103 protein-coding genes and 1 pseudogene (1 of these 104 only partly in view) are annotated in these 115,343 nt (G+C 35.9%); 35 read left to right on the top strand and 69 right to left on the bottom strand.

Annotated features, from left to right (window positions below):
* Positions 1 to 58: 58 nt before the first annotated feature.
* On the bottom strand, positions 59 to 1,456 hold the full coding sequence (tilS, locus tag ACYQ0E_RS06755) for a tRNA lysidine(34) synthetase TilS (protein WP_460187480.1): 1,398 nt from the start codon (positions 1,454 to 1,456) through the stop codon (positions 59 to 61).
* A gap of 59 nt (positions 1,457 to 1,515) precedes the next feature.
* A complete protein-coding gene (locus ACYQ0E_RS06750; RefSeq protein WP_460187479.1) occupies positions 1,516 to 2,472 on the bottom strand; it encodes an acetyl-CoA carboxylase carboxyltransferase subunit alpha in 957 nt (318 codons plus the stop codon).
* Positions 2,473 to 2,889: 417 nt separating this feature from the next.
* Between ACYQ0E_RS06750 and ACYQ0E_RS06745 the strand changes: the two genes are divergently transcribed.
* Positions 2,890 to 3,624: a DUF481 domain-containing protein gene (locus ACYQ0E_RS06745; protein ID WP_460187478.1), complete on the top strand. Its 735-nt coding sequence runs from the start codon at positions 2,890 to 2,892 to the stop codon at positions 3,622 to 3,624.
* Between the two features lie 131 nt (positions 3,625 to 3,755).
* Here ACYQ0E_RS06745 and ycaO read toward each other — a convergent pair whose 3' ends face one another.
* The gene (gene ycaO, locus ACYQ0E_RS06740) at positions 3,756 to 5,474 is read right to left on the bottom strand and encodes a 30S ribosomal protein S12 methylthiotransferase accessory factor YcaO (RefSeq protein WP_460187477.1); all 1,719 of its coding nucleotides are present in this window, start codon (positions 5,472 to 5,474) and stop codon (positions 3,756 to 3,758) included.
* A 206-nt stretch (positions 5,475 to 5,680) separates the two neighbouring features.
* Between ycaO and ACYQ0E_RS06735 the strand changes: the two genes are divergently transcribed.
* Entirely contained in the window at positions 5,681 to 5,989 is a 309-nt protein-coding gene (locus tag ACYQ0E_RS06735; RefSeq protein WP_460187476.1) for a hypothetical protein, read from the top strand.
* A 35-nt stretch (positions 5,990 to 6,024) separates the two neighbouring features.
* On the opposite strand, the gene ACYQ0E_RS06730 is transcribed toward ACYQ0E_RS06735, so the two are convergent.
* From ACYQ0E_RS06730 to yoaA, 4 genes are all read right to left on the bottom strand, one after another.
* Positions 6,025 to 6,879, bottom strand: coding sequence for a hypothetical protein (locus ACYQ0E_RS06730; protein WP_460187475.1), 855 nt, complete (start codon positions 6,877 to 6,879; stop codon positions 6,025 to 6,027).
* A gap of 74 nt (positions 6,880 to 6,953) precedes the next feature.
* Positions 6,954 to 7,406, bottom strand: a complete 453-nt coding sequence (locus tag ACYQ0E_RS06725; protein WP_460187474.1) for a universal stress protein — start codon at positions 7,404 to 7,406, stop codon at positions 6,954 to 6,956.
* Positions 7,407 to 7,588: 182 nt separating this feature from the next.
* The gene (gene tsaB, locus ACYQ0E_RS06720; protein WP_460187473.1) at positions 7,589 to 8,317 is read right to left on the bottom strand and encodes a tRNA (adenosine(37)-N6)-threonylcarbamoyltransferase complex dimerization subunit type 1 TsaB; all 729 of its coding nucleotides are present in this window, start codon (positions 8,315 to 8,317) and stop codon (positions 7,589 to 7,591) included.
* 53 nt (positions 8,318 to 8,370) lie between these two features.
* Positions 8,371 to 10,311 (bottom strand): DNA repair helicase YoaA, encoded by a 1,941-nt coding sequence (gene yoaA, locus ACYQ0E_RS06715; protein WP_460187472.1) that lies wholly within the window; start codon positions 10,309 to 10,311, stop codon positions 8,371 to 8,373.
* A gap of 287 nt (positions 10,312 to 10,598) precedes the next feature.
* On the opposite strand from yoaA, the gene ykgO reads away from it, so the two are divergent.
* Positions 10,599 to 10,724 (top strand): type B 50S ribosomal protein L36, encoded by a 126-nt coding sequence (gene ykgO, locus ACYQ0E_RS06710; protein WP_029407609.1) that lies wholly within the window; start codon positions 10,599 to 10,601, stop codon positions 10,722 to 10,724.
* Positions 10,725 to 10,843: 119 nt separating this feature from the next.
* Here the strand turns inward: ykgO and ACYQ0E_RS06705 are convergent, their stop codons facing one another.
* From ACYQ0E_RS06705 to rpsB, 15 genes are all read right to left on the bottom strand, one after another.
* Positions 10,844 to 11,827 (bottom strand): chemotaxis protein CheV, encoded by a 984-nt coding sequence (locus tag ACYQ0E_RS06705; protein ID WP_460187471.1) that lies wholly within the window; start codon positions 11,825 to 11,827, stop codon positions 10,844 to 10,846.
* 142 nt (positions 11,828 to 11,969) lie between these two features.
* Complete coding sequence (rnhB, locus tag ACYQ0E_RS06700; RefSeq protein ID WP_460187470.1) at positions 11,970 to 12,599, bottom strand: ribonuclease HII; 630 nt, start codon at positions 12,597 to 12,599, stop codon at positions 11,970 to 11,972.
* An 88-nt stretch (positions 12,600 to 12,687) separates the two neighbouring features.
* Positions 12,688 to 13,857 carry a lipid-A-disaccharide synthase gene (gene lpxB / locus ACYQ0E_RS06695; RefSeq protein ID WP_460187469.1) on the bottom strand — a complete coding sequence of 390 codons (1,170 nt, stop codon included), beginning with the start codon at positions 13,855 to 13,857 and terminating at the stop codon, positions 12,688 to 12,690.
* Positions 13,841 to 14,608, bottom strand: coding sequence for an acyl-ACP--UDP-N-acetylglucosamine O-acyltransferase (lpxA, locus tag ACYQ0E_RS06690; RefSeq protein ID WP_460187468.1), 768 nt, complete (start codon positions 14,606 to 14,608; stop codon positions 13,841 to 13,843). Before lpxA ends, lpxB begins: the two co-directional genes overlap by 17 nt.
* 2 nt (positions 14,609 to 14,610) lie before the next feature.
* A complete protein-coding gene (fabZ, locus tag ACYQ0E_RS06685; RefSeq protein ID WP_460187467.1) occupies positions 14,611 to 15,054 on the bottom strand; it encodes a 3-hydroxyacyl-ACP dehydratase FabZ in 444 nt (147 codons plus the stop codon).
* A 23-nt stretch (positions 15,055 to 15,077) separates the two neighbouring features.
* Positions 15,078 to 16,109, bottom strand: a complete 1,032-nt coding sequence (gene lpxD, locus ACYQ0E_RS06680; RefSeq protein ID WP_460187466.1) for a UDP-3-O-(3-hydroxymyristoyl)glucosamine N-acyltransferase — start codon at positions 16,107 to 16,109, stop codon at positions 15,078 to 15,080.
* Positions 16,110 to 16,123: 14 nt separating this feature from the next.
* Complete coding sequence (locus ACYQ0E_RS06675; RefSeq protein ID WP_460187465.1) at positions 16,124 to 16,660, bottom strand: OmpH/Skp family outer membrane protein; 537 nt, start codon at positions 16,658 to 16,660, stop codon at positions 16,124 to 16,126.
* 114 nt (positions 16,661 to 16,774) lie between these two features.
* Positions 16,775 to 19,078: an outer membrane protein assembly factor BamA gene (gene bamA / locus ACYQ0E_RS06670; protein WP_460187464.1), complete on the bottom strand. Its 2,304-nt coding sequence runs from the start codon at positions 19,076 to 19,078 to the stop codon at positions 16,775 to 16,777.
* A complete protein-coding gene (gene rseP / locus ACYQ0E_RS06665; RefSeq protein ID WP_460187463.1) occupies positions 19,071 to 20,465 on the bottom strand; it encodes an RIP metalloprotease RseP in 1,395 nt (464 codons plus the stop codon). Before rseP ends, bamA begins: the two co-directional genes overlap by 8 nt.
* A gap of 41 nt (positions 20,466 to 20,506) precedes the next feature.
* Positions 20,507 to 21,319: a phosphatidate cytidylyltransferase gene (locus tag ACYQ0E_RS06660; protein ID WP_460187462.1), complete on the bottom strand. Its 813-nt coding sequence runs from the start codon at positions 21,317 to 21,319 to the stop codon at positions 20,507 to 20,509.
* Positions 21,313 to 22,050: an undecaprenyl pyrophosphate synthase gene (uppS, locus tag ACYQ0E_RS06655; RefSeq protein ID WP_460187461.1), complete on the bottom strand. Its 738-nt coding sequence runs from the start codon at positions 22,048 to 22,050 to the stop codon at positions 21,313 to 21,315. The genes ACYQ0E_RS06660 and uppS overlap by 7 nt, the downstream gene beginning before the upstream one ends.
* A 148-nt stretch (positions 22,051 to 22,198) precedes the next feature.
* Positions 22,199 to 22,756: a ribosome recycling factor gene (frr, locus tag ACYQ0E_RS06650; protein ID WP_460187460.1), complete on the bottom strand. Its 558-nt coding sequence runs from the start codon at positions 22,754 to 22,756 to the stop codon at positions 22,199 to 22,201.
* A 2-nt stretch (positions 22,757 to 22,758) separates the two neighbouring features.
* On the bottom strand, positions 22,759 to 23,478 hold the full coding sequence (pyrH, locus tag ACYQ0E_RS06645) for a UMP kinase (protein ID WP_460187459.1): 720 nt from the start codon (positions 23,476 to 23,478) through the stop codon (positions 22,759 to 22,761).
* 200 nt (positions 23,479 to 23,678) lie between these two features.
* Complete coding sequence (gene tsf, locus ACYQ0E_RS06640; RefSeq protein WP_460187458.1) at positions 23,679 to 24,563, bottom strand: translation elongation factor Ts; 885 nt, start codon at positions 24,561 to 24,563, stop codon at positions 23,679 to 23,681.
* A 76-nt stretch (positions 24,564 to 24,639) separates the two neighbouring features.
* Positions 24,640 to 25,383, bottom strand: coding sequence for a 30S ribosomal protein S2 (rpsB, locus tag ACYQ0E_RS06635; protein ID WP_460187457.1), 744 nt, complete (start codon positions 25,381 to 25,383; stop codon positions 24,640 to 24,642).
* A 270-nt stretch (positions 25,384 to 25,653) separates the two neighbouring features.
* Here rpsB and map point away from each other — a divergent pair, with 270 nt between their 5' ends.
* Together map and glnD are read left to right on the top strand one after the other, a co-directional pair.
* Positions 25,654 to 26,436, top strand: coding sequence for a type I methionyl aminopeptidase (gene map / locus ACYQ0E_RS06630; RefSeq protein ID WP_460187456.1), 783 nt, complete (start codon positions 25,654 to 25,656; stop codon positions 26,434 to 26,436).
* A gap of 153 nt (positions 26,437 to 26,589) precedes the next feature.
* Positions 26,590 to 29,229, top strand: coding sequence for a [protein-PII] uridylyltransferase (gene glnD / locus ACYQ0E_RS06625; RefSeq protein ID WP_460187455.1), 2,640 nt, complete (start codon positions 26,590 to 26,592; stop codon positions 29,227 to 29,229).
* A gap of 124 nt (positions 29,230 to 29,353) precedes the next feature.
* Here glnD and ACYQ0E_RS06620 read toward each other — a convergent pair whose 3' ends face one another.
* Positions 29,354 to 29,722, bottom strand: a complete 369-nt coding sequence (locus tag ACYQ0E_RS06620) for a VOC family protein (protein WP_460187454.1) — start codon at positions 29,720 to 29,722, stop codon at positions 29,354 to 29,356.
* Between the two features lie 230 nt (positions 29,723 to 29,952).
* Entirely contained in the window at positions 29,953 to 30,852 is a 900-nt protein-coding gene (locus ACYQ0E_RS06615) for a DapH/DapD/GlmU-related protein (protein WP_460187453.1), read from the bottom strand.
* Between the two features lie 270 nt (positions 30,853 to 31,122).
* Here ACYQ0E_RS06615 and ACYQ0E_RS06610 point away from each other — a divergent pair, with 270 nt between their 5' ends.
* The 4 genes from ACYQ0E_RS06610 to ACYQ0E_RS06595 all read left to right on the top strand — a co-directional run bounded on the left by ACYQ0E_RS06610 (position 31,123) and on the right by ACYQ0E_RS06595 (position 33,779).
* Positions 31,123 to 31,461 (top strand): arsenate reductase, encoded by a 339-nt coding sequence (locus ACYQ0E_RS06610; RefSeq protein WP_460187452.1) that lies wholly within the window; start codon positions 31,123 to 31,125, stop codon positions 31,459 to 31,461.
* Between the two features lie 116 nt (positions 31,462 to 31,577).
* On the top strand, positions 31,578 to 32,708 hold the full coding sequence (gene dapE, locus ACYQ0E_RS06605) for a succinyl-diaminopimelate desuccinylase (RefSeq protein ID WP_460187451.1): 1,131 nt from the start codon (positions 31,578 to 31,580) through the stop codon (positions 32,706 to 32,708).
* A gap of 95 nt (positions 32,709 to 32,803) precedes the next feature.
* The gene (locus ACYQ0E_RS06600; RefSeq protein ID WP_460187450.1) at positions 32,804 to 33,043 is read left to right on the top strand and encodes a hypothetical protein; all 240 of its coding nucleotides are present in this window, start codon (positions 32,804 to 32,806) and stop codon (positions 33,041 to 33,043) included.
* 256 nt (positions 33,044 to 33,299) lie between these two features.
* The gene (locus tag ACYQ0E_RS06595; RefSeq protein ID WP_460187449.1) at positions 33,300 to 33,779 is read left to right on the top strand and encodes a Crp/Fnr family transcriptional regulator; all 480 of its coding nucleotides are present in this window, start codon (positions 33,300 to 33,302) and stop codon (positions 33,777 to 33,779) included.
* A 123-nt stretch (positions 33,780 to 33,902) separates the two neighbouring features.
* Here the strand turns inward: ACYQ0E_RS06595 and ACYQ0E_RS06590 are convergent, their stop codons facing one another.
* Positions 33,903 to 35,351, bottom strand: a complete 1,449-nt coding sequence (locus ACYQ0E_RS06590) for a sodium-dependent transporter (protein WP_460187448.1) — start codon at positions 35,349 to 35,351, stop codon at positions 33,903 to 33,905.
* Positions 35,352 to 35,404: 53 nt separating this feature from the next.
* Between ACYQ0E_RS06590 and murB the strand changes: the two genes are divergently transcribed.
* Positions 35,405 to 36,427, top strand: coding sequence for a UDP-N-acetylmuramate dehydrogenase (gene murB, locus ACYQ0E_RS06585; protein WP_460187447.1), 1,023 nt, complete (start codon positions 35,405 to 35,407; stop codon positions 36,425 to 36,427).
* 144 nt (positions 36,428 to 36,571) lie between these two features.
* On the top strand, positions 36,572 to 37,204 hold the full coding sequence (locus tag ACYQ0E_RS06580) for an START domain-containing protein (protein ID WP_460187446.1): 633 nt from the start codon (positions 36,572 to 36,574) through the stop codon (positions 37,202 to 37,204).
* 16 nt (positions 37,205 to 37,220) lie between these two features.
* Here the strand turns inward: ACYQ0E_RS06580 and ACYQ0E_RS06575 are convergent, their stop codons facing one another.
* On the bottom strand, positions 37,221 to 38,351 hold the full coding sequence (locus tag ACYQ0E_RS06575) for a mechanosensitive ion channel family protein (RefSeq protein WP_460187445.1): 1,131 nt from the start codon (positions 38,349 to 38,351) through the stop codon (positions 37,221 to 37,223).
* Positions 38,352 to 39,422 carry a beta-N-acetylhexosaminidase gene (gene nagZ, locus ACYQ0E_RS06570; protein ID WP_460187444.1) on the bottom strand — a complete coding sequence of 357 codons (1,071 nt, stop codon included), beginning with the start codon at positions 39,420 to 39,422 and terminating at the stop codon, positions 38,352 to 38,354.
* A gap of 148 nt (positions 39,423 to 39,570) precedes the next feature.
* Between nagZ and ACYQ0E_RS06565 the strand changes: the two genes are divergently transcribed.
* Entirely contained in the window at positions 39,571 to 40,020 is a 450-nt protein-coding gene (locus ACYQ0E_RS06565; RefSeq protein ID WP_460187443.1) for an MOSC domain-containing protein, read from the top strand.
* A 97-nt stretch (positions 40,021 to 40,117) separates the two neighbouring features.
* On the opposite strand, the gene ACYQ0E_RS06560 is transcribed toward ACYQ0E_RS06565, so the two are convergent.
* From ACYQ0E_RS06560 to ACYQ0E_RS06550, 3 genes are all read right to left on the bottom strand, one after another.
* On the bottom strand, positions 40,118 to 40,846 hold the full coding sequence (locus ACYQ0E_RS06560; RefSeq protein WP_460187442.1) for a DUF4395 domain-containing protein: 729 nt from the start codon (positions 40,844 to 40,846) through the stop codon (positions 40,118 to 40,120).
* A 70-nt stretch (positions 40,847 to 40,916) separates the two neighbouring features.
* Entirely contained in the window at positions 40,917 to 41,180 is a 264-nt protein-coding gene (locus ACYQ0E_RS06555) for a hypothetical protein (protein ID WP_460187441.1), read from the bottom strand.
* A 135-nt stretch (positions 41,181 to 41,315) separates the two neighbouring features.
* Complete coding sequence (locus tag ACYQ0E_RS06550) at positions 41,316 to 43,214, bottom strand: 5'-nucleotidase C-terminal domain-containing protein (RefSeq protein WP_460187440.1); 1,899 nt, start codon at positions 43,212 to 43,214, stop codon at positions 41,316 to 41,318.
* A gap of 228 nt (positions 43,215 to 43,442) precedes the next feature.
* Here ACYQ0E_RS06550 and ACYQ0E_RS06545 point away from each other — a divergent pair, with 228 nt between their 5' ends.
* The gene (locus ACYQ0E_RS06545) at positions 43,443 to 45,770 is read left to right on the top strand and encodes a sensor histidine kinase (protein WP_460187439.1); all 2,328 of its coding nucleotides are present in this window, start codon (positions 43,443 to 43,445) and stop codon (positions 45,768 to 45,770) included.
* Complete coding sequence (locus tag ACYQ0E_RS06540) at positions 45,767 to 46,378, top strand: response regulator transcription factor (protein WP_460187438.1); 612 nt, start codon at positions 45,767 to 45,769, stop codon at positions 46,376 to 46,378. Before ACYQ0E_RS06545 ends, ACYQ0E_RS06540 begins: the two co-directional genes overlap by 4 nt.
* Positions 46,379 to 46,579: 201 nt before the next feature.
* Here the strand turns inward: ACYQ0E_RS06540 and ACYQ0E_RS06535 are convergent, their stop codons facing one another.
* The 8 genes from ACYQ0E_RS06535 to ACYQ0E_RS06500 form a co-directional block, all read right to left on the bottom strand.
* Positions 46,580 to 47,380 carry an ABC transporter permease gene (locus tag ACYQ0E_RS06535; RefSeq protein WP_460187437.1) on the bottom strand — a complete coding sequence of 267 codons (801 nt, stop codon included), beginning with the start codon at positions 47,378 to 47,380 and terminating at the stop codon, positions 46,580 to 46,582.
* Positions 47,381 to 47,416: 36 nt separating this feature from the next.
* Entirely contained in the window at positions 47,417 to 48,340 is a 924-nt protein-coding gene (gene nikB, locus ACYQ0E_RS06530) for a nickel ABC transporter permease (protein ID WP_460187436.1), read from the bottom strand.
* A complete protein-coding gene (locus tag ACYQ0E_RS06525; protein ID WP_460187435.1) occupies positions 48,337 to 48,825 on the bottom strand; it encodes a L,D-transpeptidase family protein in 489 nt (162 codons plus the stop codon). Before ACYQ0E_RS06525 ends, nikB begins: the two co-directional genes overlap by 4 nt.
* Positions 48,826 to 48,996: 171 nt before the next feature.
* Positions 48,997 to 50,538, bottom strand: a complete 1,542-nt coding sequence (locus ACYQ0E_RS06520; RefSeq protein WP_460188704.1) for an ABC transporter substrate-binding protein — start codon at positions 50,536 to 50,538, stop codon at positions 48,997 to 48,999.
* A gap of 68 nt (positions 50,539 to 50,606) precedes the next feature.
* The gene (locus ACYQ0E_RS06515; protein ID WP_460187434.1) at positions 50,607 to 52,022 is read right to left on the bottom strand and encodes a TolC family outer membrane protein; all 1,416 of its coding nucleotides are present in this window, start codon (positions 52,020 to 52,022) and stop codon (positions 50,607 to 50,609) included.
* Entirely contained in the window at positions 52,009 to 52,506 is a 498-nt protein-coding gene (locus tag ACYQ0E_RS06510) for a CYTH domain-containing protein (RefSeq protein ID WP_460187433.1), read from the bottom strand. The genes ACYQ0E_RS06515 and ACYQ0E_RS06510 overlap by 14 nt, the downstream gene beginning before the upstream one ends.
* A 137-nt stretch (positions 52,507 to 52,643) precedes the next feature.
* Positions 52,644 to 53,537, bottom strand: a complete 894-nt coding sequence (gene cysM, locus ACYQ0E_RS06505; protein ID WP_460187432.1) for a cysteine synthase CysM — start codon at positions 53,535 to 53,537, stop codon at positions 52,644 to 52,646.
* Positions 53,538 to 53,615: 78 nt separating this feature from the next.
* On the bottom strand, positions 53,616 to 54,515 hold the full coding sequence (locus tag ACYQ0E_RS06500; protein WP_460187431.1) for a prenyltransferase: 900 nt from the start codon (positions 54,513 to 54,515) through the stop codon (positions 53,616 to 53,618).
* 146 nt (positions 54,516 to 54,661) lie between these two features.
* Between ACYQ0E_RS06500 and ACYQ0E_RS06495 the strand changes: the two genes are divergently transcribed.
* Complete coding sequence (locus ACYQ0E_RS06495) at positions 54,662 to 57,295, top strand: methyl-accepting chemotaxis protein (RefSeq protein ID WP_460187430.1); 2,634 nt, start codon at positions 54,662 to 54,664, stop codon at positions 57,293 to 57,295.
* A gap of 98 nt (positions 57,296 to 57,393) precedes the next feature.
* On the opposite strand, the gene ACYQ0E_RS06490 is transcribed toward ACYQ0E_RS06495, so the two are convergent.
* Positions 57,394 to 58,284, bottom strand: a complete 891-nt coding sequence (locus tag ACYQ0E_RS06490) for a LysR family transcriptional regulator (RefSeq protein ID WP_460187429.1) — start codon at positions 58,282 to 58,284, stop codon at positions 57,394 to 57,396.
* 171 nt (positions 58,285 to 58,455) lie between these two features.
* On the opposite strand from ACYQ0E_RS06490, the gene metE reads away from it, so the two are divergent.
* Positions 58,456 to 60,810 carry a 5-methyltetrahydropteroyltriglutamate--homocysteine S-methyltransferase gene (gene metE / locus ACYQ0E_RS06485; RefSeq protein ID WP_460187428.1) on the top strand — a complete coding sequence of 785 codons (2,355 nt, stop codon included), beginning with the start codon at positions 58,456 to 58,458 and terminating at the stop codon, positions 60,808 to 60,810.
* 228 nt (positions 60,811 to 61,038) lie between these two features.
* Here metE and ACYQ0E_RS06480 read toward each other — a convergent pair whose 3' ends face one another.
* From ACYQ0E_RS06480 to rimO, 6 genes are all read right to left on the bottom strand, one after another.
* Positions 61,039 to 61,920 carry a hypothetical protein gene (locus ACYQ0E_RS06480; protein WP_460187427.1) on the bottom strand — a complete coding sequence of 294 codons (882 nt, stop codon included), beginning with the start codon at positions 61,918 to 61,920 and terminating at the stop codon, positions 61,039 to 61,041.
* Positions 61,921 to 62,008: 88 nt separating this feature from the next.
* Positions 62,009 to 62,668: a glutathione S-transferase family protein gene (locus ACYQ0E_RS06475; RefSeq protein ID WP_460187426.1), complete on the bottom strand. Its 660-nt coding sequence runs from the start codon at positions 62,666 to 62,668 to the stop codon at positions 62,009 to 62,011.
* Positions 62,669 to 62,840: 172 nt separating this feature from the next.
* Positions 62,841 to 63,098 (bottom strand): YfhL family 4Fe-4S dicluster ferredoxin, encoded by a 258-nt coding sequence (locus ACYQ0E_RS06470; protein WP_460187425.1) that lies wholly within the window; start codon positions 63,096 to 63,098, stop codon positions 62,841 to 62,843.
* A 4-nt stretch (positions 63,099 to 63,102) separates the two neighbouring features.
* Entirely contained in the window at positions 63,103 to 64,629 is a 1,527-nt protein-coding gene (gene trhP / locus ACYQ0E_RS06465; protein ID WP_460187424.1) for a prephenate-dependent tRNA uridine(34) hydroxylase TrhP, read from the bottom strand.
* Between the two features lie 56 nt (positions 64,630 to 64,685).
* Positions 64,686 to 65,192 (bottom strand): DNA-deoxyinosine glycosylase, encoded by a 507-nt coding sequence (locus ACYQ0E_RS06460; protein ID WP_460187423.1) that lies wholly within the window; start codon positions 65,190 to 65,192, stop codon positions 64,686 to 64,688.
* Between the two features lie 602 nt (positions 65,193 to 65,794).
* On the bottom strand, positions 65,795 to 67,168 hold the full coding sequence (gene rimO / locus ACYQ0E_RS06455; RefSeq protein WP_460187422.1) for a 30S ribosomal protein S12 methylthiotransferase RimO: 1,374 nt from the start codon (positions 67,166 to 67,168) through the stop codon (positions 65,795 to 65,797).
* A 357-nt stretch (positions 67,169 to 67,525) separates the two neighbouring features.
* Here rimO and ACYQ0E_RS06450 point away from each other — a divergent pair, with 357 nt between their 5' ends.
* Positions 67,526 to 68,494, top strand: coding sequence for an IS30 family transposase (locus ACYQ0E_RS06450; RefSeq protein WP_460186618.1), 969 nt, complete (start codon positions 67,526 to 67,528; stop codon positions 68,492 to 68,494).
* Between the two features lies 1 nt (position 68,495).
* Here the strand turns inward: ACYQ0E_RS06450 and ACYQ0E_RS06445 are convergent, their stop codons facing one another.
* Positions 68,496 to 68,627 carry a hypothetical protein gene (locus ACYQ0E_RS06445; protein WP_460187421.1) on the bottom strand — a complete coding sequence of 44 codons (132 nt, stop codon included), beginning with the start codon at positions 68,625 to 68,627 and terminating at the stop codon, positions 68,496 to 68,498.
* 173 nt (positions 68,628 to 68,800) lie between these two features.
* Here ACYQ0E_RS06445 and ACYQ0E_RS06440 point away from each other — a divergent pair, with 173 nt between their 5' ends.
* From ACYQ0E_RS06440 to ACYQ0E_RS06425, 4 genes are all read left to right on the top strand, one after another.
* A complete protein-coding gene (locus ACYQ0E_RS06440; RefSeq protein WP_460187420.1) occupies positions 68,801 to 69,841 on the top strand; it encodes a Fe(3+) ABC transporter substrate-binding protein in 1,041 nt (346 codons plus the stop codon).
* Between the two features lie 61 nt (positions 69,842 to 69,902).
* Entirely contained in the window at positions 69,903 to 71,531 is a 1,629-nt protein-coding gene (locus tag ACYQ0E_RS06435; RefSeq protein ID WP_460187419.1) for an ABC transporter permease, read from the top strand.
* Complete coding sequence (locus tag ACYQ0E_RS06430; protein ID WP_460187418.1) at positions 71,524 to 72,594, top strand: ABC transporter ATP-binding protein; 1,071 nt, start codon at positions 71,524 to 71,526, stop codon at positions 72,592 to 72,594. Before ACYQ0E_RS06435 ends, ACYQ0E_RS06430 begins: the two co-directional genes overlap by 8 nt.
* Before the next feature lie 463 nt (positions 72,595 to 73,057).
* Positions 73,058 to 74,188: a carbohydrate porin gene (locus ACYQ0E_RS06425; RefSeq protein ID WP_460187417.1), complete on the top strand. Its 1,131-nt coding sequence runs from the start codon at positions 73,058 to 73,060 to the stop codon at positions 74,186 to 74,188.
* Between the two features lie 81 nt (positions 74,189 to 74,269).
* Here the strand turns inward: ACYQ0E_RS06425 and ACYQ0E_RS06420 are convergent, their stop codons facing one another.
* The gene (locus tag ACYQ0E_RS06420) at positions 74,270 to 74,710 is read right to left on the bottom strand and encodes a CopD family protein (RefSeq protein WP_460187416.1); all 441 of its coding nucleotides are present in this window, start codon (positions 74,708 to 74,710) and stop codon (positions 74,270 to 74,272) included.
* Positions 74,711 to 75,012: 302 nt separating this feature from the next.
* Here ACYQ0E_RS06420 and ACYQ0E_RS06415 point away from each other — a divergent pair, with 302 nt between their 5' ends.
* Positions 75,013 to 75,495 (top strand): FKBP-type peptidyl-prolyl cis-trans isomerase, encoded by a 483-nt coding sequence (locus ACYQ0E_RS06415; protein ID WP_460187415.1) that lies wholly within the window; start codon positions 75,013 to 75,015, stop codon positions 75,493 to 75,495.
* A 244-nt stretch (positions 75,496 to 75,739) separates the two neighbouring features.
* A pseudogene (locus tag ACYQ0E_RS06410) lies at positions 75,740 to 76,657 on the top strand (IS256 family transposase, variant Zn-binding type); the annotation flags it as partial.
* A 40-nt stretch (positions 76,658 to 76,697) separates the two neighbouring features.
* Here the strand turns inward: ACYQ0E_RS06410 and ACYQ0E_RS06405 are convergent.
* From ACYQ0E_RS06405 to ACYQ0E_RS06385, 5 genes are all read right to left on the bottom strand, one after another.
* On the bottom strand, positions 76,698 to 76,889 hold the full coding sequence (locus tag ACYQ0E_RS06405; RefSeq protein ID WP_460187414.1) for a hypothetical protein: 192 nt from the start codon (positions 76,887 to 76,889) through the stop codon (positions 76,698 to 76,700).
* Positions 76,890 to 77,397: 508 nt separating this feature from the next.
* A complete protein-coding gene (locus tag ACYQ0E_RS06400; RefSeq protein ID WP_460187413.1) occupies positions 77,398 to 79,530 on the bottom strand; it encodes a sensor domain-containing protein in 2,133 nt (710 codons plus the stop codon).
* A gap of 154 nt (positions 79,531 to 79,684) precedes the next feature.
* Positions 79,685 to 80,128 (bottom strand): YcgN family cysteine cluster protein, encoded by a 444-nt coding sequence (locus ACYQ0E_RS06395; RefSeq protein ID WP_460187412.1) that lies wholly within the window; start codon positions 80,126 to 80,128, stop codon positions 79,685 to 79,687.
* Positions 80,129 to 80,237: 109 nt separating this feature from the next.
* Positions 80,238 to 80,915 (bottom strand): TIGR01621 family pseudouridine synthase, encoded by a 678-nt coding sequence (locus ACYQ0E_RS06390; RefSeq protein ID WP_460187411.1) that lies wholly within the window; start codon positions 80,913 to 80,915, stop codon positions 80,238 to 80,240.
* Between the two features lie 58 nt (positions 80,916 to 80,973).
* Positions 80,974 to 82,053 (bottom strand): DNA alkylation repair protein, encoded by a 1,080-nt coding sequence (locus tag ACYQ0E_RS06385; RefSeq protein ID WP_460187410.1) that lies wholly within the window; start codon positions 82,051 to 82,053, stop codon positions 80,974 to 80,976.
* 166 nt (positions 82,054 to 82,219) lie between these two features.
* Between ACYQ0E_RS06385 and ACYQ0E_RS06380 the strand changes: the two genes are divergently transcribed.
* Positions 82,220 to 82,666: a hypothetical protein gene (locus ACYQ0E_RS06380; RefSeq protein WP_460187409.1), complete on the top strand. Its 447-nt coding sequence runs from the start codon at positions 82,220 to 82,222 to the stop codon at positions 82,664 to 82,666.
* 131 nt (positions 82,667 to 82,797) lie between these two features.
* Here the strand turns inward: ACYQ0E_RS06380 and ACYQ0E_RS06375 are convergent, their stop codons facing one another.
* On the bottom strand, positions 82,798 to 83,703 hold the full coding sequence (locus ACYQ0E_RS06375) for a LysR family transcriptional regulator (RefSeq protein WP_460187408.1): 906 nt from the start codon (positions 83,701 to 83,703) through the stop codon (positions 82,798 to 82,800).
* A gap of 263 nt (positions 83,704 to 83,966) precedes the next feature.
* Between ACYQ0E_RS06375 and ACYQ0E_RS06370 the strand changes: the two genes are divergently transcribed.
* The 3 genes from ACYQ0E_RS06370 (at position 83,967) to ACYQ0E_RS06360 (ending at position 88,116) form a co-directional block, all read left to right on the top strand.
* The gene (locus ACYQ0E_RS06370; protein ID WP_460187407.1) at positions 83,967 to 84,827 is read left to right on the top strand and encodes a pirin family protein; all 861 of its coding nucleotides are present in this window, start codon (positions 83,967 to 83,969) and stop codon (positions 84,825 to 84,827) included.
* A gap of 197 nt (positions 84,828 to 85,024) precedes the next feature.
* The gene (locus tag ACYQ0E_RS06365) at positions 85,025 to 86,866 is read left to right on the top strand and encodes a cyclic nucleotide-binding domain-containing protein (protein ID WP_460187406.1); all 1,842 of its coding nucleotides are present in this window, start codon (positions 85,025 to 85,027) and stop codon (positions 86,864 to 86,866) included.
* Positions 86,867 to 86,904: 38 nt separating this feature from the next.
* A complete protein-coding gene (locus tag ACYQ0E_RS06360; protein WP_460187405.1) occupies positions 86,905 to 88,116 on the top strand; it encodes a GNAT family N-acetyltransferase in 1,212 nt (403 codons plus the stop codon).
* Between the two features lie 140 nt (positions 88,117 to 88,256).
* Here the strand turns inward: ACYQ0E_RS06360 and ACYQ0E_RS06355 are convergent, their stop codons facing one another.
* The 4 genes from ACYQ0E_RS06355 to ACYQ0E_RS06340 form a co-directional block, all read right to left on the bottom strand.
* Positions 88,257 to 88,757: a GlcG/HbpS family heme-binding protein gene (locus tag ACYQ0E_RS06355; RefSeq protein ID WP_460187404.1), complete on the bottom strand. Its 501-nt coding sequence runs from the start codon at positions 88,755 to 88,757 to the stop codon at positions 88,257 to 88,259.
* A 335-nt stretch (positions 88,758 to 89,092) separates the two neighbouring features.
* Positions 89,093 to 89,992 (bottom strand): lipid A-modifier LpxR family protein, encoded by a 900-nt coding sequence (locus ACYQ0E_RS06350; RefSeq protein ID WP_460187403.1) that lies wholly within the window; start codon positions 89,990 to 89,992, stop codon positions 89,093 to 89,095.
* Between the two features lie 444 nt (positions 89,993 to 90,436).
* Positions 90,437 to 90,763 carry a DUF4156 domain-containing protein gene (locus tag ACYQ0E_RS06345; protein WP_460187402.1) on the bottom strand — a complete coding sequence of 109 codons (327 nt, stop codon included), beginning with the start codon at positions 90,761 to 90,763 and terminating at the stop codon, positions 90,437 to 90,439.
* Positions 90,764 to 90,897: 134 nt separating this feature from the next.
* A complete protein-coding gene (locus tag ACYQ0E_RS06340; RefSeq protein ID WP_460187401.1) occupies positions 90,898 to 91,764 on the bottom strand; it encodes a hypothetical protein in 867 nt (288 codons plus the stop codon).
* A 413-nt stretch (positions 91,765 to 92,177) separates the two neighbouring features.
* Between ACYQ0E_RS06340 and ACYQ0E_RS06335 the strand changes: the two genes are divergently transcribed.
* Complete coding sequence (locus ACYQ0E_RS06335) at positions 92,178 to 93,254, top strand: alkene reductase (protein ID WP_460187400.1); 1,077 nt, start codon at positions 92,178 to 92,180, stop codon at positions 93,252 to 93,254.
* 183 nt (positions 93,255 to 93,437) lie between these two features.
* On the opposite strand, the gene ACYQ0E_RS06330 is transcribed toward ACYQ0E_RS06335, so the two are convergent.
* The gene (locus ACYQ0E_RS06330; RefSeq protein ID WP_460187399.1) at positions 93,438 to 94,076 is read right to left on the bottom strand and encodes a hypothetical protein; all 639 of its coding nucleotides are present in this window, start codon (positions 94,074 to 94,076) and stop codon (positions 93,438 to 93,440) included.
* Between the two features lie 69 nt (positions 94,077 to 94,145).
* Positions 94,146 to 94,904, bottom strand: a complete 759-nt coding sequence (locus ACYQ0E_RS06325; protein WP_460187398.1) for an MBL fold metallo-hydrolase — start codon at positions 94,902 to 94,904, stop codon at positions 94,146 to 94,148.
* Positions 94,905 to 95,102: 198 nt separating this feature from the next.
* Between ACYQ0E_RS06325 and ACYQ0E_RS06320 the strand changes: the two genes are divergently transcribed.
* The 3 genes from ACYQ0E_RS06320 (at position 95,103) to ACYQ0E_RS06310 (ending at position 98,302) form a co-directional block, all read left to right on the top strand.
* Positions 95,103 to 95,729, top strand: a complete 627-nt coding sequence (locus ACYQ0E_RS06320) for a DUF938 domain-containing protein (RefSeq protein WP_460187397.1) — start codon at positions 95,103 to 95,105, stop codon at positions 95,727 to 95,729.
* A gap of 401 nt (positions 95,730 to 96,130) precedes the next feature.
* Positions 96,131 to 96,781, top strand: a complete 651-nt coding sequence (locus tag ACYQ0E_RS06315; protein ID WP_460187396.1) for a peroxiredoxin — start codon at positions 96,131 to 96,133, stop codon at positions 96,779 to 96,781.
* Positions 96,782 to 97,117: 336 nt separating this feature from the next.
* Positions 97,118 to 98,302 carry a DEAD/DEAH box helicase gene (locus ACYQ0E_RS06310; RefSeq protein WP_460187395.1) on the top strand — a complete coding sequence of 395 codons (1,185 nt, stop codon included), beginning with the start codon at positions 97,118 to 97,120 and terminating at the stop codon, positions 98,300 to 98,302.
* A 4-nt stretch (positions 98,303 to 98,306) separates the two neighbouring features.
* Here the strand turns inward: ACYQ0E_RS06310 and ACYQ0E_RS06305 are convergent, their stop codons facing one another.
* From ACYQ0E_RS06305 to ACYQ0E_RS06265, 9 genes are all read right to left on the bottom strand, one after another.
* On the bottom strand, positions 98,307 to 99,221 hold the full coding sequence (locus ACYQ0E_RS06305) for a DMT family transporter (protein ID WP_460187394.1): 915 nt from the start codon (positions 99,219 to 99,221) through the stop codon (positions 98,307 to 98,309).
* Positions 99,222 to 99,432: 211 nt separating this feature from the next.
* A complete protein-coding gene (locus ACYQ0E_RS06300; RefSeq protein WP_460187393.1) occupies positions 99,433 to 101,265 on the bottom strand; it encodes an ammonium transporter in 1,833 nt (610 codons plus the stop codon).
* A 327-nt stretch (positions 101,266 to 101,592) separates the two neighbouring features.
* Entirely contained in the window at positions 101,593 to 102,249 is a 657-nt protein-coding gene (nfsB, locus tag ACYQ0E_RS06295) for an oxygen-insensitive NAD(P)H nitroreductase (RefSeq protein WP_460187392.1), read from the bottom strand.
* Positions 102,250 to 102,709: 460 nt separating this feature from the next.
* Complete coding sequence (locus ACYQ0E_RS06290; protein ID WP_460187391.1) at positions 102,710 to 103,225, bottom strand: DsrE family protein; 516 nt, start codon at positions 103,223 to 103,225, stop codon at positions 102,710 to 102,712.
* Positions 103,226 to 103,555: 330 nt separating this feature from the next.
* Positions 103,556 to 104,389: a mechanosensitive ion channel family protein gene (locus ACYQ0E_RS06285; protein WP_460187390.1), complete on the bottom strand. Its 834-nt coding sequence runs from the start codon at positions 104,387 to 104,389 to the stop codon at positions 103,556 to 103,558.
* Between the two features lie 193 nt (positions 104,390 to 104,582).
* The gene (locus ACYQ0E_RS06280) at positions 104,583 to 108,848 is read right to left on the bottom strand and encodes an EAL domain-containing protein (RefSeq protein ID WP_460187389.1); all 4,266 of its coding nucleotides are present in this window, start codon (positions 108,846 to 108,848) and stop codon (positions 104,583 to 104,585) included.
* Positions 108,849 to 109,346: 498 nt separating this feature from the next.
* Positions 109,347 to 109,820 carry an HAD family hydrolase gene (locus tag ACYQ0E_RS06275; protein WP_460187388.1) on the bottom strand — a complete coding sequence of 158 codons (474 nt, stop codon included), beginning with the start codon at positions 109,818 to 109,820 and terminating at the stop codon, positions 109,347 to 109,349.
* Between the two features lie 55 nt (positions 109,821 to 109,875).
* Positions 109,876 to 110,325 (bottom strand): DUF302 domain-containing protein, encoded by a 450-nt coding sequence (locus tag ACYQ0E_RS06270; RefSeq protein ID WP_460187387.1) that lies wholly within the window; start codon positions 110,323 to 110,325, stop codon positions 109,876 to 109,878.
* Between the two features lie 152 nt (positions 110,326 to 110,477).
* Positions 110,478 to 110,804 carry a carboxymuconolactone decarboxylase family protein gene (locus ACYQ0E_RS06265; RefSeq protein ID WP_460187386.1) on the bottom strand — a complete coding sequence of 109 codons (327 nt, stop codon included), beginning with the start codon at positions 110,802 to 110,804 and terminating at the stop codon, positions 110,478 to 110,480.
* Between the two features lie 281 nt (positions 110,805 to 111,085).
* Between ACYQ0E_RS06265 and ACYQ0E_RS06260 the strand changes: the two genes are divergently transcribed.
* Positions 111,086 to 111,349 (top strand): hypothetical protein, encoded by a 264-nt coding sequence (locus tag ACYQ0E_RS06260; protein ID WP_460187385.1) that lies wholly within the window; start codon positions 111,086 to 111,088, stop codon positions 111,347 to 111,349.
* Between the two features lie 233 nt (positions 111,350 to 111,582).
* Here ACYQ0E_RS06260 and ACYQ0E_RS06255 read toward each other — a convergent pair whose 3' ends face one another.
* Positions 111,583 to 111,888, bottom strand: coding sequence for a DUF1840 family protein (locus ACYQ0E_RS06255; RefSeq protein ID WP_460187384.1), 306 nt, complete (start codon positions 111,886 to 111,888; stop codon positions 111,583 to 111,585).
* A gap of 714 nt (positions 111,889 to 112,602) precedes the next feature.
* On the opposite strand from ACYQ0E_RS06255, the gene ACYQ0E_RS06250 reads away from it, so the two are divergent.
* From ACYQ0E_RS06250 to ACYQ0E_RS06240, 3 genes are all read left to right on the top strand, one after another.
* Positions 112,603 to 114,057 carry an ATP-binding protein gene (locus ACYQ0E_RS06250; protein WP_460187383.1) on the top strand — a complete coding sequence of 485 codons (1,455 nt, stop codon included), beginning with the start codon at positions 112,603 to 112,605 and terminating at the stop codon, positions 114,055 to 114,057.
* Positions 114,058 to 114,071: 14 nt separating this feature from the next.
* Entirely contained in the window at positions 114,072 to 114,749 is a 678-nt protein-coding gene (locus ACYQ0E_RS06245; RefSeq protein ID WP_460187382.1) for a response regulator, read from the top strand.
* 214 nt (positions 114,750 to 114,963) lie between these two features.
* Positions 114,964 to 115,343: the 5' portion of an EF-hand domain-containing protein gene (locus ACYQ0E_RS06240; RefSeq protein ID WP_460187381.1), read on the top strand. 265 nt of this gene lie beyond the right edge of the window; 380 of the gene's 645 nt are visible here — the first part of the coding sequence; its start codon is at positions 114,964 to 114,966; its stop codon lies off the right edge, out of view.

The following is a 115,343-nucleotide window of genomic DNA, read 5'->3' as shown; positions in this document are numbered from 1 at the left end:
CAAACGATGAATAGGAATCAAGCGTGTAAATCCTTAAAAGCAAACATCTCATTTAATATTAAACAATCCCCATCCAAGAAATACGCTGTGCATGAGAAACACATAAAATGGATTCTGGCGAGTTTGTTGAGTTTTCTAAAGAAGATGTCTTTAGTGCATTATTACAACCAAGTACAGACACAATCTTTTCATTTACGAGCAATACAGGCCAAAATTTTCTTTCCCAAACAGGGATTTTATTGTCTTGAAAAAAACGTTTTAAAGCTTTTCTATGGACTAAGTCATCTTGTGAAATTGATCTAATTTTTACATTAGATAACTCATTCAACAAGTTGAAATTAAAACAAAAGTTACCATTTTCCTTATTACCTTCAACCTTTTTATAATCATCAAATTCATTTACACTAAAACAATAACTATTAGGGTTATTTTTAAGATAATAAAGTCTATTTTGATAAACCCTTAAAACGCCCTGTGGTAGCTCATAACAAAAATTATGATTTTGACTTTGAGCAAACTCCATTAAGGATTCTTTTATCCAATCATAGTGGCTTTGGCTAAGAATAATCTCTGGCCAATAGATTTTAAACCAATAACGCAAGGTATTTTTCTGTCTTACCCAAGAAAACTCTATAAAATCTTTAAAGCTAAAAAAATAGTTTGAAGATTCGGATTCACTCAACTCAATTTTTGCATATATATCCAATAATTCACTCGCCTCTTGTAAATGAAGAGCCGTTTTGTCTAAGGCTGATTGCGCATGTGGCCACACTTCATTAAGTTTTGGTAAAACCGTATGGCGAACGACATTACGTTTATAATTTAACTCAAAATTCGTTTTATCCGTAACGTAAGAAAGCGAATGAACTTTTGCATATTGCTCTATAGCAGAATAAGGCACATGTAATATTGGTCTAGAATGAAACACGGAGTGATTATTGGTTGTTGTCACTTTTTTATTCTGCAGCATTGCAGAAAGGCCATTCACCCCGGCACCCCTAAAGAGGTTTAGTAAAACCGTTTCTGCTTGGTCACGTTGATGATGACCCGTTAATAAAAAAGCATTCTCTTTGGAATCACCCAAATAATTGTCAATAAAAGCAAATATAGCCTGATAACGTAAAGCTCTAGCAACGGCCTCTACGCCCTTTCTTTGAGTATGTTTTACAGTAACCTTTAAACCATGAAACTCAACAGAGAGTTTTTGACAAAAAGCTTGGCAGAACTTAAACCATTCCTTGGATTCGGCCTGCAAACCATGATCAACATAAAGAGCAACTAATACTAATTGCTTATTCTGTTTAGAGGATTGTTGATTAATAGAGTGCAGTAAAACGGTTGAGTCTAAACCACCACTAAAGGCAATAAAAACAATTGATTTATTAGGCACTTGAGGTAAAAATTCATTTACTGACTTAGTAACTGAAGAATTAGATAGCGAATTTGAAAGGGTCATAATTACCTCAAAATAAAACGTTGAGATAATTATTTATTAAATGGAATTGATTACAAGCTTTATGCCGTTTCAAAGTTTCCAAAACCCATATAACGTTGGTATCGTGTTTCAACCAATTCATCAATTGGTTTATTTTTTAACGTATTCAATTGATTCACCAATGCTTGTTTTACATTATTGGCAGACAATTGATAATCACGATGAGCACCACCAAGAGGTTCAGGAATAATCTCTTCTACAAGTCCTAGAGATTTTAAACGGGTGGCTGTAATACCTAATGCTTCAGCGGCGTCTGCAGCATTCGCCGCATTTTTCCATAAAATAGAAGCACAACCTTCTGGCGAAATTACTGAATACGTACTGTATTGAAGCATCATAGTAACATCACCCACACCAATTGCTAAGGCTCCACCAGAACCACCCTCACCAATCACGGTACAAATAATAGGAACTTTAAGTTCAGACATTTCAATCAAGTTACGCGCAATAGCTTCACTTTGACCACGCTCTTCAGCATTAATACCAGGATAAGCACCAGGAGTATCAATAAAAGTCAAAACAGGCAGCCCAAAACGTTCGGCCATTTTCATTAAACGCAATGCTTTTCTATAACCTTCAGGACGAGGCATGCCAAAATTACGACGAATTTTCTCTTTAGTATCACGCCCTTTTTCTTGGGCTATAACCATGACTGATTCACCATCTAAACGAGCAATTCCCGCAACAATGGCTTCATCATCTGCAAACGCTCTATCACCATGAAGTTCTTTAAAATCTGTAAAGATACTATCAATATAGTCAAGTGCATAAGGCCTTTGAGGGTGGCGAGAAACTTTTGCGATTTCTACATCTGTTAATTTTTTGAAAATAGACTCTGTTAGATTTTTACTTTTCTTTTCAAGTGCCGATATCTCTTGCAAAAGGTTCATATCGTCGCCATCTAGATGACGTAGCTCATCAATTTTAGCTTCTAGTTCTGCTATAGGTTGTTCAAAATCTAAAAAATCAAGTTTCATATTTTTTTATTCCAACTAAATCAATACATTTAAAGCGTTAAACAAAACAAATTTGGATATCAATAAAACCTTTTGCATCTTTATAAAAAACAGTATGAAACTAGCCGTTAGTTGCTATCTCTTACACTGCGATTAAAAAAACGTTTTGATCTTATATCAAACCTCTGTCATGTAAAGCCTACATTCTAGTATTAGAGGGTGATTAAATTAATGGTATTTTACCAAAATTGCTTGTTTAAGTGGACGAATTGCCTATAAATTTTATAGAAAAGTACCCATTATTACGAATTAATTATAAAAACTTATGCCTTAAAAAGTTGCGTTTATTAATTTTCCCTTTAAAATCCTCTACTTCTTTTAAATAGACTATAAAAACTTGAAACATATACAGGCTATAATTCTTAGGAGTTTTAATTTATGAAAAACACTACAATTCAATCTTTATTTGCACTGGCCTTTATGGCTCTTTCAGTAAATGCGCACGCTAATTCTAATACTTCTAACGGCCTTTCTGGTTCTGGTGAACTTGGTTTTAGTAACAGCACGGGTAACACTGAAAACACCGCTTTTTACGGAGCTTTAAAACTTAACTATACTCAGGAAAACTACACGTTAAAATCTTTGATTGAAGGTAACTATAAATCAGAAGATGGCACACAGACAGAAGAACGCTATATTGTCGATTTACAAGGTAACCGTTACTACAATGCTGACAAAAGTTATTACAGCTTTATTGGCGCTCGTTTTGAGAAAGATAAATTTGCTGATATTGATTTAGACAGCACTTTCTCTATTGGTCTAGGTAAGTCTTTATATAAAACAAAAGACACCTCTTTAAATGGCGAAATTGGTTTAGGTTATCAAAACACCGATTACAGTACACAAGGTACTAAAAGCGACTCACAAACGGTTGGTATAGCAAAATTAGACTTTAACCATGCAATCAATGAGCAGGTTAAATTTACTCAAGATTTATCTGTCACCTCAGGTGAAAACAGCACTAAGCTAGAAAGTAATACAGGTTTTAAAATAAAAGTAGCAGAAAAGATGAACTTAAAAGCAACTTATAAGTATCGTCATAACACTAACCCAGCTGCTGGAACAAAAGAGACTGACACACAAACGATGTTAACTTTAATCTATGATTTTTAGTTATAAACGAATAGATGAGATACGTTTAAATTAAAACTATTTTGCTCTATAGAGTTACTCAAAAAGCACATAATTTTATGTGATTTTTTTATGTATAAAATATGGGGTTAATTATTTTATTGCTTAATAAACTAACTTAACCCATTCACTTTGACGTTATTTGCAAGCTTATATATTTTTATTAATGCCTGATGCCTTTGTGAACATTCAAATATACTCATACCCAAAACTTCATTTGCAAAAACATCATTGCCTTCAATAAATTTCCAGGCCTGGTCACTCACTGATTTACCAAACAAATAACAGGTCGCACTTTTATCAACTTGATTCTCTAACACCATTTCAAGAGAGTATTTTAAAGCTTGGTATACAACAATCCATTTACTGTTAGGATTCACATAATAAACAGTATCTTGAACGACATCAAAAGCCGACTCTAAATTCTTGGCTGCTAATAATGCCCAAAATTTTAATTCTATGACCTTTACTTCTGCCCAAAAAGAACCTGGGTCTGGCATCAACCCAATTAACGAGGCTACCCCCTGATGATCGCTTAACCCTAAGTTGTCGATTAATTCAGCAAGTTCTATATACGATTGATTATTTGGAAGCTCAAACAAAGCTTCACGTAGTAATCTGCCAATATTCTGATTACTATCAAGTAATTCATCTGTTGGGTAAACTTCAGACATACCTGGCACAATAATTCGGCAAGCTGCAAAACCGCAATGATGATAGTTTGCTACATAAACTTCTGCGCCCTGCTCTTGAACAAGCTTACATAAAACTTCCCATTGTTCTGAAGTATCACCCGAGAAATCCCAATGTACAAAATCGTAATTGTAGTTTTGAGATATAAAATTAGCATGTATTAAACCACTTGAATCAATAAAATGATTTTCTATATTTTCTGGTTCAGCCACGGCAAATGCATCAAAAACGGGAAGTTGAAAGCCATCTAAATCATCAAGATGACGACCTTGAAGAGACTCTGTTAAAGTTCTTTCTAAAGCCACTTCAAAAATAGGATGTGCGCCAAATGAAGCAAAACAACGACCTGTTTTTTGCTCAAAAAGTGTTACATTAATAACAGGAAACACACCGCCTAATGAAGCATCTCGCATTGAGACTTCAATACCTTCTTTTTTAAGCGCGGCAACGGCTTCCACAACAGCAGGAAAATCTTTAACAACCTCATTGGGTATTTCTGGCAAGCAAAGGTTTTCTTTTAAAATCTTATTTTTTACCCAACGTTCAAAAATTTCTGAAAGACCTTGTACCTGGGCTTCTAAAGCCGTATTACCTGCCGACAATCCATTACTTGCATATAAATTACTGAGTAAATTCATTGGAAAATACACCGTTTCATTATTGTGTGCATTAACTAATGGAATCCCTCTAACCAATTCTTCTGAATCATTAAAACTCAATAACTCATTAAAACCTAATTCACCCGTGGGATCATAAAATGACCATAAATTAGGTGTTAAGCATTGGTTGATTGTCTCTTCTGTAAATACTTTTTCATCTGGATAATATAACCAGGCCTGGTCATTTTGAATTTTAGCTTGCTCTAACCAATAATCCGAAAAGAAATAATTGGTAGATAGACGCTCTAAATACTCACCCAAAGCACTTGCTAAAGTAGATTTTCGACTCGTACCTTTTCCGTTAGTAAATAGGCCAGGACAACGCTTATCATGAATATGTAATGAAAATACATTATCAACAGGATTTAACCAAGAAGCTTCTTTAATCTCAAAATTCATTTCATTCAATACTGAATGCATTTTACTGATCGAATTTTCTAAACAGGCATCTTTACCTTTAATGTAGGTTACTTCACTCATAAGGTCTCTTTTATATCTATTCTGGCCATAAAGGCTTTCATTCATAAGGGGGGATTATTCTATGCTTAAACTTCATAATCCATTGTTTTTTTTAGTATTAAATTAATTTTAATAGGCATCTGTATTATTGATACCTAATAACTTAAATATCATTAGAATGTAATATTAGAAGTTTAATAAACAACACTCAAAATAAGGGCTAGCATATGAAAAATATCCATAAAACATTATCTTTCAATATAAGTAAGTTTTTTCCCATTACGACTTTGGGTTTTACTTTATTTTCTGTAAGCGCTATGGCAGAAGACATGCCTGGTAAAGAGCTTCACGCTTCTGCAAACTGCATGAAATGTCATGCCGCTAAACCTTATGATCCTGCTAAAACGACAACCTACGATAAACTAGTAAAAAAAGTAGCCTCATGTAATACAAACTTACATATTGGTTTATTTGATGATGAGGTCGTTGAGGTTGCAGATTACTTAAATGCGACTTACTATCACCATCCTAAATAACAACAAACATTAATCTAATAAAAGAATTGTTTCTCTTATTTTCTTGATAATCTTTTAATATACAAATCAAGCTGTTTCAGATCTTCTGGGGCAGCATTCTCTACTCCATCCGCATAAACCAAATCTTTTGCATCACTCAGCACTTTATCCGCAGCTTGCATTAAAAAATACGTTTTGGTATTTTGAGAAATCGCTTTCCAATCCCTATCTTTAGCAAACCAATATTTTTTAAAACTCACATTTTTATTTAAATCTTGTTCTAAGGCTTTTAACGTTTTAACCATGGGTGCCACAGATTCAAAAGGCATTAAAGGACGCCCGTAATCACCATAAAAACTTTTACGCTCTAATTTTGCGAGTTCAAAAGCCGGAATCATGCCTGCCAAACCATTTTCTTTAGCCTGCCCTTCAGCTTCACTCATTCGTTCGGCACTTAACATTGGAGCATCAGACTTCCATCGTCCAAAAACGATATATAGATTATTTCTTTCAATAAAATAGGTTTTTCCTCTACCTAGCTTTAAGACATCTTTTTTAGAGACAACATAGTCTAATTTCTGTTTATCTAATTTTGTAGTATCAGTCCAAAGATCCCATATATTATCGGTATTTGACGGTATTGATTCACCTACATCATTTTTGCTCATCGGCACGCACGACACGCCATAGTCATGACCTTCAACATAATCTAATACAGCGACCTTTAAATCACCATTAGACATAATTTTATTTACCTTACCGACTATAAAAGCATCATCCTTTATATTTGCCGCTGGATAAGCAACAAAGACTGTTTCACCAACTTGAAACGTATTGGCATAACTGTAGTTTGATACCAATAACAACAGTGAAATCAGAAAAATTCTAAAAGTATATGGCGCTTTATTCATTTTGCATTTACCCTTAATATCGCTTAAATAGATAGTGTGTAAGTTAATGTGTAAGTTAATGTGTGATTCAAGATTTATTCCGATACTCTTACCGCTAAGACATCACACTTTGCATGATTTATAACTGAATTTGTAGTTGAACCAATTAAATGTTGTATACCTGATAAACCATGAGCGCCAATTACAATTAAGTCGCATTGAATATTGTTGGCATATTCAACAATATCAACACTTGCAATTCCACTTAAGGCTTCATATTTTTTAATATTAAATTTCGCACTTAATTCACTCAGTTTTTTGTTTGAAGCCTCTATTAAACTTTTGCTTGCTGTTTCATCCCATAAACCAGGCATTCCCATTACCGCTACGTCCTCTAAAACAGGGTAGATTGGAATTTCAACAAAGTGCACCATTCGTAGTTCAGCATGAAAAGCTTGTGCAATTTCATAAGCTTTAGCTACAGCATTTTGACTGTATTCAGAGAAATCAACGGCTACCAAAATAGATTTATAACCTGTACTTGTCATACGACTACCTCTTTACTGTAAACTTAATCTTAAAGGTTATACACATTAACTGTGGATAAACATGTGTGTAATAAAATATTAACTATAAAAACACTAATAAAGTCTTATACTTTAGCATTACTGCTCAATTTTTAAGCAGAATATATTATCCTGCTTTAGTTGTGTAGATAAAATTAAAAACCTCACATTGATTTCAATTTGGCTTTAATTTTTCGCTCTTCAATGGTATCGGCGACATGGTTTCTTAAATACAGTGGTTTTGGTATTTCTTCTTCAAGCGATTTTGCCATTTCTATATTTAATTGTGCAATTTTAGCTATTGATATGGCTTCTGGAAGCCCTGTTTGCCACAAAGAAAATTTACTTATCACATTTGGATAGATTTCTTCTATATCGCCAAAACCAATACAAGTAGTCTCTGTCGGTAAAAATTCATCTATATTATCGGGTGAAATCATTAAAGGAGTTTCCAAAATAATTTCTTTAGACTCTGCAAGATATTGCCCTCGCAAAATATAAACCTCTTTCATTCGGGCATCCATTACCGCACACCATTCACAATCATCTGTAGGCTTGTTTTTAGAAAAGTAATTTTCAGCCAAAGCTTGTAATGATGAAACAGCTAAAACTGGCTTATCCCATCCCAATGCCAATCCTTGTATCACTCCAGAAGCAATTCTAATTCCTGTAAAAGCACCAGGCCCTTCACCAAAAGCAAGCACCGCAATTTCATTTGCATCAATAGCAGAAGCGTTAATAACTTGCTCAACCATCTCTAATACTTTATGAGCGTGCTTTTGAGGAAGAATTTCATGCTGAGTATATTCTTTACCCTCATGAATCAATGCAACAGAACAAGCTGAAGTTGATGTTTCAACGGCTAATACAGTGGGATATATTGTTTTTGACATATTGTTTAAAACCTTAAATTTTATAGACGCTCGTTTTATCATTAACCGTTAGTTTAAGAAAGTTTTTTAATCGCTGAATCAGCATCATAAACCCATGGGAAATCTGGCAGGCTATTCTTAATAGTATTGCCATAGTTTTTAGAGGATAGCCGAGGGTCACACAACATAAGAACACCTTTATCTTCCGTATCTCTAATTAAACGTCCCGACCCTTGTTTCATAGCAATGACCGCTTCTGGCAACTGAAAGTTCATAAACACATTTAGACCTTTTTCTTTTAAAAAGGCTTCTCTCGCTTGAACAATAGGATCATCAGGAGGGGCAAAAGGTATTCGATCAATAATCACTAACTTAAGAGCCTCGCCTTTTACGTCGACCCCTTCCCAAAAACTGCTTGTACCTAATAATATTGCTTTTTCTGTTTCTTTAAAACGCTGTAATAAACTTAACTTTGGCAAATCACCTTGTACAAGTAGCTTGCCATCCCAGTGGCTTTCTAAAATAGCTTTTGCTTCTTGCATCGCCCTATGACTGGTAAAAAGCATAAACGCACAACCATTACTGGCTTTTAATAGCGGCCATGCAGCTCTCAGCATAACTTTAGTATAATTTTCATCTCTGGGTTCAGGTAATCCTACTGGATGATATACCAGACCTTGTTTTTGATAATCAAACGGACTAGGCCAGTTACTTGTTTTTGCCTCACCCAAACCAAGCCTTTTAGCAAAGTAATCAAAATTACTTGCAACACTTAATGTGGCTGAGGTAAACAACCACGCACCACCAATATTTTCTCTTTGGCGTAAAAATGGAGCCGCCACACTTAATGGCGTCATATTAAATTTAAAGCGAGCTTGTGATGATTCTATCCAACGAATTTTATTTTCAGATTGACTGGTTATCCAGTCTTTAGTTAACCCTAACAAATCTTGGCTTCTTTTATGAACAGCACTTAATTGTTTGCCTCGTTCAACCACTTGCTTTAATTCATCAATAACGATGGTTAACGTATCCATAAAACGCTTAATCGCAACTTGAAAGACTTTTTCATCATTAAGTTGCTTCCAAGTCCAACGCTTATCCCATTTACCTAAAGCATCATTAATAAGCTTAATTTGTTCATCTAATAAAGAAGCATAATCTGATATTTTTATATTTTCAGGCGCTTCAACTTTTTGCGCTTGTTTAATATCACGAGTTAATTCTTCTAATTGACCTCGTGAAATAGAAAAACCAAGAAACTGTGCAGCAATATCTGGAAGCTGGTGAGCTTCATCAAAAATATAAACATCGGCATCGGGTAAAAGTTCGCCAAAACCTTGCTCTCTTAAGGCTAAATCGGCACAAAAAAGATGATGATTCACAACCAATACTTGAGCTTCTGCCGCCTTTTGTTTTGCTACGGGATAAAAGCACCCTGATTCCTGATTACATTCTGCAGATTGACAAAACTCCATGCGTGCACAAACTTTACGCCAAATGGGGTCATTTTCAGGTACGGATTCAAGTTCGGATTTATCTCCGGTACGAGTTTTGTCATCAACCCAACTTCTAATTTCTGAGAGCTTTTTCCAATCATGTTTACTATGTTGTTCAACCGTCTCAGTTAACTCTAATCTTTGCGGGCAGACGTAATTGTCACGCCCTTTGAGTAAACGTGCTTTACCAGCGACATTACAAGCTTTAAACAAAATGGGTAAATCTTTATGAACCAGCTGTTCTTGAAGTGTTTTTGTGGCCGTTGATACAATAATTTTTTTACCCGATAATAGAGCTGGCACAAGGTATGCAAACGTTTTACCCGTTCCTGTTCCCGCTTCAGCTAACAAGGTACCATCATCGTTAATAAGCTCTTTAATTTGAAGAGCCATATCTATTTGGGCCTGACGAGCGGAATAGCCATCAACCAATTTAGATAAATGTCCTTCGTCCCCTAAAACATCCTCAATACTGAGTTTTGATTGTTTTTTTGAATTGCTCTTTTCTTGACTCATAAACTTAATTAAAACCGTCTTATTACCTTCTTAAGCCTAGTATTTTTACTTTACGACATAAAGATTTAGATTGAAGTTAAACTGAGGCAAATTATACGCTAATGAGCACTACATACTGTAGTAAGCAAGCTAATTTGAGTAAAATAGTACTAAATGTACCATTTATGATGTTTTTTGAATGGATTTACTAGACATTTATAAGTTAAGGCCTTATAATCCGCGACTTCAAATTTGAACTTAAGTCGAATTGGTTATTAATATTCGGCCACTAAAAATGGATATATCTGATGAAAATTTTATCTTCTTTGAAATCAGCAAAGACTCGTCATAAAGACTGTCAAGTTGTTAAACGTCGTGGAAAAGTTTACGTTATTTGTAAAACAAACCCAAAATTTAAAGCGCGTCAGCGTTAATTTTTAGGTTACCACAACGAAAAAGGTGCACTGATCATGCACCTTTTTTTACATCTAAATTTTACATCTTCACTCAATTTATCTTATTTAGATTCAATCCCAAAATAAATAACACTTTCTTAATTCGTCAACCAATCTTTAAAATCACTTTCCACTTTTGAAATGGTATCTACAATCAAATCGGTATCGACCTTACCAATAAAATAGTTTGCCCCCATATCAAGAACTTCGCGGCTATTATTATCACTGGTCATTGAGGTATGAACAATTAAAGGCATATTTCTAGTTCGTGCATTTTGGCGTAATTCTCTTATAACAGTATGTCCAGAAGCCACAGGCATTTCTAAATCTGTAAATACCATTGAAATATCTGTTAATGACTCTTTGCTTGAAATGTAATCCAGCAATAATCGACCATTATCAAAGCCTTTATATTTAAGCCCAAGCTGGTCAAATACCATTCCCATATATTTTTGAATAGACTTACTATCTTCTGCAAATAGAATTGTTTTTTCATAAACCTCATCACTAAAATGATGATCATCCGTTTTTACATTTTTAGCTGAAGCGAAGATTTTTTCAGCCATAGAAGGCATGGCTTCAATGAGTAATTTTTCAATATCCAAAATAAAGCAAAGCGTTTTACTATCATGAAGGTAAGTGTGATTAATAATTTGATTGGTATTCACATTTACATTGTAATTACCTGCTGGATGAATATCTGACCAGTTTTTTTCTTCAACACCATGAATATAAGAAACGCGTAAACCAACAAAATTATGGCTGAAATCGGATACGATAATAATCGATTTTTCGCGTTCTTCTTCTGTCATTTCAAACCCCATCCATTTTGGTAGGTTAATAACAGGTAAATAAACACCACGTAGCTCAATCATTCCTTCAATTAAGTCGTTAGTTTCAGGCATTGCCGAAACTTCATACGCCCTAGCCTCTAGCACTTCTCGTACTTTAAAGACATTCATACCATAATAAGGTGGTTGATAATTTTCCTTAGGAAATTGAACCTGAAAAATCATCAAACTCATTTGGTTGTTTTTACTTAATTGTGCGGTCTTTTCAACCTGCGCTAAAGTTGTTGACATACAATTACGCCTTTTTAGGTCTTAAATGCATGCCCTACGCCGTTAGGATATGCATTATGTATTTTCTTAAAGGTATTAAAATTGATTTTACCAGGCCTGGTAAATTCAATTTTAGGATTGAAGATATTTGATTACTCTTCTTTTAACATTGTTCTAATAACTGTTTAACAGGTTTAAACGTCTTTCTATAACCAGGAATCATGCCAAACTGCTTTAAAGCGGCCAAATGTTTTACTGTTGGGTAACCTTTATGCTCATTAAAACCATAATTTGGGTATTTTTTGTGTAATTCATGCATTTGTTGATCTCTAAAAACCTTTGCAAGAATAGACGCGGCGCTTATTTCCATGACTTTATCATCACCTTTTATAACCGATTGGCAAGTGTAAGAAAGTTTGGGGCAACGATTGCCATCTACATAAATTAGTTGAATTTCATGGCCTGCATCAGCAATCATTTTAACAGCGCGCTGCATCGCCAACATGGTTGCTTGTAAAATATTGATTTCATCTATCTCTTCTGGCGTTGCAACAGCCACTGCATAAGCGATTGCTTGTTCTTTTATTTGTACCGCTAAAGTATTGCGTGTAGCTTCTGTTAATTTTTTGGAATCCTTGAGCGGTAAAGTACAGTTTTTTGGCAAAATAACCGCACTCGCTACAACATCACCAATTAAAGGCCCTCTGCCAACTTCGTCAACGCCAACAGTCGTGCCGGTTAATGAAAAAAACTCTGGTAGTGAAGAATCTGAAAAAAGACTTTTTTGGCTCATAGGTAATCCAAGTAGATATTGATTATGGCAAACGGCCCACTGCTACTGAAACATTTGAATAGGTTTACAGCATATTAAATGAATGAAACTAGGACATCCAATCATCGAGTGCATCTGCCGCAAGCTCTGAAGCATTTTGTTTTAATTGATGATATTGAATATCAAAGGCAGAAATTTGGTTATCTCGTAATTTTTGATCCATAATTAACCGCCCCATATTGAGTGCTATTTTTTCTGGCGTGGCATTTTCTTGTATTAATTCAGTTACAAGGGTTTTATTAGCAAGTACATTTGGCAACCCAATCCATTTAGTCGTAGCTAATCGTTTCATGATCCAATATGAAATTGGGTGTAGCGCTATGGCTAAAACCAATGGTTTACGCATCAAAGCACACTCTAGCGTTGCTGTACCCGAAGTAACTAAAGCTTGATCACAGGCTTCTAATACTTCTCGTGACTGCCCATCAAGTAACTTAATTTTTATATTTTTACCAAACAGAACAACGGATTGCTGAATTCGCTCTTTGGCTTTTTGATGAACGCAAGGAATAACAAAATGCATATCAGGATAAATCTCAGCTAATTTACTTGCGGCCTGAATGTAGACATCAACCATTTTATTGATTTCACTCATCCGTGAACCAGGAAGGATGGCTGTAATTTTGTCCGTAGTTAAATAGCCTAAATTTAACTTGGCTTGGGGCGTATTTGGTTTTTCTGGAAATTGATTTGCTAAGGGATGACCCACAAACTTTACGGGAATGTTATATCGATGATAGTAATCAGGTTCAAAGGGAAATAGGACCAGAACACCGTCTACAGAATCTTTAATTTTAACCAATCTTTTTTCACGCCATGCCCAAACAGAAGGCCCAACATAATGAACTGTTTTTATTGAGTTTTGTTTTAAAATTAATTCAACTTTAAAATTAAAATCAGGCGCATCAATACCTATAAAAACATCAGGTTTTAAAGTTAACAAACGAGTAATAAGGTGTTTTCTAATCTTAAGAAGTTTAGGTAAGTGTTTGATTACTTCAAATAAACCCATAACCGAAAGTTCTTCCATTGGAAACCAACTTTCAAAACCTTGAGCAAGCATTTTTGGCCCACCAATACCAACAAATTGAGCATTAGGGTAACGTTTTTTTAAACTAGAGACTAAATCAGCACCTAATGTATCGCCAGATGCCTCTCCAGCGACCATAGCAAATACCTTAGGCTCTTGATGTATAGAAGGACTATCTAACGATGCCACGATCAGATTTTTTTAAGAAAAGAATGAGTGAATCTAAGGTTTTTTTGTCATCATTTAATAACTCAAGCTCATGTAAAGCTTGCTCTAAACGATTACCAGTTCGGTATAAAATTCGGTAGGCTTTTTTGACTAAAGTAAGTTGGTTTTTATCAAAACCACGACGTTTTAAGCCTTCAAGATTAATACCTCTAGGTCCAGCTAAATTTCCAGATACCACAACAAAATTTGGAACATCTTGATTAATGACACTTCCCATACCACAAAAGCTGTGCTCACCTATTTGGCAAAACTGATGGACTAATGTGTAACCACCTAAAATAGCCCAATCATGAACAATGACGTGCCCTGCTAATGCTGCCGCATTTGCAAATATACAATGACTTCCAATAATACAGTCGTGTGCAATATGAACACCAGCCATTATCCAATTGTCATCACCGATAACCGTTTTACCAATGTCTTGAGTCGTACCACGATTAATAGTGACATTTTCTCTAAACGTATTATTGTTTCCAATAATAACAGTGGTTGGTTCGCCTGCGTATTTTTTATCTTGTGGCGAGGCAATTGAAACGAAAGGAAAAAACCGATTATTTTCACCTATTGTGACACTTCCTTCGATAACAACATGCGAATCTAAAACAGAACCTTGACCAATAGTGACATTACCTTCAATAACACAAAAGGGTCCTATTTTTACCCCTGGTGCAATGGTTGCATTAGGGTCAATTATGGCGGTAGAGTGAATCAAAATTAAACCTTTCTTTCAGCACACATCAAATCGGCAGAAGCAATCAGCTTGCCGTTGACCATCGTTGTACATTCAAACTTCCATATCCCTCGTTTATTACCTAATGCTTTAACTTCAAAGTCTAAACGGTCTCCAGGAATAGCGGGTTGTCTAAAACGACAGTTATCAACGGCTGCAAGGTAATACATAGATGAACCATCTGGTTTTTCTTCTTGTGATCTAAACGCCAAAATCCCTGTACACTGTGCCATTGCTTCAATGATCATTACACCAGGCATTACTGGGTTATTAGGAAAGTGACCTGTAAACTGTGGCTCATTAAAGGTAATATTTTTAAACGCTGTCAGTCTTTTGCCTGATTCAAAATCAGTCACTCTATCCACAAGTAAAAAAGGGTATCTATGTGGTAGGTATTCAAATATTTCTTTAACTTCCATTGTTTTCATAATCCAATAACATTTAATTAATTTTATTCAGTTAGTGATTCAAGCTTTTTTTCAAGTTGCTTAATCTGTTTAACCATTTTATCTAACTGACGAGAACGAACATTGTTTTTTTGCCATTCAATGGCTTTTATTGCAGGAAATCCAGCATAAGTACCAGACTCTTTAATATCTTGCGTTACCCCTGTTCTAGCTAAAAGGTGACAATTATCCACTATTGAAATATGACCAGAAAAACCTACCTGACCTGCAACTGTACAATTTTTACCTAATATTGTACTTCCTGCAAAACCTGCCTGTGCAACAATTGCTGAGCCAGAACCAATAACAACGTTATGCGCTAAGTGAACTTGGTTATCAATAATGCAATTATCTTCAACAACCGTATTTTCAATTGCACCACGGTCAATAGTGACATTACTCCCAATAGAGACATTGTTTCCAATAATAACACGCCCTATTTGGGGTATTTTAACCCATTGTCCCTTATTGTTAGCCCAACCAAAACCATCACCACCAATGACTGCTCCAGCTTTAATAATGACATTATCACCAATGATACAGTTATTATAAATCGTTACATTTGGTTCAATTCTACAATTATTTCCAATAGTAACGGCTCTTTCAACGACTGAACCAGCAGAGATAATTGAGTCGCAACCAATAGTCACATCATCTTCAATAACCACATTGGCTTCTACAGAAGCGTTCATTCCAATATGAGCAGAATTTGAAACCACTGCTGATGCATGTATCTGGCCATCACTCACCTTAAATGGATTAAGTAATTGGGCAACTAGAGCATAAACATAATAAGGGTTTTCAACAATAACTTGGGTAAAAGGATAATCTCCCGAGTTTACTTTAGAAATAAGTACTGCAGATGCGGATGATGTTTCTAAATTAGAGAGGTATTTTTTGTCTGTTAAAAATGAAATCTCACCTTTTTTTGCAATATCAAGGCCTGATACTTGTGAGATTTCAATTGCATCATCACCTAACAAGTCAACAGAAATGCCTTGTTTATTCAGGTGTTGAATAATTTTTTTTAGTTGCACAGTTTTCTCCTGAATTATTTATTAAATTCAGAACGCTGCTTTTTACTAACTGCTTTCAAATGTGTTAATACATCATTCGTAATATCAATACGCTTATTTGTATAAGCAATACCTTCGTAAAGGATAAGATCAAAACCTTGTTTTTGGCCAATCTCTTTGATTGAATCATTTACAATTTTTTGTAATTTAGCAAGTTCTTCGTTTCTTCTCAAGTTTAGTAGCTCTTGAACATCGTTACGACGTCGTTGAATCTCACGAGTTAACATAGAGATTTCACGCTCTTTACTGACTTTTTGAGCATCACTCATAACGGCTTTATTTTTTTGATAGTCAGCTTGTTTTTTTTCAAGATTGCCAGCTAAACTTTTTAGCTCAGACTGTTGTGGCGAAAACTCTTTTTCTAATGAAGCCGTTGCTAGCTTAGCCTGAGGCGCTTGTTCAAGCAATAAGGCGACATTAACTACACCAAGCTTGACTCCTGTGTCTGAAAAAGACGCTGTAGAAGCCAAAGTAATACAAATTGCAAAGGCAAGTTTTAAAATATTATGCATTGAATATCCGTCCGTTTTATCTATTTTATCTGGGTTAAGCAATTCTACCTTAAAAATTTTATTGATGTAATAAACACCACAAAATTTTCCTTTTATACCGCTACTGCTATATTTTTAGAAACCTGTTCCTAAAGTAAACTGGAATGTTTGCAAGCTATCGTCTTTAGTATAAGAAATAGGTTGAGCAATACTGAATGTTAAAGGCCCTACAGGCGTAATCCAAGAAACACCAATACCGGCTGAAGTTCTCAGTTCATTTGCTTCAACAGTATCAAATGTGTCAAACACATTACCAAAGTCAAAGAATAAACTCACGCGAGCATTACTAGAATCTTCAATAAACGGTACTGGAAATACAATTCCAGCTGTACCCGTAATTTTAACACTACCACCGGTTGGGCTATCACTGCCATCTATAGTTGAATCGTATTCAGGCCCTAAAGAGTTTGACTCAAACCCTCTTACTGAACCTATACCACCAGCATAAAAGTTCTCATAAAATGGTAGATGATCAATATCACCATAACCATCACCAAATGAAAGCCCGGTTTTTAACTGCATTGTAAAGTTATCTGTTAGTGGTTGATACCAGTTTTCATTAGCATAAACTTTGTAATACGGTGCCTTAGAGGTCCCCGGTAATACGGCTTCTAAAGAAAGACTTGTTTTTTGACCTTTGGTAGGAAAGTAAAAACCATTAGTTGAATTATGTGTCCAGCCCATTGAGGCGATAACTGAATTTGTATTTTTGCCGTACTCACTTATATAGTCAGTACAATAAGTAAAGTCATCCGCACAAACTAAACTTTGAGAATCAAACTTTAAGCCATAGCTTAATGAATTATTTTCACTTAAAGGATAGCCTAGCGACAAACTCAAGCCTAAATTATTGGTTGTATAATCTGCAATATCCAATTCGTCAGCATCAATTTCGCTGTAATAGATATTTGCTCCAAGACTTACTCCGTCTTGAGTAAAATATGGATTAGTTACCCCAATACTGGCTGACTTTGTAGAAGAACTCGTGGCAACATTAAAATTAAGTTGGTTACCACTACCAATAAAGTTACGCTCAGAAACACCAATATTAAAACTTACACCATCAAGTTGAGAAAACCCTACCCCAGCGGAAAATGACCCTGTAGGTTGCTCTTCTACTTTTACAACCAAATCAACTTGATCAGCTGAAACACGTTTTGTTTCAATATCAGAACTTTTAAAATAACCTAATCGTTGTAATCTTTGCTTAGATTGACGTACTAATTTTAATGAGTATGGCGCACTTTCAAGTTGACGCATTTCACGGCGTACAACATGATCACGAGTGCGTGTATTACCTTCTACTTCTACACGTCGTATATAAACGCGTTTTTTAGGCTCTATTTTAAAACTTAGCGCAATGGTACGATTTTTCTTATCAAACTTGGTTTCAGGAGCAACCTCAGCAAAAGCATATCCATCTTCACTTAAACGATCACGTATAGCATTTACCGCCTCAATAACAGCTGAACGAGAAAAAGTATCTCCCTTTTTAAACGGAGTTAAAGCTTCAAGCTCTTTTTTGCCTACAATTAATTCGCCTAAATAATCAACTTTAGAAATCGTATATAACGAACCTTCAGTCATATTAATAGTCGTAAACACTTTAGTTTTATCTGGAGAAATGCTGACTTGTGAGGAATCTATCTTAAACTCTGCATACCCTCTATCCATATAATAGGACTTAATCGTTTCTATATCCGCCTGCATTTTTGGTTTAGAGTATTTATCACCACTACCAAATGAAACATGCTCAGCCATTTGCATTTGCGATTTTAAGCGTTCATCCGAATAAACATTATTACCAACTAAACTAATGCGTCCAATTTTAGCTGGCTCACCCTCTGTAATATCGATTTTAAGTTCAACACGATTTCTAGGTAATTCTTTAGATGTGATATTAATTATCGCCGCATAGTAACCCTGGTTTTGATAACGACGTTTCAAATCAACAACCACATGGTCCATTTGTACTTGGTTATAAATACGGCCTTTTTTAATTCCTAAACCATCAAGGGCTTTGTTTAAAACATCTGTTTCAATTAAAGAGTTACCTTTAATTTTAATATCGGCAATCGAAGGGCGTTCAATCACTTTAACAACCAAAGTTCCATCATCTTTTTTATAGAGAGAAACATCTTGAAAAAAACCAGTTTTATAAAGTCGCTGAATACTCTCCTGAATAGATTGACTATCTAGTTCGCTACCAGGTTTAACCGATAAATAACTATTGATTGTTTCAAAACCAATTTTATTTGAGCCTTCAACCTTTATATCTTTAACGGTAAAAGCAAAGGCAATGCTCGGGGTGAATAACAAGGAAGCAATTGCCGCCGATAAAATGCTAGTTGAGGATTTTTTTTGAAACATATTAACCATGGGATATTCTTATTACATCATTAAATAAAGCCAAAAACGTTAAACCAACAAGCAAAAATAAGCCTATTGTTTGTCCGACTGCCATAACCTGTTCGCTCACAGGAGAACCTTTAATCATTTCGATGAGGTAATACATTAAATGCCCCCCATCTAAAATAGGTATTGGTAATAAATTTAAAATACCAATACTTAAACTTAATAAACCTAAAAGACTTAAAAAAGCCACCAAGCCAGATTGAACAGCTTGTCCAGAAAATTGAGCAATACTCAAAGGACCAGAGAGATTACTGGTACTTACCTCTCCAATCACCATACGTTTAAGCATAACAACACTCATCACAAATAAATCAACACTGCGTTGATAAGCATGAGAAAACGCATCGATAAAACCGTACTGTATTTTTGCAGTGTAAGGGGCAAGTGTTTGTTCATCAACTTGTACACCAACCCCCATTTTACCAACCATCTCGCCATTTTCTAATGTCGACGAAGATAAATTTGCTCGCTGAGTATAAACAATGCCATTACGTTCATACTGCACTTCTACCTGTTGATTTGGCAAAGACTGGACTACTTTAACAAAATCTTGCCAGTTATGAATGGGGTTTTTACCAATTGCGATAACTTTATCGCCACTTTTTAAGCCCGCAACATCTGCCGGACCACCTTCAAGCACCTGACCAATGACTGCTGGCAGAATAGGTTTTGTTGGTATAAACCCTATGAGTTTTAACCAATTTTGTTTAGGCTCATTAATATTAACAGCCGATAAGTCAACATTTGAAGCATTTAATACGCTCGAACCATCAACCGATGAAAACTGAACGTTAATGTTTTTATCACCTTTAGCTAAAGCTTGTAATATTTGCTGATTTACCATCTGCCAACTGTAAACAGCTTGGTGATTAACTTCTGAAACAGACCAGGCCTGGTGATTTTGTAGAGTGTTTATATTTGAAGTAATTGAAGCTTGTAATGCTGTTCCTTTAGCAAATTCAGAAACGATAGGTTTCATACCTGTAGTGCCAATCATATACATTACAGCAAACACAACCCATGCAAAAAATAGATTAATTAATGGTCCAGCGGCAACAACTGCAAAACGTTTATAAACAGACTGTCTATTAAACGCGCGGGGTAAATCTTCAGGAGCCACATCCCCTTCACGTTCATCAACAAACTTTACATAACCGCCTAATGGAATTTGAGCAATAACAAACTCTGTTTCTTTGCCTTTACGAGAATAAATTGGCTTACCAAATCCAATAGAAAATTTAAGCACTTTAATATTAAAAAAACGTCCAACTTGGTAATGGCCCCATTCATGAATCGTTACAATAACGCCCATGACAAGAACAAACCCTATAAGCGACCAAACAAATGTCATTAACACATATCCATATTAATTATTAGCATCATATTCATCTCTTATAGCCCAATACTATAATGCCAAGCAATATAAAGCATAGGAATAGCAATTAAAATACTGTCTATTCTATCCAGTACACCACCATGACCTGGCAAAATTTTTCCACTATCTTTTAAACCTACTTGACGCTTTAGTACACTTTCAAAAAGATCACCAAAAACAGAAAACAAAGCTATTGCTGTTAACACCAAAGCTAGGGCAAAAAAGGATGCATTAAAAGGTTGTTTAAGAGCATACAAAACAACCAAGGCAATTATTAGCGTTAAAACACCGCCACCAATAACCCCTTCCCATGTTTTGCCTGGACTAACATATACCGCTAATTTATTTTTTCCAAAACGGCGCCCACTAAAATAGGCACCTGTATCGATAGACCAAACAAGCAACATACTTAGTAATAACGTTAAAGCCCCAAACTCAGCCCTAAACAGATACATAGAAACAACAAACAATATAACGGAAAGGATTCCAGTAAATAAGATAAAAGCCTTTGATTTAGTCCCTATTTGGCCTTGTGTTTTTTGATAACGCAACACAATCAACATAACAACAATAGCTTCAAGTATGGTTAAAAAAACGATATTCTGTGTATTAAGCATATCCATTGCGTAATTCGCAACAATCACAATACCAAAGGCATAACAAACTTTAAGAACTGGAGCTTTTATTTTGGCAAATGCAGTCCATTCCCAGGCCGCAATAAAAGCAATAATAAGTAAAATCCCTTTCCAAACCATATCTGAAGAGAAAAAAAGAGCCCAAATAGATAAGACGACTAGAATCAGCGCGGTAATTACTCTCTGTTTTAACATTTATTTTTTACCTGCTCACTAGTTTGACCAAAACGACGTTCACGTTTTGAAAAAGATAAAATGGCATCATCAATCTCTTTTTCACCAAAATCAGGCCAAAGCGAATCGGTAAAATACAATTCTGCATAAGCCATTTGCCAAATTAAAAAATTACTTATACGCTGTTCACCACCCGTTCTAATTAATAAATCAGGTTCAGCAATATCTGACAACGCAATATACTGACTTATTGCCTCTTCAGTTAATTCAGCAACATTTTTATCAGGGTGATTTAACTGCCAGAGTTTAACGGCATCTACAATATCTGCCCTACCACCGTAATTGGCAGCAATAGTTAATACCAGGCCTGTATTATTTTTAGTTGCTTGTTCAGCTTGAACGATATGTTTTTGAATTTGTTCGCTAAATGCAGAACGATTACCAATAATACGTAACTGCACATTGTTTTCAGAAAGCTTTTGTACTTCCTTTTGTAGTGCTTTTAAAAACAAACCCATAAGTTTGTTTACTTCTTCTTTGGGGCGTTTCCAGTTCTCGGTACTAAAAGCAAATAAGGTTAAAGCTTCAATACCCCTTTCAGAACAGTGAGAAACCACTCTTTTTACAGCATTTAAACCTTTTTGGTGCCCCATAAATCTAGGCAAAAGACGGTTTTTAGCCCAACGACCATTACCATCCATAATAATACCAATATGCTTAGGCTTGTGTAGCCCACTACCTACTTCTGACAAAACAACTCCAAAAACAAACAAAAACGGCCTTAGAGCAACAATTTTCTCTAAGGCCGTTTTATGTATGCCATTAACTACAAATCGACTGATACGATAAAACCTGTCAATTATGCCGTAAACAACAATAAATATCGACTTAAATTTGCGATTAAACTTCCATCAAAACGGCTTCTTTTTCTGCTAAAAGCGCATCAATTTTTTTAACGGCCTCATCTGTCAGCTTTTGAATTTGATCTTCTGAACGACGTGCATCATCTTCAGTTACATCTTTTTCTTTTAATAAGTCTTTAACATCACCATTTGCATCGCGACGAACGTTACGAACAGCAACACGTGCGTTCTCAGCTTCTTGACGCGCCACCTTGGTTAAATCACGACGACGTTCTTCAGTTAAAGGTGGCATAGGAATACGCATAACACTACCATTTGTAACCGGGTTAACACCAAGATCAGACATCATAATCGCTTTTTCAACCACGGCAACCATCGGTTGCTCCCAAGGCTGAACCGTTAATGTACGCGCATCTTCAACGTTAATATTGGCCACTTGGCTAATAGGCACTTGCGATCCGTAATATTCTACCGTTACTGCATCTAAGATACTTGGGTGTGCACGACCCGTTCTAATTTTTGCAAAGTTCGCTTCTAGGTTTTCAATTGACTTAGACATACGCGACTTAGCATCGTTTTGAATTTCATTTAACATTCTTATTCTCCTACGCTTACCAAGGTGCCTTCATCCTCACCTTGAACAATTCTGATTACCGCGTTGTCTTTAAACATATCAAAAACACGGATTGGCATTTGGTGATCACGACATAAAACAAATGCCGTCATATCCATGACCTGTAAATTCTTTTGGATTACATCATCATAACTTAGCGATTGATAACGAGTTGCCGTTGAATCTTTCATGGGATCAGCTGTATAAATACCATCCACTTTAGTGGCTTTTAATACAATATCAGCATCAATTTCTATACCACGTAAAGCGGCAGCGGTATCTGTGGTAAAAAATGGACTTCCAGTACCTGCGGCAAAGACTAATACCTGACCCTCAGCAAGTTGCTTTTTAACGACATTAGCGTTAAATCCAGTTGATACACCCTCAATCGCCATCGCTGATAAAACTTGTGACTTCATACCTTGGCTTTCAATAACATCACGCAGTGCCAAAGCATTAATAACCGTTGCCATCATACCCATGTGGTCACCGGTAGTACGTTGAATACCAGAACCTTGGATTTGTGCGCCGCGAAAGATATTACCGCCACCGACAACAATACCCACTTCCACACCTAAATCACGTAAAGCTCTTACTTGAGCTACTACATTTTGAAGCGTTTTAGAATCTAATCCAAAATCACCATCACCCATTAAGGCTTCACCACTAAACTTTAATAATATACGTTTGTATTTAAGTGTCATATTCATTCCTTAGTCGCCGTAATCCAAAGTGTTTTATAAGTATTTAAATATAATATTCTAATTAAATACAAAGACTTATAAAAAACTTTATTAAAATAATTTAAAATCAAATTAATTAATAACTAATTTTTACATACAAAAAAGCCATAGCGGATTTACTAAAAGCAAACCCTAGCTACGGCTCATTCAGTCAATTAAAATTAACCTGTTACTGCTTTTGCCGCCAACGCAACTTCATCTGCAAAGTTGGTTTCTTCAATCACAATACCTTCACCCACTTCTAAACGAATAAATGAAGAAACTGAAGCACTATTAGATTTTAATAGTTTTTCTACAGTTTGATCTGGATCTTTAACAAAAGATTGACCAAGTAACGTAATTTCACCAACAAACTTACGCATACGCCCTTCAATCATTTTCTCAATGATTTCCATTGGCTTACCAGAAGTTTTTGCTTGCTCAATTTGGAAAGCACGTTCTTTTTCAACGACTTCTGCATCAAGATCATCAGGAGAAACAGCTGATGGTTTAGCCGCTGCAATGTGCATAGCAACATCACGAGCTAAAGCGTCATCACCACCTTCTAATGAAACAACAACACCGATTTTTTCACCGTGTTGATATTGACCAATTTGACCTGTTGTTTCGATAAGTTCAAGACGACGTACCGCCATATTCTCACCGATTTTAGCAATCATTTCACGACGTGTTTGGTCAACCGTTTTACCAGATGCCATCTCAGCATTCATTACTGCTTCAATATCTGTTGTTTTATTTGCTAATGCAATCGCTGCAATCTCATTTGCAAAACCTTTAAATTCGTCACCTTTGGCAACAAAGTCAGTTTCACAGTTAACTTCTGCAATCACACCTGTTTTCTTATCATCAGAAACCGCAATCGCAATAACACCTTCTGCTGCTACACGACCTGCCTTTTTATCTGCACCAGCCATTCCTTTCTTACGAAGAAACTCAATTGCTGCATCCATATCGCCATCTGTTTCAGATAACGCTTTTTTACAATCCATCATCCCTGCGCCAGTTGTTTGACGTAGTTCTTTAACCATTGCTGCTGTAATAGCCATTTTGAAATCCTTAATTTATCTATGAATAATCAAATTCGGCCTGATTTAATTTACCAGGCCTGGATATTGAATAACTTTATTTTTCTGCTGTTTTTTCTTCAGCTTCAACAAAGTCGTCACCCTCAACCGCAGTTGTGATGGTAGCTTTACCTTCATTAATTGCGTCTGCAGCAGCAGATAAATATAGAGAGATTGCGCGGATAGCATCATCGTTACCAGGGATAACGTAGTCAACACCACGTGGATCGTTGTTTGTATCAACAACACCAATAACTGGAATACCTAGATTTTGTGCTTCTTGGATAGCAATTTTTTCGTTACCAGTATCAATAATGAAAATTGCATCAGGCATAGCACGCATATCTTTAATACCACCTAAAGAAAGCTCTAACTTAGTCTTTTGACGAGTCATCATTAATGCTTCTTTTTTAGTGATTTTTTCAAAAGTACCGTCTTTTTCCATTGCTTCTAGTTCTTTTAGACGCTTGATAGACTGTTTGATAGTTTTGAAGTTAGTTAACATACCACCTAACCAACGGTAATCAACATAAGGCATTCCACAACGTTGAGCTTCTTGAGAAACTAACTCACGTGCTGCCTTTTTAGTACCAACAAATAATACTTTACCTTTGTTAGCAGCGATTCCGCCCATCATGTTTAACGCATCGTTAAACATTGGTAATGTTTTTTCTAAGTTAACAATATGAATCTTGTTACGTGCACCAAAAATGTACTCAGACATCTTAGGGTTCCAATAACGGGTTTGGTGACCAAAATGAACACCGGCTTCTAGCATTTGACGCATGGTTACTTTTGCCATGATTTTTTCTCCAATAGTGGGGTTAAGCCTCCGTTTACCCCATAAAACGAACTATATATTTTGTTGTAAACCATTGGTTTAATACAAAATTTTTAGCACCCCGTTTTATGTGTCGGTAAACGTGCGGATTTTCTGTTAAAATTCCTCTCATCTGAAAGGCGCGGCATTTATACCATATCCAAGCCAATTTAACAATTTAAATTCATAAAATCATGGTTTTTCTTAATAAAACTTCTTTGATAAATGAATTCAATCAAAAGAACTCTTTCTATGACCATAAAAATCAAAACTGCTGAAGAAATTCAAAAACTGCGTGTTGCAGGTCAACTAGCCTCTGACGTACTAGAAATGATTACCCCTTATATTGTGCCAGGAGCATCAACGGGTGAATTAAACGCCATCATGCATAAATATATGACAGAAGTACAACAAACCATTCCTGCTACACTCAATTACCATGGTTTTCCGGCTTCTAGCTGTATATCAATCAACCAGGTTGTTTGTCACGGAATTCCAGAGCAAACTAAAAAGCTAAAAAAAGGTGATATCGTTAATATAGACGTAACAGTCATCAAAGATGGTTATCATGGCGATACAAGCATGATGTTTGAAGTCGGTGAAGTAAAACCTTTTGCAAGTCGACTTTGTCAGGTGGCTCGCGAATGCTTATGGTTAGGTATTGAACAAGTAAAACCTAATGCGACTTTATATGACGTGGCTTATGCTATTCAAAAACATGCTGAAGCAAACAATTATTCAGTAGTAAGAGAATACTGTGGGCATGGAATTGGTGCGGATTTTCATGAAGAACCGCAAGTACTTCATTATGCCGCGCCAGAACTTAAAGATATTGTGTTAAAAGAAGGCATGGTTTTTACTATTGAACCCATGATTAACCAAGGTAAAGCTCCGGTTAAATTATTGCCTGACAACTGGACCGTTGTCACTAAAGACAGAAAATTGTCTGCGCAATGGGAACACACCCTTGTTGTCACCAGTACGGGTTATGAAATATTTACATTAAGAACGGGTGAAAAACCTGTATTACCTTAAGTGTAAAATTATTGTATTGGTCTTTTATTATCTTATTTTTAAAGGCATTACATTAAGACTAAATGACCAATACAAAACAACCTTTAATCTTTATAGAATTTTACGCCTAACGATGGCTAACAATTCTTTCACAAACCTAAACTGAGCCCACACATGAATGAGCGCGTTTCTTTACCCAATTTTATTCATTCACTTGAAAATTCATCCACTCCTCTTTTAGAGCAGATCACGATTGGCCGCACAGTTCTTAGTAATTTTATTGATTATCAATTTAGTCAATTTGAATCTGGAACAGCGGTTGCGGAATTAATCAAAGAACGTGCTATATTTATTGATCAATTTTTAAAACGTATTTGGAAAGCATATATCCCTAAACAAATCGCTACACTTGTTGCGGTTGGCGGTTATGGACGCGGTGAACTGCATCCCTATTCAGATATTGATCTTTTGATTTTATGTGATGATATTGAATCAAATCAAGACCAGCTCTCAACCTTTATTACTTTTTTATGGGATTTAGGTTTTGATGTTGGGCACTCTGTTAGAACCGTTAGCGACTGCAAAACAGCGGGGTTAGAAGATGTTGCAACCGCAACAAATCTTCTTGAGGCTCGCTGGCTAACAGGTGGATATTCTCGCTTTGAAGAACTGCAACACCTATGGGGAAATCACGCTGAATTTTGGGATCGAAAAGACTTTTTTATTGCCAAATATGAAGAGCAAGTTACTCGCCATAAACGCTTTAATGACACGATCTATCAATTAGAACCTAATATCAAAGAAAGCCCTGGTGGCTTAAGAGATATTCAAACTATCTATTGGGTAGCTAAAAGGCATTTTAATGCGAATTCAATTAATGAATTAGTACAGCGTAACTTCATAACCACTGAAGAGTTTTTAGAAATTGAAGCGGCATATAAATATTTAAACCGCATTCGTTTTGCTCTACAACATCAAAAAAGGCGTCGCGAAGACCGTTTGCAATTTGATTTACAACAATCAATTGCCGAAAGCTTTGGTTATAGCGACAACGACGACAAAATTGCCGTTGAGCAGTTTATGAGCAGTTATTACCGCAATGTTCAAAACGTAGTAAAACTTAATGAAATTTTACTACAGCATTTTCGTGAAATTTTATTTGATGACGAGAACACTGAAGAAAAACCAATCAACAATCATTTTAAAATTGTAGGCGAATATTTAGACATTGCCCACCCTCGTGTTTTTTTTAAAAACCCTACAGCATTGTTAGAGTCTTTTATCATTTTAGAAACCTTACCAGAAGTGAAAGGATTACGCTCCAACGCTATCCGTTCAATTCGTGACCATCTTTATTTAATCAATGATAGCTTTCGTAACGACCCTATCAATAAAGCACTCTTTATGGAAATATTTAGACAGCCTAAAGGGGTTAATGCTGCGGTTAAGCGCATGCACAGTTACGGCGTATTAAGTGAATACTTACCGGTATTTAAAAAAATTACTGGGTTAATGCAGTTTAATATTTTTCATGCTTATACCGTAGATGATCACACTATTTTAGTAATTCGTAATCTACGCCGTTTTTTTGTGGATGATTTTACTTATGAATTTCCAACCGCACATCAAGTTGCCAAAAAACTGTGTAAACCTGAAGTTCTGTTTTTAGCTGGTTTATTTCATGATATTGCCAAAGGTCGTAATGGTGCTCATGAGGTTTTAGGTGCGGTGGATGCCATGGAGTTTGCTACACAGCATAATCTTTCGCAAAAAGACGGTAATATGATTAGTTGGTTAGTGCGTTACCATTTAGAGTTCTCAAGCGTTGCACAAAAGAAAGATTTAAGTGACCCACAAGTTATTCAAAAATTTTCTAAAATTATGGGTGACCAAGAACATTTAGATTATCTATATTTATTAACGGTTGCCGATGTTTGCTCTACTTCTGCCGATGTTTGGAATGACTGGAAAAACTCGCTATTCTTAACGCTATACAATGAAACATCAAAAGTGCTTCATTTAGGCATTAACACGCCTAGAGACCGTGAAATTAAAGCCTTGCAGACCCAAGAAAAAGCGCGTGAACTTTTATCTAAACGTGGCATAGCTTCTTCTCAATTTAATAGTTTTTGGAAAAGCCTTAGTGACAGTGATTTCTTTAGTAAACAAACACCCAATGATGTTGCAAGAATCACCAAATTACTCTATCAGCGTGACAAATCACACAGCCATGTATTTTTAAAAGAACAATCGCAACGTGGGGCTTCAGAACTCATTATATATATGCCTGATAGAGATTATCTCTTTGCCCATATCGCTCACACTTTAGACACCCTTTCAACCAATATCATGGAAGCACAAATCTTTAGCTGTACAGACCACATGACTTTAGTCATGATGTATTTTTTAAATAGAGATACACACGACTACTTAGATGAAAGCCGACATGATGAAGTGATTAATAAAATTAAATTTCAACTTACTCAAACAGATGTAAAACCTCTAGAAATTAGAAACAACATTAGAAACCGTAGGACACGATATTTTGATACACCGACTATTGTTGATTTTAAACAAACTAACGATGCATTAACCGAGTTATCTATTAGTACTAAAGATGCGCCTGGGTTATTGGCTCGTATAGGTTGTGCGTTAAAAAACAATAATATTCGTTTGCATGACGCAAAAATTCGTACTGAAGGCGAAAAAGCAGAAGATATCTTTCTCATTAGCGACACCAATAATGAAGCCATTAAAAGTAAAGAGAAGCTTAATAATATTTCAAAAGCCATTAAAGGTTTAATAGAGAATTAACCCTTTTAGAGAAGAGTTCTTGTGATTTTTAACGCTTTTAATATAAATTTAATATAGGTTTTCATTTGACTTTTCCATTTTACCAGGCCTGGTAAAATGGAAATTTATCGGTTTAAAACACTCATTAACATTCAAACAACTCTAGAGCATTACCGTCTGGATCTCGCGTAAACAATGCTTTTCTACCAGATTTACTTAAACTATATTCTAAATTTATCTGTTTAAGCTTTTCAATAAACTCGTCAATAGAATCTACTCGTAAAGCAAAATGATAGTCTCTACCACCATGTTCAGGCTTACTACCTGAATACGGATTATTAAGCTGCATAATATGCAAACTTTGGCCATTTTGTAAATCAAGCCAATAACCTGGAAAACCCAAGTCTGGTCTATTTAAAAGTGGCAAGCCCAGTATCTCATGATAAAAATTCAAAGCAATATCTGCATTTTCAACAAGAATACTTACATGATCAAAACCTGTAATCTTTGCCATAAAAACCCTTTAAAAGATAATAAAAAGAACTGTCATCTCTAAATTAACGCATTTAAGAGTATTCAGTAAATGGGTTCTTTAGTGATTTAATAATATAGATAGAGATAATCATAGCCAGAATAACTAAATGATTTAATGTGCAATGAAGAATCGTTTAATTTTCATTGCACATTGATTAACAATTGAGATGTTATTAATGCATTAATCGTTATTGTTAATTACGGGACGTTTTAATCATTAGTATGTAAGGCAGAATTTAAACCACCCCACAAAGAACCGTCCGTCACAATCGCTTCAACTGCACCAGTTTGACTATGGCGTCTAAATAACAATTTAGATTGTCCAGATAACTCACGAGCCGATATAATTGATCCATCAGGCATTTTAACTTTTGTACCCGCCGTTAAATAAAGGCCTGACTCAACAATACAATCATCACCTAAAGAAATACCTAAACCTGCATTGGCACCTAATAGGTTTCTTTTACCCATAGAGATAACTTGTTTACCACCACCAGATAGCGTACCCATAATAGAAGCACCACCACCAATATCGGTATTTTCATCAATTACCACACCAGCACTAATACGCCCTTCTACCATTGAGTTACCAAGAGTTCCAGCATTAAAGTTTACAAAACCTTCATGCATAATGGTTGTACCTGGTGCTAAATGTGCACCTAAACGTACACGGTCAGCATTACCAATACGCACACCTTCAGGTATTACATAATCCGTCATACGTGGAAACTTATCAATAGAAGTCACCTTAAATTGATGTGCTTCACCTGCAATGGCTTCACGCAGATTTTCAACTTCTGTAGGTAATACAGGGCCAGCACTGGTCCAAGCCACATTACTTAAAAGTCCAAAAACACCGTCTAAATTAATGGAATGTGGTTTATAAGCACATTCAGATAATAAGTGTAAACGAAGGTACGCTTCTTCTGCAGTTTTAGGAGCATCTTCAATAGAAGCAATCTCAACGGTAACAAAGTCACCTTTAATCAGACCTACTTTTGAGGCTAAACAATTACGTGCTATCTCTTTATTAGAACGTGGAAACCACACATCTATTGTTGCTCCAGTTTTCGTATCGCTATAACGGTGACCGATTCGTTTAATTGTCATAATGCTATTCTCTTGAGTAAATTTGAAAAAAATTGAATAACCGATGATTATACATTTTCAAATTCAAAACAAATAAAAAATCATACTTAAAATTTATATTATTCAATTTATTTACACTAAACAACGCCTATCATTACAGCTTATTTCTAAAACAGGCTAATTAACCTATTTATTGCAAGGTTTTAAAACCATAAAAAGCCGTCTTATACGGTTGATTCACAGTCATCTCTCTCTATAATAAAAGCACTTAAATCTTACAGGTAAACAAACATGATTTTATACGGTATTCCCAACTGCGATATAGTACGAAAGGCGCGTAAATATTTAGATGACAATCAAATTAGTTATGAGTTTCACGATTTTAAAAAACAAGGTTTAACCTTAGATACCATTCAAACCTGGTTACAAACTCAGCCGATTGATGTTTTAGTAAACAAACGCAGTACCAGTTGGAAACAGCTTACCGATGTGCAAAAACAAAACCTTATTACGGGTGATGATTTAACTGTTTTAACAGAAATGCCTACCTTAATTAAACGACCTGTATTAGAAATAAACAATGCATTATTAGTGGGTTTTAATGCCAAAGAATACCAAGCGCTACATTAAATTCATTCTAAAAGTCGTTTAAAACTAAGATAATTTCGTCTAATTCGGCAATAAGACTTCTCAAAAAATACACTAAGCCCTAAAATAGCTTATTCATTTACGCAAAAGAAAACACCATGACTGAAACCATTGAACTTGCACAAAAACTTATACAAATTGACTCTGTGACTCCTAATGACAAAGGTTGCCAGCAAATCATTGCCGACTATTTACAACCATTAGGATTTACCACCGAAAAAATGCCTTTTGCGGAGGTAGATAATATTTGGTCTCGTAAAGGGTCAACCTCACCTTGTTTTGTTTTTGCAGGTCACACCGATGTTGTGCCTACTGGCCCTGAAGAGTCTTGGACTTACCCACCATTTTCAGCGCACATTGATGGCGATATTATGTTTGGTCGTGGTACAGCCGATATGAAGAGTTCTATTGCGTGTTTTATGGCGGCAACCAAACGTTTTGTAAACGATTACCCTGATCACAAAGGTTCTATTGCTTACCTTATCACCAGTGATGAAGAAGGCCCTGCGGTAAATGGTACGGTTAAAGTTGTAGAAACCTTAGAAAAGCGTAATGAAAAATTTGAATATTGCCTAGTGGGTGAACCATCAAGTAGCCATAAATTGGCCGATTCAATTAAAAATGGTCGCCGAGGCTCATTAAGTGGTCACTTAACCATTAAAGGTGTGCAAGGACATATTGCTTACCCAGAACTAGCCAACAATCCTATTCACAATATGGCACCCGCTTTAGAGCAATTGGTCAACGTGCATTGGGATCATGGTAATGAATATTTTCCACCAACGTCATTTCAGATATCAAATATAAAAGGCGGTACTGGGGCAACCAATGTTATTCCTGGTGACGTTGTTATTCAGTTTAATTTTCGTTTTTCAACCGAGCATTCGCCCGAATCTTTAAAAGAAAGCGTACATTCTATTTTAGACCACCATAATTTAGATTATGATTTAGAGTGGACATTATCTGGCCTACCATTCATTACTCCAGCTGATGGCAAGCTTATCCAAGCAGTGCAAAAAGCGTCTGAAACAGTTGTAGGAAACAAACCTAAACTATCTACCGCTGGCGGAACATCTGATGGTCGCTTTATTGCTCCCACTGGCGCACAAGTTATTGAACTTGGCCCTATAAACGCCACAATCCATAAAATTGATGAACAAGTTAGCGTTACTGATTTAAATCAGTTAACTGAGATTTATTACCACACACTTGTCAATATATTAAGTTAACCGCCAGTAAATTATTTTTTGATATCAATCAGTTGTATTAACTTATTCAAAATAAACTACCCGCATCTAATAAAACATAAAACCATGAGAAAAATATGACTGAATCAGAACTACCAGCCTCACTTGAATATTTATTTATTGCGTTACAAATTATTGCTCTTATCGTTTTTATTTACCTTATTTGGCCTCTCATTAAAAACGAAAACTGGAAAGCAAAGTTTTTTGACAATAAAACTGCTCGCTCTATTATTATTGTATTCTTATTAATTCTTGTCTTTGTTTGGGGAATAAATGCCTTTTTTGGTTATTTTTTCCAGGTTCAACAACTCAAATAATTTTTACCAGGCCTGGTAAATCTGTTTTCATATTTACTTTACAAACTTAGGCTACATACAGTAGCCAGTCTTACATTATCAGCATAGAGTAAAATCGCGCTAACCCTTTCATACAAAGTGGTTTTTTATTACAAAATTTTAAATCATTAATACTCCCCAGCGTCTAATTAAAAACTATTACGTATTTAACCGATTATGCTTTAAAGCATAGGTTAGAATAAAATCAGTTGTTTTAAAAAGAAATGAGGAAGATTTTATGAGTTTAGCAAAAACGTTATCTGCCACCATTATTGGTCAAGACGTATCATTAGAAGAGTGTGAAGTTTTATCTGCTGCATTTACACAAAAAAAGCTCACCATTGGTGATGTTTTATTTGAAGAAGGTACAAGAGATGAAACGTTATATTTACTGGTGACGGGTAAATTAGAAGTGTTAAAGGTACTCAGCAATAACATGACAATTCACATTGATACTCTCAAAGAAGGCAGTATGACAGGTGAACTCAGTTTTATTGATGGTAATACACACACCATGCGTGTGGTCGCCAAAAAGGATTCTGAAGTATTGTTATTGCATAAAGATGCGTTTGAAAATCTTGTAGAACAACACCCAATGCTTACCTACCATGTTATGCGCTCTATTTTGCGTTACTCTCACGTTATGCAACGTAAAATCAATGCTAAATATTTAGAAATGCACCGTATGGTACAAAATCAATACACAGCACAATATTAAAAATGGCTTTAAATTCATGGTTTAAATCATGATTAACATCATCATTGAATAAACGTATCATTAAAAAAGGAGGCCAAGCCTCCTTTTTATTAACCGTTATTTTTTATTGAAACATTTTTTTATTTATTCAGATTTAATCGCTTCAATTCTTTTGATATTCCAAACATAAACTAAATAAATAGCTAATGTTGCAATAATCAAAGGTATTGTTGCAGTGCCTGAAACTAGGTTAGATGCAAATACAATCATTATCGCCACCGGAGAGATCCACTTAAGATCTAATAGCAACTTGTCCATTACCCAAGGTTTCATAGATAACTGCTTATCTCGTTCCTCCTCTTTAAATTCCCAAGCAACAAATATCGTGATAAACAACCCACCAAGAGGCAACATAATATTTGCGGTAAGAAAATCAATAGACTCAAAAAAGTTTCGGTCACCAATAAACTTGATATCAGCCCAATCATTAAAAGAGAAGACAGTACCGATACCGATAAACCAGATTATAGCGCCCAATATCCAAGCCGCCTTTACCCTTTTTATGCCCCAGTTTTGGTCAAACCAACTAACAGCAGGCTCAATTAAAGAAATAGACGAACTTAAAGCCGCCATTACCACCAAAGCAAAAAATAAGGTACCAAAGAATTGCCCACCAGGCATATCACCAAAGGCAACGGGTAAAGTTTGAAACAACAAACCTGGTCCTGAACTTGGTTGTAAACCATTTGCAAACACAATTGAGAAAATTACCAGGCCTGCTAATAACGCCACTAAGGTATCCACAAAGGCTATCCATAAGCCCGCTTTAACAATGGAATATTCTTTAGAGATATAAGAACCATAAACCATCATCGTACCAAGGCCAATGCTTAGGGTAAAAAATGCATGCCCCATTGCTGTTAACACTGATTGCCAAGTGAGTTTAGAAAAATCAGGATCAAACAAAAAATGAAAACTTTGACCAAATGCCCCTGTTGTCATCGCGTAACCAAGCAAAATCAATAAAATAAATAAAAGTCCTGGCATCATAAAGGAAATAGCTCTTTCAATACCGCTTTTAATCCCTTTTGCTACGACTAATACGGTAAAGATACTTGCGACTGTATGCCAAAAAAGCAGTTCAGCGGGATTGGCCAATAATTGACTAAAATTTTGCCCAACTTCTTTTGAGGTAATCCCCACAAACTCGCCCTGCACACTTTGTACTAGATAAGCCAAACTCCAACCGGCAATCACCGTGTAAAACGATAAAATCAACGCACCCGCTAGCAAACCATTTAACCCCAGTAAAACCCACCAACGGCTACTATCATTTTTACGTGCAACATTAGCCATGGCTTGAGCAGGATTGGCCCGCCCAGAACGTCCTAACGCAAGTTCAGATAAGAGCACAGGAATACCTATTAATAAAATACACGCCAGGTAAACCAATACAAATGCACCGCCACCGTTTTCACCTGTAATATAGGGAAACTTCCATAAATTCCCCAAGCCAACCGCAGAACCAATGGCTGCCATAATAAAAACTGTTTGCGATGACCAAGAATCTTTAGAAAGTGTTAACTGACTCATTCATCTTCCTTTATAATAAATCCAATTCGAACCTCATTATACACAAGAGTAAAATGCACATTCAGGCCAACCAATCACTTAAGCCCTATAACACCTTCAACATTGATGTTAAGACCGAGTATCTGATTGAAATTAACAGACAGAGCGATATCTTGACGTTAAGGTCTGATCTTAAACTCGCATCGCTTCCTTGGCGCATCATAGGGGATGGAAGTAATATTTTATTTACCCATGATATTGCCGGGGTAATTGTTCGTTGCACTTACGATACTTTAAAAATCGTAAAAGAGGATGAAGAAAATATTTGGTTATCAGTAGGCGCCGGAATGAAATGGCATGACCTCGTAAAATATACCGTTGACAATGGCTGGTGGGGGTTAGAAAACCTTGCACTAATTCCAGGCACCGTTGGCGCAGCTCCTGTACAAAATATTGGTGCTTACGGTGCAGAAGCTAGAGATACCATTACTCGTGTGCAAACTTTAAATATTTATGATGGCCAGCGTATTGAATACCGTAATGCCGAATGCCAATTTGGCTATAGAACTAGTTTATTTAAACAAGAGTTTATTAATAAACTCTTAGTGCACAGAGTTACCTTTAGATTAATAAAGCTTAAATATGGCAAACCAAATTTAGCTTACGATCCATTAAAAGATGCTTTATCAGATATCCACAAAGATAAACTCACCCCGGCCATTATTTTTGATGCCATTGTTGATATTCGTAAAAACCGACTCCCAAATCCAGAACGACAAGGTAATGCGGGCAGTTTTTTCAAAAACCCAGTTATTGAACAAGAATATTTTGATACGTTACAAGAACAGTATCCAGAAATTCCACATCACAAAATGTTAGATGGCTCTTATAAAATTCCAGCGGCTTGGCTTATTGAACAGGCTGGCTGGAAAGGACGATCGCATGGTAAATCTGGAGTATCCATTAAACATGCATTGGTGTTAATTAACTTAGGCGGTGCTAAGGGAACTGACATAGAAGAGCTATATCACCTTGTTCAAGATGATGTTAACCATAAATTTGGTATTCATTTAGAACCAGAAGTTATTATTTTATAAGATTAATGGCTATCACGTTTTAGCCATTACACCTTAAAAGCCATACTATCTCACCCAAAAAGCATAAGATTTTAAATTAATAGAACTGTTACACTAACCTTTACTGGTACCGTAATATTCTCTTGATTTTATAGGATAATCTCAATGCATATTTCTCGTTTTTTCTCTCACTTGTCTTTTTCAACCGCTATCACTCTATTGTGTTTAAGTTACAGCCATGCAAGTTATGCTTGGGATTTAGAAGACACGGCTAAAGACAACCCCATTCAGGTTTGGACTCAAACCGTTAAAGGTTCAAACTTTAAAGCGTTTAAAGGTTTGGTAAAAATCAATGCACCAGCCTCTAAAATCGTATCAATTATTCGTGATACCGAGAATTTACCCAAATGGTATTACAATACAGAAGAGGCAAAAGTTCTAAAGAAAGTGAGTGATACTGAGACAATAAGCTACACAGTAACATCGACTCCCTGGCCTGTTACCAATAGAGATGCCGTTACCCAGGCCTCCCAAAAGTCTTTAGCCAACGGTGGTTACCTTATTGAGTTAACAGCCAAACCAAATGCCTACCCTTTACAAAAAGATAGAATTAGAGTGCCTAAAATGAAAGGATTTTGGAAACTTGAGCCTATTGGAAAAGACAGTACTAAAGTCACATTTCAAATTGCCGCCGAACCCGGTGGTGAAATACCTAGCTGGCTAGCAAATTCAATGGTGGTTGAGATGCCTTTTTATACTTTAAAAAACCTTAAAGCGCTTGCTGAACGCACACAATAACACTTATTTTAAGGTGTTATTCTTTCTCTGTAGAGGGTTGGTTTTCATTAGGAACTAGCCCTTCTAAGCCATCAATATGCAATGTACGAGTAGGAAATGCCATCTCTGCACCGTGTGCTTCAACAATATCACTGACTTTAAGTAACACGTCTTGTTTTACTTCATGAAACTTAATCCAGTTCGTCGTTTTGGTAAAGGTATAAATAAAGAAATCTAAAGAAGACGCGCCAAAACTATCAAAATTCACAATAAGCGTTTGCTTGCTATCTATCTCGTCATGTTCACGCAACATGGTTCTTACATCAACAATAATCTCACGCATTTTATTAACATCAGCGTAGCGAATTCCCATTCGCTCCTTAATACGGCGATTACTCATTCTTGAAGGGTTTTCAATCGCAATGTTTGCAAAAATACCGTTGGGAATATACAAAGGACGTTTATCAAAGGTACGCACAACCGTCATACGCCAACCAATTTTTTCTACCGTGCCTTCTATCTCTTTATCTGACGATCGAATCCATTCACCCACGGTAAACGGCTTATCTAAATAAAGCATTAAGCCACCAAAAACATTGCCTAATAAATCTTTAGCCGCAAAACCAATCGCAATACCACCAACACCACCAAACGCAAGCAAGCCCGTTAAGCTAACGCCAAATGCATTTAAGAAGAAAAGAATGGTGACAATAAAAGCCAATAATTTAATAATTTTGGCAAAAGCTTCAACCGTTACTTCATCCAAACGATCATCTTGACGAGCCACCACTTTTAAATTTAACTCTAAACGTTGTACTAGGCGAATAACAAACCAACCAAAAGAGAGCGTTAATATGGTGGATTTAAACGATAAAATAAACGGCACAATATCTGTGTAAACATTGAGTTGAGTGATTGTTGTGGTTAAGGCCAGTATTAACCCCGTAACCCAAATAAAGAAAGAGGCAGGAGCTCGTGCGGCATCAACAATGCTATCAATCCAAACAAAACCACTTCTTAAGAGTTTAATGTGTACAATTTTTAAGACATAACGCTGAATAATGTCTATTGTGATTGTTACAGTCAAAATGGTTAGCACCAATAATAACCATACTTGACCGCCAAAAAGTTCCACTAAATTCGTCCAAAGCTCTGTTAACCATTCCATTTAAATCAGCTCCTGCTGGTCTTCTGTTTGATTGATTTTGTTAACGACAGCAACTGCGGCTTGCCATAAAGGGTCATATTGTAATTTGGCATATTCAAACTTGCAATGTGCATGCAAACGAATTAAACGAGCATGAGATAAGGTATCAGAATGCCAGTGAACTTTTGACAAAACCTCATCTGCCGCTGCCGGGTCATTACACACTAAAACTAAATCGCATCCAGCATGCAAAGCTTTATTTACGCGTTCAGCGGCTGTGCCATATTCGGTTGCGGCTTTCATGCTCATGTCATCACTAATAATGGCACCTTCAAAATGACATTGTTTACGCAAGACTTCTTTTAACCAATATTCTGAAAACCCAGCAGGCGTTTTATCCACTTGCGAATACATGACATGGGCTGGCATAACTGCATCAACGCTGTTTTCAATCATGCGTAAAAAAGGTTGTATGTCGTGACGTTGAATCTCTGCAAAAGGTCTTTTATCTATGGCCACTTCTAAGTGCGTATCGGCTTCAATATAACCGTGTCCAGGAAAGTGTTTAGCCACAGAGGCCATGCCAGCTTTATGCATACCGTTCATAACATGCATTGCTAAAGTTCCAACCACAATAGGGTTTGCGTGAAACGCCCTATCGCCAATGACTTTGCTGCCACCATAATCTAAATCAAGTACGGGGGCAAAACTAAAATCAACACCAACAGATAACAGTTCTGCCGCTAATAACCACCCTATTTTTTCAGCCACTTCAAAACTGTGTTTTTGGTCTTTTTCATACAATTCGCCTAAGGCGCGCATTGGAGGAATATGGGTAAAACCGTGTCTAAAACGTTGTACTCTTCCACCTTCATGATCAACACCAATTAAAAGTTTAGGGTGTCTTAAATTATGAATCTCATGAGTCAGTTGCGTTAATTGCTCAGCAGATTCAAAATTACGGCTAAACAAAATCACTCCTGCCACTAATGGATCCATTAAACGATCAATTTCATGAGATTGAAGTACGGTGCCTTCAATATCGACCATTACACACCCTAAAGACATGGATTTACCAGCAATTTGCTTCATGTTTGCCCTTTATTAAAACGAAAATCGAATTTGAGTAAAATATTTGCACATATCATACCCAAAAATGAAAATAGAAACACAAGCTTAACCTTAATGTCACATTCAATAGATAAAATTCTACGCGAAACATAAATAGAAGGATAAATAGATGGCTAAACTGATTGGTATAGCAACGCATAAAGAATCGGGAGGTTGCATCGCCTCTCATGAAGAAATTTTTATTTCACTAGAAAACGGACTTAAAAACGATTACCAAGGTAAAAAAAGTATAAATACTCAGGTTACCTTACTCTCTTTAACCAGTTGGCAAAAAGCGTGTAAAGAATGTTTAACAGAAATTAACTGGACTGAACGCAGAGCTAACTTATTAATTGATGATATCGAACTTTCAGATTCCATGATTGGTAAACAAGTACAGATTGGTCAGGTGTTACTAGAAGTTACCCAGGAAACTGATCCGTGTAACCGAATGGAAGAGATACAACCAGGGTTAAAAAAAGCCTTAACGCCAGAATGGCGAGGTGGTGCCAGATGTAAAGTCTTGCGTGAAGGCTATATAAAATATGGAGATAATGTCACCGTTTTAAAACGATTTTAGTATTATTTGTTCTAAAATGCCTAGCTGCAAATAAATTCAAACCCGATAATAATTTACCAGGCCTGGTAAATTTATTTACAACCTAATGTAAATACACCTAATCATTAGAAGCATTTTCTTGTTTTTTTCTATTTGCGATTTCTTCCCAGTTAATATTATTGCAAGCAATGCACTCCTCTTTAAGTATTCCCATCCAAACAAATAGTGAATGGAGTTTACATCCCGCACAAAACCCTAATGTTGCTTCCAACCACATAAAAGCAATACATAACCAAACCAAACTTGGTATCCAATGCGTAAGGTAGTTTTCAGTTTCTGGCAATAGCTGGCTTCCCCATAGGCTATTCAAAGCAGAAGCAAAACTATCGGGATTAAAAAAGGCAATACACAAAAATATAATAGTGGCTCCAATCGTCCAAGCAAAACGCTTTGGTACTAATGGTTTCCAAACTGGCGCAACATTTCTTGCTAAAAAGCTACTTAATAAAATAGTAGGAGAAAACCGCGATGTAAAAACAAACATGCCTGCAATCATATCCAGTAAAGCAAAAAACAATACCCAAGTTTGTACAGTGTAATCGTAGGTACGTTTTATCCCTTCAATGCTGTAAATAATATGCCCATCAAAATCTGTATTGTAGGTATCAACCGCACTATTTGAGTCAACAATCCATTTAGATGTATGAAGCACATCAAACAGCGTTAAGCCCATATATAATGGAACGGCCAACATAATGCCGGCTCTAATTCGCACCGCAACTTCATTAATAAAAATAGCAGATTCGTTAGTATCCCTAAACCAGGCCTGTTTAAATAGTTGTAACATGGCTTATCCTTTTAAAAAGTTAGACCGTATTTCAGCTTTCAAAATACTGTCAATTTTAGTGATTTAACACCTAGTTTTTTAAGGTGTTAATTTCGCAATCTTTTAATTTTTGTTGTTGATTAGCCGCTTGAATACAAACTTGATATCGTTGAATATCGATTGCTCTTTCAATATGTCTATTAATTTCCTGATCTATATATTTTTGAGAATCAGCCAGTAACTGCATTTTTTTCATTACTAACTGTTGATACTCTTTACTGGTTGTTGTGTTCGCTTGAGCAGATCCTATTGCGAGTAAAGCGATGCTTAAAATCATGATTAAAAATTTATACATTTCTCTGTTCCTTACTTTTACATTACTATTTAAAGGCCTTCGTACCTTTTTTAAGTGGAGCTAGACACTAACTCCATTTAATAACGCTTAAAAAATATGGGTAATAAGCCTTATGGTTAAGCTTTTCGCTTAATATTAATAACTCTCAATGCCTGGGTTACCATCAACACCATTCAATTTTGGAGTATTAAATTTCTTCAGTTTCATATCGGCTTTATTGGCTCGTAAATAATCGGCCACTACATCCCAAACAGGTCTGCCGTTTCCGACTTGATCGACTTGTCCCCAACCTGCAACACTATAGGTTTTATTGGCTTCTACTTTACTACCATCATCCAAACGTAAATCGGTAATTCTTTGTCCAAAAGGGGCTTGTGGAGTACAGGTGTAATCCATTCCTCCTACTCGCACCATATCGCCGCCTGATTGCAAATAAGGGTCTTTTTGAAAAATATTTTCACTGACACCTTCTAAAATATCTTTGATTTGCGCACCTGTCATATTCGCTTTATACGTTTCACCGTAGGTCATAGATGTTTCATCCATAACGCGTTCCATGGTAATGGTTTCACCCGCTAATACCGATGTACCCCAACGAACCCCAGCGGACAATGCAATTTGGGTTTTATGTTCATGACGCAGTGCGTTCACAATAATTTGATCCCAAGTCCCCATAAAATTACCTCGGCGATACAAGGTATCTTCAGCTACGGCTAATTTTTCACTTAAAATTTCATCATAAGTTTTCCCTAAACGTGATGCATTAAAGGCGTATTTAGGATTACGTGATTCAACAATAGATTTGTCATATACGGTGCTTCTAAGCTTTTGTAAAAACTGATTTACCTTTTTATCTGCCGGTAATAAGTTAGAGAACACCGGTAACAATTGATAATGAACCCCTAATAATTTTCCACCTTGAATATCTAAATCCATACAACCAACAAATTTACCGTTAGACCCAGCATTGGTCACGTGACAAACTTTGCCTTCTGGGCTTTTAACAGGCACGGTTTGCGGTACACCATCATGAGTGTGTCCACCAAAAATAACATCGATACCACTCACCCGAGAAGCCATTTTGATATCCACATCCATTCCGTTATGCGAGATCATAACAATGGCAGCGACTTTTTCTTTTTCGCGAATTTGATTAACGGTTTCTTGCAATGAATCTTCACGTAATCCAAATGACCAATCAGGAAAGTTAGCTTGTGGATTCGCATTTGCGGTTCTTGGAAAAGCTTGCCCAACAATCGCAATACGTTCACCATTAATGACTTTAACGGTATAAGGTTTAAAAGGTAACGCTTCATCTTCACTGTAAAGACCAGTACCATCATAACGAGCGGCCATATCAGAATAATCACCACCAAATAAAGCGTCTTCTTTAATTCTTATATTTTGAGCTAAAAACTCACCATTAAACTTATGAATATTGCTTAAAACTTGCTCTTCTGGGTAAGTAAATTCCCAGTGTCCAGTCATAATATCAATCCCTAAAAGGTTTGATGCTTCAACCATGTCTTGGCCTTTTGTCCATAAAGCCGTGGCCGAACCATGCCATAAATCGCCACCATCCATTGTTAAAGTATTTTGCTGACCACCTGCTTGTTTTCTTAGTCGGTCCAATAAGGTTTTAATATGGGCAAACCCACCTACTTTTCCGTATTGGCGAGCGGCTTCTTCAAAATTTAAAAAGGTAAACGCATGTGCTAAAGGGCTATTTTCTTCAATACCCAATTTTTTTAAGGCTTTATGACCAACAATATGCGGTAATTTTCCATAAGCAGGCCCCACCCCTAAATTAACATTTGGTTCACGAAAATAAATGGGCTTTAACTGCGCATGAGTGTCTGTTATATGTAATAACCTCACCTTACCTTTCATAGGCACTTTATATAAATCAGGTGATAGATTTGAGCCTTTATGTGCACTTGGTTGTGTACTTTGAGCAGATGAAGACGTTGGTAACAAACCAGCGGCGGCGGCCATTGACATAATGTGTAAAAACTCACGGCGATTTAAAGACATATAAAAACTCCATTAGGGTAAATAGTATTTGAGACCACGAGTCACAAGGGTCTCTATTTAAACTTCATGGAGTAGTCTATTATTTTAGATAAGGGTTGTTAATTCGGGTGGTTACTACAATAACTAGGGATAACCCTAGGTGTTTTGGGGTTAGATATGTATTAGACTACTCACATGCTAAATTATTCTTATAAATCAAAAATAAAAAGCCTGTTTCTATGGCAAGTAATGTGTATTTTTACATTTTTTTTGTCTGTATTTAATACAACGGCTTATGCAGATACCATATCAATAGGTGTATTTAATCAACACACAACAGATGAAGATATTCTTTTTTGGAACAAAACAGCAGACTACCTTACTGATCATATTGAAGGGCATAAATTTGTCATTAAACCCATGGGACGTGAATGTTTAGATAATGCAGTCGATAAAAATCAATTACATTTTATTATTACTAGCCCAAACCACTTAGTACAATTAGTTGCCAATGGCGCTAAACTTATTGCTACCTTGCAAACTGAATACCTTAAAAATCCGCATGATTATTTTGCCGCAACCGTTATTACAAAAGCCAATAATTCTGCCATCAACACTTTATCTAACCTAAAAAATCAAAGTATTGCTGCCACCTCTCCTTTTGAGTTTGGTGGATTTCAAATGATGCAAAGAGAATTTATGTTGTCAGGAATCACGCCGGATAGAGATTTTTTTGAACTTCGCTTTACTAATGGTTCTCAAAAAAACATTGTACATGCCGTTTTAACAGGTGGTGCTGATGCCGGAATTGTGCGCGCGGGTTTACTAGAAAATATGATTCAAAATGGTGAACTGCAAAAAAATAAAATTAAAGTTGTGAGTGCCAAAACAACCCCTGGATATCTACTAAAACACAGTAGTTCACTTTATGCCGAGTGGGGAATGGCAACGCTTTTTAATACAGATGTTGCTCTCTCTTTAAAAGTCGCCACCACGCTTTACTCCATGCCTAAATCAACCTCTACTAAAAGTTATATTAGCCACAATGGTTGGGGGCAACCAGCCGATTTATCGACAGTAAAAGGGTTGTTAAGAGCATTAAAATTACCCCCCTATTCGCCATCAAATAAAATTAATTTAAAAACCTTACTCCATGAATATGCCGTCGAAATTAGTCTTATCATGGCTTTAATTATTGTGTTAATTTTATCGGTAACTCGAGTAAGTCACATCAATCGAAAACTGGCTCAATCTCAATTAGAACTTGATCAACATAAAAACAATTTAGAACAAGAAGTTATAGAACGTACACAAGAATTATCTCGGGTAAATAGAGAACTCGAAGAAGATATAAAAGCCCGTGAAAGTGTAGAAGCAACGCTTAGACGTAGCCGACAAGCCTTACAAAGTTTTTATGAAATTTCAGTTAATTACAATTCGAGTTATGCCAAAAAAGTTGACCAACTCATGGTATTGGCCCGTATTCATTTTCAAATGGATGCTACCTTTCTTTATAAAGTAGAAACTCCGAGCAAAAGTAACCCTATTGGTTTGATATTACAGTCTTTTGATGGTGATCGTTCTTATGAAAAAGAAGCTTTAAACTGTCTAAAGAAAATAAATTATCAATCCAATAATTACCAAATACAGACCTACGAAAATACGCAATGTAATAAACGTTTACAGAGCATTATGATTAATATTGATGGGCGTTCTAACCGACTTTTATTGCTTATTGGTGATTTGATAAATCATTCAGAAATCAGTAGTGTAGACCAAGAGTTACTTCGTCTTTTAACTCAATGGATTGCTTCAGGTATTGAGCGCCACGCCATTGAAGAAGAACGAGAAATTTATCGTTCTCAATTGGGTAAAATCACTCGTTTATTTACCGTAGGTGAAATGGCTGCCGGATTAGCACATGAAATTAACCAACCACTTACGGCTGCGGTAAATTATATTAGTGGCAGTTTACGCCGCTTAAATGAAAACGATTCAGAACAAATAAAACTGGGATTAACTCGTTCATTAGAAAGTTTAAATTTAGCCTCCAATATCATTAAACGTTTAAGAGAGTTTGTGCAAACTGGCACGCCTCAAAAACAAGAGTTTGACCTTATTAGCTCAATCAATAAAGTGTTAGATATTTTGGGCGCAGAAGCGTATCAAAATACCATTAAATTGCTGGCTCCTTCTTCAGAGTCTCAAATTATGGTTAAAGGTGATAAAACGCAAATTGAACAAGTCATATTGAATCTTGTACGTAATGGTATGGAAGCGATTAATAGCAAAAATGGATTTGTTAATATTGATTTAAAGATTTTAGATCACAATGTAGAAGTGAGCGTTATAGATAATGGTTCAGGTGTAGATGAACAAGAAATACAAAATATATTTAATGCATTTCATTCATCAAAAACAGAAGGTATGGGGCTTGGTTTAGCGATCTGCCGCAGTATTATTGAAGCCCATAATAGCCAACTAAAAATACAAAACAATCACCCAGGTTGCCAATTTATGTTTACCCTTCCGCTTGCCTCTAATAGCCAAGCTTTAATAGAGGAAGATAACGTATGACAAAAACATCAGTTTATATTGTGGATGATGATCAACAAGTACGTGAATCACTTGCTTGGTTATTAGAATCCGTTCAGTTAACCACTCAGCTATTTGCCAATGGTCATGAATTTTTAGAACAATTTACGCCAGGTTTATCTGGCTGCGTTGTTTTAGATGTTCGAATGCCGGGTATAAATGGTATGGATTTGCATAAATCTATTAAAGAAATTGATGAGCATTTTCCAGTCATTATTGTCACCGGGCATGCCGATGTCCCCATGGCTTTGCGTGCAATGAAAGAAGGCACTTTTGATTTTATTGAAAAGCCCTACAACGACCAACACTTACTTGAGCGCATTCAAGCCGCGATTCATCATTATGATGATATTCAAAAACAACATGAGAAAGACCAAGAATTAAGTACATTATTTGATCAGTTATCAAAACGAGAAAAACAAGTATTAACTGAAATATTGCAAAGCGTGCCTAATAAACGCATTGCAGAAAATTTATGTATTAGTATTAAAACGGTTGAAGTGCATCGGGCAAACTTAATGTCTAAACTGCAAGTAAAAACCATTACCGAACTGGTTCGTTTGGCTATCAAAGCGGGCAAAGCTCAATAAAAGAACGTTACGAATAAAGACTATTTTATTCACTCTTATTTAGAGACCTTTGCACGAGACAGGGGCACAAGAAAAACAAGATAGAATTCTTTAGATTTAGGTTAAAAAATACGCATAATAACGAGTTATTGGGCAGATTTTTTAGCTTGAAGATAGAGAATTATAGCTGTTTTTATGTGTTCATGGTCTCGTACAAAGGTCTCATTTAGTATTTCGGCTTCTTACATCTAAATAATCACGCCACTGATCTCCCATTAGGTTTACCGCTAACACCACGAGCATTAAGGCAATACCAGGAGCTAAAACCAAATGTGGTGCAACCAATAAATAGCGTGTACCCTCTTTAATCATACTTCCCCAAGAGGCATCGGGTGGTTGCACACCTAATCCTAAGAAAGACAAACCTGCTTCTGAAATAACGGCACCCGCAATACCAAACGTAGCCTCTACACCCAATGGGGCTAGAATTAAAGGCAATACATGTCTATAAAGCATAATCGGCATAGGTACCGCCAAAGAACGCGCAGCCAATATATGTTCTCTATGACGAAGACTTAACGTTTGTGCTCTTGATAAACGTGCATACCCTACCCAGCCAACGACCACCAAAGCAAAGACTACATTTTCAATACCAGGCCCTAATACAGCGGCAAGGGCAATGGCCAACAATAAACCTGGAAAGGCTAAAAACACATCTATAATTTTGGTTACCACTCGGTCAAACCAGCCACCTAAATAACCACTTAACACACCAATAGAAGTACCAATAATCGCAGAGAAAAACACCACACCAACGGCCACAAATAGAGACGTTTGCGCGCCTAAAATCACACGTTCTAATACTGGGCGACCAAGTTCATCAGCCCCTAACCAGGCCTGGTAATTTGGTGAAGCTAAAAACAGGTTAAGATCTACATTATCGGCATTATCACCAATAAAAAAGCCCGCAATAGCCATTAACAGCCAAGCACCAATAATAAGATAACTTAATATTCTCAACATAGGTTTATAACTCTATTTTTAAAGATTAAACGCATGTTAATTCGCTACTCTAATTCTGGGGTCTAACCAAGCGTAAACCAGCTCGGTTAAACCATTAATGGTAATGTAAGCCACACTAATAATTAAGATACAACCTTGCACTACGGGGTAGTCACGTCGTTGAATCGATTCAACCAAAAGTTGCCCTAATCCAGGCCAGTCAAAAACCACTTCGGTAATGACCGCACCGCCCAATAGGGTTCCGAGTTGTAATCCTAAAATAGTCACAACGGGCAATAAGGCATTTAACAAAGCGTGTTTTCCATAAACAATAGATGCTGGTAAACCTTTTGCCTGTGCGGTACGAATGTAATCCTCATGCATGACTTCAAGCAATGACGCACGTAACATACGGGCCAATATAGCAGCTAATGCCGTACCTAATGTAATAGACGGTAATACCCATGAAAAAGGCTGTTCTGCGCCACTAACGGGTAACAAACCTAAACTGAGTGAAAACAGTAAAATTAGCATAGGACCTAACCAAAAATTAGGAATTGATACACCAATTAAAGAGACCGTCATTGATAAATGGTCAGGCCATTTACCCGAGCGTAAAGCCGCCCATAAACCAAGTGGAAAAGAGATAAGTACCGCAACTAATAACGCCATTAAAGCCAATTTAAACGTCATGGGAAAACGTTCGGCTATTAACTCAGAAACAGGTTGTTGAAAAAACAGAGATTGCCCTAAATCTAAATGTACCAGGCCTGTTAAATAGTGAATGTACTGTGTCCAAATAGGCAAATGTAAACCTAATTGTTCTCTTAAAGCAGTTTCGTCCGCTGGGCTTGCCCAATCACCTAACATGACGGCAACAGGGTCGCCAGGCACAAGGTGAATTAAAAAGAAAACCAGTGTACCGACTATCCAAGAGACAAATATCACGGAACCGATTAGCCTTGCTAAATAAGCAATCAACAGACAATCTCCACAGGGGTAGCAATATCAATCAAATCAAATAATTCCATTAAATCGTGATTACGCATACGAATACAGCCATGCGATAAGGCAATGCCCATAGGCTCTGTATCTGGCGTGCCGTGAATATAAATGTAACGTTGCATAGTATCAACCTGCCCTAAACGATTAACCCCGACTTCAGAGCCAGACAACCATAAAATTCGTGACAAAATCCAGTCCCGTTCTGGTTGAGATTGAGCCAGCTCTTTAGAATAGATTTCACCCGTAGGTCGTCGACCGACAAAAACAGTGTTTAAAGGTTCATCTTGACCAATTTTGGCACGAACAATATGATTACCTAATGGTGTTTTACCAGAATTCTTTTCACAACCAACGCCATTTAAACCAGAACTAATCGCATAACTTTTTATTGGCTGTGAGTGAGCCGAATCAAAGACATCAAGCGTTTGTTTAGAAATAGAGATAACAATAAAATAGCTCAAAAGAAACCACGCGATAATTTAAAAAAGTTGTCTATTCTACCTGTCATTTATATGCCTTTAAATGGTTGCATTCTTTTTTTATGTGTAAGCTTATTCAACATTAACAAACTCAATAAATTAATAATTTTTCTATCTATAACAATAATTTAAGAAAATCTCTGTTAAAAATATTTAAGATTTAATCACATCCAAAAGTCCATCAAATCGACCATCGGCATACAATGGATAATTTTTTATATTCTTGCGCATAACAGAGTATTGGTCTTCATACCAAAGAGGCATAGTGGCTAAGTTTTTTTGTAAATAACGCTGTAATTCTTTATAAAAATCTGCCTGTTCTTTAAGGCCATGCGCTCTACCCGCTTGCCTTATTAATGAATCTGCATGAGAATCTCTGTAACGTCCCCTATTTGCGCCCTTAGGCGGAATGGCATCTGAATCAAACACGTACTGAAATATATCAGGGCTTTTAATTCCTACCCACGCCAAACTGTACATTTGAAAACGGCCTTTTTTGATATCGCTGTAAAAAGTACCCCAATCGTAACTTTGAATATTTAAGTGAATCCCTATTTTTTTAAGTTGCGATTGGTAGATCGTCGCCAAACGAATACGGGTTGGATCATTAGAGGTTTTATAACTCAGTTCAATGATTAAATCATTATTTTTATCTCGTTTTACCAGGCCTGGTAAATTATCTAAATCTAACGTATTTAGTAACTCTTTGGCTTTTTTGGGATTGTATTCATATTGCGGCATATCTTGCACACCACACCAATGCTCTGGTACCAGTAAACCACCGGCTAAACGTGCATGCCCAGAAAACATAGCATTAATAATCGCTTGGCGATCAATACCATGAGCAATGGCTTGACGTAATGCCAATTGTGAAAGTAATGGGTCTTCAAAATTAAAACCAATATAGCCAAAATTTGTACCGTTATGCCATTCAACTTTTAATTCTGGCTGTTTTTGACAGTACTGAACCAGCTCAGGTGATAGATCATTTTGTACCAGGTCTAACTCACCCTTTTTAAGCTTTAGCACACGTACTGTAGCGTCTTTTACGGGAATAAATTCTAAATTAATCAAATCTTTACGGCGTTTAATAACCAATTTTTGTTCGGTTAAAGAAACAAATTCACACGCCCCCGAACCAATTGGTTGTTTTTGAAATTCATGCTGCTTATCAATTAAAGATTTGGGCAAAATACCAATGACTAAACGGCCTACAAAAAGCGCATCTTCTTGCTCTAAAATAAATTCAATTTGATTTTTATTTAAGGCTTTAACACTTTTTATACCTTTTAATGAGCCACGGTGTGCTGAACCAAAATCAGGATCTAATATGCTTTGATAGGTTGCCACCACGTCATCGGCCGTTAAAGGTTGCCCATGGTGAAAGAAAGATTGTTCTTGAATACTAAAAACATAGCGAGTGTTAGAGGTCTGTTGCCAGTTGGCTAAATCGGGAATAGTTTCAAAATGTTCGTTAAAGTCAATGAGTTGACGATACAGTAAACGGTTAATGCGGCTAGACAAGGCGTCAGTCGCCTTACGGGGGTCTAGCATTCTTGGACGAGATGTGACACCAATTAAAATATCTTTGTTTGATGCGTGAGCTTGACAGGCCGTTAAACCCGCTACACTTAATAACGCGGAGGCTTTTATACTGTTTTTAAAAAATTGACGGCGACCTACCGTAAACTGCACACTCAAACTAACCAACCTTACACATTAAAGAACTTTCCGATATTGATATTCACACAAGTTAACTAAAATTAATTAACCGATTGTAAAAGTGGCTCGTACTTCATAATATCATCAACCGTTAAATCACCCAGACTCGCTTCTAAGTTTAGTTTATTTATCACTTGATTATGAATGGCTTCTATTAGGTTTTTATGTGCACTGGTTTGATTTGTTCTTGCCGTTAACACTTCTAACATACTTTTTAAACCAACCTTATAACCTTCTTCTGCAGACTCTAAAAAGGCATCATTCGATTTAACCGCTTCACGTAATGCGGCAATTAATTTATGGCCTTGTTCTAAATTACGCTTTAGAGTTCTAACGTTAAGCTTGGCACTTTCTTTTGCGTCTCTTAATGCTTCTTGTGATGCCATAGTTTGATACTTAGCCGCAGCAACTTGAGAGTTGGTTCCGCCCCCTGAATACAATGGCATAGAGACAACCACACCAACCGAAGTGGTGTTTTTGTCATTATAGCTACTCGTATAATTAGTATCGAAATCAGAATAAGCCGTATCAGAATAAGATGCCTTTAAAGAAACCGTTGGGTAATAACCACCACGTTGTACTTCAATCTCTTCAGTAGCACTTGATAATTGAGCTTCAGATTGTTTTACCTGTAAATTGTTTGTTTCAGCCTGTTTTACAAGTTGGTATACTGGACGTTTTTCTGGCGGTAAAACAACATTAGGCATAAGCTGTTTTAAATTGTTTTTTTCAAAGCGAATAACAGGTTGCCCAGTAAGTTTTGATAACGCTTCTAGCGCCACATTTAAACTATTTTCAACACTAATTGTTTCGGACTTTGATAAGTCATAACTTGATTTGGCTTGTAATACATCTACCTTGCTAGAAAGTCCTAATTCAGCAGAAGCTTGTGCCGTTTCATAATTAGTGTAATCGGCTTTTTCTTTGGTTTGAGACAAACGTAAATTTTGCTGTGCGAGTAACACATCAAAATAGGCTTGAGTGACACGCAAAATTAAATCTTGTTGAGCATTTCTTAACGTAGCATCAGCCAAATCAACAGTATATTTAGCTTGTTCATAACGCGCCCAAGAGTCATGCTGATATAAGGGTTGATTTAAATTTAACGATAAGTCACGTGCATGATTATCTGAAGGGTCATAACTACTATCCGTTACATAATAACTACCATCAGCAGTAATGTGTGGCAATAAAGCAGACTTTGCCGTAGCAACCGATTCTGAATCGGCATTAAATTGCGATTCCGCCTGAGCTAAAGTCGCATCGTGCTGTAATGCCATTTGATATACGTCTTGCAAACCTAAGCCTTCTGCATAACTTAAACTTGAGTTAAGAGCTAAAACAACACCTGCAATGGCCGTATAACTAAATTTAGCCACTCGCTTTGTTCTGTTTTTTTGTATCAAATCTGCTTTTACACCAATCATCTGCACGCTATTTACCTTATTGCTTTTCATCTTCACTCCAATCATTAAAAGGTCGTTTACTTAAACTAATGTTGTAAAAACGTACCTCTTCTGTCACTTCTCTGCCCGCCCATTCTGGAATAGTAACGTGATCTGTTTCAGATTCCATTTCAACTTCACCAATAACCAGGCCTGCATTATCACCTAAAAACTCATCAATTTCCCAAGTATGTTTATCTACTTTGACTAAATATCGAACCTTTTCAATAACAGGACCTACAGCAAGAGTATGCAGCATTTTTTCACCATCCGCATAAGGAATTTCATACTCATACTCATCACGACTTAGCCCAATTTCTAAACTCTTAATGTTCATATTAGCTTTATCGCCTTCAAGACGTACTCTTACTGAGCTTTTTCCTGCTTTATCCGCTATATCATTTAAATAGCCTTGTGCAAAATGTGTTTGTTTATATGCTAATGCTTTCCAATCTTGATTATTGATTAAAAACTTACGTTCTATTTCTCTTGCCATGTAGCAACTTTCCTAGCTATTTGTGGTCTAAACGGTCAATAAACCATTTAATTTCTGTTTATATAGTTTGGTGTTCGTATTTTATGATTGATTTTAAAATTTATGGGTAAACACAAACCACGAAGTCATTTTAAAAACTAAGAATTATACACGCCTGTAGAAAGATAACGGTCACCTCGGTCACATACAATGGTCACAATAACGGCATTTTCTACCTCATTGGCAATTTGTAAAGCCGCTGCCAAAGCACCACCGGATGATACGCCCCCAAAGATACCCTCTTTAGAGGCTAAATCACGCATGGTGTTTTCGGCTAAAGTTTGTGACATATCAATAATACGATCTATTCGGGTTGATTCATAAATCTTTGGCATATATTCCACAGGCCAACGTCTTATACCAGGAATTGACGCACCATCTTCTGGCTGTACACCCACAATTTGTACTTGAGGATTTTGTTCTTTTAAATACATTGAAGTACCCATAATCGTACCCGTTGTACCCATAGCACTGACAAAGTGTGTGACTTTGCCTTGTGTATCTTGCCAAATCTCTGGGCCAGTCGTGTGATAATGCGCCAAAGGGTTATCAGGGTTTGCAAACTGATCTAAAACAACACCTTCACCATCAGCCGCCATTTTAGCCGCTAGATCACGCGCACCTTCCATTCCTTGCTCTTTGGTTACTTCAATTAATTCTGCACCGTAAGCGCCCATTGAAGCTTTACGTTCCATACTCATATTATCAGGCATGATTAACTTCATTTTATATCCCATTAATGCCGCCGCCATTGCTAAGGCAATACCAGTATTACCACTGGTCGCTTCAATTAATGTATCTCCAGGCGCAATATCTCCACGCAATTCAGCTTGCTTTACCATATTAATAGCAGGCCGATCTTTTACTGAACCAGCAGGATTATTACCTTCAAGTTTTACCAAAACAACACTCTTAGTTTTGGGGTTTACCATTCTTTGCAGTTTTACCAAAGGAGTATTGCCAACAAAATCCACTAATGTTTTATGTTCCATCTATTGTCCTAATATTGTTTTGCTATATTGTAGAAGATATTTTGAATGTTTCTTTTATAAAAGCTTACTCGATAGTTACTACACGATGGCAAGCCATAACCCCAAACCAATAAGCATGGGCGTTAAAAGGTTTATTATGACATTCATTGTTAATGCAGGCATGAGTTTATCCATTTGTTGACTCTGGGTTAAAACAATTCTAACCATTGGTATAACTAATACAAAAGTTAAGCCACCCAGCCATACGCTTTTAGGAAGTTGAAAATACTCAATTGAAAACACTAAAATTCCAAATGCCATTAGTTCAAACCCTGTAAAAATATTCATTGAGGGTGTTATACCTATTTTCATTAATATATTAAAACGTCCTATTTTTTTATCCGCCTCTAAATCTGGCACTTGATTTAAAAGCAGTAAGTTATTCACTAAAAAGAAAGGTATAAACGATAAAACAAAAGCCAGTATAGAGAACTGCCCAGTAAAAACAAAATAACAACTTAACAGCATAACTGGCCCAAACGCCAACCCTGGTGAAATTAAACATAACAAAGGGTACCTGGTAATATTGCTAGTATAAAAAACAATCAAGGCAATCCCTAAGATGCCAAGCGGTAATAGTTGCCAACCAATGGTATAAACAAAATAAACACCTATTAAAACAAGCACTCCTAAAATTATTTTAACCGTATTTAATACATTTTTTGCCGCCTGTGGATTTTGCTGTAATGAACCACTTCCTCCACTAAAGGGCGTTTTTTGTGTTATAAAATCAAGCCCTGAAAGGTGGTCTTGGTATTCATTCAGCAAGTTAACCGCCGCATGGGATAATACGGCGCCTAATAAGGTTACAATAAATAAAGATACCGATACTTCCGCGCCATCGTGCTCTGCAATAGATGCCGCTAAAATAACAATGGATAGGCTTAAAATCAAAAAGCTTGGTCTTGATGCAAAAAATACAGTTTTAAAGTGGTTCACTGGTTATCCTTTTAGTATTTGGCATCAACCATGCTTATAAAAAGTTTAAAATGCCGTCTGTCTCAGCTTATATTATTTTATAGCTAAGTATAGTAAACACAATCTGCATTGCGCCATAAAATTTAAGATTCTAAAGGTCTAAAATCATGCTTAATAATTACTCATTAAAAACCAAAGTGCTCATATCTGCGTCACTAATCGGAGTTGTCGCTTCTATTATTTTAGGGGTAGTCATTTACATCACCTCCATTGTACCTATTGAACATAAAGAGAAACAACGAATACTCGATCAAATGACCCGTTACATTGATGGTCAAATTGATTTAAAGGTGCAGGCAGGTATTTTAGGTTCAACCGCCTTATCTATTCAAAAGAGTTTTGTAGATGCGCTTGAGGTTGAAGAACGTGGCGATATTATTCCCGTTATTCAAAATATTGGTGAGAAGTTTAAAAACCAAACTATTTATAAAAACATTCAAACTCTATTAATCACTGCAGATGGACGCGCCTTAGTAAAATCTTGGGATATTAGCAGCTATGGTCAAAACCTAACAAACAACCCTCTTATTAAAAAAGTAATTAAAGAAAAACAGGCTTTTGGTTCACTCGCTATTGGTGCTAGAGGCGTATCTGTCATTGCTCTATCCCCTGTCATTAATGATGGTGAAATGTATGGAATGATTTCAATGATTCAAGGGCTTGCCTCTGTTCGTAAAGCATTTGAAAAAAGCCATGATGGCAATTGGATCATGTTAGTTGATAAGGATTATGTTTCAAAATACTACGGCAAAATGCCCGTTATTGATGACAACATCCCCTTTGGTAAAAAATATCTACTTGCAAATAACAAATGGTTCTCTAAAGACGTAGTCGATTTTGCCAAAAAACATTTTAAGCCTGTCAATGGTAAAAAAGAATCCGTCTATACCGCAGGTAATGAAGTAATTATTGACATACCAGCCTTAGATGCGAGTGGTGAAGTACTTGGTCGTCACCTATTTATTGTTGATAAAGACAAATATGAAGCGCCAATAAATGCCGCAATAAATGCCGCTCAGATTTCACTAGCCGGTATTATTCTTGCCATATTATTACTAACATTCAGTATTATTTGGATTGTAAGTCGTTTAGTTATTACGCCTTTAAAAGCCGTACAAGAAACCACCGATCAAGTATTGCAGACTGGTGACTTCACTATTCGCAGTACGGTTAAATCAAACGATGAAGTTGGTCAAACCTCCGATGCCATTAACCAATTACTAGAACAAATTAGTAATGCATTAAAAGATGCTAATCATACCGTTCATGCAATTTCTCAAGGTGATTTTACACAGCGCATTACGGGCAACTATAACGGCTACCTACAAACCTTAAAAGATGGCATTAATTCAAGTACCGATGCCATTTCATCTGCGATGGATAATCTATCTGTAGCAATGGTTGCTATGAAAGACGGAAATTACAACACCAATATTGATGTAGCTAATTCAAATGGTAGCTTTAAATTAATGCTTGAAAATGCACAACAAGCCTTTAGCGAAACAAACCTTGTTATCTCTGAAATCAATAATGTGATGATGGATATGCAGCAAGGTAAATTTGATGCCCAAGTACAGATTGAAGCAAATGGTGATTTAAATACGCTTAAAATCCATATTAATGAATCATTGCAAAGTCTAAACTCAGCAATTAAAGATATTTCACACGTTGTTACTGCCTTAAGCGCTGGAGATTTAACGCAAACCATTGATAACCAATACCAAGGTGATTTACTTAAACTGAAAGATGCGACTAACCAATCTATTAATAGACTGTCTAGCATTGTTTCTGAAGCCGTACAATCAGGTATTGTTGTAAACAACGAGGCTAACAGCTTATCGCAAGATGCAACCGTTCTGAGTGAAAAAGTACAACAACAAGCGGCGGCCATTGAAGAAACTTCTGCCACAATGGAAGAGATGAATGCCGCAGTACAAAACAACACTGAAAACGCACTACAAGCCTCAGATGTTGTTGAAAAGGTACAAGTTGAATCAGAACAAGCGAGTCAAGTTATGACGCGTACGATTGAAGCCATGAACAGCATTCAAGATTCTAGTAATGAGATTGCCGAAATTGTTACCTTAATTGACAGTATTGCTTTCCAAACCAACTTATTAGCATTAAATGCAGCGGTTGAAGCAGCTCGTGCTGGTGAACATGGTAGAGGCTTTGCCGTAGTTGCTGGTGAAGTTCGTGCCTTAGCTCAAAAATCAGCCGATGCGGCTAAAGACATTAAAACGTTAATTGATTCAAGCGTACAACGCATTGGACAAGGAACGAAATTAGCCAGTGAATCTGGTGATGTAATTCGTGAGATTACTCAGTCAATCAATGATGTAGCAGAAATGATTCATCAAATTAATAGTGCATCACAAGAGCAAGCGGAAGGTGTTTCGCAAGTGCATCAAGCTATTAGTGATATTGACTCTGCAACTCAAGCGAATGCAAGTTTGGTTGATAAAACCACCATGTCTGCCAACAATATGCGTCAACAAGCGAGTGACTTAAATAAAAATATGTCATTCTTTAAAACAAATATCAAACCAAATCATTCAATAAAACCTTCTCATCAAGAGAATAAACCAATACCAAAAGAAGCCATACAACAATCTGCTGCGCCTAAATCAGAAAAAGCCCCAGTAGAGAGCAACAAACCAAAAATCGAAACATATAAACCAAGCGAGCCGAAAACAAGTACGGCAAGTACGGAAAGTTCTGATGAATGGTCTGAATTTTAAAGGATAAAGTTACCGCTTAATCCCTTATATTTTTTTCAAAATCAACACCAAGCCCTTGGATTTATTCAAGGGCTTTTTTTATACATTTTTATCAAGATTTATAGTGTCATTTGATCTGCTATCAACGTAATCATTTCTTGTACATAAGGTTTTACAGTTTGTTCTTTTGGTGTGGCACTATATAACTTAGTCCATAGTCCTTCTTGACCTAAAGAACGCCAAGGCAAATGCTGAAAGTCAGCCTGATTTTCAAGCAACCATTTTGGTAAAACGCAAATTCCTCTACCCAATTCCACCCTTTGCAACATCATTAAAGTCAATTCTGAATAGGTAACTTTATTTGGCTTTATGCCCGCAGGTTCTAAAAAATGACTAAAAATATCTAACTTTTTTTCCGGAACCGGGTAAACAATTAATGTTTGGGTTTCAAAATCAGCTGGCACAAAATACTCTTTACTGAGTAATTCATGATTTGGCGATAAAACTGCGACCAATTCGTAACTAAATAAAGCGGTATATTCAATACCCTCTATTGGCTCTGGGTCTGAGGTCACCACAAAATCAACCTGTTGTAACTGCAACTTTTGTAAAGGTGGTGTATTAAAACTGGGCACTATATCTAAATCAATGCTTGGCCACTTTTCTTGATAAGGGCGCAACAAAGGTAAAAGCCATTCAAAACAAGTATGACAATCAACCCCTATCCATAATCGTCCAAATTCACCCTGCTTTAAAGCCATTAATTGTCTTTCAGCATAATGTACTTTCAATAAAACCTCTTGTGCCGTTTGCAACAATAATTCACCCGCAGGCGTCCATTCAATGGGATGCGTTTTACGTCTAAACAGCTCTAAACCTAACTGCTCTTCAAACAACTTTAATTGATGTGATAAAGCCGACTGTGTCATACAAAGCTTTTCTGCTGCACGGTTAATTGAATTTGTTTCCACTAGAGCTTTTAGGGTTTTTAAATGCTTTATTTCTATCATCTTGCCAATTCCATTGCCTTAAATCTAGTTATCAATTTTATTCATATAAAAGTGAATTTTAATCGATTGTTTTCATATATGTAAAAAATTACACTTTAAACACGGTAAAAATAGACAGCAACTCTTATAAAAGTTGGTTAAACGCAATTTATTTATAAACAAGGATACAACATGACAACGCATAATTTAGGTTACCCACGCATTGGAGATTTTAGAGAACTAAAATTCACTTTAGAGGCATATTGGAAAGGTGAAAAAACATTACAAGAGTTAGAGACTCTTGGTCGAGAAATTCGCTATCAAAACTTTCAAACGCAAATTCAGGCAGGTATTAATTTAATCCCCGTAAATGACTTTGCCTATTACGATCAAATGTTAAATATGAGTACCTTGCTAGGAGTCATTCCAAAACGCTTTCGTCAAGATTCATTTGATATTGAAGTGGCTTTTAGAATGGCGCGAGGTCGCGCACCTTCTGATGATGGTCATGTTTGTTGTCACGGCACCCATGCTGAACAACCTACCACAACCTCAAAAGCAGATTACGCAGGCGCCATGAAAAAATGGTTTGATACCAATTACCATTACATTGTGCCAGAACTGGAAGACGACACTCATTTTGAAATAACCGATACTCGTTTATTTACCGAAGTAGCAGAAGCCTTGTCTTTAAAACATGACAACAGTAATATTGACTTTAAACCCGTATTAATTGGCCCAATTACCTATCTGTATTTAGCTGAAAATAAAGGCAATTTAATTCCTAAATTACAACATTTACCAGGCCTGGTAAAAAGCTATATTCAAATACTAGACAAACTGGCGAGCCAAGGCATTAACTGGGTACAAATTGACGAACCTATTTTAGGTTTAGAGCTTGAATCAGAATGGCAAAATGCCTTTATTGAAACCTATGAATCATTAAGGCATTCTCCCGTTAAAATCTTACTGGCCACCTACTTTGAAACTCTGGGTGACAACCTTAATTTAGCCTGCAATTTACCAGTGGCAGGCTTGCACTATGATGGTATACGTGGTGCCAAACAACTAAATGAATTAGTTGAATTGTATTCACAAGATAAAGTACTGTCTCTTGGTTTAATTGATGGTCGAAATATTTGGAAATCAAATATAAATCAAATCACTATATTGCTTGAAAGAGCAAAAGCTAAATTTGCAGACAACCTTTGGATAGCGCCAAGTTGTTCACTGCTCCATGTACCAGTAAATTTAGAAGCAGAAACCAAAATCAATCCAGAACTTAAAGATTACCTGGCTTTTGCCAAACAAAAATTATCTGAAGTGACTCTTCTCAATAACAACTTAGAAGGTAAAGCCTCTCAACAAGAGCTTGATGACAACACTCGTTCAATTAAGGCTAAGACTCAATCGACTCTAATTCATAACCCTGATGTTCAACAACGTATTGCAAATATTAATCAAATTACCTTAACTCGTGCCAAAACTTTTGTAGAACGTACTCCACTGCAAAAAGCCAAATTTAAATTGCCTTTATTACCCACAACAACTATTGGCTCGTTTCCACAAACACAAGAAATACGCCAAGCGCGTCGTCAATTTAAAAATGGCGAGCTAACGGAAAAACAATACCAACTAGCCATGCAGGCCGAAATAAAAGCCGTATGTGAACGCCAAGAACGTATGGGTATAGATGTATTTGTGCATGGCGAACCTGAGCGCAATGATATGGTGGAATATTTTGGCGAACAATTAGAAGGCTTTGCCTTTACTCAATTTGGTTGGGTGCAATCTTACGGTTCACGTTGTGTTAAACCGCCTATTATTTTTGGCGATGTTTCTCGTCCAAAAGCCATGACTGTTAGCTGGTCACAATACGCACAAAATCAAACCGACAAAATAATGAAAGGTATGTTAACCGGTGCGGTAACAATGTTGCAGTGGTCTTTTGTACGTAATGACCAAAGCCGAGAAACCACCTGTAACCAAATTGCCTTGGCTTTACGTGACGAAGTCTTGGATTTAGAACAAGCGGGTATTCACATGATTCAAATTGATGAAGCCGCTTTGCGTGAAGGTTTACCGCTTAAAAAATCAGACTGGCAAGAATATTTACGTTGGGCCGTTAACAGCTTTAGAATGACCACCTCTGGTGTACAAGATGATACTCAAATACATACTCATATGTGTTATTCAGAGTTTAACGACATTATTGAAGCCGTTGCAAAAATGGATGCGGATGTTATTACAATTGAAACCTCTAAATCGCAAATGAAATTGTTAGATGCTTTTGTTGATTTTAACTACCCAAATGAAATCGGGCCTGGTGTTTACGATATTCATTCACCTAATATCCCAACGGTAGAACAAATGGTTAATTTAATTCAAAAAGCAGCGCAAAATATTGATATAGAAAGACTTTGGGTAAACCCAGATTGCGGGCTAAAAACTCGAGGCTGGAAAGAAACAGAACCGGCCTTAACCAATATGGTTGAAGCGGCTAAAAAACTAAGAAATCAATTTGAAAAATCAACAAAATCTGCATAAGAGGAGTTTGTATTTTTTAATTTAGAATCCCCCTTTGCACAAAAGAGTTGCATGAAAATACGAACAACCTTGCTAGGTTATGACTAAGTAATGCCAATAATAGCCAGCTATTAGTACGTTACTTAACAAAAATCAGGTGAATTTTAGCCATTTTTATCTGTAAGCCTGGCTCGTGCAAAGGTCTCAGTATGATTTAAAGCACAAAAGCCTAAAACAAAGCTTTTGTGTTTACTGTCTATAACCATCCAAACGTTGTAACCAACCTGCTAACCATCTTTGTTCATTTCGCTGCTTGGGAGCAAGCTTTACTCTCAACTGCAAACGAGCCTTTGCCGATTGTATAAAGGCATCTAAAACCACATGATGACTCATTTCGTTTAGATTTTTTTTAGGTAGCGGCATATTTTGCAACACTGAAAACAATCCCCACTGCTCTCCTTGGTATTGTTCGGAATTAGCGCCTACACCTTTAAAATTAATATAATCAATTACCGCAAAACGCCCCTCTTTAAAGCTTAATAACTTATTTATTCGTTGTTTATATAGCATGGCTTTTTTAGGCTGTTTAAGACTTAAAGCATTAAGTGAATCCGTTAATCTGCTTTTGGCTTGTTGGGCAATAAATTCCGCCTGATAACCTTGAGTATTTAACAACCAAAGTCGTAAATCGTGTAACTTTTTATTTGACCAGGCCTGGTAAAAATCATTTTTATTTTGCCACGGCGCAATAAAAGGATCTAATTCATTTAACCACTTTGGTGGGGTTTTATAGTGTGATACAAACTTAACCATAGCTGGAAACGTTTCATGAAACTTGCCTTTTACCAGGCCTGGGTACCAAATAAAATGCCCTATTCCAAATGATGGAAATGCTTCACCTTTACCCCAATAAGTAAGGTATTTTGGGTTAGAAGCACATTCATTTTGATAAATGCGCTGACCAATCCAATCTAATTCATTATTGGTTAATTTTGGTACTTTAAGAAAAGCAGAGCCGTTTTGATTTTGCTCAGCAACGCTTGATTGATTTGTCTTGTTTGCTTGATTTATTGGTTTGACCAAAATGGTAGTATCACTGGCAAAACTTGTTTGAACGGCTAAAGCAAACATAACAAAACTTATTAGAACCCGTGGCAATCTATTGATTTTATTAAGCATTTATTGCATTTAACCTTACTTTATAAGCACTGGTAAAAATTTATAACAATGAAGCTAAATAGCCATCCATTGTTTTAATCATACCTTTGTACATGTCGGGCAGTTCTGCAACAACCGAGTGTTTAACACTTTGCATAGCTAATAAATTGTGAGACCAGTTGGCCATTTTAGGTGTGTCAGCTAATAGGTTAATATTAGTTAAGTTTTTAATAAAATCTATTCGCATAAACATCGGAGCATAAGCCGCGTCAATCATATTAAAATCGTCACCATTAAAATAAGCACCGCCTGAATGTACCGCTTCGAGTTGTTTAAGTTTTTGCAAAACAACAGCGCGTTTTTCATTAGAAACGGCTTCATCTTTACTGGTTGTCATTCCGTGCATCGCCATTAAAATATCGCCACCAAAACTAATCCACGCACGATTTTTAGCCTTAATAAATGCATCAACGGGTTGCAATGAAGGTGGGGTAATTTCGTCTACATATTCTTGAATAACGGATGATTCAAATAACACATCATCCCCAACTTTTAAAACCGGCACCTGCCCTAATGGAGAAACCTCTTTAAACCATTCTGGTGGATTATTTAAATCAATATAAGTAATATCAAAATCAATATTTTTTTGCTTTAAAACAATCACGGCTCTTTGAACAAACGGGCAAAGTTTAAAACTAATAAGCTCTAATTTTGGTGTCATGGCAATTCCTTATACTTACATTGTGCTTATATTATGCTTACAGAAATAAAACGTTAAAAACATCTTAACCTTTAAGCTCAGCTAGGTAAACCGTTCAGCTACACTAAAATACGCCTGTAAATTTAAGGCAAAAAAAATGCCACATATAATGTGGCATTTGATTTAGACATTTTTAAATTTTATCGCTCTTAACAAGTTCGGTAAATTTCTCGTAAAGCGTATCGTGATCTTCAACTCTATCTGGATCTTTTATTATCACGTCCAAAGGACAGACGCTAATACAGGTTGGAGTGTCATAAAACCCAACGCATTCAGTGCATAAGTCAGGATTAATCTCATAGATTTTCTCACCCATATAAATCGCTTTATTTGGGCATTCAGGCTCACACATATCGCAATTAATACAGCCTTTAAGAATCTTTAAAGCCATGAAATTATCCGTTTGCCTTTGCCGCTGAACGATTAATTAAGTCTTTAGCTTCTTGCTCTTGTTTGACTTTTTTAGCGGCCGAATCACGTTTAACATCCCCACCCCAAGACTCATTACGCATCACTAAACAGAACTTAAGTACCGATTCATCTAAGTCTTTAAATGGGTTAGGAATACGCACCAACCAACCAGAACCTTTAGCACAATCCACCACTTCATCATGGTGTGTTTGCATATGGTCTAACACCAAAGAAACGTTTCCTGCTGGGCTCATAATTTCAATTGAGTCACCTACGCAGAATTTGTTTTTAACATCCACTTCGAGGAAAGATTTACCATCGCGTTCAACCACACCGGTTACTTCACCCACAAAACGTTGGCGTTCTGATTTAGACACACCGTATTCATAGTTTTGATATTCAGAATGTACATGGCGACGTAAAAAGCCTTCGGTATAACCACGGCTGGCTAGGCTTTCTAAATCGGTTAATAAGGTTTCATCAAACGCTTTACCTTCTAAAGCATCATCAATTGCTTTACGATACACCTGTGCAGTACGAGCCACATAATAATGTGACTTGGTACGGCCTTCAATTTTAAGTGAATGTACACCCATATCAACTAATTCAGGAATTAGTTCAACCGCACGTAAGTCTTTTGAGTTCATGATATAAGTACCATGTTCATCTTCAAATGCCGGCATTAATTCACCAGGGCGACCTTCTTCTTCAAGCAACATAGCCACTTCTGTCGTGTCGCCAATACCCAATGTTGGTTCTGGTGAATAAGTTGTTACTTCAGGAGCCTCACGTTCAGTACTGCCCGTTAAGTCAGTGATATTGGCCACTTCAATGCGTGGTGTACCAACAATGTCGCCCGTTACATCCTCTTTGGCTTCATAGGTGTTGTAGTTCCAACGACACGCATTGGTACAAGTTCCTTGGTTAGCATCACGTTTATTAATGTAACCAGACAATAAACAACGACCAGAATAGGCAATACATAAAGCACCGTGAACAAACACTTCGAGTTCCATCTCGGGCACTTTTTCACGAATTTCACGAATTTCTGCAATAGACAGTTCACGAGATAGCACCACACGGCGTACGCCATTTTGGTACCAAAACTTTACTGTAGCCCAGTTTACCGCATTGGATTGAACCGATAAATGAATCTCTTGTTCTGGAAATTTTTCATGCACCATGGCAATTAAACCAGGGTCAGACATAATCAAGGCGTCTGGCTTCATCGCAATAACGGGTTCAATGTCTTTCATGTAGGTATTAACTTTAGAGTTATGTGCGGCAATGTTACTCACCACATAAAACTTCTTACCTAACTCATGAGCACGGGCAATACCTTTTGCTAAATTCTCTTCATCAAACTCATTATTTCTTACACGTAAGCTATAGCGTGGTTGACCTGCATAAACCGCATCGGCTCCATAAGCAAATGCGTATTCCATGTTTTTTGTTGTACCTGCTGGTGATAACAGCTCAGATACAACTTGTTTTTGATTTTCTGCTTCCAAGGCAAATCTCCAAAATAATAAGTTGATAAATGAATAAATAAATTAAGGGCGGTATTTTAAACTAAATGCGATAATTTTTCTTGCCAAAACAACTGTTTATCTTTAAATTTCATTGCCGCATTCGCTGGGCTGGTTGAGGGCAAGACAATATATTGAATATCTGCAGGCAAATTTTGTTTTTTTAAAACGTGTTGTTTAAATAGTTGTTGGGCTTTTTGGCCATTAAACACCACGGTTTTAATATTGGGGAAACGATTGAAAAGCTGTTCAAAATCATTCGCTACGGGTTGTTTAATCGCACTATCTAAACTACCAGGCCTATCACAACTGGCTAAAACATCCCAAAGTACCAGGCCTGCTAATTTCACTAATTGTGTTTTATCTTCTTGAGTTTGAATAGTGTGATTAACCAAACTGCACATAATTGGCCAAAAGGCGTTTCTAGGGTGTGCGTAATAAAACGCTTGGTTTAATGATTCAACACTCGGCATGGTGCCTAAAATCATCCAATGAGGATCTTCAGATGCAATATAAGAAAAGCTTTTACAGTGATTTTGATTCATAAGTTAGTTCTATAAATGTAGTCTTATAAAATGCTGAATTTACTATTTAATTCTAAGCTGTGCCCTCTCCACTCAGCATGGCCACAGAACATACCAGGCCTGGTAAATCGCATAACCAACAACAATAAATAGTATGTAATTACACTTGTTTTAGCAGTACAAAAGAAATAAATAATTTTTATTAGGAACGTTTTTCAGTTAAAAGCCATCATTAAGCTTTGTTTTTAAGTAAATGCTTGGGCAAATACCCCAAATCCCCTTGTAATAAATGGTGCAAAGTTCTTAGCGTAGAGAACGGTTAAACAATCTCGACTGTCCGAAGCTGAGCTTGCTCAGCAAGTTGCGAGATTGTCTCGGCTCTTCAGCCGAGTTCTTCGTTTCAGTGAACAGCTTAGAACTTGCCCATTTATGGAGCGGGGTGCCCTTTTTCTGGTTACTCTTTTTAGGCAAGTAAAAAGAGTAACGGGAAGCCTTATAGAAAATATCAAGGCAAAGTCATTAGGTTAAAAAGGCTTCTCAACTTTTGTGTAATGTCAGATTAAGTTAAATTTTTTACAAATAAAGACAATCAATAATCAAACATCAACCATTAATGATAAAACTCACCCTAATTCAATATAAGAGCTGACTTGGTCTACAAATTCTTCTACGGGTTTTGCCCATAGGTCGTATTCGTCTGCGCCAATAATTTCTACGGTGACAAACTGGCCTGGTACAAGATGAAAGGCATCATCAATAAACACCATGCCATCAATTTCTGGCGCGTCGGCCATTGAGCGTGCTACGGCGCCTTTATCGTCAATTTCATCCACTAGCACTTTCATGATTTTACCGACTTTAGCTTGCATTTTTTCAGCACTAATACGTTGCTGTAATTGCATAAAGCGGTCATAACGTTCTTGCTTAATTTCATCCGGTACAGGTTCAGCAATGTCATTAGCCACGGCTCCTGTAACTGGTGAATACTGAAAACACCCTACGCGATCAAGCTGCGCTTCTTCTAAAAAGTCTAAAAGATCCTGAAACTCTTCTTCTGTTTCACCCGGAAAGCCTACAATAAAAGTTGAACGAATCGTTAAATCGGGTACCGCTTCACGCCATCTTTTAATACGTTCTAGTGTTTTCTCAACTGTTCCTGGTCGCTTCATGGCTTTTAATACACGTGAATTAGCGTGTTGCAATGGCATATCTAAATAAGGCAAAACTTTACCTTCTGCCATTAATGGAATCACATCTTCAACATTGGGATAAGGATAAACATAATGTAAACGTACCCAAAAATTATCTACGCCACCTAATTCACCCAAAGCTTCTGATAAACCGACCATTGAGGTTTTGGTTGGACGTCCTTCTGCAAATTCTGTTTTGTATTTTACGTCTACACCATAAGCGGCGGTGTCTTGAGAAACCACTAATAACTCTTTAACACCTGCTTCTTTTAAACGTTTGGCTTCATTAATCACATCAGCCACAGGGCGACTGACTAAATCACCACGCATTGAAGGAATAATGCAAAAAGTACAACGGTGATTACAGCCTTCGGATATTTTTAAATACGCAAAATGCTTTGGGGTTAATTTAATACCTTGAGCAGGAACCAAATCCACAAACGGATTATGAGCAGGCGGTGCAATAACATCATGTACGGCAGATAACACTTCTTCATAAGCCGCTGGGCCAGAAACGGCTAATACTTTAGGGTGAACCTCGGTAATTTCATCGGCTCTTGCACCTAAACACCCTGTCACAATCACTTTGCCGTTTTCTTGCAAGGCTTCACCAATTGTGTCTAAAGATTCTTGCACCGCGCTGTCTATAAAACCGCAGGTATTTACAATCACCGTATCGGCATCTTGGTAGCTATTGGTAAGCTGATAACCTTCTGTGCGTAACTGGGTTAATATGCGTTCGCTATCAACAGTTGCTTTTGGGCAACCTAAACTAATAACACCAACGGTGGGTTGTGACTGTGACATGTATATAACTCCAAAAATGAATGCGCTTATTTTAACGTAAACAATCACATTAATCTTGGTGTTATTGCAAAGAGAGCGCTTTACTTTTTTAGTAATTAAACGCCGTGTAAAAACCTAATTAACTTGAAACGCAATATTATTGGTTGTTAAGCAATTCATATCACCAACCTCAGTGTGTGATTGGCAGCTTTTTAAGCAATACTCTCTTGCATCGCATTGCGCGCAATTTTCTGGCTTGCATAATTTAAGACAAAGCTTTTTTAAGTCTCGCGGATTCGGATAATAACTGCAATTTGGAAATAGGAAGAGCCAGTTGAGCTAAACTCACAGGCTTTTCCCGACCAAGAGAATTGCAAAATGAGTTATAGCCAACTGACTGAGTGTCAAAGATACCAGATTTACGCATTATTGAAAGAGAGATTGTCACAAAAAGCGATTGCCGAAAATATTGGATGTCATCCTTCTACCATCAGTCGAGAATTAAAGAATAATCGTGGTAAGCGTGGTTATCGCCCTAAACAAGCTCATTCCTTGAGTGTGAAGCGACGTAAAACCGCAAAAAAACGAATCAAATTGATTCCAAAGGTACAAGAAGCGATACGAAGTCTCATTAAACAAGACTTAAGTCCAGAACAGGCGGCAGACTACATTAAAAAACAGCTCAACATTTCGCTTCATCATGAAACTATCTACCAGTTCATTTATGAGGATAAGGCGGAAGGTGGACAGCTCTACAAGCACCTGCGTATAGCCAATAAACCCTATCGTAAGCGTTATGGAGGTTATGATTGTCGAGGTCAAATTGTTAACCGAGTCTCGATTGATGAACGACCTAAAGTCGTCGATGAAAAGATTCGAATTGGAGACTGGGAAGGCGATACGATCATTGGCAAAGGTCATAAAGGTGCACTATTAACCCTCGTGGAGCGAAAGACGCTTTACACCATTATTGTGCCATTACAGGGTAAGTTCGCAGACAAACTCAAAGAAGCCGTTATTGCTGTATTAGAACCACTCAAAGAGCGTGTGCATACGATAACGTATGATAATGGCAAAGAGTTTGCAGAACATAAGGCCATGGCAGAGGCATTGGACGCACAAGTGTTTTTTGCCCACCCTTATGCCTCATGGGAAAGAGGCATAAACGAAAATACGAATGGATTGATACGGCAGTATTTTCCTAAAGGCACTGACCTAAGGAGCATCACTCAAGAGCAAGTTCAATTTGTGATGGACAGATTAAATAATCGTCCTCGAAAAACACGAGGTGGTAAAACACCCAATGAATTATTTATGGGGCTGCAGGTAGATTTACTTGCAGCATAATTTAGAAATTGCGGTTATTACTTGAATCCGCGTCTTTTTTGCTCTGTTCATCTAAACAATTTACTTCGCTAGGTGTTAATAACCCTTGATTAAATAGCTTAGCCATAACTGACAAACTTAACTCTACTTTCATTGTGTCTCCCGCCATCTTTATAACTTAATGATTTCACTTTATACTAAATATTAACCATTATCATTTACATTTAGATTATAACCAATTAAACTACGTTGTAAATAGTAATTAAACAATGGTTAATACTTTTGACTAAAAGCTATCGCTTTATATTAAATTTAGGAAATAACTCTATGAAATTATTCAACACAAAACTATTATCAAGCTTAATATTAAGTAGCGCTATGGTTTTTCCTATTGGGTATTCTTCCGCAGCTAATGCAGAAGAAGTTAACGTATACTCTGCCCGTAAAACTCAACTAATTAAACCTTTATTAGATAAATTTGCTAATGAAACAGGTATAACAGTTAACCTAATAACCAGTAAAGCGGATGCCTTGGTAAAAAAACTTGAATCTGAAGGTCGTCGCTCTCCAGCAGATATTTTTATTACTACTGATGCTGGTCGTCTACACAGAGCTAAAGAGCTTGGTTTATTACAAGCGGCAATATCTAAAGACTCTTTAAATAAAGTACCTACCAATTTAAAAGATATTGATAACCAGTGGTTAGCTTTAACTACCAGAGCGCGCGTAATTGTTTATAAAAAAGACAAAGTAAATCCTTCGGAACTGTCTACCTATGAAGAACTAGCGGACCCTAAATGGAAAAATCGTATTTGTATCCGTTCTTCTTCCAATATATACAACCAGTCACTGGTTGCCTCTATGATTGCTGCTGATGGTGAAGAAAAAACTCAACAATGGGCTAATAAATTTGTAGAAAACTTTGCTCGTAAACCTAAAGGCGGAGATAGAGATCAAGTTAAAGCCGTTGCGGCAGGTAAATGTGATATTGCCATCGTTAATACTTATTACCTAGGCCAAATGCTTAACGGCAAAGATCAAGATCAAGTTAAAGCAGCACAACAAGTTGGCATTTTTTGGCCAAATCAAAATGACAGAGGCACACATATCAATGTAAGCGGTATTGCCATTACCAAATCGGCTAAACACATTAAAAATGCCAATAAACTGATTACGTTTTTACTGACTGAACAAGCACAAGATTGGTATGCACAAAGCAATAATGAATACCCTGTTGTAGCGAATGTTGAAGCCAGCGACACATTAAAATCTTGGGGTAATTTTAAAAGTGATAGTTTAAATATGTCACAACTCGGTATTAACAACCCAAAAGCAGTGCGTCTAATGGATAAAGCAAACTGGCGATAATGGTAATTTTTAATTATTTATAACTAGAAAACCTCGATTTAGGAACCAACAGAATCTATACATGAAAAACACCCCGCGTATTTGGTTACTATCTTCATTTGTTATTGCTTTATTAATGACCACACCTATTTGGGTGTTGGTCACTTTTCTTTTTGAGCCTGGCAATGAAAACTGGCAGCACCTTATTGATACGCTGTTACCAGAATATATCCTAAACTCAATTCTTTTAATGTTAGGCGTAAGTATTGGCACCTTATTATTAGGTGTGCCCACCGCTTGGCTAATCAGTCATTACCAGTTTTGGGGGCGTAAATGGTTTCAGTGGGCACTGTTACTGCCTTTAGCGATGCCTGCCTACATAACGGCTTATACTTACACTGGCGTTTTAGAGTTCGAAGGACCCGTTCAAACTTTATTGCGTGAAATATTTAGCCCATCTATTTCAAACTGGTTTCCAGAAATCCGCACACTGGGCGGTGCCATTATTCTATTTTCTTTTGTGCTTTACCCCTATGTGTATCTATTAAGTCGTAGTGCTTTTGGATCTCAAAGCCAACAAGCTTTAGACGTTAGTAAAACCTTGGGCGTATCGCCTCTTAAAAGCTTTTGGATGATTGCTATCCCTATGGCCAGGCCTGCCATTATTGCAGGGGTTACTTTAGCCTTAATGGAAACCTTAGCTGATTTTGGTGCTGTGCAACACTTTGGCGTAGATACTTTTACCACCGGTATCTACCGAACTTGGTCAGGATTGGGCGATACCACAACAGCGGCTCAACTATCTTTAATATTGTTAGTTTTTGTTGCCAGCCTTATTGCTATTGAACGCTGGTCACGTAAACAGCAACGCTACTTTACCAATAGTAATACATCGCAAAAACACAACCTTATAAAACTTCAAGGTCATAAAGCTAAAATAGCGTTTGTTATTTGTCTTTTTCCTATTCTTATAGGTTTTTTAATTCCGTCATTACAACTTTTATATTGGTCTATTACCACGGCCGAAACCAACTTTAACAGCGACTTTGTAAACCTAATCTTTAACAGCTTATCGCTAGCTTTAATTACGGCAATAGTCACCTTAGTTATTGCATTATTACTTGCTTATTCAAAGCGTTTATCGCCCTCAAAATGGATTAAACAAAGTGTGCAACTTTCGCATTTTGGATACGCCATTCCAGGTACAGTATTGGCTATTGCCATTTTAATTCCGCTTGCTGGGCTAGATAAATGGATTGATGATTTCTTTTATGATCATTATCAAATATCAACAGGCCTTATTTTTTCAGGCACCCTCTTTGCCTTAGTTATGGCCTACAGCATTCGTTTTTTATCGGTCGCTTTACAGTCTGTTGAATCGGGTTTGCAGCAAATTAAACCCAGCATGGATGATTCTGCTAAAACTCTGGGGGCATCTAACTGGCAACTACTTCAGCGAATTCATATTCCACTACTACAAAGCAGTTTACTTACGGCATTGATTTTAGTGTTTGTAGAGGTGTTAAAAGAACTGCCCACCACGTTAATATTGCGACCTTTTAATTTTGATACTCTAGCCATTAGAGCTTACGAAATGGCTGCCGATGAACGTTTGGCAGACGCAGGTTTGCCTGCACTATTAATTGTATTAACCAGCTTAATACCTGTTATATTTTTAAGTAAACTGATGGAAAAAAACCAACATGCCTGAACTTACTCTCTTTCAAGTTAAAGCAAACCATGCTAATCAAGCTGTTATTCAAGGGGTTGATTTACATTTAAAAGACAAAGAAATTGGCTGTCTATTAGGCCCAAGTGGCTGCGGAAAAACCACCTTGCTTAGAGCAATAGCAGGCTTACATGATATTGAAGATGGTGAAATTCATTTAGGTAAAAACTGCCTATCGACATCTACACACAATATAACCACTGAAAAACGTCAAATAGGCATGGTTTTTCAAGATTACGCCTTATTTCCACACATGACCATCTATGAAAACATAGCATTTGGGTTAAATAACAGTACCAACAAAGACAAACAGAAACGCGTTCAACAGTTATTAGAACTGGTTGATTTACCAGATGTAGCCAATCGTTACCCTCACCAATTATCGGGTGGTCAACAGCAACGCATTGCTTTAGCAAGAGCCTTAGCACCCAAACCTAGCTTATTATTAATGGATGAACCATTTTCTGGGCTAGATATCGACCTTAGAGAATCACTTGCTCGTGAAGTAAGAGGTATTCTGAAAGCAGAAGGTATAAGTGCCTTAATGGTTACCCATAATCAAAACGAAGCCTTTGCTATTGCCGATTCGGTAGGCGTCATGAACGGTGGCAAACTTTTGCAGTGGGATACCGCTTACCGTCTGTACCATGAACCTAAACACCCTTTTATTGCTGATTTTATTGGTCAAGGCTCACTAATCAGTGGTTCAGTATGCGATTGTCAAGCCGTACATACAGAACTTGGCATACTCAAAGCACGTTTACCTTTTGGTGTACAGGCTGGCGAGCAAGTCTCTGTTTTGGTTCGTCCAGACGATATTTTGCATGACGATAGTAGTGACTGGAAACTTGAAGTCATTAGCCGAGCCTTTAGAGGCTCACACTTTTTGTTCACATTAAAACTACCAAGTGGTGAAAAAGTACTGTGTATGAGTCAATCTCATCACGACCACCCCGTCGGTTCAAAAATTGGTATAAAACTCGAGATGGATCATGCCATTGTTTTTCAAATTCAAAGAACAGAGAAACAAATTATTAATATTTGACACAATATATTTGTTTCAAATTAAGGTCATTTACCTTATTTAATAAAAGTAAAAATGTTTTAAGTAGAGGCTTTTTCACAAGTGAAGCACCTAGAAAAAATGCGATAAAATTTTTATTTTATGGCGAATAATGCAGAAAATAGCACGTTATTAGCAAATTATTAGCTAGTTATTCAATAAAAATCTGGTGAAATTTAGCTATTTTAAACTTCACCCAAAGTCTCAAATAAACACACCCCATACTTTATAACCCATCTGTCATTAGTTCCTAATTGTATAAAACTTTAAAATGTATAAACAATTACTAATACAAATAAAAACAATTCCTATTATCATTGACTTTACTCTGTTTAATTTACTACAATAGAAAACAAAAATAACCTACATGCAAATACCCTAAGTCATGAAAACGGGTTAATGATCGATAAATAAAAAATTAAACTTTGAAACCAGTAATTAGCCCATGAAGAAATCTAATAAAAACCTCAAAATTAAACCCTCTATTTTGCATACCGCTCTATTTATAAGTAGTAGCGCACTACTCTTACCGCCTGTGGTTCATGCTGAAAACGACATAAGTTATGAGGCAAGCGTTAATCTTATTCATCAACAGCCCAACACAGCAAAACTAGAATCAAACACCTCTTTATCAGCGGATTTAGTGATAATAAAACCAACTCAAAATGGTGAATGGAATCTTCATCTTGAAGCCTCAAACACCCCAATAACAGATGGTATAGCTAACGTAATACAAGATAGTAATTCAGATTCTGGATCTTCTTTAGATAATCGTGATGAAGGCCGCATACAGATTTCTGAATTCAATTACCGACATAACTTTACTGATCGGTTAAATGCGACGTTAGGATTGGTTGATGCCACCTCTTTTTTAGATAGTAGCGAAATTATGAACGACGAAAATCATAATTTTATTAGTCCATCATTAGTGAATAACCCAGTAATAGATTTTCCAGATTATGTTTTAGGGGGCGCGGTTGAATATGCCACCAGTCAAAACACATCGGCTCGTTTATTTGTTTCATCTACTCACGGTATTGCAGACAATAATTCCAGAAATTATGCGAGCTTATTTGAAGTTAATGATGATGAGAAAGGCCTATTTAGTGCCATAGAATTTCAATATAAAAAAGACAACTTCTTCTTTAACACTGGCGCTTGGCTACACAATGGAAAACACGAAGCGTTAAATGATCCGCAAGAAAATGATCTATCAAACTATGGTGGTTATTTAACCAGTGGCTATCAGTTTAAACAACATCAATTTGAAACACGCTTTGGAGTCGCCAACCCTAAGGTTTCTTCAGCAAAACAGTTTTTTTCAGCCGCGTACCAGTTTAATACCGATGCTTGGAACTTAGGTATAGGCTATAGTTCTACACAGTTTTCCCACTCTTTAATCACCCCACAAAAAGCAGCGGAAACGGTTGAAACCTACCTACACATTCCTATAAATTCGCATTGGCATATTACGCCTTCACTACAGTTATTTAAACACCCTAACTATGATTCACAAACAATTCAGTTAGACTCTACCGCAATGAGTGCTAATGTTCGATTAAACTATACCTTTTAAGTTTGTACATTCTTAAAATAGAAACAAAAAAGCCGTTTTACCAGGCCTGGTAAAACGGCTTTTTTATTGATAAGTAATAGGTTAGAAAGGCTTAAGTACAACCAATACTAAAATAATAAAGGTTAATAATAAAGGTATTTCATTTGCCCAACGGTAATAAACACCGCTGTGGTTTAAATGCCCTTCTTGCATTTCTTTCATGCGTTTTTTGGTCCACATGTGATAAGCCAGCATTAATAATACAAAAACAATCTTAGCGTGTAACCAACCCATGCCTTGAGCAAGTGGCCAGTAAGCAAGCCATAACCAAATACCGGTACCAATGGCCAGCATCATCATAATAGTCATAAAACCATATAATTTCTTAGCCATAATCGCCAAACGAGCCACATCTTGCCCTGCTTCTTTGCCCTCAACAAAATGCACAAAAATACGCGGTAAATAAAAAATACCCGCCATCCATGACATCATAAATAATATGTGAAAAGTTTTTAACCACAACATATCGTTCAACCACACCATACTGTTTGCTCCAATATTAAGTAAAAATTTACTGACTTATAATACCTTTTTTAAGCATTAAATGGCTAAGTCTTCAATAAAAACAGAAAATTTCAATATCCTCGTCATAATTCCTTTACCAAAACTCAAGACATATTCGCAAATTCATTAATTATTCCATCTAAAACGTGTACAAATAAAAATGAGACGTTATGATAAACAACAAATATATATTCAAACGAATATCTTTTCTTTTAAGCTTAATAAACTCGCCAAAATAATGAGTTTACTTAACATCAGATTAAATAATTAGGACAATTGCAATGAGCATTCAACAAGATAAAGTAGCATTAATTGAATACACACTAACCAACCAACACGGTGAGCAAATTGATGCTTCAAATGGTAACCCTTTAGCTTATCTGCATGGTCACCAAAATTTAATACCTGGCTTAGAAGCTGAACTTGAAGGTAAAGCCGTTGGTGATAAATTTACAGCCAACATTCCTGCTGAACAAGCTTATGGTGAACGCGTAGATGCTTTGGTACAAACAGTACCAAGCTCAATGTTTCAAGGCGTTGAAGAGTTAGAAGTTGGTATGCGATTTGAAGCTCAGTCTGAACAAGGTATGCACTCAGTTGAAATCACTGCGATTGAAGATGATCAAGTGACTGTAGATGGTAACCACCCTCTTGCTGGAGAAGCTTTAACGTTTGAAATTGAGGTGGTTGGTTTACGTGATTCAACACCTGAAGAAGTAGAGCATGGCCACGCACACGGCGAAGGTGGACATGAACACCAATAAAATCTGTTAACTAAATTTTTAATGGTTTAACACTTTATTAAACCGTTAGATTTTTTGTTTACATTATAAAAAATGAGCAAAAAAGCACCAGCCTTTTTGCTCATTTTTTTTATCTTTAAACACATTAAATCTGAGTTAATGAAAAAAATAGGGGTCTGTTTTTAGATGTAACCTGTTTAAAATAAAGGGTTTTTAGGTAAACTTTTAAAATGAGTTTTAAAAGTTTGCGAAAAAATGCCCTAAATGCACCTCAAATAGAACCAAAAAGGCAGGCAAGCGTAACGGTATCCAGCGTTACTTTTGTCACGTCTGCCAATCAAAATTCCAGCTCAAACGAAAGCCTAAAAAACACATCGATAAAGTCTTTAAGGAATACTTCTATCAAAGACAGACACTTCAATGTTTGGCCGATAAATACAAAGTAAGCATCCCCACTATTCGGTCATGGATTTCACAATATACCCCAACAAAAACTACCCCAATTCCAAGAGATATTATCCTCATTGCAGATGCTACTTTTTTTGGTAAACGCATCGATAAGTTTGGCGTACTTGTGTTTAAAGATGCCATCACATCTAAGGTACTCTGCTGGCGTTATATTCAAACAGAAACAATTCAAGATTACATCGTTTTAAAGCAAGAATTAGAGGATCAAGGATTCAATATAAAAGGTGTCGTACTGGATGGACGAAGAGGCTTAATTCAAGCGTTTGAAGGAATTCCTGTTCAATTATGTTTATTCCACATACAAGCGACTATTACACGTTATTTAACAAAAAATCCCAAGCTAATGCCTGCAAAAGATTTAAAAGAAATCGCTGGATATATTCAATATGTTGACGAAGATTTATTTAAAGAAATGTTGGAAGAATGGTTTTCAAAACACGAAGCATTTTTAAAAGAAAAAACATTTCATGAGCATTCAAATCGATGGAGTTATAAACATCGCAGAGTAAGGTCCGCTTATCGAAGTTTGAAAACAAATATAGCATTTATATTTACTTATCAAAAACGCAAACGGCTTCAAATCCCAACCACCACAAATGGACTTGATGGCGGGGTATTTTCACCAGTAAAAAACTTACTTAGTGCGCATAAAGGAATGAATTTTGAGTTAAGAAAAAAGCTGATAGATGACTTTCTAAATACCTTACAAAAATAATGGTATCAGACCCCCGTTTTTTTCATTAACTCTTAAATCTCTATTTTTTACCATAAACTTTAGGGGTTTCTGAATCAAATGCCCAACTAAAATTTTGATTTTTATAGGTTTCCACTACCTTCTGACTATTCTGTTTTTCAATTTTTTCACTTCCATCAAATGCCCACGTATCCGCTAAAACCGCACTAGGAAAAGAAAAGACAACAACTGCTAAAATTATTAGATTCTTCATTTTTTTCACCTTTATTAAATAACTCGGTATTCATATTAATACTTACTAATATAGAATGCAATATTTTATGTATTTTTTTTACATTTAAAATATTGACCGATAAAAATTGCACCTAACCGTTTTTTAATTACTAAAATTTATCGATTCGTTATTTAAAATTCATTGAGATATAGGTGTTCCAGTTTGGAACAGTAAGGGAGTTAAGATGAGCCATGATAAAAACGATAACAATCCGTAGAATAAACCCTATTTGTTGTTATATCGTTAATTAAAACACCGGTATTTAATATTGAAACGTTAAGTAACGGATATGAGCAATGTGCTTTATGATGCGGAAAGTGATTTTAGAGAAGAGCGTATCAACAGGCATAGAAATAGAAATATAAAACTCACTTAAAACTGGATAAAGCCCCCTTTTAGCCAATTATTTTTTAGTTAAGCGTGAGTAAATAATCATATTGAGATACTGATATATTTCGTTAAAAATATTTAACTCTCTGTGAAATTTTTAAATATTTTCTGTAAGAACCAAAGTTTCAAACTCACTAATTGGAAGAGGTTTGCTAAGTAAAAAACCTTGATAATGTGGCATGTTCATTTCTTGAAGAAGTTGCATTTGTTGCGAGTTTTCAACACCCTCCGCAATTACATTAACATTAAAATTCATCCCTAAATCTAGGATAGATTTCACCATCATCAAATCAGAAGAATCTTCTACAATATCTCTTATAAAAGAAGCATCTATCTTAATTTCATCAACAGGTAACCGTTTTAAATAACTTAAAGATGAGTAGCCTGTACCAAAATCATCAAGAGAAATCTTGATACCCAACTTTTTAAGTTCAACCAGTTTTTTAATCGTTTGAGACATACTTCTAACCATAATAGATTCTGTAATTTCAATTATTAACAACGTTGAATCAACACATTGAGTCTTAATAATATGAGAAAAATTCTCTACAAAATCTTTATCCCAAACTTGCTTAGCACTAACATTCACCGCAATGGACAAGTGTTTTAATTTAGGGTTTTCACTCCATTGTTTAAGTTGCAAACAAGCCTTTTCTAATAAGTTAAGTCCCATTGGAATAATAAGATCTGATTCTTCAGCTAAGCCGATAAAATCATTTGGCATGATCATATTACCAGCTTTATCAAACCATCGAACCAAGGCTTCAGCACCTATTAGGGTTAAATTGCTATCATATTGCGGTTGATAAAATAGGTACAAAGCATCGTTTTGAATAGCTTCTTTTAGGTTTCGTTGCATTAAAGACGTTTTTTCTAAATCACTAAACATGCTTTGTTTAAATAGAACGACATTATTACGACCAGTATCTTTGGCTTTATATAGCGCTAAGTCAGCCAGTTTTAAGAGCTCGTCAGAATTATCGTAATCTAATGGAAACATCACAACACCAATACTGGTGGCAACCTCATACTCAATCGTCACAGCAAGCTTTTCATTGGTTAACATAATCGATTCAGATATAGCTTGTTTTATACTTTGAGCAATTTCAAGAGCTTTGAATGAAGCGGTTTCAGAATCCATTGATAGGTTGTTTAAAATAATAATGAACTCATCACCACCAAATCTAGCAACCATATCATCTGAATCTAACTGCTTTTCAATACGTTTAGCCACCTCTAACAACAACACATCGCCCATATAATGACTGTGAGTGTCGTTGATCATTTTAAAATTATCTAAATCTAAAAATAAAAGAGAACCAAACATTTTATGGTTTGCATGTTCTGTAATAACATCAAACAATCTATCTTGCAAAGATCGACGGTTTGGTAGGCCTGTTAAAGCATCAAAAAAAGCTAACTGTTTTATTTTTTCAGTATTTTCAACTTCTTTTGTAACATCATAAGCAGAACCAACCATTCTTATGGGTTCATTTTGTAGGTTCGTTTCGACCACTTTCCCTCGATCTTGAATCCAAATAACATTCCCGTCAGGGTGTACAAGTCTAAATCTCACGTTGTAAGATAAGCGATCTTTTAAAGCTTGATTTAAGGCTTCTTTTACTTTTTTCTTATCATCTGGATGCACACAGTCAAAAAATTCATCAAAATGAAAAATCGTATTTTGAATACCTGCCAACTTACCCCAATAAGCATTATGAAAAACTTCATTTGTTTCTATATTCCAATCCCAAATACCCTCTTGGGTCGCTTCTAAAACATAGTTAAGGCGTTTTTCGTTTTCTTCGGCACGAATTTTTAATGTTGTAATTTCGGTAACGTCTTTTGCTATTACCGTAATATTGGTATTTTGGTTAATATCTTTGAAAGGAATTTTATGGGAATTGTAGTAACGAACTTCACCCGTTTTCGCATCGGTTGATTCTTCATATACCACTTCAGGTTCACCCGATAACATAATTTTTTGAACATTTTCACGAAAAAAATCAGATTGTTCTTGGTTTCCCATAAAATAACCATCATCATGGCCAATCATTTTTTCAGGTGTTGTGTTATATAACTCTGCACAAGATTTATTAGCAAAGATAAAATTGCCATCCCAATTTTTAGCTACGATAGGATCAGGTATTGCATCAATAATGGCCAACAACAATTTATTTTGTTCATGTTGTATTTTCAACTCATCCAAAAGCGAATTTTTAGATTCCATGCTCTACCTTTAAGCAAAAATTCAAATATTACCCTCATACTACATAACTTAACGTAATAAAAAAAGTAATCTCTGCGACAAGTTAAACTCTTTACCTTAGAGTTGCTTATTAAAAGAATTAAAAGAATTAAACCAATATAAAAATAGCATTTTATTATGGTTTTTCAATTAAATAACTTTCATAATCAATGCCTTTATGATCAATAACAACAGGAATAGCCGTTAACCCTACTCCAGCATTTTTAACAGAAAGTTTATTCTGCGAAACCAAAGGATGCCAATCTGCTAAACCCTGCCCTCTATATATCATTCTGTAGGCGCAAGAATCTGGTAACCAATCAAATTCGGCCACTCTTTCTTTGGTTAATTGCACACATGTTGGAACCTTAACAGAACGGTTAGCATAGTCTGTACATTGCCCTGTTTCTATATCAGAAAGCGGGCAAACAATTCGTGTATACACAATCTCATCAGTGTCATCATCTTGTAGTTTTGTTAAACAACATAAACCACAACCATCACATAAAGATTCCCATTCTTGTTGGGTCATTTCATCTAAGGTTTTTCGCTCCCAAAATGGCGCTTCTTTTTTACTCATAAGACTCTCTAAATCTTTTTACATTCATTCATTAAACCAATAACAGCCAGTTACGGTTTAACTTATAATTATTTTAACTTTTACTTTTAAACCTTTAATATAAAAGCAATTAACTTTTAAACAAATCCCACGGCGCTTGCCAGTTTTGCAATATATCCAAACTGCGTTGTTGTGTAAATCGGCTGCCATCGCACGGCAAGAGCACAAAATGATAAGACTGATTAAACAGCGTAAAACGTACAGCAAAAGCATGTAAGTAACCACGCTCTTCTACGCTCGATTTAATACTATCTGCATAACGTTCATCACCACAAATAGGAGCACTTAAACTTTTCATTGCTACACGTATTTGATGTGTTTTACCGGTCTTTGGTTTTAATAAAAACAGGCGTTCACCTGGTTGAATAGACTCACTAATAAATTGCGTAATCGCAGGATTTTCATAGGTTTTCGTTAGCTTCCAAGAACCACGTCTTGCTGGCAACATATCCCCTTTTACCCAACCCTGTTTCTTTTTGGGTTTTTGATGACTAACAGCAATATAAAATTTTTCAATTTGATGAGTTTCAAACAATAATTGAAAGGCTTGGGCCGCCGCTTTATGCTTTGCTAAAATCAGTATTCCAGATGTCATTTTATCTAAGCGATGTACGGGATAGATTTCTTCAAGCGCCAATTGGTTTTTAACTAAAACAACCAGGCCTGGTAATTCTTCACTATGAAAATTTAATCCTGCAGGTTTATCGACCACAACAAAATCATTATTCTGATAAATAATAGAAATCACTTACATTACTCTAATTTAGATACTAGATTGATTTACCTACTTGTTTTAAATACAAGACTCATTCAAGCAATTCAAACGAATCTGTTTTAAGTACTTGACCATTAACAATAAAATCGATTGTATGCAGGCCTGGTAAATAATTACGTGTGGTTAGCGGTTTAAAATCATGTGTTAAATCAAATTCTTTTTGTGTCATCTCATAATGAGATTCTGCGATTTTAAAGACTTTTTTATACGGATTTTGTGTTGCGCGTAAAAAGTGCAGTGCATATTCAATTCTTAATAAACCCAATGTTTGGTCGGACTTTATTAACACCTTACCTGCCAATTTTTGGCCTATTTTAACCTGTTTAGGTAAACACCAATTAGTTAATTGAAGATGATTAACCTCTCCATAACCAATTAAAGCCAAGGCCCGGCTATTGGCTGACTTTAATAAGGTTCTTAACGCATGTTTTATAATCCAATTGGTTTCTGGTCGCTTGTATTGCAGCCACTGATCGGCCAAATCTAACAACCATTCTGGTTGGGTTTTAGAAAAATCGTTGAGTAAATTGGCCACACTTTTTTGTACATAACGACTATTATCAAACTTTAAGTTTTCAATAATCGGTCTAATCCAGTCGGGTTGTTGTGCTATCCAGTCTATATGCGTTGCCCAAGGTAATTTGGGTCTAACCCCTTCGCTGGCTAAACGCCTTAAATGATGATTTTCACTTAAACTCCATTTCAACATTTTCTGTTTTATGGCTTTGGGATCTTTTTGTAAAAAGGCTCTTATCGCAAATTCAGCGGTACTATTTTGGGTAAACAATTCTAAGGCGTTTAATGAGGCTATTTGGTGGTTTAGCCCAAAAGCTTCCACATAATCTGCAAATATAAAATGAAATAACCCTGAAAATTCAACCGAAACGGGTTTTAGTATGGCTAAGGCTTCTAAATAAGATAAATTTAAAGAGGCTTCTAATGTAATCGTAATATGCCTAATACGCTCTTTTAAACTCAGGTTTGGCCATTCGTTATAAAAAACCTCTTTTACAAATTGACTATCATCAAATGATAAATACTGTTTTTTGATTAAAACTGCCAATTTTTTGGTGTGTTTTAAATTAATTTCATCTTTAAGAAGTTTAGACATTTTTATTTATTTTCAACAAGTTAACTATTTTTAGTTGTAATTTATAAATTATGGCACGCCATTTGATATAGGATACATGTAAATAATAAAATTCGCGTTAAGTGTCAATTTAATGTCAATAATGCAAACCCTATTTAAGATGTTTTTAGGGTCATAGGAGAAAACCATGTCCAACCAAAATACGACGCAAAAACTACAAACTTGTTTAGATTTTATTGATCAACGTTTAGAAACCACTTCTGAACAAACCATTCAAATTGCTGAAATGATTATTGAAGACATTAAAAATTTAACCGATGGTTACCAAAATGCCATTGCCAATGGAAACTTACAAACGCATTCAGAACTTGTTCGAGCCACCCAAATGAACTGGATAAACCAACTTCACGAAATTATTCTTGAACAAACCAACCGAGATTTAAATGGTCAGGTTATTATTGCGCTTAAAAAGTTTGTGGATAGCTTAAATGAAAACCAACTTAAATTTCATCAGTTTGACTTACCAAGTGCCGTCGCTAGCCAACAACCTAATGAACATGAATACTTATCGCAAGCAGAAATTGATATCTTAATGGGACAACAAAACTTATTTGATGATAGTGTTAAACACTAAGTATGTATCTTAAATAAAACGGCTCATAAACATAATAACACTACAAAACAATACCCTCTTAATTGAGGGTTTTGTTTTTACCAGGCCTGGTAAAATGCACGTTATTTACGACTTATAAACCATAAAAATCATTAATAGTCATCCCATTCTGGTTTACCTGCAAAACATTCAACCAAATAATCTATAAAACTACGTGCCGCTGGCGATAAATATCGATTTTGCTGATAAACAGCGTATGCGTGTACTTCTGGAATTTTATAATCGGTTAAAATGCTTACTAACTCGCCAGATCGCAACTCTCTCCAACAGACAAAAGTAGGTGATAAAACAGCCCCGTGTCCAGCAATCGCCATTGCTTTTAATAAATCACCATTATTTGACTTAAAACGGCTTTTTGCTACAAACGTTTCTTTAACACCTTTAGGGTTTGTTACTTGAAACTCGTTAGTATTTACAATGGAATACTCTAAAAAGTCCAAATCAGCAAGTTGCTCAAGCGTTTTAGGTGTACCGTTTTTTTCTAGGTAGGCAGGACTGGCGCAAATCTGCAATGTTATTGGCACAATCATTCTTGCCTGAATAGAGCTATCATGCAATGCGCCAATTCTAAATGCGATATCAATGCCATCTTCAACCAAGTTCACTTGATTGTCCGTTAATTCTACCTTCATGACCAGCTTGGGATGCTTTTTTAAAAAACTATCTATAACAGGTGTTAAATGCAATAAACCAAATGTTAAAGGTAATGAAAGGCTTAATTGCCCTTCAAGTTCCCCTGTATCTTTTAGAATTGAATGATTTAATTCATCTAAAGAGTCAACCAGTCCAATCGCCCTTTGGTAATACAATCGTCCGTCATTCGTTAGATTAAATTGGCGGGTGGTGCGTTGAATTAGCTTGGTTTTTAAACGTGCTTCAAGCTCTGATAATCTACGACTCACGGCAGATTTAGCCAAATTTAATTGCTCTGCTGCTCGGCTAATCCCACCAGCCTCTACCACTTTTATAAACACTTGTATGTCTTCTATTTGACCCATTGCATTAATCCTATTATTTAACCTTAATTAAAGCGAATCCGTGCTTTAACCCCGTTCTTATTCTTTACGTAGCACCTGTTTCTAATAAAGCCTTTGTGTCGCTATCTACCGCTACATACTCTTTTTAGTATTCTACCGCCATTTGTTCTCATTATAAGAACTCTATTTTAAAAAACAGCCTCTTTAACAAAACCAATTAAGCCCTTACTGTTATAGACAACCATGCCATTTTTTTAAAACGAAAAATACAAGGATAAAATTCTATGTCTACACAACAAACCTATGTATCACAAAAAACCAAAGGGGTTGCTACGTCTGATGGCGCAGGCGTTCATTTAACTCGAATGATTGGTAACCAAGAACTCTATTTTTTAGACCCATTTTTAATGTTGGACTACTTTGAATCTACTGAACCAAATGATTACTTAGGCGGCTTTCCGTCGCATCCGCACCGTGGTTTTGAAACCGTAAGTTACTTACTTGCGGGCAAAATGCGCCATCACGATAATCACGGACATGAAGGTGTCATTGAACCCGGTGGTGTGCAATGGATGACCGCAGGTAAAGGCATTGTACACTCTGAAATGCCCGAACAAGAACATGGCTTATTACAAGGTTTTCAATTGTGGGTTAATTTGCCTAAAGAAGCAAAAATGGTTAATGCAAATTATCAAGAGTTTAGCCCAGAAGAAATCCCGATTGAAGTTCGTGATGAACAAACACAACTCAAAGTCATTACAGGACAGACATCAATGGGCACAATGGGCCCTGTTATAAATAAGTATATTCAACCTAAAATGATGCATGTCACGATCAATACCATCAACAGTCATTTTATAGAACCTCTTGACCCTAGAGCCAACAGCTTTATCTATGTTATAGCCGGTTCGCTTAACATAAATAGCAACCATAAAAGCTCACTAAACCAGGTAAATACACGTGAACTTGCCGTACTGGTGCCATCTCAACAAATCAGCATTACTGCTTTAGAAAACAATACTGAATTTTTATTTATCTCGGCTTTGCCTATTCATGAATCTATCGCCCGTGGTGGCCCTTTTGTCATGAATACTCAACAAGAGATAGAACAAGCGTTTTCTGACTATCGAAATGGGCTTTTTTAATCCATATTGCATTTCATCTCTTTTAAACACGATTAAGTGCCTAAACGCTAAATTTTGGGCATTCACATATAATTAATCAAGTTAGTAAACGCTTGTAGTTGTTTTTTTAGGCAATCCTGCTCATACTCTATGTTTAAAATCACTCACGTAATAACACAAAGCATTACTTGAGACTTATAAAAACATAGGAACCGTTTGTGGAGATAGAAAATCTAGCGTACTTTGCCTTTATAGTAGGAATTATAAGTGCGCTTTCTTTACCTTTAGGTGCTTTAACCACGCTTATTTGGAAACCCAGCGACCGTGCTTTAGCTTGGTTAATGGCTTTTGGTGCTGGTGCACTTCTTTCGGCAGTGACTATTGATTTATTCTCCCCAGCAATTGAGTCACAAATGTTTCCTTATGCGGCTGTTGGCGCCATTATTGGTAGCCTTACCTACTTAGCGCTTAACCATCAACTCAATCAACAAGGTGGCTTTTTACGTAAAACAGCAACCGCTATTCAATATTTTAAAAACCGTCAAAAAAAGCAGCATCAACAAATTATTCATTCTTTAAATCGTTTACCTTTTTTTGAACAACTTCCTGAAATTGAACGTCAGATGTTATTACAAAAATTCAGTATTGTGGAATATGTAGAAGATGAAATCATTTATCACCACAGCGATATTCAAAACACTTTTTATATTATTCTAAAAGGTGAAGTTAAACTTCGAGATCCAAAACTTTTTTTAAAAACCTTTATTGAATTAACAACATCCGACAGCTTTGGCAGAATGGCTTTTTTTACAAGCCAAGCTAATGCAACGCTAGCACAAGCAAAAACAAACGTTACTTTGTGGAAAATAGACCGCGAAGATTTTAATGATTTACTCTCTAAAACAGACGTTTTACCTAAAATTCTTATTCAATTTTATGAAGAATCTATTGAAATTATTCATTATTTAAAAGAACGTCATCAAATGCAAGATGAACAAATTTCTGAGCATTTACAAAGTATTATTGCCTCGATAAAAAACAATCAAACCTTACCAGAAACCCCAAAATCTAAAGATACTTTTGAATTAGCTCTATCGCGTTTAAAAGCAACTCAACGATTTGAGCTTTTTTCAAATTGTGAAACAGACATACACCCTCTTATTGCAAATAAACTGCAACTACGAACTTTATCTGCAGGGCAAACGCTTTTTAGTAACCGCAGCAATGCCAACCGTTTATATTTACTTGAAAGTGGTTCCGTTGAGCTCTTAAATCCGTTACAAAAAAAAGAAGAGTTTGAATATTTACAACCTGGTGATTTTTTTGGTGGGATGGCATTTGTGGTTGGGGGCAAACACATTGCAACGGCTTTGGCTAAAACGGATGTCTCTTTTTGGGTGCTCGATAAATCAGACTTTATTGATTTACTTAAACAAGTTGAACCCATCTATACTAAGTTTCAGACGTTTTTAAAAACAAATGATATTCAACTTTATCTAACACACGAACAAAATATCCCGCAAAATAAAGCACAAGCTTGGATGAATAAAACAGTCAGTCATTTATTGCCTGGCAAACTGCCTGAATTAACTGAAATAACACAACATATTAACCAACATAAAACCGCTTATCTAGCCATTTGGCTGGGGATATTTTTAGATGGCATCCCTGAATCTTTAATGATAGGTTCACACCTTACAGAAGGCCATGCGCTTAGTATGAGTCTTATTGCGGGGTTATTTTTATCTAACTACCCTGAAGCACTATCCAGTTCTGCTAGCATGAGAGAACAAGGTATTTCATTTAAAAAAGTGTTACTTGCCTGGACTTTAATCATGTTGTTTACAGGGATAGGAGCTGCATTAGGGAGCTTATTTTTAGAAGGCGTTTCACCAGCCGTTTTTGCTTTAATTGGTGGCCTAGCCGCAGGCGCTATGTTAACGGTTATTGCTGAAACAATGCTGCCAGAAGCCTACGCCAAAGGCGGTTCTATAATAGGCTTTGTTACCCTCTTCGGTTTTTTAACAGCAATACTCTTTAAGTTTTTTGATTCTGTTTAAAAGAACATACCATTGGTTATATAAATTAAATAGGTAATATGAATACTCAAAACAAAACATCCATAAATGATGATTACCGTATTGAATATCATCAACAAATTAGTCAAATTTCTGCTCAAGAGTGGAATCGTTTAGTGGAAAAAAATCACCCTTTTTTACAGCACGAATTCTTAAATGCTTTAGAAAAGCATCAGTGTGTCAGTGAAAAATATGGATGGATACCGCATCACATCGCTATTTACGATACCAATAACCAACTTGTTGCCGCCATGCCTTTATATGAAAAACATAATAACTATGGCGAATTTGTCTTTGACCAGGCCTGGGAAAATGCCTGGAATAGTATTGGCTTGCCCTACTACCCAAAACTGGTATCAGCAACGCCTTACACACCCGTATTAGGGCAACGATTTTTAATGGATGGTTCTTTAAAGTTAGCAAAGCAAAAACAATTATTTACTCTGTTATTTCACTCCGCTACCGATTTTTGCACGCAACAGAATATGAGTGGCACCCATATACTGTTTTCAAAACCAGAACACCAGGCCTGGTTAAATGAATTTAACGACAATATAGAGCCTAATCAACCCAAAGAACCTTTATATATTCGTCACGATTGTCAGTTTCATTGGCAAAATCAAAACTATCAAGAGTTTGATGACTTTTTAGAACAGCTTAAACCTAAAAAACGTAAAAATATTAAACAAGAAAGAGCCGCCATACAAAAAACAGGCATCACTTTTAGAGTGCTTAACGGTCACCAGGCCTCTGAAAAAGATTGGCAGGATTTTGATTTTTTCTATCAAAAAACCTTTATAGAAAAGTGGAGTACACCTACCCTAAACCTAGCGTTTTTCAAAGAGATTGGCCAAACCATGCCAGATAATATCGTGCTGGTACTCGCAGACGACAAAAACGAGTGTATTGCGGGCGCTTTGATGTTTCAATCAGACACCCATTTATACGGTAGACACTGGGGAGCAGCAAAAGAAGTTAAGCACCTGCATTTTGAAACCTGTTTTTATCAAGGTATTGATTACGCCATTCAACACGGTTTGCAAATATTTGAGCCTGGTGCCGGTGGCGAACATAAAATTGCCCGAGGTTTTTCACCCGTAAAAATGCAGTCAGCACACTGGTTAACCGTTAACCCTTTTGAACAAGGGATTCAACAATTTATACAAGAAGAAGAACAAATCATTGAACAGTACTACCAAGACTGTACGGCCCATTCGCCTTATAAACTTTAATCTAAAAAATAGTGACTACATTCAATTTAGATACAAAAAAGCACCTTAATCCGTTAAAAATATTTAACATTTAAGGTGCTTTTTTAATTGTTAATTAAGCAAATTATAAATAGCTTAATTCTTACTGTATTGTTTAGATTCTAAAATGCCAGTCTATCTTCTAGTTTTGTTAAAGCTTCAAGCACACAAGCCTCATCTCGCTCGCCGCCTGGTGCGCCACTAACCCCAATCGCTCCAATACGTGCACCACCGCTAATAATTGGCACACCACCAACCATCATTAAAATACCATCTACATGGTTTAATTCTGGACGAATGTCACCACGTTTTGCTCTAAAGTCACCTGATTTTAAACCCGACATAATGGTGGCATTGGCTTTATCTTCTGCAATTTGTAAGGTAAAACGTGAGGCAAAATCGTCTCGTAACGCAACACGCTGAATGCCGTTTTTATCAACCACAACGGCACTAACTGAATAACCTTTTTCACGACAGGCTTTAATGGCTTCCGTGGCTAAATCTCGAGCTAAATCCATACCTATATTTTTTTCTTCTAATACATCTTCAGCTTGCGGGCTTGAAAAAGGTAAACAGCACAACAAACCTAAACTTAATAATGTTTTCTTTTTTAGTAAAGCCATAATTTCATCCTTGATTTTGAGTCTAGAATATTTATTTCAATAACGATAAATTGCAAATTATCCATGCATATTATCGCCCTATTTTTTTACCCATAAAACTAAACCTTAAAGTAAATTTACAGTATTTTTTCTTAAAAACCCACTTATTACGTACAGGTTTTGTTGTTTCCTAAACGTTTACAAGGTTAAACAGACAATAATGTTACAGGCCATGCTGTTTTACAGTACATGATGTTAACCAGTAGTTAAGCAGTACATGATGTTAAGCAAGTAATATTTGAATAATATTAATTTATTTCTTTCAAACTGGTATTTAACATTTTAAACCCGCTAGTTTAAAAGTAACAAGTCATGGTTAATGAAGCAAAACGAAAAACATTTTCAGGCTGATCTTTATAAATTTTGCCAATTGCATTGCCACTTAAGGTGATAGCAATTTTATTAAAACTCACTCCCGCACCATACTGAATCATTGGAATCCAACGATAACGTGGCAATAAAGGGTCATCTAACGCCATTAGTCGTCCATCTACTAACGCGCTGTACCATAAATAGCTCATTCCAATACTACCAAAGTAGAAATAACCCATTTCTTTTGAATCAAGGCGTACATAGTTCACTTCGTTATTTTTTAATACTGGATCACTATTAACTGAACGAATGACACCAATCCCTAAAAAACCTTGCGTTTGTGGACTGCCTAATTTAAGCCAGCTCGATTGATAAAACTGCCAGTCTTCAATTGAAAACAAATCTGTCATAATATCTGCCCCAACCATAAACGTGAGTTGGTCAGGCAAATGATAACGAGCACCTTCAACTAGATCATTACCAATTAATTGGTGAAGTTTATTTTGCGCCGACTTACCTGGGCTATTTGGCCCAAGCCAACCAAAACTCATGTCAATGGCAACTTGTTGAGATTTTCTTTTATAAAAACGTCTTAAATCAACATGTGTCCAAGCTTCATTTAATAGCAAATCAATCTTGCCAGACGGGCTATTTTTACCTAAGGTAAATGCTTCAATAGACATCTCGAGCTGATCACTGATTAAGTTTAAACCCAAAGATTTTATAATGGGGTCAAATGGTTCAATGAGTTTCTGATTAAGCGTCAGTTCATTTTCAGTAAATTTAAATTTAAAACCACCGGTATAGCCCCGATCCGTACCATAAAGAAGGTCATTATCAATATGCAAAGTAAGGTAAGACGATGCTTTAGCATTTAAAGACATAAAAAACGACATAAAAAATAGAAACAAACTCGTAAAAAACAGCATTCGTTTCATCTTCAATACTCTACTTTTACCACAAAAACTCCAACATATTATTTAATGATTCCTTTTAGCCATTTACTTAAAATTTAAGCCGTAGAACTATACGACATAACAGCGAATAAAAAATGGCACAGCAGTAAGTGTTAATAACGTTGCAAAGGCTACCCCGCCCAATTCATACAATAATCCGTTGATAAATCAATAATTCAACTTATTTTTAGATTCTGATTAAAGCTTTATACACGGACTTACCTAAGGAAGGTTTGCCAAAAACTGACCGTAAATATTCAATATACACGCCCGTAATCTAAGGGGATGAAATCAAACAACAAATGATTGCCTACATTAAAAAGCATATTGATACAGGCATTAAAGAGAAAACGATTTGTCTTAATACCGTTACTATTGATTTAAACAACGATAAATATCAAAATCCATTCTGCCGTTTTGCAATGCGGATGTCGCCACAATCGTATCGCCACGCATATCAACGGCCGTATTTCTAGCAACCGCGATTAAATCTTGTTTTACTGCTTCGCTATCACGATTATAAAACCACACTTTATCTAATACACTGGCGTGGGTTGACCCCAATTTTTTGCAGTCAGTTACTTCACTAGCTGGCAAATAGGCTACATGAAAAGCCCCTGGTAATGGTTGTACCCAACTACAAGCTGAAAGCGATAGAAGCGCGCCTGAAAACAAGCTAATTATTAATATTTTACCCATTATTTTTATCCCAATATGTATTTACATAACACTATAAAGCATTGCTTTGTATGTGCATAGAGGTCTGTTTTAAAATGCTATTTTATCTAAAAAATTTAAAACATATTCAATCAGTAAATCTTTTGCTAGATAAACTATTTTGGCTTGTTTAGCTTATCGTAATTTACCTTGGTATAAACCGCCAAAGAAAGAATAATCAAAGCCACACCAATAATTAAATATAAGGCATATAGCATTTGAGTTGGATCATTTAACGCGGTTTTAAACACCACCATTAAGGCTTCAATAGATAGTGCAATAATAATGGCCGTTAAAAACTTAGAAAGTAGTCGTGCTTCATCTTTTTTATCAGAATAGTTTTTGTATACCACTTCTCTTTCGAGTAATGTTTTTGCTAAATCAAAAATTGCTAAGCCCATTGTTAAGGCAATAATGGGCTTAAATACACTTTCTAAGCTGTATTGCGAAGGGTTTGAAAACTGTAATAAGTAGTCATAAAACGCATAACCAATAGACATTACAGAGAAAAACATCAATGACACACCAATGCCTAAATAAAAAGCTTTGGTAATAAAGTTAAACGTTGGATGCCGTTCAACCAAACCAAAATGCGACAGTAAACTACTTAAATTAAAATCAAAAAAGAAGTAATGTTTATCTTTAAGAACCATTAAGGTAATGCAGGCTTCACCGGTTGCCGAACTCATATAAGGTTCGCTAATTGAAAAACCTTCATCTTTATTTATCATTTGAGCAGCTAGATAACTTCTATTTTTACCAATAGCCGATGTCAGCAATTTGTTTTTAAATATATTTGCCGAGGTTTGATTAAACTGTTCATCACTTACATAAATTAATTCTAGGCTATTAAAAACACCGTAGTATCCTTTAATAATATCGACTTGATCTGTCATGCACTGTGCATTGTTACGAATTGTGCCTAGTAAAAACTTTTCAATACTATTTTTATGTTCTTGATATATGGTTATAAACTCTTGCATCAACTTCTCCTTGTTTATTACTATATAGCGACCTAGAAGCCATGATTAAATTTATACGTAAATTCATGCGGTTAATATAAAAACACGCTCTACAAAATAATATAAACGCAAAAAACAGTCTTAAAAAGGCTTTTATAAAGTGCTAATTTGGTGCGATTATTATAGTAAACCTTTCATTAAACTCCCCTTGTTTTTTATCTCTTTTTGACTATAGAGTTACTGTCTTTATACTGCATAAATCATTTCAAAAGATACCAGGCCTGGTAATTTATAAACAAATCAATCTTATTATTTATGCCCGCCTCTCAACAATGTTTTCATGAAGTTAGAATAATTAACGCAATATTAGCGTGTTACTATTTTCTAACGTTTTTAAAACACTTAAAAAATCAAAATTCTGCTAGAGGTACATTATGCAAAACCCATACCCCAGTTTATTTACACCAATAAAACTTGGCGTAATTGAATGCCCTAACCGTATTTTTATGGCACCACTCACGCGTGCTCGTGCTGGTGAAAACCATATTCCGAATGAATTAATGGCACAACACTATGCACAACGCGCAAGTGGCGGTTTATTAATTGCCGAAGCCACTATGGCAATGGAAGGATGCAGTTCTTTTTGGAAAGAGCCTGGAATCTATTCTCAAGCGCAAATAGATGGCTGGAAAAAGGTAACCGACGCTGTTCATGCCAAAGGTGGCCGTATTTTCTTACAAGTTTGGCATGGTGGACGTACTTGTCATCCAGCTTTAAATCATGGAAAAACACCAGTTGCGCCCAGTGCCATTGCGGTGGAAGATGAGGTACATACACCAGAAGGTAAACTACCATATACCGTGCCTAAAGCCTTAACCCTAGAAGAAATACCCACTATTATTGAAGGCTTTAAACAAGCCGCTATTAATGCCAAAGCCGCTGGGTTTGATGGTGTTGAACTGCATGGTGCGAATGGCTATTTACTCGATCAGTTTTTACGCACTAGCAGTAATCAACGTACTGATAGTTATGGTGGTTCAATTGAAAACCGTGCACGCTTATTGTTAGAAACATTGCAAGCCACTATTGATGTTTGGGGTTCTGACCGAGTTGGTTTAAGAATATCGCCTGTTAATAGCTTTAATAGTATGAGAGATAATGACCCTATTGCCTTAACCGAATGGCTATGTAAAACATTAAACACCTATAACTTAGCGTATCTACATGTTATGCGCAGCGACTTTTTTGGGGTACAAAAAGAGGATATTCTTTCGGTATGTGAGCAGCATTATCAAGGAAATATTATTAGCAATATGGGTTACACAGCCAAAGAGGCAGATGCGGCTATAGAAAATAGCGCTGTTAATGCAATCGCTTTTGGCGTGAGTTTTCTTGCTAACCCCGATTTACCAGAACGATTTTTAGTGGATGCCGCCTTAAATGAGCCGGATCCAGATACCTTTTATTCTGAAGGGCCTGTTGGTTATACCGATTACCCTTATATGAAATAAAACAGATATGAAGCCTTTAACTTATTAAGTTTAAAGTCTTTAAAAATCTCAACTAGGTTTTAATAGGTATTAAAAAACCGCTTACTTCTTTAATAAGTAAGCGGTTTTTTATTGTTTAATTATTGATCTAGTCTTACAAATTCAAATTGATTAATTCCATCTCTTTAATCAACTAAAACTGTTTTACGCTCGCAATGGTTTTACATTTAAGAGCGAAACAAATAACGAGATAACAATGGTACCAAATACAAAACAAAAAACACCGTGAGTTGTTGAAACACACCACGTAAATAAATCTGCAGGGGTAAAGGCCCCGCTCATTGTAAACTGTAAATTAACGGCATGAATTAAGCCCGCAATAGGGTAATCACCCGAAAAATATACAGGCACATCTTCAAATGAGCCTTTAATTTGATAAACCATAGCAAACAAAAACATGGCGGTTAAAAAATTAACCATCGCCAAGACAATTACCCTACCCGTAGCCGAAACCATTGTGCCTTCTGTAATTTTACAAATTCCAAAAAGAATAACACCCAGTTCTTTATTCACAATTCCTAAAATTCTTAATAAGAAAAGAATGACCACCCAATCAGCAAATTCATAAAAAATAGACGTTATTAACAAAGTAAACGATACGACCAACCAGCCAACAATATAAAATTCAGATAAAAATAGACGTTTGTGACGTAGTGCTTGCCAAGGCTCACTTTCAACCTCATGGTCAAACTCTTTTTGTTTAAGATAATTGTCTACCCAAAAATAAGGCGATAATTTATACACCCAAGAAATTAATTGTTTGACCAATTCCGTAATATTCATAAAAACCTTTTAGAGTAATTCACATTTAATATGACACATGAGTTTTTTATACAAAAAAGTGTTTTCATATTAAAAAGCCAATTTTTGATTCGTTGTTAACAATGGCAACGATAAATCGGCATTGTTATTTTGTCTATTTTCATTTATTTGTTTATCCGATAGGCCATGCCCAAGAATATAAACATTGGGTTTTAACCAATCTTTAATTTCATCAAAGCAAGCATGCCACGCATTTGTTTTGGGGCGCGCATCTAAAATAAAAACATCGGCTTTGGCTAAATTTTCATAAAGCGGTTGATAAAATTGACTGTCAGCCGTGTAGCTTAAACGCATATGATTATGTTCATCAAACAGTGCAAAGCCGTAACTCAGTTCAGAATGCACACCGGGATAGAACTCAATAGAGAAACCATAGTCAATGTCTACCTTTTGTTTAAGATCAGGTTCAATCCAATTGGCTAATTCATCTGCGGTCATCTGTTGTAGATGCTCTGCAATTCGGTGCTGTTTTAAACGTTTTGCCACTCGCTTTTCAGCAATGACATTCATCTTATTGCCTTGTGCTAATTCAACCCTTAATACCACCGGCAAATCACCCGCATGGTCAGAATGATTATGCGTAATAATGACGTTTTTAGGAAACCCAGAATACAACTCTACAACCTGATGTCCAACCCCTAAACCTAAATCAACCAAACAAAAAGGCGTGCCTTTATGTAACAACATAAAGCTACTACTGGTTAAACCGTCATATACCGAAGAAGCGCCTGCTCCACTGCCCAATACTTGAAGCTCAAACTCTGAATTTTGCAATTTATAATTACTCATATTAATTTTATTATTAATTTTACTGTATTCATGAGTTCAATAAGGAGCGATATTAAAATAATACACCTCCCTTACTGACCAACAACAACCTATTTAACTCAATTGTTTGTTATCATCCCTTAAATAATGGCTTTGTTCATTTAAATATTGAGACTAAGTCCAATACAAATAAACAACAAACAACTCAAGAGATTCTGCATGACGATTGATTCTATTCAACTAAATAACGTTCATCCAAAACCCTTTTCACCAGCATGTGAAGAAAATAAAGAGGTGATTCTTCAGTCAATTGAACCGTTATTTAAAAATCGTCTAAGCGTATTAGAAATTGCCAGTGGCACGGGGCAACATGCCGTTTATTTTGCCAAAAACATGCCTCATCTAACTTGGCATACCTCTGATTTATTAAACGCTCATAGTGGCATTGATCGCTGGATATTTGAAGCCCAACTTTCCAATATCGTACGCCCTATTACATTAGACATTTCAAAAGACAAAGTTCCAAACACTCAATTTGATGCCATTTACACAGCCAACAGTTTTCATATAATGAACTCACAAAATGTAAGCGATTTTTTTACTAAATTGCCGGCTGTTTTAAATCAAACGGGCTTGGTCGTCGTGTATGGCCCTTTCAATTACAACAATACATTTACCAGTGCAAGTAATGCCCGTTTTAATGACTGGTTAAAATCTAACAATCCAGAAAGTGGTATAAAAGATTTTGAATGGTGCAATACATTAGCCAATAAAGCGGGGTTAACGCTTATTGATGATATAGAAATGCCTCAAAATAATCGTATTTTAGTTTGGCAAAAAAACTAATTTTTTATCAACAAACATAAAACCGGTAATCTCTATTTATTACGTCACACTTTGTCATATTTACTTCATCAAATTGTACTAATCTAGTAAAGCTATAAAGTCTTAAGTACCGTATTCTAAACACTCATTTTCTTCTATCGTTTTATGTTTGCCTTAATGACTCTAAATTAAGGCATTTTTTATTAAAAACAAACTCAACTCATATTTTACAGCCAAACCATTTGTTGTCATTTCTTATAATGACCAAATAATTTTTAATAGTTAAAAACTATCATAAAAAGTTTTATATTCAATTAGATTAATTAAACATTTTTCTATAACATAGGTTTCAAGATTAAGAGAACTTATGAATACATAAGAATTAATCAAACCTATTTACTATCAAACAATGGAGTTACAAGATGGAAAACCAAGAGCAAATTATTTCTTTACCACGTTTAAACGAAGCTGCACCTGCATTTGATGCCGTTACTACTCACGGTCGTAAAACACTTGAAGATTACAAAGGTAAGTGGTTAATCCTTTTCTCTCACCCTGCTGACTTTACACCAGTTTGTACGACTGAATTTATGGCGTTCCAAGAACGTAAGCCTCAGTTTGATGCGATGAATTGTGATCTTTTAGGTCTTTCTATTGACTCTCACCACTCTCACATTGCTTGGGAATTAAACATTAAGCAAAACTGGGGTATGGAAATTGAGTTCCCTATTATTGCTGACCTTGATATGAAAGTTGCTTCTGCTTACGGTATGGTTCACCCTGGTGCGGCTGATACTTCTGCAGTACGTGCAACCTTCATTATTGATGATAAAGGTGTTCTTCGTGCCATGATGTATTACCCAATGAGCAACGGTCGTTCTATGGATGAGTTTGTTCGTTTGGTTAAAGCAATGCAAACTTCTGATGAAAATGGTGTGGCTACACCTGCTGCTTGGCAGCCTGGTGAAAAAGTAATCGTTCCTCCTGCGGCAACGGCTGAAGAAGCAAAAGCGCGTATGGCGTCTGATGACTATGATTGTGTTGATTTCTACTTCTGCACTAAGTCACTTTAAGGTTGTTAAATAAGGTTTAGCCTTGTTTAAACCTTAAAACGCTTTAAATAGATAAGATAAAAGCCAAAGCATTTAATTATGCTTTGGCTTTTTTATTTCTTTTTGCTCATTTTTTCTTAAAAAAGAATCAACCTATTTTCATTCAAAATACGTTTTACCAGGCCTGGTAAAATGTTAACGACACAATATTTATCATTGCTTATTATGTTCACTCTTCATGCGTTAATATGCCGTTTATAGTATTCAGCTTGCCTTATAATACACAACATATAAAACACAGTCTTTTTGTTCCCAGTCACGCTTAACAACGCTTACCCCCTTAAGCAAAGGTTTACTATGCCATTTTCAACATTAGGATTAAGCAATCCTCTTTTAAAAGCCATATCTGAAGCTGGCTATAAAACCCCTACTCAAATTCAAAAACAAGCCATTCCAGTGATTTTAAAAGGTAAAGATTTGGTGGCGGCGGCACAAACAGGTAGCGGTAAAACAGCGAGTTTTGTATTACCTATTTTAGAACAGCTTAGCCAAAACAGTAGCAATAACAGCTTGCGCGGTAAATCTATTAGAGCCTTAATAGTCACTCCAACGCGTGAACTCGCAATACAGGTTGAAGCCAATGTTATTCAATACGTTAAATATCTCGATCTTACCTCATTAGCCGTTTACGGCGGCACGAGCCTTAACCCACAAATAGAGCGTTTAGAAAATGGGGTTGATATTCTGGTTGCCACGCCAGGTAGATTATTAGATTTAGCCTATCAACGCGCACTGTTTTTTGATGATCTTGAGGTTTTTGTACTAGATGAAGCAGACAGAATGTTGGATATGGGGTTTATTGATGACATTAATAAAGTCATTGACCGATTGCCTGGTAATCGTCAAAGCTTACTGTTTTCAGCCACACTCACGGACGAGGTTCGCTATTTGGCCGACACGGTGTACGATGACGCAACCCAAATTTTAATTACGCCCAAAAAGAAAGCGGCACCCACTATTAATCAATGGTTAATTACGGTAGATAAAGATAAAAAATCAGCGCTGTTAAGCCATTTGATTAAAGACCAAAATTGGAGCCAGGCTCTTATTTTTGTAGAGAAAAAGCACTCCGCTGCCAAGCTTGTTGAACAGCTTGCAAAACGTGGCATTACTGCCGAGGCATTTCATAGTGGTAGAAGCCAAGCCTCTCGTGAAAACGTTTTGGCTGAATTTAAGTCAGGTAAATTATCATTTTTAGTCGCCACGGGCATTGCTTCTCGTGGAATTGATATTGAAGAGTTAAGCCGAGTGGTCAATTATGATTTACCTTATCCAGCCGAAGACTATGTACACCGAATTGGTCGTACTGGTCGTGCTGGCGCAAAAGGTGAAGCCATCTCTTTTGTATCAAAAGATGACTTTAAAAACTTATGCGCCATTGAAAGCTTACTCGGGCATATTATTCAGCGCAAAGAGATAGAGGGCTTTGTTGTTAAAAAAGTCGTACCCGTTTCTATCTTGAATTATCGTGGCTCAAAATAAGGTTCTATTTTGTAAAACTCAACTTGCCAGATGCAACAATAAGCCCTATAAAAATAAGCGTTAATCCCAGATAACCAGTTAGTTGCATCTGCTCACCAAGAAAGACAACAGACAAAATTAAACCAAAAGCTGGAATTAAGTGAATAAATGGACTAGAGCGACTAGCTCCAATGATTTCTACCGCTTTATTCCAAAATAAATACGCAAGAACAGAAGCAAAAACAGCCACATAGGCCACAATTAAAACTAAATCAACATTCAAATGTACAGGTCTATTTTGCACAAAGGTTTCTATTAAATAAAAAGGTAACAAGCCAATCAGACCGATAATGACGGTTGCCGCAAAAAAACCGCTCCCACGAACACCTGCGGGTTTTTTATGTAGCAATACAGAATAGATTGCCCAACTAATCACTCCCGCTAAAACCCAAAGAACACCTGGGTTGTTTTCTAAATCAACTAAATTAGATATATGCCCATGGGTTAACACCAACAACACACCCACTGCTGAAACAATTAAACCAATAATTTGAAATACTTTAAACGATTGTCCTAGCATTAAAGCCGAAAACAGCAAAATAAACATTGGCGTTGAAGAGAGTAATAATAAGCCATTTACAGCAGTGGTTGTTTGCAAACCAATGTATACCAATGTATTAAATGCCCCCACACTAAAAAGACCTAATGCAATCATTATTGCCGGATTTGATTTCATAATTGGCCACTGTTCATGCAGTTCTTTCCAAGCCCAAGGTACAATAATTATAGCCACGGCAAACCAGCGCCAAAAAGCGAGTCCTATTGGTGGAACACTGGCATGAACGGCTCTAGCAAGTACAAAGTTACCTGCCCAAAACAGGGTTGTCAGTATTAAAAGAAAATAGGCAATCCGTTGATTATTGAGTGCATTTTGTTTCATAATTTATATTCAATACGCCTAATGTAGAAGTTCACTTTTGCTTGATAAACACGACGGTTTATTAACCTCAGAATTTGAGTATAAAGTATAGAGTCCAAAGATAATTCGTAAGAATAACATTAAAAAAACCCGCTAAACAATTTGTTTAACGGGTTTTAGTAAGTGTTCTAAGATTGAATAAAAATTCAGTCATTAAAATTTCGTGCTTGATTTAAGCTAAAACCCAAGTACCTTTACCTCTTTTCTTGGCAACGTACATGGCTGCATCGGCTTCTTTAATTAACTCATTAACTCCCATTCTATTTTTCTCATCAAAAATCTTAACACCGACGGAACTATCAACATTCATCAACTGTTTTTCAGATGTTAAAATGGGTTCTCGTATTGCATTCATCAGTTTTTCAGTTAAATTGCCAACATTCGTTTCATTTTTAACGTCTAAAACTAACACAACAAATTCATCTCCACCAAAACGGGCTACCATATCATCAGATCGCAATAAGGACTTTATACGTTTAGCGACAAATTTTAAAATCTCATCACCGGCATCATGACCATATTCATCGTTTGCTTTTTTAAAGCCATCTAAATCAATAAATAATAAACCGTGCATTTTAGGTTCAATGTCTAAATGAACAAGTGCTTTTTCAATTTCTGTAAATAAAAGATGACGCTTGGGCACACCCGTAAGTTGATCATAATTTGCTCTATACTCTATTTCTTTAATTAAGCCTTCATTTTCATCGGTTAATCGATTAAACGCGCTGGTAACATTATTATAAAACTCTGCAATTAATGCCGCGTCAGCATAAGGTTCAACCGAAATCTTTTGCGAAAAATCTTTTGAATTAGCTTGCATATGCATGACTTTGGCTAAGTCATGCATAGAATTAGAGGCTTTATGTTCACTGATATTCATACCAATCACTTCATCAGCCTCACTGGCTCTTAAAGGCACAAAGCGATTAGCGATTTTTAAAAAGAGATAACTCGCTGAAAAAGCAAAAATACCAACGGCAATTACCCCTATAAACTGTACACCAAGCTGATCTAAGATTTGATCTGCCGGGTAAAAGAATGCCACTGCCAATGTGCCACTTATACCGGCAAAAAGGTGAACGGGAATCGCTTCTATTGCATCATCAAGTTTTAGCTTAAGTAATACGTAACAACCCAATTCATAAGAGGCATACCCCAAAATACCAATTAAAATCGCTTCTTCTGGTTTCGTTAAATTGGCATTCGCTGTAATACATACCAGGCCTGCTAAAACGCCATTCATAATACTGCTTACATCGTAATAACCACGATTATATCGACTATAAATTAAGCCCGCTATGCCACCTACGGCTCCTGCAATTAACGTATTTAAAATTACTTGAGCCGTTTGCATATTTAATGTCAGCATACTGCCTCCATTAAACCCTATCCACCCCAACCAAATAAGAAACACACCCAATGCACTAAATGCTTGGTTTGATTTTTCAAAACCTTTTTTTAGTTCAAAACGACCTAAACGTGGACCAATAATGATAATGGCCGCCAGTGCCGCCCAACCGCCCACAGAATGCACAACCGTTGACCCTGCAAAATCAATAAAGCCCATTTGAGCTAACCAACCGCCCTCATTCCATATCCAATGTGCTTGAATCGGGTAAACAATTAAGGAGACCCAAACGGCAATCAATAAATAAGTGGCATAACGCGTTCGTTCTGCAATAGCACCAGAAATGATCGTAACCGCAGTTGAAGCAAACATGGCCTGAAATAGGATATAAACAATATCCGACAAACTATTATTGTAAAAAAAGAGGTCGTTCCAACCAAACCAACCATTATTGGTAGAGCCGAGCATTAAGCTGGCTCCAAAAGAAATGAAAATAACAAAGGATATTAAAAAATCACTGATATTTTTAATCGCGGTGGATATTGAATTTTTAGCGCGCGTTTGACCTGCTTCTAATGCTGTAAAACCAGGTTGCATAAAAGCAACTAAAATAGCACTAATCAAAATCCATAAAGTATCTAACAGTTCTGTATTCATATATATGCAATCATAATATTAATGGCTTAATCCAAAAATAAAGTTAAAGCATAAACTGTACCTTTTATAAGTAAATCATTATTAAACGACTACTTACTTAAAAAGAATATTAAATCTATTATATTAGTGGTTATAAAAACACCAATTTAGTGCATCAACAACACTAAATTAGACATACTATTTATATAGAATTTAATTACTTAAAACAGAATTGTAAAGTCGTTATAAAGTGTTTAATTCAGCTTTGAATAAATGATTCACCTTTCATACTTAGATAAATTTTAAAGACTTGTTTAGTACCTAAAATAAAAAAATATATAAACTGAATTAACCCAATACAGTAAAAATTTCACTTTCTGGCAGTCTAGATTTTGGCAATGTCGCGTTAAAATCATCTTGATGACGGTAACCTAACGCAATCATAGCTAAAGCGGTAAAACCTTTTTCAGCCAGGCCAAATTCTTCATTTAACACTTGAATGTCAATTCCTTCTATTGGAACAGCATCTAGCCCTAATACACCTGCTCCCAATAAAATGGTACCCATATTTAAATACACCTGCTTTTGCATCCAGCTTGCCGTATCGTTTAATTCATTTCTATGAATATCAGCATAAAAGGCTCTTACTTTTTTAACCATCTCTTTGCCTTCAGGGTTAGCAAAGCGACCGTCATTCTCTTCATTATCAGCAAGGTGCTGTAAAAACACATCATCCATTTGGGTTCTAGCGCAAAATAAAATAACATGAGATGCGTCTAAAACTTTAGATTCATTGGCACTAAAAACGCCTTGAGTTCCCTTTGCTAACCTTTTTTTAGCTTCAAGATTATCTGCAATAATAAAATGCCATGGCTGGGAATTTACGCTTGAAGGACTGAATCGTAGTAATCCTTTTATTTGCTCAAAAATTTCATCGTCAATGCGCTTTTCACTATCAAACTTTTTAGTAGCGTAACGCTTTTTAGCAACCTCAATTAAATTCATATAACACTCCATTAAACTTTATTCTAGTAAATTGGTCATAATAATAGACTTAGCGACATTGGAAAAGATGCAATCTATTTAAAATAACCAATACAACCAAGAATTAACTAAAAACTCATAATAATAAGGTTAAATAGGATCTAATTTATTAAATTACCAGGCCTGGTATGTCTGTGGCCATCTTTATTATGTGAGCACAGGGTAAAAACTAAATGTTATCTAACAAACCTGTCTCTATTGTCATTTAATCAAAAACATCTCTCCAACCAACACTCCACAGATTACAAAAAATATCCAAGTGTAAATATTATGTTTGTACCTTAATTGTGGCAATAAAAAACCCGTTTAACGAATTGTCTTTATGACGTTAAACGGGTTATTTATCTTATAAATCTTTACCCTACTTTGAGCCTTCCCTTTAAGAAGGTTGATGCTGGTAAAGTATATTTTTTATTGATTATTATAAAGTGTCGTAAACAGGTACTAATTGATAACCTTGTGCTTGCCAACCCATAACCGATAGAAAGCCAGAACGAACTACTTTTATACCGGGTAAAAGCGTTGCATTATCTACACCAAAAGCAGCGGTGGCCGCTGAACAAACTTCCATTTTAACGCCCAGTTTATTTAAACGTGCAATCTGCGTCGCAATATTTTGTAAAACAGAACCGTATTCCATCTCTACGTCTTCAGAAGGTTTGGTAGTAATAAATTTAACCGCTTTGGCAATAAAGATAATTCTTTGATGAGGTTCAACGCCCTCTTTAATTAAATTAGTTCGGTTAGATTCAATGCCTTTTAAATACACCAGCATGGCGTTGGGATTAGATTTACGAATATCATAAATAACGTGCATACTTTTTAGGCCATGCATGGCTTCTTTATTATTTAAAGACTCCGCAGAACTTGGCATTGAAAAAGTTAAAACAAAAAAGGTAAATAAAAGTTGTAAAAAAGTAGCTCGAGATAAAGACATATTAATGCTCTCCTTGGTAGATAAATAACAAATGTCTAAAGAAGAGTAGTCTATAAATATGGCTGATTCCAATTACTTTCACTTATGCAAAACAGGCCAATTTTATACTTACTTTGAATCAATTTTTCTGGCTAAGAATTAAGGTCAAAAATCAACCCGTTTAACCATTTAAAAGCGTGTTTTACCAGGCCTGTAAAGAATATGCAGGCCTGGTAAAACTGAGAAAATATGGTAATTAACTCTCGTTAAATAACATCTAACTACAAGCATTTACTTATGTATTTCAATTAGTTATTTATATAGAGATAAATCTCTACTGTTTAAACTCTATTACTCTTCACCCTCTTTGACCATAATAATTTTACGGTGAGGAAACGGTATTTCTATATCCGCTTCATCTAATGCTTTTTTAATTAGCTCAGGCACTGTAAACAAAACATCAAAATAGTGTTCTCCTTTGCAGAACGGACGAACAATAAAATCAACCGAACTATCATTTAAGGTTGAAACTTCAACAAAAGGTGCCGGCGTTTTTAAAATATTAGGATGATTATCTAATACAGAATTAATGACTTTACGCACTTCATCGGTATTTTCTTTATATGCCACACCAAAAGTCATGTCCACACCACGAATATCATGATGTGAATGGTTAATGATTTGGCTGCCCCAAATTTGACTATTTGGAATAATAATTTGCTGGTTATCAAACGTTTGCAATATCGTAGTAAACAAGTCAATTTCAGTCACATTACCAAACTTACCAGCCGCATCAATAAAGTCACCTACTTTGTAAGGTCTAAACATCAACAACATAACCCCTGCGGCCAAATTGGTTAATGTACCTTGCAAAGCCAAGCCAATGGCTAAACCTGCCGCACCCAATAAAGCAATAATAGAGGCGGTTTGAATACCAAAACGGTTTAATACCGCAATAATTACAAACGCTAAAATAATGTATTTAGCGACATTGCCTAAAAAACTAAATAAGGTGTCATCTAAATTTTGGTATTTTTGCGCGGCTTTAATAATAATGGCTTTTACTTTATTGGCAACAAAAAGACCAATAACTAAAATTAAAACCGCAAACAATACATTGGTAGAACCTTCTAATACCACCGGAACATATTGATCTATATTGAACTTTTCTATTAAATCTTGCATACATCTTCCTCTACTTTTTCTATAAAACGATAATCTTTTAATAACCTACAGTCACTATAATACAGCAAGTAAAATACGTAATTAAACTCAATAAAAAAGCCGTTTAACTCAATAGCTAAACGACTTTTATATATTGATGCGTGACATGGTAATAAAACGAATATTTAATCTAATGTGACACATATAAAACTCATTATGTTTTATGAGACGTTAGATAACGACTAAACTCATTGGCTGACAATGGTTTACTGTAAAAATAACCTTGTATTTCATCACAGCCTTCTTTTTGTAAATAGCTCAATTGCTCTACGGTCTCAACCCCTTCAGCAATGGTTTTTAACCCTAAGTTTTTGGCTAAATTAATAATTGCTTTAATAATAGCTCTATCTTCTTCATTATTATTTAACTCCCTCACAAAAGACTGGTCTATCTTAACTTTATTAACATGAAATCTTTTAAGGTAGCTTAATGAAGAATAACCTGTACCAAAATCATCAATGGCAACATTAATTCCCGTATCTGACAGATTATTAATCATCTCAACCGCAGAATCAGGATTTGCCATCGCAACACTCTCGGTGAGTTCTACTTCTAACAGATTAGGAGCAACTTGTAATTCCTCTAATAAACCAACTATTTGTTGTGGCAAAGTAGACTGCTGAAAATCAACAGCAGACAAATTAATAGCCATAACAAAATCTGAAAAACCTTGATTAAGAAACTGTTTAAGTTGTTCAACCGCTTGTCGTAAAACCCAATCGCTTAACTTTAAAATTTGTCCACTTTGCTCGGCTATTGGAATAAATTCTGCGGGGCTAACAATACCTAGCTCGGGGTGTGTCCAGCGAATCAAAGCTTCTGCACCAAGAACTTCTCCTGTTTTTGCGCTGAGTTGAGGTTGATAATTTAAAGTGATTTCATTTTTTTCTAAAGCGGTACGCAAGGCGTTTTCTATTACACTAACCCTTAACGCCCGTACCTGCATAGAATCGGTATAAAATCTAAAGACATTACGACCATCTTCTTTTGCTTGATACATTGCGGCATCAGCATTTTTTAACAAGGTTGGCATATCTTCTCCGTCTTGCGGATAAACCGCAATACCAATAGAAGGCGTTATAAAGAGTTCATAAGCATCTATTTGTAACTTTTGTGAAATAGCGTGCACTATTTTTTCAGCAACATGTGCGGCGTTTTCTTCGCCAACATCAGGTAAAAGAGCAACAAATTCATCACCTCCATGACGTGAAAGCGTATCCACTTCTCGTAAAACAGATAACATTCGTTTTGAGATTTCAATTAACAATTTATCGCCAATAGGATGACCAAGGGTGTCATTTACATTTTTAAAATGATCTAAATCAATAAAAAGAAGCGACAATAGCGACTGGTTTCGTTTAGCCGTACTAATTGCGTATTTTAACCGATCCATTAATAATTGACGGTTTACTAAATTGGTTAAAGGGTCATAATGCGCTAGGTACTGTATGCGTTCTTCATTCTCTTTATTCATTGAAATATCGCTGAATATACCTACATACTCCGTTACTTGTCCTTGCTTATCTTCTCCTCTACTAATAGACAACCATTCAGGATAAATCTCACCCGTTTTTCGTTTATTCCAAATTTCCCCATGCCAATAGCCTTTTTGATCTATGCTTTTCCATAAATCTTGATAAAACTCCGGGGTGTTACGCCCTGAATGCAGCATACTGGGTCGCATACCCAAAGCATCTTGTTGGTTATAACCTGTAATTTTTTCAAATGCTTTATTAACGAGCAATATTTTTTGATTCGCATCTGTAATCATAATGCCCTCATTGCTCTGCTCAAAAACTTTAGATGCAAGCTTAACTTTATCTTCAATTGCCTTAGCTTCCGTTATATCTGTTAAAAACCCATGCCATAAAATAGAGCCGTCACTTTCTTTTTCAGGTACGGCATTACCAGACAACCAGCGTACGCAACCATCATCAAATTTCACTCGGTATTCTTTTTTCCAAAGAGTTAGGTTTTTTGCCGATTCTTCAATAGATTCAAACAAATCTTGTATATCTTCTTCATATATACGTGTTTTAACGACAGAAGCATCCTCAAACACATCTTCTGGGTTGAGCCTATAGATTGTAGATATCGCTTCACTTGCAAATGGAAAACTCATTGAACCATCAGGCTTAAGGCGAAATTGGTAAACCATACCTGGTAAACGCCCTGCTAGTTTAGTAAGGCGCGTAAGAATTTCATCTCGCGCCAATTCAGACTCTTTTTTTGCTCTTTCGCGAACAAATGCATTTAGAGCAAAACTTATATTATTAGCGATATCTGACAGAAGTTCTTTTTCTGTTTTATTAAATGCATGCAAAACATCTGAATAGATACTTAACGCACCAACGACTTGATTATTTTGATATAACGGTAAAGAAGCCAAAGACTGCCAGCCGAATTGTTCGCCACGTTCATGCCATGCAATCATATTTAAATCATTTTTAAAATCCTGGCACCAATAAGGAGACTTATCTCTAATAGCTGTGCCAACAGGCCCTATACCCACTAGCGTGTCTTTGTCTGTAGAAATGTTTATGTTCTCTAAATACTCAATACCTGTACCGTGAGATGCTATAGGAGAAACTTGCTTAGACTCAGAATCAACCATCCCTATCCAGGCCATTTTCATTCCACCAATTTCCACGACAACTCGACAAATCTGTTCAAATAATTCTTTTTCATTGTCACAGCGCATGATAGCTTCATTAACTTGGTTCATGGCTGAGTAAAGTTGCGTTAATCTTTCTAACTTTTCTAAAGCTTTCTTACGCACCGTAATATCACGAGAAATACCCAGTACACCAATGACTTGACCACTTTCATCTTTCATTGGTGTTTTAATGGTGGCAAAAAGGCCTTGATAACTTTTATCTGCAAAGTTTAACCACTCTTCATTTTCGGTTGATCCGTTTTTTTTCATTGCAACTAAATCATTTTTACGAAAATTATCGGCTATGTCTTTATCTATAAAGTCATAATCCGTTTTGCCAATAATATTTATTTCTTTTGCTCCAAAAAACCTTTCAAACATGGTGTTACAACTAAGATAACCCCCCTTGTTATCTTTGAGCCAAACTAAATCAGGAATGGTTTGAATCAATGTTTTTAGATGACCTTGGTAATTTAAATACTGCTCAGAAACTAACATTAATTCGGTAACATCTTGAACGGTTACCAGCAAAAATTCACTGCTGTCATTTTGACGGGGTACATATTTAACATTAAGAATAACGGAAAGTGTCGTTCCATTTTTATGGCGTAGTAGTGCGTTTAAGGTAAAACCTTGATGTTCAGTATCATTAAGATGAGTAAGTTCTGAAATAAACTTATCGTAGTCCTCTTGTTGAAGAATATCATTGATATCCATCATCATTAACTCTTCAGAAGAGTAACCCAATAATTTTGAAAAAGAATTATTAAATCTAACCCATTTCTGGCTATTAGGCTCAAGAATAGCCATGCCAATAAAGGGCAATTCATAAAAGTTAGAGATGGCGTATTCAGATTGTTTTTTTTCTGCAATGGCTTCTAGTTCAAGAGTGCGAAGATGTTTTTTAAATAAGGCCATTAACAATAAGCCAAGAATAAATGCCGCAAATAAACCAATCATGCTCAGTAAAAAAATCAAATCATTTAGCGCAACAGAGGCCTCTTTAACGTCCACCTTAGAAACAAGCATCCAACTGGTATTTGGAACCGGTTCAAAAGATGCAAAAACTTTAACATCACGATAATCTTTACCTACTAACGACCCTGTTTTTTGTTTCTCTATCGCGACCATAGCAGGTAGATTATGATTCGTCATTGAGTAAGCTTTACCATGCAATAAACCATTAACAGGTGAATGACGTAAAGGACTTAAAAACTCTACTCTGTTATTTTTTTTACGCACTAATAAAGTTTCGCCCGTGGCACTTAAATTAGGCCAATATTCAAGGTAGGGAAAAAGATACTTATTGGTATTTATATGAATAATCAAATATGCAATGAGAGGATTATTTGCTTGTGATTCATGCCGAATCGGAATAACAAAATTTAGGTAAGACTCGCCATCATTACTTAACATAATATCACCGTGTTTAACGGCGTTATCTGTTTTGCTTTGATGTATTAAAGAGGCTGAATCATTCGTCACTAAAAGGTCTTTACCCACATGAAGCAAAACCTCATTTTTAGGCGAAACCAGAGTTATTGATTCATAAGAAGATAACCGCTGAAAAGAATACAACAATTCTTTTTCAATCTCTTTTTGCATCAAGCTTCTTTGTTTAAGAAATAAGGCGGTTTGGTTTTGTAGGGTTTTATTGCTAGCCAGAGCATTAACAACTTTCTCTTGAGCAATTAACCAACTACTAATTTGATTGGCTTTAAGATGATTAATCGCTGAAAGTTTATCAAAAATCTGTCGTTCCATCTTTGGCTGATGGTATTTAAAGACTAAACAGGTAAACAAAAAGACAAGCAGAAATAATATTAAAAATACCGTTCCAATGGGCGGCCATTTTTTATATTTTCGTAGCTTTTGTCGTACTCTTTTAAATAAACTTGTCACGGTAATGGCGCTCTAAAATGTCTTAATATATAAACAACGTGAGTTAATTTTGGCTGCCTTAAAGCCTTTTCTAATGAATACAACGGGTTATTTATTTAATTGAATGCAGGCATGCTATTCGAGCTTATTTTTAAAAATATATGATATTAAAGTCTAACATAGACTTAAAATTCTCGCTTTTTAAAACAAACGGTTTCGTTTTGTGTCATCCCATTTCTTTAAACGACATACACATTATTTTGCATTTTCAAATAACGATTTAGCGATTAAAGCAACTAAATCAAAGGGTTAAAATTAGACGTTTAAAATCATAGTGACTTTAGTCATTTCGTTTGTCTACCCAACAATCCGTTTGACGCTTTATCCATTTCGTAATGAGGCAATAATCCGCTTTGGATTTAATAATGAATCCATTACATCATCTGCCGAACTAAACACTAAATCACTGGCTAAAAGTGTTTTTGTGGCACAGCCTTCTTCTTGCATCAATACAATGCCTAATACAGACTCTTTAAGCATTAAAGCATCATTAAACCCATTCCCCACCGCAACACAACAGCTTGCACCTAACTGTTTAATATAGGTTTGTTTTTGTTTATCCTGATTTTCTTTTGAAATTACATGAATGGTCACAAAATCTTTAGCTAATGCCTTATGAACAGAGCCATGAGTATCGGCCGTAATCACATGAATTTGTAATTGTTTAGAAAGTAAATCTAACTTTGGCAATAGGCTTTTTTTAAGTTCGCCATCACAGGCAATTGTGCCGTTATAATCCAAAACTAAATGCTTTAAAACAACTGTCTCATTGCCTGGAATTTCAATTTGTAACATCTATGCTCACTCTTTTTTGCACGCCATAGTTACAACGGCGAACATTTATTTATGTTTACTTGATGGATAGGTTAACAATAGCGGCTAACGCTTTTTCTACTTTAGATAAGTTTTTATCACAACCTTTTATGCTATGTCTTTGCGCTAAATACTGTGGGCTATTATAAGAAACCCATACTTTTGAGTTTTTATCTTGCCAAATAAGCGCTTTTTGTGGCAAATCTAAAGCAACAGTTTGCTGGCATTTCATTAAAGGGCTACCCGCTTTTGGATTACCAAATATAATTAACACGGTATCTCTAAGATCAATGCCTACTTTTTTGGCGCCTTTTGTATGCTCAATTCGGTTAAAAATCGTCATACCTTTCTCTTTTAAAACCTGTTCCATTTTATCGGCTGTTTGCTTAACATTTAGAGTGCTTTCAACATTAATCATGCCTTCAACAGAATTAGCAGAAGCCGATAGGCTAAACATTAATAAAATCATAACAATGATTGTTTTCATTTTTCCCCCAATACTTAGTTACTCAATACTAAAATTAATTAAATTTATTAATCGTAATCATCAAAATACAATGCTTAAAAAAGCATAATAAAAAACCCGTTTAACGCACTCTATTTGTTTGCTAAACGGGTTAATATCATTGTAAACGTAGTTTACTTAAAGTATTTATCCAGTTCTTCGTAAACCACTTCTATATACATAAGTTTTGGTCCACCTCCCATTACCACGGCCATCATTGCGGCTTCAAGAATCTCTTCTTTGCTTGCCTTTTGATCGACACATCCTTTGACATGCACAGCAATACACCAAGAACACTGAAATGCCACGCCTAATGACAACAACATCAAATGTTTGGTTTTTTCTTCTAAGGCGCCATCAGACTCTGCAATTTTTACAAAACCAGCAAACTGCTTTAACTGATCTGGCATATCTTTCATTAGGCGTCCCATCATTGCGCCTGTTTCTTGTAACCTTTCCATAAAACCTCCAAGATTTTAATATTGAAATTTAAAAAACATTTTGATTTTGAACTTTTCATTGATTTAAATAATGAATTATTTGTGATAAATAAAACATTAATCCGTTCATACAAAACATCACAAAAAACAAGCATCGTTGCCTGTATACATCAATTAAAGAGACATAAAGAATTCAAGCTTTAGCGTCAATCGTCATGATTTTTCAAGTAAAAACAATTTTTCTTACTTTAATATAAAGTCTGTTCGCTTTTCTACTTAAGACTTAATATAAGGATATATAAATGAATTCCAGCATGACAGACATAACACCTCAACGTTCAACACTTAAAGAAGCCTTTAAAAAAGCGATCATTTTTAGCACCCCTTTATTTATACTCAACTATATAATTGTTACGCATGTCATTCAAGATATTGGTTTACCCTACTTCTTAGCCGACTACCAAACGACCTTTTTCATTTTATTTAACTTTATTCCAGATTTTATTATGTTTAATGCCGTATTAATGTTGTTTCATAAAATCCAACATCACCGTTCACTTTATTAAAATCAACCTCAATAATAGGCATCATCTTTTTATTTATCTAACGTTAACAGATCAATTTTTGTGTGATGCTTTTATTAAAGTTAACCGCTCATCTATTTAGTTTTACGTTAGAAACCTACTCAACATTAAAACAAAGCAGCAATTTCTTTTGCTCTTAAATAAATAATATTATTTATAACAATTTCAATAAATTACACAATCATCTTAATGTAAATTAAAACTGATATTGGCTTTTAAACCATCTCCCACATAACTGATTTTTGCTCTTTTTCAGCTTTTTTGAGTAATTCAATTAAAGGAAAAGCACGCGTTTTAGCATCAATAGAATCATTGTTGTAATCACCACTATTTGTGTTTTTATCACTGGTGTTATTCGCATTCAGCCTACTTTCAAGCTTTTTAATGGCAGGTAAAATATCCTCTGGCGACATGGCACTTGGTACAGTTCCACTCAACCCCATTGCTTGCAACATTTCTAACCCTTGTTTTTCATACATATCAATACTAGGGCCTGAAACGACACTAAATCTCATCAACATAATTCACTCCTAATTGACTACAAATAACAATTTTAAACATTAAAAATAAACAACATTTCTCAGTAAAAAAATCTAAAATTTATTGTTGATTTAGCCATTTTATATTCAATAATGCCGTACCTAAATACTGCAATAAATACGGTAATAAACACGGTAAAAACTTAATACTGTAATAATAAAAACATCTAAATATTTAATATACACTTATAAATCATAAAGAAAATCACATAATCTTTCATTCATTCGTGAAATTTAGCAGGCCTGGTATCCCTTATAATTAACCATGACTTGTTAGCATACGGTAATTTAAAACGACTTAACGCTCACTTTCTTGATATCACTTATCTTTTTACAATAAAGTTAAGCTTTTAATCAAAAGAAGCCGTTAAATTTTTTACTAAAAACATCTTCTCGACTCCTTACTCTCTTCATAATTGTTTTGTAAATTACTTAGAGACCTTTGCACGAGACCATGAACACATAAAAACAGCTATAATTCTCTATCTTCAAGCTAAAAAATTCGCCCAATAACTCGTTATTATGCGTATTTTTTAGCCTAAATCTAAAGAATTCTATCTTGTTTTTCTTGTGCCCCTGTCTCGTCCAAAGGTCTCACTTAACATTAAGAGCCATATTTTATATTTTTAGCATTTCGCTCAGGTATATTAAACTTATCATCCATAGTCAATTCATAGGTTTTAACAAAACTCCAGTATGCGAATTCCATTTTTTTACAAACTATTTATACCTTTATTGCTTAGTAGCGTGCTTTTATTGATTGGCATGAGTGCTTTAATTAACCACAATTTTCAACAAGGGCTACAAGAATACCTTAACCAAGAAGAAGTGGCTAAAACCAAGTTACTGGCAGAAAGACTGGTTAAATATTATTCTGAAGAAAATGGTTGGCAACAAGTCACAGAATCTCCCCATGTTTGGGCAAACCTTCTTCGACAAATTGGTGAATTACCTCCTCCACCTAGAAGAGATAGACCGCGAAGAGATAGACCTCAACAAGAACCAGAAAATCTTCAGCAAAATAATTCTGATTTTATTACGCCGTTAAGTATTCGCTTGAGTTTATTAACCAATAATGGTCAATATTTAATTGAAAGTGCAATACAAAACGAACCTCATTCAAACCATTCTTTTGTGCATAAAAAAATCCCCGTTATGCTACAAAATAAACAAATTGCTACGCTTGATTTACTGCAAAACACGCAAATTTCAAATAAATTAGCCAAGGCCTTTTTATATTCACAATCTAAAAATACATTTACCATCACTTTAGCCACTTTACTCTTAACGTTATTTGTCGCTTTTGTGTTAGTTAAGATATTACTTAAACCGCTTAAAGCCCTTCATAAAGCATCTGATGCGGTACAAAAAGGTAATTTAGAAACACAGGTTAATAGCTATGGTAATGATGAGGTGAGCGATTTAATTCAATCATTTAATCAACTTGTCTCCACCTTAAAACAGCAAAAAATAATACGTGACCAATGGTTAAGTGATATATCCCATGAACTTAGAACACCTTTAGCCGTATTAAAAAGTGAAATAGAAGCATTGCAAGACGGCATAAGGCCCATGAATCCAAAATACATTGGCTCACTTCATCGACAAGTAGAAAACCTAACCAACTTGGTTGAAGACCTATATGCTTTATCGCTTTCTGATACCGATACCCATCTTGTCGAACAAAATCATCCAGTAGATATACGTGAGATACTTAATTCTGTGGGCGAAAGTTACGCTTTAAGACTCAGTCAAAAACAAATTAGTATTGATTTAACCGAAATTTCAGCACACCCTGTTTCTTTAAAAATTAATGCCAAAAATCTACAACAATTATTTAGTAATCTATTAGAAAACAGTTACCGCTACACCAATAAAGGTGGCTTAGTAAAAGTGAGCTTACTTGAATCTGATCACAACGTTATTATTAAAATTGAAGACAGTGCCCCTGGCGTTAGCGATGAAGAACTCCCCAAACTATTTCAACGTTTATACCGAGTTGATAAATCACGTAGTCGAGTTAATGGAGGTTCTGGATTAGGGCTTTCTATTTGCCAAAAGATTGTCACCGCACATAGTGGGACTATTCACGCTGAACATTCAAAACTGGGTGGCATAAAAGTGATTATTACCTTACCTAAAAACCCTTAAATATTGGACTTAATATGATATTAATTGTAGAAGATGAACCTTCATTAGCCCAGGTACTTGCAGAATACTTAGAACATTCCGGGTTTAAAACTCACACCATTGATGATGGCAATAACGTCATTAACTGGGTAAAAGAACATAATCCTGAATTAATATTGCTTGATCTTATGCTGCCAAACCGTGATGGTTTAGACCTATTTCGTGAACTAAAAACTTTTAGTGACGTGCCAGTCATTATGGCCACAGCTAAAATTGCAGAAATTGATCGCCTTTTAGGTTTAGAGCTTGGTGCAGATGACTATATTTGCAAACCATATAGCCCAAGAGAGGTTGTTGCTCGGGTTAAAAACGTATTACGTAGACGAACCGTGATATCGCCAGATAACGCAAATATTGCAGAGCAAAATCCTCTTAAAATTGATGAAGATAAAATGCAAGTTTGGGTGAACAACCAACTACTCAATTTAACACCCGCTGAATTTAAATTATTGGTGCACTTTAATCATCATGAAGGCCAGGTTTTTAACCGCGACCAACTGATTGACCGCATTTACTCAGATGGCCGCGTAATTACCGACCGAACCATAGATAGCCACATTAAAAATTTACGTAAAAAAATACAAAGTATTGATGATTCATTTGATTGGATAAAGTCAGTTTACGGTGTTGGCTATCGATTTGAACAAAAATAAAACCTCCATATTTAGCACAAAATTACTTCATATTCATTATTTAAGATACACCTAACTCAGAGAGACTTTTGGTCGAGTTAATTAGTAAAAGCTGTGTTTATTGTTTATCCCCTTAAGCAAAAAACGTTATTGTATTTTCTTCATTTTCTCCTACTGATTAACTCGTCCAAAAGTCTCACTCAGTTTTTCAAATAATCAAAGTGGAATAATCAATATGAAAAATCTACCTACTAATCCTAAAGACAATAATTCAAAACTAAATAAAACTAAAACAAATACATTTAAATTTTCGCGTCTTATTTCAGAATTTATTATGCTTGGATTAATCTCTATTTCAGGCTATGCCGTTGCCCAACAGTTCCCTCCAGAACCAACAGAGTGTCGAACAGTTGATGGTTCAAGCAACCAACAAAATGACCAACATGCCAAGCAACAAAACGAGCATAGAAAAGATCCATTTGTTGACTTAGACCTTAACCAAGATGGTAAATTATCCCTAAAAGAAGTTAAAGGGCCTCTTAAAAAAGATTTCAAAATCCTTGATGAAAATCACGACGGGTTCCTAACCAAACCTGAAGTACATCCACCAAAATG

The sequence above is a fragment of the Thiomicrorhabdus hydrogeniphila genome (genome assembly GCF_054656895.1).
The sequence above is the reverse complement of the archived record's forward strand: the minus strand, read 5'-3'. Positions and strand labels throughout refer to the sequence as shown.

What these genes read in the sequence shown, in the direction of transcription:
- ACYQ0E_RS06370 (WP_460187407.1), top strand. Translation starts at nt 83,967, where the DNA reads ATGTCTACACAACAAACCTATGTATCACAAAAAACCAAAGGGGTTGCT.
- ACYQ0E_RS06450 (WP_460186618.1), top strand. Translation starts at nt 67,526, where the DNA reads ATGAGTTATAGCCAACTGACTGAGTGTCAAAGATACCAGATTTACGCA.
- metE (WP_460187428.1), top strand. Translation starts at nt 58,456, where the DNA reads ATGACAACGCATAATTTAGGTTACCCACGCATTGGAGATTTTAGAGAA.
- ACYQ0E_RS06480 (WP_460187427.1), bottom strand. Translation starts at nt 61,920, where the DNA reads ATGTTTGCTTTAGCCGTTCAAACAAGTTTTGCCAGTGATACTACCATT.
- ACYQ0E_RS06555 (WP_460187441.1), bottom strand. Translation starts at nt 41,180, where the DNA reads ATGTATAAATTTTTAATCATGATTTTAAGCATCGCTTTACTCGCAATA.
- ACYQ0E_RS06675 (WP_460187465.1), bottom strand. Translation starts at nt 16,660, where the DNA reads ATGCATAATATTTTAAAACTTGCCTTTGCAATTTGTATTACTTTGGCT.
- ACYQ0E_RS06510 (WP_460187433.1), bottom strand. Translation starts at nt 52,506, where the DNA reads ATGGCAAGAGAAATAGAACGTAAGTTTTTAATCAATAATCAAGATTGG.
- tilS (WP_460187480.1), bottom strand. Translation starts at nt 1,456, where the DNA reads ATGACCCTTTCAAATTCGCTATCTAATTCTTCAGTTACTAAGTCAGTA.
- ACYQ0E_RS06315 (WP_460187396.1), top strand. Translation starts at nt 96,131, where the DNA reads ATGGAAAACCAAGAGCAAATTATTTCTTTACCACGTTTAAACGAAGCT.
- ACYQ0E_RS06335 (WP_460187400.1), top strand. Translation starts at nt 92,178, where the DNA reads ATGCAAAACCCATACCCCAGTTTATTTACACCAATAAAACTTGGCGTA.
- ACYQ0E_RS06300 (WP_460187393.1), bottom strand. Translation starts at nt 101,265, where the DNA reads ATGAATACAGAACTGTTAGATACTTTATGGATTTTGATTAGTGCTATT.
- ACYQ0E_RS06470 (WP_460187425.1), bottom strand. Translation starts at nt 63,098, where the DNA reads ATGGCTTTAAAGATTCTTAAAGGCTGTATTAATTGCGATATGTGTGAG.
- pyrH (WP_460187459.1), bottom strand. Translation starts at nt 23,478, where the DNA reads ATGACACTTAAATACAAACGTATATTATTAAAGTTTAGTGGTGAAGCC.
- rnhB (WP_460187470.1), bottom strand. Translation starts at nt 12,599, where the DNA reads ATGAGCCAAAAAAGTCTTTTTTCAGATTCTTCACTACCAGAGTTTTTT.
- ACYQ0E_RS06380 (WP_460187409.1), top strand. Translation starts at nt 82,220, where the DNA reads ATGTCCAACCAAAATACGACGCAAAAACTACAAACTTGTTTAGATTTT.
- ACYQ0E_RS06330 (WP_460187399.1), bottom strand. Translation starts at nt 94,076, where the DNA reads ATGAATATTACGGAATTGGTCAAACAATTAATTTCTTGGGTGTATAAA.
- ACYQ0E_RS06475 (WP_460187426.1), bottom strand. Translation starts at nt 62,668, where the DNA reads ATGACACCAAAATTAGAGCTTATTAGTTTTAAACTTTGCCCGTTTGTT.
- ACYQ0E_RS06325 (WP_460187398.1), bottom strand. Translation starts at nt 94,904, where the DNA reads ATGAGTAATTATAAATTGCAAAATTCAGAGTTTGAGCTTCAAGTATTG.
- ACYQ0E_RS06540 (WP_460187438.1), top strand. Translation starts at nt 45,767, where the DNA reads ATGACAAAAACATCAGTTTATATTGTGGATGATGATCAACAAGTACGT.
- ACYQ0E_RS06385 (WP_460187410.1), bottom strand. Translation starts at nt 82,053, where the DNA reads ATGTCTAAACTTCTTAAAGATGAAATTAATTTAAAACACACCAAAAAA.
- ACYQ0E_RS06735 (WP_460187476.1), top strand. Translation starts at nt 5,681, where the DNA reads ATGAAAAATATCCATAAAACATTATCTTTCAATATAAGTAAGTTTTTT.
- ACYQ0E_RS06600 (WP_460187450.1), top strand. Translation starts at nt 32,804, where the DNA reads ATGACTGAATCAGAACTACCAGCCTCACTTGAATATTTATTTATTGCG.
- ACYQ0E_RS06725 (WP_460187474.1), bottom strand. Translation starts at nt 7,406, where the DNA reads ATGACAAGTACAGGTTATAAATCTATTTTGGTAGCCGTTGATTTCTCT.
- ACYQ0E_RS06260 (WP_460187385.1), top strand. Translation starts at nt 111,086, where the DNA reads ATGAATTCCAGCATGACAGACATAACACCTCAACGTTCAACACTTAAA.
- bamA (WP_460187464.1), bottom strand. Translation starts at nt 19,078, where the DNA reads ATGGTTAATATGTTTCAAAAAAAATCCTCAACTAGCATTTTATCGGCG.
- ACYQ0E_RS06270 (WP_460187387.1), bottom strand. Translation starts at nt 110,325, where the DNA reads ATGAAAACAATCATTGTTATGATTTTATTAATGTTTAGCCTATCGGCT.
- rseP (WP_460187463.1), bottom strand. Translation starts at nt 20,465, where the DNA reads ATGACATTTGTTTGGTCGCTTATAGGGTTTGTTCTTGTCATGGGCGTT.
- ACYQ0E_RS06255 (WP_460187384.1), bottom strand. Translation starts at nt 111,888, where the DNA reads ATGTTGATGAGATTTAGTGTCGTTTCAGGCCCTAGTATTGATATGTAT.
- ACYQ0E_RS06610 (WP_460187452.1), top strand. Translation starts at nt 31,123, where the DNA reads ATGATTTTATACGGTATTCCCAACTGCGATATAGTACGAAAGGCGCGT.
- glnD (WP_460187455.1), top strand. Translation starts at nt 26,590, where the DNA reads ATGAATGAGCGCGTTTCTTTACCCAATTTTATTCATTCACTTGAAAAT.
- map (WP_460187456.1), top strand. Translation starts at nt 25,654, where the DNA reads ATGACCATAAAAATCAAAACTGCTGAAGAAATTCAAAAACTGCGTGTT.
- ACYQ0E_RS06285 (WP_460187390.1), bottom strand. Translation starts at nt 104,389, where the DNA reads ATGCAAGATTTAATAGAAAAGTTCAATATAGATCAATATGTTCCGGTG.
- frr (WP_460187460.1), bottom strand. Translation starts at nt 22,756, where the DNA reads ATGTTAAATGAAATTCAAAACGATGCTAAGTCGCGTATGTCTAAGTCA.
- fabZ (WP_460187467.1), bottom strand. Translation starts at nt 15,054, where the DNA reads ATGAAAACAATGGAAGTTAAAGAAATATTTGAATACCTACCACATAGA.
- ACYQ0E_RS06595 (WP_460187449.1), top strand. Translation starts at nt 33,300, where the DNA reads ATGAGTTTAGCAAAAACGTTATCTGCCACCATTATTGGTCAAGACGTA.
- ACYQ0E_RS06515 (WP_460187434.1), bottom strand. Translation starts at nt 52,022, where the DNA reads ATGAAAAGCAATAAGGTAAATAGCGTGCAGATGATTGGTGTAAAAGCA.
- ACYQ0E_RS06290 (WP_460187391.1), bottom strand. Translation starts at nt 103,225, where the DNA reads ATGTCTTTATCTCGAGCTACTTTTTTACAACTTTTATTTACCTTTTTT.
- ACYQ0E_RS06275 (WP_460187388.1), bottom strand. Translation starts at nt 109,820, where the DNA reads ATGTTACAAATTGAAATTCCAGGCAATGAGACAGTTGTTTTAAAGCAT.
- ACYQ0E_RS06550 (WP_460187440.1), bottom strand. Translation starts at nt 43,214, where the DNA reads ATGTCTTTAAATCGCCGTGAGTTTTTACACATTATGTCAATGGCCGCC.
- ACYQ0E_RS06745 (WP_460187478.1), top strand. Translation starts at nt 2,890, where the DNA reads ATGAAAAACACTACAATTCAATCTTTATTTGCACTGGCCTTTATGGCT.
- dapE (WP_460187451.1), top strand. Translation starts at nt 31,578, where the DNA reads ATGACTGAAACCATTGAACTTGCACAAAAACTTATACAAATTGACTCT.
- rimO (WP_460187422.1), bottom strand. Translation starts at nt 67,168, where the DNA reads ATGTCACAGTCACAACCCACCGTTGGTGTTATTAGTTTAGGTTGCCCA.
- ACYQ0E_RS06490 (WP_460187429.1), bottom strand. Translation starts at nt 58,284, where the DNA reads ATGATAGAAATAAAGCATTTAAAAACCCTAAAAGCTCTAGTGGAAACA.
- ACYQ0E_RS06350 (WP_460187403.1), bottom strand. Translation starts at nt 89,992, where the DNA reads ATGTCTTTAAATGCTAAAGCATCGTCTTACCTTACTTTGCATATTGAT.
- ACYQ0E_RS06535 (WP_460187437.1), bottom strand. Translation starts at nt 47,380, where the DNA reads ATGTTGAGAATATTAAGTTATCTTATTATTGGTGCTTGGCTGTTAATG.
- ACYQ0E_RS06360 (WP_460187405.1), top strand. Translation starts at nt 86,905, where the DNA reads ATGAATACTCAAAACAAAACATCCATAAATGATGATTACCGTATTGAA.
- ACYQ0E_RS06435 (WP_460187419.1), top strand. Translation starts at nt 69,903, where the DNA reads ATGAAAAACACCCCGCGTATTTGGTTACTATCTTCATTTGTTATTGCT.
- ACYQ0E_RS06660 (WP_460187462.1), bottom strand. Translation starts at nt 21,319, where the DNA reads ATGTTAAAACAGAGAGTAATTACCGCGCTGATTCTAGTCGTCTTATCT.
- ACYQ0E_RS06565 (WP_460187443.1), top strand. Translation starts at nt 39,571, where the DNA reads ATGGCTAAACTGATTGGTATAGCAACGCATAAAGAATCGGGAGGTTGC.
- ACYQ0E_RS06400 (WP_460187413.1), bottom strand. Translation starts at nt 79,530, where the DNA reads ATGGAATCTAAAAATTCGCTTTTGGATGAGTTGAAAATACAACATGAA.
- nagZ (WP_460187444.1), bottom strand. Translation starts at nt 39,422, where the DNA reads ATGAAGCAAATTGCTGGTAAATCCATGTCTTTAGGGTGTGTAATGGTC.
- yoaA (WP_460187472.1), bottom strand. Translation starts at nt 10,311, where the DNA reads ATGAGTCAAGAAAAGAGCAATTCAAAAAAACAATCAAAACTCAGTATT.
- tsf (WP_460187458.1), bottom strand. Translation starts at nt 24,563, where the DNA reads ATGGCTATTACAGCAGCAATGGTTAAAGAACTACGTCAAACAACTGGC.
- ACYQ0E_RS06560 (WP_460187442.1), bottom strand. Translation starts at nt 40,846, where the DNA reads ATGTTACAACTATTTAAACAGGCCTGGTTTAGGGATACTAACGAATCT.
- ACYQ0E_RS06430 (WP_460187418.1), top strand. Translation starts at nt 71,524, where the DNA reads ATGCCTGAACTTACTCTCTTTCAAGTTAAAGCAAACCATGCTAATCAA.
- ACYQ0E_RS06545 (WP_460187439.1), top strand. Translation starts at nt 43,443, where the DNA reads ATGTGTATTTTTACATTTTTTTTGTCTGTATTTAATACAACGGCTTAT.
- ACYQ0E_RS06705 (WP_460187471.1), bottom strand. Translation starts at nt 11,827, where the DNA reads ATGTCAACAACTTTAGCGCAGGTTGAAAAGACCGCACAATTAAGTAAA.
- ACYQ0E_RS06305 (WP_460187394.1), bottom strand. Translation starts at nt 99,221, where the DNA reads ATGAAACAAAATGCACTCAATAATCAACGGATTGCCTATTTTCTTTTA.
- cysM (WP_460187432.1), bottom strand. Translation starts at nt 53,537, where the DNA reads ATGGAACATAAAACATTAGTGGATTTTGTTGGCAATACTCCTTTGGTA.
- ACYQ0E_RS06375 (WP_460187408.1), bottom strand. Translation starts at nt 83,703, where the DNA reads ATGGGTCAAATAGAAGACATACAAGTGTTTATAAAAGTGGTAGAGGCT.
- nfsB (WP_460187392.1), bottom strand. Translation starts at nt 102,249, where the DNA reads ATGAATTTAATTGAGGTTGCTAAAAAGCGTTACGCTACTAAAAAGTTT.
- ACYQ0E_RS06445 (WP_460187421.1), bottom strand. Translation starts at nt 68,627, where the DNA reads ATGAAAGTAGAGTTAAGTTTGTCAGTTATGGCTAAGCTATTTAATCAA.
- rpsB (WP_460187457.1), bottom strand. Translation starts at nt 25,383, where the DNA reads ATGGCAAAAGTAACCATGCGTCAAATGCTAGAAGCCGGTGTTCATTTT.
- murB (WP_460187447.1), top strand. Translation starts at nt 35,405, where the DNA reads ATGCACATTCAGGCCAACCAATCACTTAAGCCCTATAACACCTTCAAC.
- ACYQ0E_RS06345 (WP_460187402.1), bottom strand. Translation starts at nt 90,763, where the DNA reads ATGGGTAAAATATTAATAATTAGCTTGTTTTCAGGCGCGCTTCTATCG.
- ACYQ0E_RS06750 (WP_460187479.1), bottom strand. Translation starts at nt 2,472, where the DNA reads ATGAAACTTGATTTTTTAGATTTTGAACAACCTATAGCAGAACTAGAA.
- ycaO (WP_460187477.1), bottom strand. Translation starts at nt 5,474, where the DNA reads ATGAGTGAAGTAACCTACATTAAAGGTAAAGATGCCTGTTTAGAAAAT.
- ACYQ0E_RS06425 (WP_460187417.1), top strand. Translation starts at nt 73,058, where the DNA reads ATGAAGAAATCTAATAAAAACCTCAAAATTAAACCCTCTATTTTGCAT.
- ACYQ0E_RS06415 (WP_460187415.1), top strand. Translation starts at nt 75,013, where the DNA reads ATGAGCATTCAACAAGATAAAGTAGCATTAATTGAATACACACTAACC.
- ACYQ0E_RS06320 (WP_460187397.1), top strand. Translation starts at nt 95,103, where the DNA reads ATGACGATTGATTCTATTCAACTAAATAACGTTCATCCAAAACCCTTT.
- ACYQ0E_RS06590 (WP_460187448.1), bottom strand. Translation starts at nt 35,351, where the DNA reads ATGAGTCAGTTAACACTTTCTAAAGATTCTTGGTCATCGCAAACAGTT.
- ACYQ0E_RS06310 (WP_460187395.1), top strand. Translation starts at nt 97,118, where the DNA reads ATGCCATTTTCAACATTAGGATTAAGCAATCCTCTTTTAAAAGCCATA.
- ACYQ0E_RS06495 (WP_460187430.1), top strand. Translation starts at nt 54,662, where the DNA reads ATGCTTAATAATTACTCATTAAAAACCAAAGTGCTCATATCTGCGTCA.
- tsaB (WP_460187473.1), bottom strand. Translation starts at nt 8,317, where the DNA reads ATGTCAAAAACAATATATCCCACTGTATTAGCCGTTGAAACATCAACT.
- ACYQ0E_RS06730 (WP_460187475.1), bottom strand. Translation starts at nt 6,879, where the DNA reads ATGAATAAAGCGCCATATACTTTTAGAATTTTTCTGATTTCACTGTTG.
- ACYQ0E_RS06405 (WP_460187414.1), bottom strand. Translation starts at nt 76,889, where the DNA reads ATGAAGAATCTAATAATTTTAGCAGTTGTTGTCTTTTCTTTTCCTAGT.
- ACYQ0E_RS06395 (WP_460187412.1), bottom strand. Translation starts at nt 80,128, where the DNA reads ATGAGTAAAAAAGAAGCGCCATTTTGGGAGCGAAAAACCTTAGATGAA.
- ACYQ0E_RS06580 (WP_460187446.1), top strand. Translation starts at nt 36,572, where the DNA reads ATGCATATTTCTCGTTTTTTCTCTCACTTGTCTTTTTCAACCGCTATC.
- ykgO (WP_029407609.1), top strand. Translation starts at nt 10,599, where the DNA reads ATGAAAATTTTATCTTCTTTGAAATCAGCAAAGACTCGTCATAAAGAC.
- ACYQ0E_RS06340 (WP_460187401.1), bottom strand. Translation starts at nt 91,764, where the DNA reads ATGCAAGAGTTTATAACCATATATCAAGAACATAAAAATAGTATTGAA.
- ACYQ0E_RS06615 (WP_460187453.1), bottom strand. Translation starts at nt 30,852, where the DNA reads ATGACAATTAAACGAATCGGTCACCGTTATAGCGATACGAAAACTGGA.
- ACYQ0E_RS06440 (WP_460187420.1), top strand. Translation starts at nt 68,801, where the DNA reads ATGAAATTATTCAACACAAAACTATTATCAAGCTTAATATTAAGTAGC.
- ACYQ0E_RS06620 (WP_460187454.1), bottom strand. Translation starts at nt 29,722, where the DNA reads ATGGCAAAGATTACAGGTTTTGATCATGTAAGTATTCTTGTTGAAAAT.
- ACYQ0E_RS06420 (WP_460187416.1), bottom strand. Translation starts at nt 74,710, where the DNA reads ATGGTGTGGTTGAACGATATGTTGTGGTTAAAAACTTTTCACATATTA.
- ACYQ0E_RS06245 (WP_460187382.1), top strand. Translation starts at nt 114,072, where the DNA reads ATGATATTAATTGTAGAAGATGAACCTTCATTAGCCCAGGTACTTGCA.
- ACYQ0E_RS06280 (WP_460187389.1), bottom strand. Translation starts at nt 108,848, where the DNA reads ATGGAACGACAGATTTTTGATAAACTTTCAGCGATTAATCATCTTAAA.
- ACYQ0E_RS06460 (WP_460187423.1), bottom strand. Translation starts at nt 65,192, where the DNA reads ATGAATCAAAATCACTGTAAAAGCTTTTCTTATATTGCATCTGAAGAT.
- ACYQ0E_RS06250 (WP_460187383.1), top strand. Translation starts at nt 112,603, where the DNA reads ATGCGAATTCCATTTTTTTACAAACTATTTATACCTTTATTGCTTAGT.
- ACYQ0E_RS06265 (WP_460187386.1), bottom strand. Translation starts at nt 110,804, where the DNA reads ATGGAAAGGTTACAAGAAACAGGCGCAATGATGGGACGCCTAATGAAA.
- ACYQ0E_RS06355 (WP_460187404.1), bottom strand. Translation starts at nt 88,757, where the DNA reads ATGGCTTTACTAAAAAAGAAAACATTATTAAGTTTAGGTTTGTTGTGC.
- ACYQ0E_RS06575 (WP_460187445.1), bottom strand. Translation starts at nt 38,351, where the DNA reads ATGGAATGGTTAACAGAGCTTTGGACGAATTTAGTGGAACTTTTTGGC.